107 protein-coding genes, 5 tRNA genes, 1 riboswitch and 1 other annotated feature (2 of these 114 cut by a window edge) are annotated in these 115,343 nt (G+C 30.5%); of the genes, 97 read left to right on the forward strand and 15 right to left on the reverse strand.

Annotated elements, in window-relative coordinates:
* The 4 genes from B3J31_RS09150 to B3J31_RS09165 form a co-directional block, all read left to right on the forward strand.
* Positions 1 to 121: the 3' portion of a YdbC family protein gene (locus tag B3J31_RS09150; RefSeq protein WP_346873928.1), read on the forward strand. Its footprint begins 101 nt before the window's first position; the window shows 121 of its 222 coding nt (coding positions 102-222); its start codon lies off the left edge, out of view; it ends in the stop codon at positions 119 to 121.
* 226 nt (positions 122 to 347) lie between these two features.
* Positions 348 to 2,633 carry an RNA polymerase recycling motor HelD gene (gene helD / locus B3J31_RS09155; protein ID WP_346873929.1) on the forward strand — a complete coding sequence of 762 codons (2,286 nt, stop codon included), beginning with the start codon at positions 348 to 350 and terminating at the stop codon, positions 2,631 to 2,633.
* A gap of 248 nt (positions 2,634 to 2,881) precedes the next feature.
* The gene (locus tag B3J31_RS09160) at positions 2,882 to 4,543 is read left to right on the forward strand and encodes a glutamine--tRNA ligase/YqeY domain fusion protein (protein ID WP_346873930.1); all 1,662 of its coding nucleotides are present in this window, start codon (positions 2,882 to 2,884) and stop codon (positions 4,541 to 4,543) included.
* A gap of 190 nt (positions 4,544 to 4,733) precedes the next feature.
* On the forward strand, positions 4,734 to 6,782 hold the full coding sequence (locus tag B3J31_RS09165) for a family 10 glycosylhydrolase (protein WP_346873931.1): 2,049 nt from the start codon (positions 4,734 to 4,736) through the stop codon (positions 6,780 to 6,782).
* An 81-nt stretch (positions 6,783 to 6,863) separates the two neighbouring features.
* On the opposite strand, the gene B3J31_RS09170 is transcribed toward B3J31_RS09165, so the two are convergent.
* Complete coding sequence (locus B3J31_RS09170) at positions 6,864 to 8,891, reverse strand: HAMP domain-containing sensor histidine kinase (RefSeq protein ID WP_346873932.1); 2,028 nt, start codon at positions 8,889 to 8,891, stop codon at positions 6,864 to 6,866.
* 243 nt (positions 8,892 to 9,134) lie between these two features.
* Between B3J31_RS09170 and B3J31_RS09175 the strand changes: the two genes are divergently transcribed.
* Entirely contained in the window at positions 9,135 to 10,235 is a 1,101-nt protein-coding gene (locus B3J31_RS09175; RefSeq protein WP_346873933.1) for an ion channel, read from the forward strand.
* A 96-nt stretch (positions 10,236 to 10,331) separates the two neighbouring features.
* Here B3J31_RS09175 and B3J31_RS09180 read toward each other — a convergent pair whose 3' ends face one another.
* Positions 10,332 to 11,900 (reverse strand): MutS-related protein, encoded by a 1,569-nt coding sequence (locus tag B3J31_RS09180; RefSeq protein ID WP_346873959.1) that lies wholly within the window; start codon positions 11,898 to 11,900, stop codon positions 10,332 to 10,334.
* A gap of 197 nt (positions 11,901 to 12,097) precedes the next feature.
* Between B3J31_RS09180 and B3J31_RS09185 the strand changes: the two genes are divergently transcribed.
* The gene (locus tag B3J31_RS09185; RefSeq protein WP_346873934.1) at positions 12,098 to 13,600 is read left to right on the forward strand and encodes a LexA family transcriptional regulator; all 1,503 of its coding nucleotides are present in this window, start codon (positions 12,098 to 12,100) and stop codon (positions 13,598 to 13,600) included.
* 106 nt (positions 13,601 to 13,706) lie between these two features.
* Here the strand turns inward: B3J31_RS09185 and B3J31_RS09190 are convergent, their stop codons facing one another.
* Positions 13,707 to 14,069, reverse strand: a complete 363-nt coding sequence (locus B3J31_RS09190) for a hypothetical protein (protein WP_150845436.1) — start codon at positions 14,067 to 14,069, stop codon at positions 13,707 to 13,709.
* Positions 14,070 to 14,250: 181 nt separating this feature from the next.
* On the opposite strand from B3J31_RS09190, the gene B3J31_RS09195 reads away from it, so the two are divergent.
* From B3J31_RS09195 to B3J31_RS09240, 10 genes are all read left to right on the forward strand, one after another.
* Complete coding sequence (locus tag B3J31_RS09195) at positions 14,251 to 14,784, forward strand: hypothetical protein (RefSeq protein ID WP_346873935.1); 534 nt, start codon at positions 14,251 to 14,253, stop codon at positions 14,782 to 14,784.
* A 192-nt stretch (positions 14,785 to 14,976) separates the two neighbouring features.
* Positions 14,977 to 15,765 carry a glutamate racemase gene (gene murI, locus B3J31_RS09200; protein ID WP_346873936.1) on the forward strand — a complete coding sequence of 263 codons (789 nt, stop codon included), beginning with the start codon at positions 14,977 to 14,979 and terminating at the stop codon, positions 15,763 to 15,765.
* A gap of 80 nt (positions 15,766 to 15,845) precedes the next feature.
* Positions 15,846 to 16,361 (forward strand): peptidylprolyl isomerase, encoded by a 516-nt coding sequence (locus B3J31_RS09205; RefSeq protein WP_346873937.1) that lies wholly within the window; start codon positions 15,846 to 15,848, stop codon positions 16,359 to 16,361.
* A 15-nt stretch (positions 16,362 to 16,376) separates the two neighbouring features.
* Entirely contained in the window at positions 16,377 to 16,748 is a 372-nt protein-coding gene (locus B3J31_RS09210) for a DUF3783 domain-containing protein (protein ID WP_346873938.1), read from the forward strand.
* 83 nt (positions 16,749 to 16,831) lie between these two features.
* Positions 16,832 to 17,524 carry a S24 family peptidase gene (locus B3J31_RS09215; RefSeq protein WP_346873939.1) on the forward strand — a complete coding sequence of 231 codons (693 nt, stop codon included), beginning with the start codon at positions 16,832 to 16,834 and terminating at the stop codon, positions 17,522 to 17,524.
* Between the two features lie 65 nt (positions 17,525 to 17,589).
* Positions 17,590 to 19,305: a S8 family peptidase gene (locus B3J31_RS09220; RefSeq protein WP_346873940.1), complete on the forward strand. Its 1,716-nt coding sequence runs from the start codon at positions 17,590 to 17,592 to the stop codon at positions 19,303 to 19,305.
* Positions 19,306 to 19,397: 92 nt separating this feature from the next.
* Positions 19,398 to 20,762: a peptidoglycan-binding protein gene (locus B3J31_RS09225; protein ID WP_346873941.1), complete on the forward strand. Its 1,365-nt coding sequence runs from the start codon at positions 19,398 to 19,400 to the stop codon at positions 20,760 to 20,762.
* A gap of 162 nt (positions 20,763 to 20,924) precedes the next feature.
* Entirely contained in the window at positions 20,925 to 21,602 is a 678-nt protein-coding gene (locus tag B3J31_RS09230) for a response regulator transcription factor (RefSeq protein ID WP_346873942.1), read from the forward strand.
* A gap of 1 nt (position 21,603) precedes the next feature.
* Positions 21,604 to 23,115 carry an ATP-binding protein gene (locus B3J31_RS09235; protein ID WP_150845445.1) on the forward strand — a complete coding sequence of 504 codons (1,512 nt, stop codon included), beginning with the start codon at positions 21,604 to 21,606 and terminating at the stop codon, positions 23,113 to 23,115.
* A gap of 34 nt (positions 23,116 to 23,149) precedes the next feature.
* On the forward strand, positions 23,150 to 24,928 hold the full coding sequence (locus tag B3J31_RS09240) for a heme NO-binding domain-containing protein (RefSeq protein ID WP_346873943.1): 1,779 nt from the start codon (positions 23,150 to 23,152) through the stop codon (positions 24,926 to 24,928).
* A gap of 106 nt (positions 24,929 to 25,034) precedes the next feature.
* On the opposite strand, the gene B3J31_RS09245 is transcribed toward B3J31_RS09240, so the two are convergent.
* Both B3J31_RS09245 and B3J31_RS09250 read right to left on the reverse strand, forming a co-directional pair.
* Positions 25,035 to 25,931: a radical SAM protein gene (locus B3J31_RS09245; RefSeq protein WP_346873960.1), complete on the reverse strand. Its 897-nt coding sequence runs from the start codon at positions 25,929 to 25,931 to the stop codon at positions 25,035 to 25,037.
* A gap of 159 nt (positions 25,932 to 26,090) precedes the next feature.
* Positions 26,091 to 27,167, reverse strand: a complete 1,077-nt coding sequence (locus B3J31_RS09250) for a transporter (RefSeq protein ID WP_414632869.1) — start codon at positions 27,165 to 27,167, stop codon at positions 26,091 to 26,093.
* A gap of 202 nt (positions 27,168 to 27,369) precedes the next feature.
* Between B3J31_RS09250 and B3J31_RS09255 the strand changes: the two genes are divergently transcribed.
* The 3 genes from B3J31_RS09255 (at position 27,370) to B3J31_RS09265 (ending at position 29,842) form a co-directional block, all read left to right on the forward strand.
* The gene (locus B3J31_RS09255) at positions 27,370 to 28,305 is read left to right on the forward strand and encodes a TIGR01212 family radical SAM protein (RefSeq protein ID WP_346873945.1); all 936 of its coding nucleotides are present in this window, start codon (positions 27,370 to 27,372) and stop codon (positions 28,303 to 28,305) included.
* 34 nt (positions 28,306 to 28,339) lie between these two features.
* Positions 28,340 to 29,056, forward strand: coding sequence for a 2-phosphosulfolactate phosphatase (locus B3J31_RS09260; RefSeq protein ID WP_346873946.1), 717 nt, complete (start codon positions 28,340 to 28,342; stop codon positions 29,054 to 29,056).
* A gap of 531 nt (positions 29,057 to 29,587) precedes the next feature.
* Positions 29,588 to 29,842: a phage holin family protein gene (locus B3J31_RS09265; RefSeq protein ID WP_035134826.1), complete on the forward strand. Its 255-nt coding sequence runs from the start codon at positions 29,588 to 29,590 to the stop codon at positions 29,840 to 29,842.
* A 75-nt stretch (positions 29,843 to 29,917) separates the two neighbouring features.
* Here the strand turns inward: B3J31_RS09265 and B3J31_RS09270 are convergent, their stop codons facing one another.
* Positions 29,918 to 31,093, reverse strand: a complete 1,176-nt coding sequence (locus B3J31_RS09270; protein WP_150845451.1) for a class I SAM-dependent methyltransferase — start codon at positions 31,091 to 31,093, stop codon at positions 29,918 to 29,920.
* Between the two features lie 259 nt (positions 31,094 to 31,352).
* Here B3J31_RS09270 and abc-f point away from each other — a divergent pair, with 259 nt between their 5' ends.
* From abc-f to B3J31_RS09420, 30 genes are all read left to right on the forward strand, one after another.
* Positions 31,353 to 32,909 carry a ribosomal protection-like ABC-F family protein gene (gene abc-f, locus B3J31_RS09275; RefSeq protein ID WP_346873947.1) on the forward strand — a complete coding sequence of 519 codons (1,557 nt, stop codon included), beginning with the start codon at positions 31,353 to 31,355 and terminating at the stop codon, positions 32,907 to 32,909.
* A 288-nt stretch (positions 32,910 to 33,197) separates the two neighbouring features.
* Positions 33,198 to 34,367 carry a flagellin lysine-N-methylase gene (gene fliB, locus B3J31_RS09280; protein ID WP_346873948.1) on the forward strand — a complete coding sequence of 390 codons (1,170 nt, stop codon included), beginning with the start codon at positions 33,198 to 33,200 and terminating at the stop codon, positions 34,365 to 34,367.
* Between the two features lie 179 nt (positions 34,368 to 34,546).
* A complete protein-coding gene (locus B3J31_RS09285; RefSeq protein ID WP_346873949.1) occupies positions 34,547 to 35,401 on the forward strand; it encodes an AraC family transcriptional regulator in 855 nt (284 codons plus the stop codon).
* A 199-nt stretch (positions 35,402 to 35,600) separates the two neighbouring features.
* Positions 35,601 to 36,743: an iron-containing alcohol dehydrogenase gene (locus B3J31_RS09290; RefSeq protein ID WP_150843632.1), complete on the forward strand. Its 1,143-nt coding sequence runs from the start codon at positions 35,601 to 35,603 to the stop codon at positions 36,741 to 36,743.
* A 597-nt stretch (positions 36,744 to 37,340) separates the two neighbouring features.
* Entirely contained in the window at positions 37,341 to 38,171 is an 831-nt protein-coding gene (locus tag B3J31_RS09295) for a MerR family transcriptional regulator (RefSeq protein WP_346873950.1), read from the forward strand.
* Positions 38,172 to 38,625: 454 nt separating this feature from the next.
* The gene (locus B3J31_RS09300) at positions 38,626 to 39,717 is read left to right on the forward strand and encodes a hypothetical protein (RefSeq protein ID WP_150843634.1); all 1,092 of its coding nucleotides are present in this window, start codon (positions 38,626 to 38,628) and stop codon (positions 39,715 to 39,717) included.
* A gap of 4 nt (positions 39,718 to 39,721) precedes the next feature.
* Entirely contained in the window at positions 39,722 to 39,988 is a 267-nt protein-coding gene (locus B3J31_RS09305; protein WP_150843635.1) for a hypothetical protein, read from the forward strand.
* A 120-nt stretch (positions 39,989 to 40,108) separates the two neighbouring features.
* Positions 40,109 to 41,221, forward strand: a complete 1,113-nt coding sequence (locus B3J31_RS09310) for a hypothetical protein (protein ID WP_346873951.1) — start codon at positions 40,109 to 40,111, stop codon at positions 41,219 to 41,221.
* Complete coding sequence (locus tag B3J31_RS09315; protein ID WP_346873952.1) at positions 41,208 to 41,474, forward strand: hypothetical protein; 267 nt, start codon at positions 41,208 to 41,210, stop codon at positions 41,472 to 41,474. Before B3J31_RS09310 ends, B3J31_RS09315 begins: the two co-directional genes overlap by 14 nt.
* 294 nt (positions 41,475 to 41,768) lie before the next feature.
* Positions 41,769 to 42,065 carry a BMC domain-containing protein gene (locus B3J31_RS09320; RefSeq protein WP_346870054.1) on the forward strand — a complete coding sequence of 99 codons (297 nt, stop codon included), beginning with the start codon at positions 41,769 to 41,771 and terminating at the stop codon, positions 42,063 to 42,065.
* Positions 42,066 to 42,090: 25 nt separating this feature from the next.
* Positions 42,091 to 42,399, forward strand: coding sequence for a BMC domain-containing protein (locus tag B3J31_RS09325; RefSeq protein WP_035134854.1), 309 nt, complete (start codon positions 42,091 to 42,093; stop codon positions 42,397 to 42,399).
* A 39-nt stretch (positions 42,400 to 42,438) separates the two neighbouring features.
* The gene (locus tag B3J31_RS09330) at positions 42,439 to 43,932 is read left to right on the forward strand and encodes an aldehyde dehydrogenase family protein (RefSeq protein ID WP_150843638.1); all 1,494 of its coding nucleotides are present in this window, start codon (positions 42,439 to 42,441) and stop codon (positions 43,930 to 43,932) included.
* A gap of 49 nt (positions 43,933 to 43,981) precedes the next feature.
* Positions 43,982 to 46,522, forward strand: coding sequence for a choline trimethylamine-lyase (cutC, locus tag B3J31_RS09335; protein ID WP_346873953.1), 2,541 nt, complete (start codon positions 43,982 to 43,984; stop codon positions 46,520 to 46,522).
* 108 nt (positions 46,523 to 46,630) lie between these two features.
* Positions 46,631 to 47,584 carry a choline TMA-lyase-activating enzyme gene (gene cutD / locus B3J31_RS09340; RefSeq protein ID WP_150843640.1) on the forward strand — a complete coding sequence of 318 codons (954 nt, stop codon included), beginning with the start codon at positions 46,631 to 46,633 and terminating at the stop codon, positions 47,582 to 47,584.
* A 39-nt stretch (positions 47,585 to 47,623) separates the two neighbouring features.
* Positions 47,624 to 47,977, forward strand: coding sequence for a BMC domain-containing protein (locus B3J31_RS09345; RefSeq protein WP_035134859.1), 354 nt, complete (start codon positions 47,624 to 47,626; stop codon positions 47,975 to 47,977).
* Complete coding sequence (locus B3J31_RS09350) at positions 47,974 to 48,420, forward strand: EutP/PduV family microcompartment system protein (protein WP_346870052.1); 447 nt, start codon at positions 47,974 to 47,976, stop codon at positions 48,418 to 48,420. The genes B3J31_RS09345 and B3J31_RS09350 overlap by 4 nt, the downstream gene beginning before the upstream one ends.
* Before the next feature lie 196 nt (positions 48,421 to 48,616).
* Positions 48,617 to 49,297 carry a cobalamin adenosyltransferase gene (locus B3J31_RS09355; protein WP_346873954.1) on the forward strand — a complete coding sequence of 227 codons (681 nt, stop codon included), beginning with the start codon at positions 48,617 to 48,619 and terminating at the stop codon, positions 49,295 to 49,297.
* The gene (eutJ, locus tag B3J31_RS09360) at positions 49,279 to 50,124 is read left to right on the forward strand and encodes an ethanolamine utilization protein EutJ (RefSeq protein WP_035134865.1); all 846 of its coding nucleotides are present in this window, start codon (positions 49,279 to 49,281) and stop codon (positions 50,122 to 50,124) included. Before B3J31_RS09355 ends, eutJ begins: the two co-directional genes overlap by 19 nt.
* An 18-nt stretch (positions 50,125 to 50,142) precedes the next feature.
* The gene (locus B3J31_RS09365; RefSeq protein WP_035134867.1) at positions 50,143 to 50,445 is read left to right on the forward strand and encodes a BMC domain-containing protein; all 303 of its coding nucleotides are present in this window, start codon (positions 50,143 to 50,145) and stop codon (positions 50,443 to 50,445) included.
* Positions 50,442 to 50,705 (forward strand): EutN/CcmL family microcompartment protein, encoded by a 264-nt coding sequence (locus tag B3J31_RS09370; RefSeq protein WP_035134869.1) that lies wholly within the window; start codon positions 50,442 to 50,444, stop codon positions 50,703 to 50,705. The genes B3J31_RS09365 and B3J31_RS09370 overlap by 4 nt, the downstream gene beginning before the upstream one ends.
* 78 nt (positions 50,706 to 50,783) lie before the next feature.
* Positions 50,784 to 51,446 (forward strand): cupin domain-containing protein, encoded by a 663-nt coding sequence (locus B3J31_RS09375; protein WP_150843642.1) that lies wholly within the window; start codon positions 50,784 to 50,786, stop codon positions 51,444 to 51,446.
* Between the two features lie 17 nt (positions 51,447 to 51,463).
* Entirely contained in the window at positions 51,464 to 52,141 is a 678-nt protein-coding gene (locus B3J31_RS09380; protein ID WP_346873955.1) for a BMC domain-containing protein, read from the forward strand.
* A gap of 34 nt (positions 52,142 to 52,175) precedes the next feature.
* Positions 52,176 to 53,774, forward strand: a complete 1,599-nt coding sequence (locus tag B3J31_RS09385; protein ID WP_150843644.1) for an acetaldehyde dehydrogenase (acetylating) — start codon at positions 52,176 to 52,178, stop codon at positions 53,772 to 53,774.
* Complete coding sequence (locus tag B3J31_RS09390) at positions 53,774 to 54,424, forward strand: phosphate propanoyltransferase (RefSeq protein ID WP_346867492.1); 651 nt, start codon at positions 53,774 to 53,776, stop codon at positions 54,422 to 54,424. Before B3J31_RS09385 ends, B3J31_RS09390 begins: the two co-directional genes overlap by 1 nt.
* Before the next feature lie 71 nt (positions 54,425 to 54,495).
* Positions 54,496 to 54,786, forward strand: coding sequence for an ethanolamine utilization microcompartment protein EutM (gene eutM, locus B3J31_RS09395; RefSeq protein WP_003358305.1), 291 nt, complete (start codon positions 54,496 to 54,498; stop codon positions 54,784 to 54,786).
* Positions 54,787 to 55,071: 285 nt separating this feature from the next.
* The gene (locus B3J31_RS09400; RefSeq protein ID WP_346867493.1) at positions 55,072 to 55,635 is read left to right on the forward strand and encodes an HD domain-containing protein; all 564 of its coding nucleotides are present in this window, start codon (positions 55,072 to 55,074) and stop codon (positions 55,633 to 55,635) included.
* Positions 55,636 to 55,863: 228 nt separating this feature from the next.
* On the forward strand, positions 55,864 to 56,640 hold the full coding sequence (locus B3J31_RS09405) for an HAD family hydrolase (RefSeq protein ID WP_346867494.1): 777 nt from the start codon (positions 55,864 to 55,866) through the stop codon (positions 56,638 to 56,640).
* A gap of 26 nt (positions 56,641 to 56,666) precedes the next feature.
* Positions 56,667 to 57,992, forward strand: a complete 1,326-nt coding sequence (locus tag B3J31_RS09410; RefSeq protein WP_346873956.1) for an erythromycin esterase family protein — start codon at positions 56,667 to 56,669, stop codon at positions 57,990 to 57,992.
* Positions 57,993 to 58,019: 27 nt separating this feature from the next.
* Entirely contained in the window at positions 58,020 to 59,330 is a 1,311-nt protein-coding gene (locus tag B3J31_RS09415; RefSeq protein ID WP_346867150.1) for an erythromycin esterase family protein, read from the forward strand.
* A gap of 146 nt (positions 59,331 to 59,476) precedes the next feature.
* A riboswitch (cobalamin riboswitch) is annotated at positions 59,477 to 59,667 on the forward strand.
* A gap of 138 nt (positions 59,668 to 59,805) precedes the next feature.
* The gene (locus B3J31_RS09420; RefSeq protein ID WP_346867151.1) at positions 59,806 to 60,231 is read left to right on the forward strand and encodes a hypothetical protein; all 426 of its coding nucleotides are present in this window, start codon (positions 59,806 to 59,808) and stop codon (positions 60,229 to 60,231) included.
* Between the two features lie 54 nt (positions 60,232 to 60,285).
* Here the strand turns inward: B3J31_RS09420 and B3J31_RS09425 are convergent, their stop codons facing one another.
* Positions 60,286 to 61,179, reverse strand: coding sequence for a DUF1002 domain-containing protein (locus B3J31_RS09425; RefSeq protein WP_346867152.1), 894 nt, complete (start codon positions 61,177 to 61,179; stop codon positions 60,286 to 60,288).
* A gap of 236 nt (positions 61,180 to 61,415) precedes the next feature.
* Between B3J31_RS09425 and pepV the strand changes: the two genes are divergently transcribed.
* Positions 61,416 to 62,819 carry a dipeptidase PepV gene (gene pepV, locus B3J31_RS09430; protein ID WP_346867153.1) on the forward strand — a complete coding sequence of 468 codons (1,404 nt, stop codon included), beginning with the start codon at positions 61,416 to 61,418 and terminating at the stop codon, positions 62,817 to 62,819.
* Between the two features lie 457 nt (positions 62,820 to 63,276).
* Complete coding sequence (locus B3J31_RS17010) at positions 63,277 to 63,579, forward strand: TIGR04104 family putative zinc finger protein (RefSeq protein WP_167403053.1); 303 nt, start codon at positions 63,277 to 63,279, stop codon at positions 63,577 to 63,579.
* 439 nt (positions 63,580 to 64,018) lie between these two features.
* Here B3J31_RS17010 and B3J31_RS09435 read toward each other — a convergent pair whose 3' ends face one another.
* Entirely contained in the window at positions 64,019 to 64,405 is a 387-nt protein-coding gene (locus B3J31_RS09435) for a YmaF family protein (RefSeq protein ID WP_346867169.1), read from the reverse strand.
* Between the two features lie 363 nt (positions 64,406 to 64,768).
* Between B3J31_RS09435 and B3J31_RS09440 the strand changes: the two genes are divergently transcribed.
* Positions 64,769 to 66,010, forward strand: coding sequence for a hemolysin family protein (locus B3J31_RS09440; RefSeq protein WP_346867154.1), 1,242 nt, complete (start codon positions 64,769 to 64,771; stop codon positions 66,008 to 66,010).
* Between the two features lie 91 nt (positions 66,011 to 66,101).
* Here B3J31_RS09440 and B3J31_RS09445 read toward each other — a convergent pair whose 3' ends face one another.
* Together B3J31_RS09445 and B3J31_RS09450 are read right to left on the reverse strand one after the other, a co-directional pair.
* Positions 66,102 to 66,782, reverse strand: a complete 681-nt coding sequence (locus B3J31_RS09445) for a lysoplasmalogenase family protein (protein ID WP_150844610.1) — start codon at positions 66,780 to 66,782, stop codon at positions 66,102 to 66,104.
* Between the two features lie 340 nt (positions 66,783 to 67,122).
* On the reverse strand, positions 67,123 to 67,566 hold the full coding sequence (locus B3J31_RS09450; protein ID WP_035132539.1) for a hypothetical protein: 444 nt from the start codon (positions 67,564 to 67,566) through the stop codon (positions 67,123 to 67,125).
* A 141-nt stretch (positions 67,567 to 67,707) separates the two neighbouring features.
* Between B3J31_RS09450 and ybaK the strand changes: the two genes are divergently transcribed.
* Positions 67,708 to 68,184, forward strand: a complete 477-nt coding sequence (ybaK, locus tag B3J31_RS09455) for a Cys-tRNA(Pro) deacylase (RefSeq protein ID WP_346867155.1) — start codon at positions 67,708 to 67,710, stop codon at positions 68,182 to 68,184.
* Between the two features lie 69 nt (positions 68,185 to 68,253).
* Here ybaK and B3J31_RS09460 read toward each other — a convergent pair whose 3' ends face one another.
* Entirely contained in the window at positions 68,254 to 68,907 is a 654-nt protein-coding gene (locus tag B3J31_RS09460; protein ID WP_346867156.1) for an HAD family phosphatase, read from the reverse strand.
* Between the two features lie 163 nt (positions 68,908 to 69,070).
* Between B3J31_RS09460 and B3J31_RS09465 the strand changes: the two genes are divergently transcribed.
* The gene (locus B3J31_RS09465; RefSeq protein ID WP_346867157.1) at positions 69,071 to 69,487 is read left to right on the forward strand and encodes a hypothetical protein; all 417 of its coding nucleotides are present in this window, start codon (positions 69,071 to 69,073) and stop codon (positions 69,485 to 69,487) included.
* Between the two features lie 151 nt (positions 69,488 to 69,638).
* On the opposite strand, the gene B3J31_RS09470 is transcribed toward B3J31_RS09465, so the two are convergent.
* Positions 69,639 to 69,714 (reverse strand) — tRNA-Pro (locus B3J31_RS09470).
* A 212-nt stretch (positions 69,715 to 69,926) separates the two neighbouring features.
* Between B3J31_RS09470 and B3J31_RS09475 the strand changes: the two genes are divergently transcribed.
* Entirely contained in the window at positions 69,927 to 70,352 is a 426-nt protein-coding gene (locus B3J31_RS09475) for a hypothetical protein (RefSeq protein ID WP_346867158.1), read from the forward strand.
* A gap of 80 nt (positions 70,353 to 70,432) precedes the next feature.
* On the forward strand, positions 70,433 to 71,668 hold the full coding sequence (locus B3J31_RS09480; protein WP_346867159.1) for a glycoside hydrolase family 10 protein: 1,236 nt from the start codon (positions 70,433 to 70,435) through the stop codon (positions 71,666 to 71,668).
* Between the two features lie 16 nt (positions 71,669 to 71,684).
* On the opposite strand, the gene B3J31_RS09485 is transcribed toward B3J31_RS09480, so the two are convergent.
* Positions 71,685 to 72,611 carry a PhzF family phenazine biosynthesis isomerase gene (locus B3J31_RS09485; protein ID WP_150844617.1) on the reverse strand — a complete coding sequence of 309 codons (927 nt, stop codon included), beginning with the start codon at positions 72,609 to 72,611 and terminating at the stop codon, positions 71,685 to 71,687.
* Between the two features lie 77 nt (positions 72,612 to 72,688).
* Entirely contained in the window at positions 72,689 to 74,065 is a 1,377-nt protein-coding gene (gene murC, locus B3J31_RS09490) for a UDP-N-acetylmuramate--L-alanine ligase (protein WP_346867160.1), read from the reverse strand.
* Positions 74,066 to 74,499: 434 nt separating this feature from the next.
* On the opposite strand from murC, the gene B3J31_RS09495 reads away from it, so the two are divergent.
* On the forward strand, positions 74,500 to 74,643 hold the full coding sequence (locus tag B3J31_RS09495; protein WP_156964321.1) for a hypothetical protein: 144 nt from the start codon (positions 74,500 to 74,502) through the stop codon (positions 74,641 to 74,643).
* An 80-nt stretch (positions 74,644 to 74,723) separates the two neighbouring features.
* Here B3J31_RS09495 and hutG read toward each other — a convergent pair whose 3' ends face one another.
* A complete protein-coding gene (gene hutG / locus B3J31_RS09500; protein ID WP_150844619.1) occupies positions 74,724 to 75,746 on the reverse strand; it encodes a formimidoylglutamase in 1,023 nt (340 codons plus the stop codon).
* Between the two features lie 257 nt (positions 75,747 to 76,003).
* Between hutG and B3J31_RS09505 the strand changes: the two genes are divergently transcribed.
* The 40 genes from B3J31_RS09505 to B3J31_RS09700 form a co-directional block, all read left to right on the forward strand.
* Positions 76,004 to 76,237: a hypothetical protein gene (locus tag B3J31_RS09505; protein ID WP_150844620.1), complete on the forward strand. Its 234-nt coding sequence runs from the start codon at positions 76,004 to 76,006 to the stop codon at positions 76,235 to 76,237.
* Positions 76,238 to 76,502: 265 nt separating this feature from the next.
* Positions 76,503 to 77,333, forward strand: coding sequence for a pur operon repressor (gene purR, locus B3J31_RS09510; RefSeq protein ID WP_035132520.1), 831 nt, complete (start codon positions 76,503 to 76,505; stop codon positions 77,331 to 77,333).
* 95 nt (positions 77,334 to 77,428) lie between these two features.
* A complete protein-coding gene (gene spoVG, locus B3J31_RS09515) occupies positions 77,429 to 77,713 on the forward strand; it encodes a septation regulator SpoVG (protein WP_035132518.1) in 285 nt (94 codons plus the stop codon).
* A 440-nt stretch (positions 77,714 to 78,153) separates the two neighbouring features.
* A complete protein-coding gene (glmU, locus tag B3J31_RS09520) occupies positions 78,154 to 79,524 on the forward strand; it encodes a bifunctional UDP-N-acetylglucosamine diphosphorylase/glucosamine-1-phosphate N-acetyltransferase GlmU (protein ID WP_150844621.1) in 1,371 nt (456 codons plus the stop codon).
* A gap of 21 nt (positions 79,525 to 79,545) precedes the next feature.
* Positions 79,546 to 80,505, forward strand: a complete 960-nt coding sequence (locus B3J31_RS09525; RefSeq protein ID WP_346867161.1) for a ribose-phosphate diphosphokinase — start codon at positions 79,546 to 79,548, stop codon at positions 80,503 to 80,505.
* A gap of 259 nt (positions 80,506 to 80,764) precedes the next feature.
* A complete protein-coding gene (locus B3J31_RS09530) occupies positions 80,765 to 81,451 on the forward strand; it encodes a response regulator transcription factor (protein ID WP_346867162.1) in 687 nt (228 codons plus the stop codon).
* 3 nt (positions 81,452 to 81,454) lie between these two features.
* The gene (locus B3J31_RS09535) at positions 81,455 to 82,876 is read left to right on the forward strand and encodes a HAMP domain-containing sensor histidine kinase (protein ID WP_346867170.1); all 1,422 of its coding nucleotides are present in this window, start codon (positions 81,455 to 81,457) and stop codon (positions 82,874 to 82,876) included.
* Positions 82,877 to 82,909: 33 nt separating this feature from the next.
* Positions 82,910 to 84,037, forward strand: coding sequence for a S1C family serine protease (locus B3J31_RS09540; RefSeq protein ID WP_346867163.1), 1,128 nt, complete (start codon positions 82,910 to 82,912; stop codon positions 84,035 to 84,037).
* Positions 84,038 to 84,160: 123 nt separating this feature from the next.
* Positions 84,161 to 84,730 carry an aminoacyl-tRNA hydrolase gene (gene pth / locus B3J31_RS09545; RefSeq protein WP_150844624.1) on the forward strand — a complete coding sequence of 190 codons (570 nt, stop codon included), beginning with the start codon at positions 84,161 to 84,163 and terminating at the stop codon, positions 84,728 to 84,730.
* Positions 84,731 to 84,753: 23 nt separating this feature from the next.
* Positions 84,754 to 88,269, forward strand: coding sequence for a transcription-repair coupling factor (gene mfd / locus B3J31_RS09550; RefSeq protein WP_346867164.1), 3,516 nt, complete (start codon positions 84,754 to 84,756; stop codon positions 88,267 to 88,269).
* A gap of 85 nt (positions 88,270 to 88,354) precedes the next feature.
* Entirely contained in the window at positions 88,355 to 89,356 is a 1,002-nt protein-coding gene (locus B3J31_RS09555) for a peptidylprolyl isomerase (protein WP_346873957.1), read from the forward strand.
* Positions 89,357 to 89,502: 146 nt separating this feature from the next.
* Positions 89,503 to 90,051 carry a stage V sporulation protein T gene (spoVT, locus tag B3J31_RS09560; protein WP_346867166.1) on the forward strand — a complete coding sequence of 183 codons (549 nt, stop codon included), beginning with the start codon at positions 89,503 to 89,505 and terminating at the stop codon, positions 90,049 to 90,051.
* 218 nt (positions 90,052 to 90,269) lie between these two features.
* Complete coding sequence (locus B3J31_RS09565; RefSeq protein WP_346867167.1) at positions 90,270 to 91,805, forward strand: polysaccharide biosynthesis protein; 1,536 nt, start codon at positions 90,270 to 90,272, stop codon at positions 91,803 to 91,805.
* A gap of 17 nt (positions 91,806 to 91,822) precedes the next feature.
* Positions 91,823 to 93,286, forward strand: a complete 1,464-nt coding sequence (mazG, locus tag B3J31_RS09570; protein ID WP_346867168.1) for a nucleoside triphosphate pyrophosphohydrolase — start codon at positions 91,823 to 91,825, stop codon at positions 93,284 to 93,286.
* Positions 93,287 to 93,396: 110 nt separating this feature from the next.
* On the forward strand, positions 93,397 to 93,672 hold the full coding sequence (locus B3J31_RS09575) for an HU family DNA-binding protein (RefSeq protein ID WP_035132498.1): 276 nt from the start codon (positions 93,397 to 93,399) through the stop codon (positions 93,670 to 93,672).
* 106 nt (positions 93,673 to 93,778) lie between these two features.
* Positions 93,779 to 94,039, forward strand: a complete 261-nt coding sequence (locus B3J31_RS09580; protein WP_035132496.1) for an RNA-binding S4 domain-containing protein — start codon at positions 93,779 to 93,781, stop codon at positions 94,037 to 94,039.
* A gap of 76 nt (positions 94,040 to 94,115) precedes the next feature.
* Positions 94,116 to 94,412 carry a sporulation protein YabP gene (gene yabP, locus B3J31_RS09585; RefSeq protein WP_150844629.1) on the forward strand — a complete coding sequence of 99 codons (297 nt, stop codon included), beginning with the start codon at positions 94,116 to 94,118 and terminating at the stop codon, positions 94,410 to 94,412.
* 7 nt (positions 94,413 to 94,419) lie between these two features.
* Positions 94,420 to 94,812 (forward strand): spore cortex biosynthesis protein YabQ, encoded by a 393-nt coding sequence (gene yabQ / locus B3J31_RS09590; protein WP_035132492.1) that lies wholly within the window; start codon positions 94,420 to 94,422, stop codon positions 94,810 to 94,812.
* A 125-nt stretch (positions 94,813 to 94,937) separates the two neighbouring features.
* On the forward strand, positions 94,938 to 95,204 hold the full coding sequence (locus B3J31_RS09595; protein ID WP_150844630.1) for a septum formation initiator family protein: 267 nt from the start codon (positions 94,938 to 94,940) through the stop codon (positions 95,202 to 95,204).
* Between the two features lie 81 nt (positions 95,205 to 95,285).
* Positions 95,286 to 95,702, forward strand: a complete 417-nt coding sequence (locus tag B3J31_RS09600; RefSeq protein WP_035132487.1) for a S1 domain-containing RNA-binding protein — start codon at positions 95,286 to 95,288, stop codon at positions 95,700 to 95,702.
* A gap of 208 nt (positions 95,703 to 95,910) precedes the next feature.
* Positions 95,911 to 95,999: transfer RNA gene (locus tag B3J31_RS09605), tRNA-Leu, on the forward strand.
* 5 nt (positions 96,000 to 96,004) lie between these two features.
* Positions 96,005 to 96,080 (forward strand) — tRNA-Met (locus tag B3J31_RS09610).
* 94 nt (positions 96,081 to 96,174) lie between these two features.
* Positions 96,175 to 96,250, forward strand: a tRNA-Met gene (locus B3J31_RS09615).
* 420 nt (positions 96,251 to 96,670) lie between these two features.
* Positions 96,671 to 99,073: a stage II sporulation protein E gene (gene spoIIE, locus B3J31_RS09620; protein ID WP_346867482.1), complete on the forward strand. Its 2,403-nt coding sequence runs from the start codon at positions 96,671 to 96,673 to the stop codon at positions 99,071 to 99,073.
* A 166-nt stretch (positions 99,074 to 99,239) separates the two neighbouring features.
* Entirely contained in the window at positions 99,240 to 100,670 is a 1,431-nt protein-coding gene (gene tilS / locus B3J31_RS09625; protein ID WP_346867483.1) for a tRNA lysidine(34) synthetase TilS, read from the forward strand.
* Positions 100,663 to 101,202: a hypoxanthine phosphoribosyltransferase gene (hpt, locus tag B3J31_RS09630; RefSeq protein WP_150841658.1), complete on the forward strand. Its 540-nt coding sequence runs from the start codon at positions 100,663 to 100,665 to the stop codon at positions 101,200 to 101,202. Before tilS ends, hpt begins: the two co-directional genes overlap by 8 nt.
* Before the next feature lie 154 nt (positions 101,203 to 101,356).
* Positions 101,357 to 103,372, forward strand: a complete 2,016-nt coding sequence (ftsH, locus tag B3J31_RS09635; protein WP_150841659.1) for an ATP-dependent zinc metalloprotease FtsH — start codon at positions 101,357 to 101,359, stop codon at positions 103,370 to 103,372.
* Between the two features lie 189 nt (positions 103,373 to 103,561).
* Positions 103,562 to 105,232 carry a formate--tetrahydrofolate ligase gene (locus B3J31_RS09640; RefSeq protein ID WP_150841660.1) on the forward strand — a complete coding sequence of 557 codons (1,671 nt, stop codon included), beginning with the start codon at positions 103,562 to 103,564 and terminating at the stop codon, positions 105,230 to 105,232.
* Positions 105,233 to 105,536: 304 nt separating this feature from the next.
* Complete coding sequence (locus B3J31_RS09645) at positions 105,537 to 107,021, forward strand: carboxyl transferase domain-containing protein (RefSeq protein WP_346867484.1); 1,485 nt, start codon at positions 105,537 to 105,539, stop codon at positions 107,019 to 107,021.
* Positions 107,022 to 107,033: 12 nt separating this feature from the next.
* Entirely contained in the window at positions 107,034 to 107,408 is a 375-nt protein-coding gene (locus tag B3J31_RS09650; protein WP_150841662.1) for an OadG family transporter subunit, read from the forward strand.
* Between the two features lie 25 nt (positions 107,409 to 107,433).
* Positions 107,434 to 107,850 (forward strand): biotin/lipoyl-containing protein, encoded by a 417-nt coding sequence (locus B3J31_RS09655; protein ID WP_150841663.1) that lies wholly within the window; start codon positions 107,434 to 107,436, stop codon positions 107,848 to 107,850.
* Positions 107,851 to 107,866: 16 nt separating this feature from the next.
* The gene (locus tag B3J31_RS09660; RefSeq protein WP_150841664.1) at positions 107,867 to 109,006 is read left to right on the forward strand and encodes a sodium ion-translocating decarboxylase subunit beta; all 1,140 of its coding nucleotides are present in this window, start codon (positions 107,867 to 107,869) and stop codon (positions 109,004 to 109,006) included.
* Positions 109,007 to 109,111: 105 nt separating this feature from the next.
* Positions 109,112 to 109,282, forward strand: a complete 171-nt coding sequence (locus B3J31_RS09665; RefSeq protein ID WP_167402721.1) for a hypothetical protein — start codon at positions 109,112 to 109,114, stop codon at positions 109,280 to 109,282.
* A 6-nt stretch (positions 109,283 to 109,288) separates the two neighbouring features.
* Positions 109,289 to 109,471, forward strand: coding sequence for a hypothetical protein (locus B3J31_RS09670; RefSeq protein ID WP_150841665.1), 183 nt, complete (start codon positions 109,289 to 109,291; stop codon positions 109,469 to 109,471).
* Between the two features lie 176 nt (positions 109,472 to 109,647).
* Complete coding sequence (locus B3J31_RS09675) at positions 109,648 to 110,427, forward strand: type III pantothenate kinase (RefSeq protein ID WP_150841666.1); 780 nt, start codon at positions 109,648 to 109,650, stop codon at positions 110,425 to 110,427.
* An 8-nt stretch (positions 110,428 to 110,435) separates the two neighbouring features.
* Positions 110,436 to 111,413 (forward strand): tRNA dihydrouridine synthase DusB, encoded by a 978-nt coding sequence (dusB, locus tag B3J31_RS09680; RefSeq protein ID WP_150841667.1) that lies wholly within the window; start codon positions 110,436 to 110,438, stop codon positions 111,411 to 111,413.
* A gap of 133 nt (positions 111,414 to 111,546) precedes the next feature.
* Positions 111,547 to 112,026 (forward strand): transcription elongation factor GreA, encoded by a 480-nt coding sequence (greA, locus tag B3J31_RS09685; protein WP_150841668.1) that lies wholly within the window; start codon positions 111,547 to 111,549, stop codon positions 112,024 to 112,026.
* Positions 112,027 to 112,056: 30 nt separating this feature from the next.
* Positions 112,057 to 113,598 (forward strand): lysine--tRNA ligase, encoded by a 1,542-nt coding sequence (gene lysS, locus B3J31_RS09690; protein WP_150841669.1) that lies wholly within the window; start codon positions 112,057 to 112,059, stop codon positions 113,596 to 113,598.
* Between the two features lie 266 nt (positions 113,599 to 113,864).
* Positions 113,865 to 113,939: transfer RNA gene (locus B3J31_RS09695), tRNA-Asn, on the forward strand.
* Between the two features lie 138 nt (positions 113,940 to 114,077).
* Positions 114,078 to 114,244: a binding site (T-box leader), on the forward strand.
* Positions 114,245 to 114,325: 81 nt separating this feature from the next.
* A protein-coding gene (locus B3J31_RS09700; protein ID WP_150841670.1) for a glycine--tRNA ligase crosses the window boundary here: on the forward strand, positions 114,326 to 115,343 show its 5' portion. It continues 374 nt past the right edge of the window; only the first 1,018 of its 1,392 coding nucleotides appear in the window; its start codon is at positions 114,326 to 114,328; the stop codon falls past the right edge of the window.

Genomic DNA, 115,343 nt, shown 5'->3' on the forward strand with positions numbered 1-115,343 from the left:
TGAACCTAAATATGATTTAAGAGATTGGGCACCTGAACATGAAAAGATGGGTAAGGGTGTTACATTAAGTAAAGAAGAGCTAAAAGAGCTTAAGAATATTTTAAATAAAATAGAATTTTAAAGGAACCATGAATATATTAAAAAACTTCTATGAATTTGTAAAAACTTAATGTATAATATATAGGCAACTCATAAACAAAGAAATATTTCATTATGATTGCCATAAGCTCTTAGAAAATTATACAATTAATACAAAAGTAATATTACATTATAAGCAAAGAGGAAAAATCCAAGGGGTTTTTCCTCTATATTTTTTCAAAAATATAAGAAGTGAGAGGTGAAAAACAATGACAATTAATAGAGAAGAGACTTTGAAGGAAGAAATGAAATTCAGTAGTACTAAGGAATGGATAGAAAAGCAACTTTTAAACACTGAGAAAAAGTGTGAAGAGTATGAAACGAAAGTAGCAACCCTTAAAAAATCTTCAAGGGGTACTTTTAGTACAGAACTAATTTTAGCCCAAAATATTCAAGACTTCGCAAATAAAGATTTGCATAAGTATAATGAAAGTAAAGATAATCCATACTTTGCAAGAATTGATTTCAAGGAAAAGATAAGAGATGTAGAAAGCTTTTATATTGGTAAGTTTGGACTTATAGATGAAGTTAAAAACGAAGAGGTTGTCATTGATTGGAGAGCACCTCTTGCCAATTTATATTATAGTGGAACTTTTGGAGCAGCATCTTATACTGCCCCCATGGGAGAAATTCAAGGAGACCTATTATTAAAAAGGAAATTCCAAGTTAAGGATGGGAAAATAGTAAATATCTTTGATGAGGGAGTAAATGAGTTAATAGTTCCAGTATCAGAAGATGGAGAAGAACTAGTAGATGAGTTTTTAAAGATAAATCTAGAAGAAAATATGAGTAAAAAGCTGAAGGATGTAGTAAATACAATTCAGAGGGAACAAAATGAAATTATTAGGGCATATAAAAATAAACCAATAATTATTCAAGGTTCTGCTGGGTCAGGAAAGACTACGGTAGCATTACATAGATTAGCCTACCTAGTGTATACCTATGGAGATGAAATGAATAATAGGAACATACTAGTAGTTGCACCAAACCAGTTATTTTTAGACTATATATCAGATATATTACCAAACTTAGGAGTTAGTAATGTAAAACAGTCAACCTTTGAAGAACTTTGCAGTACAAGTTTAAACATTAAATATAAAATAATAACTAAGGATAAAAAGCTTGCACATATAATGGAATGTAAGGATGAGGAAAAAATTAAATACATTACTGCATCTAGCAAAATAAAAGGGACAATGACTTATAAGACTATTATGGATAGGTTTATTAAATATTTAGAAAGAAAAAGTTCTGAAGTAGAAGATATATTAGTTGATGAATACATTTTATTTTCAGCAAAGGAAATAAAAAGACTATACATAAAGGATTTAGAAAATTTACCTATTAACAAGAGAAAGGATGAAATAAATAAATATTTTAAAGGTAAGTTAAAAAGCCGAATAGAAGAAATTAAAGAAAAGATAGAAAATGTATACTTTTTTAAGATAAAAGATATTAAGGATAGGAAAGCCATATCAGAGGAAGATAAGAGAAAAGAAATAATAAAAACCTATGATGAACGAGATAAGCTTATAGGCGAATTAAAAACTAAAGGTAGTAAGGCATTAAAAGAGTTCTTTGGTAATTGGAAGAAGATAAGTGTAGTGGATAGCTATATAAATCTATATAACGATGAAGAAGCATTTTCGTATGTAACAGATAATTGCTTACCTAAAAAATTAGCTGATTATATGAGAGATGAAATAAATAATAATATTGCCACTAAAAATATAGACTGCGATGATTTAACGGCGTTGACATACTTACAATTGAAGTTAGAAGGGGTCGTGGGAGAGAGCTATATTCATACTGTCATTGATGAAGCGCAAGATTATAGCCTTATGCAGTTTAGTGTATTGAAGGAGATATCAAAGAATAACTCCATGACTATAGTAGGGGATTTAGGACAAGGAATCTATAATTATAAAGGAATTAACTCATGGGAAAGCTTAATAGAAAAGGTATTTAGAGAAGATGCCACTTATATAACCTTATCCCAAAGTTATAGGTCTACAGTAGAAATAATAGAGTTTGCAAACAGGGTATTAGAAAAGCAAGAGTTAAATATAAATCCAGCTCTTCCTATATTAAGACATGGAGATGAACCTAGGGTTATTAATGCTAAAGAAGATGAAGAAATAAGAGTTATTGATGCTTTATTAGAAGAAATATATAGTAAGAATAAAAAAACTGTAGCCATAATTTGCAAAACCTATACGGAGTGTAAGGAACTACATAAACGGCTTAAGAAGGAGTCAAAATATAAATGGGAACTGATAGAAGAGAGTCAAAGTAAATTAGATATAGATAAGTTAATTATACCTAGCTATATGACCAAGGGGTTAGAGTTTGATGCAACTATTGTTTATAATTGTAATGAAGATATGTATAGCAATGAAGCCTTAGATAAAAAGTTACTATATGTGGCATTAACTAGAGCATTACATCTTCAATATGTAATGTATAAAGAATCACTTTCTTCTTTACTTGTATAGGTATAAGCCTAGTTGCAATAAGGAATAATAGGTTATAGTTTAAAATAGAAGTTATTGTACTATAATTTTAAAGATAATAGAAAAAAAGTGCAAATTATGATATATTTAAGGTTGTGTAAGTCAAAATAATTAGATAATTTATTGATAATACGAATTATGTTTCGATAATGAAGGTATATGAATGCCATTATATTATTAAATTATTTGATAATAACCTAAATAAAATATAATAAGAGGAAGTGATTATTATGGGAGAAAATATAGGAAATACATCTTCAAATTTTATTAAAAGAATAGTGGTGGATGACTTACAGAGCAAGAAACATGACAATATAATTACTCGTTTTCCACCAGAACCAAATGGATATTTACATATAGGACATGCAAAATCTATAGTTTTAAACTTTGAGTTAGCAGATGAGTTTAATGGAAAGACTAACTTAAGATTTGACGATACAAATCCTACTAAAGAAGATACTGAATATGTTGAATCTATAAAAGAAGATATAAAATGGCTTGGATTTAACTGGGATGATTTATACTTTGCATCAGATTATTTTGAGAAAATGTATAATAGGGCAGTACTCTTAATTAAAAAAGGATTAGCCTTTGTATGTGATTTAACTCCTGATGAAATAAGAGAATATAGAGGAAGCTTAAAGGAGCCAGGAAAAGAAAGTCCTTATAGAAATAGAACTGTTGAAGAAAACTTAGAATTGTTTGATCGTATGAGAAAAGGTGAATTTAAGGATGGTGAGAAGGTTTTAAGAGCTAAAATTGATATGAGCTCTCCTAATATAAATATGAGGGATCCTATAATCTATCGTATATCTCATACAGCACATCATAACACAGGAGATAAATGGTGTGTATATCCAATGTATGATTTTGCACATCCCCTAGAAGATGCTATAGAAGGCATAACTCACTCAATCTGTACTTTAGAATTTGAGGATCATAGACCACTTTATGATTGGGTAGTAGAAGCGTGTGAAATGGAAAGTACTCCAAGACAAATAGAATTTGCAAGACTAAATATTACTAATACAGTAATGAGTAAAAGAAAACTTAAAGCTTTAGTAGATGAAGGTATTGCTGATGGATGGGATGATCCAAGAATGCCAACTATAGCTGGATTAAGAAGACGTGGTTATACTCCTGAGTCTATAAGAAACTTCTGCAGAGAAATAGGGGTAGCAAAAAATGATAGTACTGTAGATGAACAGTTATTAGAACATTTTATTAGAGAAGATTTAAGCACTAAAGCACCAAGAACCATGGGAGTTATCAGGCCTTTAAAGGTGGTTATAACTAACTACCCTGAGGGCGAAGTTGAAATGTTAGAGATTGAAAATAATCAAGATGACCCATCCATGGGGAAAAGAATGGTACAATTCTCTAGAGAAATATATATTGAAGAAGAAGATTTTATGGAAGAACCACCTAAAAAGTACTTTAGATTATTCCCAGGAAATGAAGTTAGACTTAAGGGAGCATACTTTATAAAGTGTAATGATTTTATAAAAGATGAATCTGGAAAAGTTGTTGAGATTCATTGTACTTATGACAAGGAAACTAAGAGTGGAACAGGATTTACAGGTAGAAAAGTTAAGGGAACAATACATTGGGTAGACGCTAGCTCTGCTATACCAGCAGAATTTAGACTATATGAACCTTTAATAAAAGATGAAGAAATTGATGAAAACAAAACTTTCCTAGAATGTGTTAATCCAAATTCCTTAGAAGTATTACAGGGTTATGTTGAAGATAATATGAGGGGCGTAAAACCAGGTGAAAGCTTCCAATTCTTTAGACATGGATATTTTAATGTGGATTCTAAATATTCTACAGAGAATAAACCTGTATTTAACAGAATAGTATCTTTAAAAAGTTCTTTTAAAATAAAATAAAAACACTACCTCTTAATTTTAAAATTAAGAGGTAGTATTTTTTATAAAGTCTAATGTTAATTTCATAAGCTGTTTATATATGAATTATATGTTACTTTTTAGGAGTTAATATAAACTTTAAGAGTATAAGGGCGTTAATAATAATATATGGACAAGTATAAAAACTGTATATAAGAATAAAGGAGGAAGTATGAAAAAGATATTAACTGGTTTACTAGGCATGTTTTTAGTATTTGCTGTTATGAACACAACTGCTTTTGCAGATACTAAAGAAATGAGAGGCGCATGGATTAGCACTGTTTGGAACCTTGATTGGCCAACTGTTGGTGCTAGAAATAATCAGGCTCAACAAAAGCAAGAGTTTGTAACACTATTGGACAAGCTGCAAGCAACAGGGTTAAATAGTGTTATAGTACAAGTAAGACCTAAGGGAGATGCTTTGTATAGTTCTAGTCTTAATCCTTGGTCTGACATACTTACTGGAACTCAAGGCAAGAACCCAGGATATGACCCATTAGCATTTATGATTGAAGAAACTCATAAAAGAGGAATGGAGTTTCATGCTTGGTTTAATCCCTATAGAATAACAACTTCTGGTACAGACGTAAATGCATTAGCATCAAATAATATGGCTAGGAAGAACCCTAGTTGGGCCATAGCTTACAATAATGCATTATATTATGATCCAGGCAATCCAGAGGTAGTAAATTATTTAGTGGAAACTGTAGCTGAAGTGGTGAAAAATTACAAGGTAGATGGAATTCATTTTGATGATTATTTCTATCCAAGTAAATCTTTTAATGATGGTACTAGCTACAATAAGTATGGGAATGGAATTAATAAAGATGACTGGAGACGTGCTAATGTCAACACATTAATTCAGAAGGTCTATACTAAAATTAATAGTATAAACTCATCAGTATCCTTTGGAGTAAGTCCAAGAGGAATATGGAAAAATGCAACGACTGATCCAGCTGGTTCAGCTACAAAAGGTGGACAAAGCTATTATGATATATATTGTGATTCTGTAGCCTGGATAAAGAATGGATGGGTTGATTATATAAATCCACAGATATATTGGACATTTGAAAATAGCGTTGCTCCCTATGGAGTTCTTGTAGATTGGTGGGCAAAGCAAGTTAAAGGAACTAATGTTAAGCTTTATATTGGACATGATGTTTCTAAAACTGAGGTAGCGAGTCAGATAGAAACACAGGTGAATTATAGTAGAGGTAATTCAGAAGTAGATGGAAATATATTTTTTAGAGCAAAATTTATATGTGAAAATAGTACACTTCAATCAAAATTAAGACAGTTAAATAAATTTACACATAAACAACTTAAGGGAATAAATAGATATGAAACATCAGTAAAGGTAAGTAAAGAAGGTTGGAGTAGCTCAAATACTGTATTATTAGTAAATGGTTATGCAAATGCTGATGGTCTTGTAGCAACTCCATTGGCATCGGCTTATGGAGCTCCAATAATTTTATCAGAGAAGAATTCATTACCAAGTGAAACTAAGGCAGAAATAAAGAGATTAAATCCATCTAAAGTAATACTTATAGGTGGGAAAACAGTTCTTTCAGATAGTTTGAAAAAACAATTACAAGAAATCAAACCTAATTTGGAGATTGAGAGAATAGGCGGTGCCACTAGATTTGATACTTCACTTTTAGTAGCTAAAAAACTAGATACCATAGTAGACGTGAATAAATCTTATGTATGCTATGGGTTAGGAGAAGCAGATGCCTTATCTATAGCAGCAAAGGCTGGAGAGGATAAGTCTCCTATAATTTTAGCTGAAAAAAATGCTATACCTAAGAGTACTATAGATTGGCTAAGAGTTGAAAGTCTTCAAACTGCATACTTTATTGGAGGAACAACTAATATAACTAAAGCTGTAATATCACAAATGAATTCCATAACATCTTCAGATGTAAGTGGAAATAGAGTTGCAGGTAATAATAGATATGATACAAATGCAGCTGTGATTAAAAAGTTTTATACTAACTCAGTTCAATCTGGTATTAGTGTTACTAAGGGATTAGTATTAGCAGATGCATTAACATCTGGTCCATTAGCAGCAAAATTAAAGACACCTATAGTGCTTGTAGACACTGAACTAAGTAACAATCAAAAACAGGTTTTAAGTACAAAACAAACATCCTTAGTATACGAGATAGGAGGAGGCATAAATCCTTCTGCAGTGCAAGATGTTATAAATAGAGTAAGGTAATTTAAAATATTATTCAAATTAAATAAACTCAGTTAATGTAATGATAATTACGTTAACTGAGTTTTTTAATCTATGATATTATTATATGTTTATGTTAGAGTCTATGTCAGAAAATTCTACCATGAGTTTCTCGCTATTATTAGTAATATTTTGTGATATATGATTTTCCACATCTAAAGTGGCCCTATCAACTTCCTTTATAGGAAGTGTAAATATAAATTCACAACCTTTGTTTGGTTCACTTTTAAGGATAATGGAACCATCTAAAAGCTCTACTAGAGATTTTACTAAAGAGAGACCTATACCGCTACCCTCTTTACTTTTAGATTTTTCATTTTTAACTTGAGTAAATCTTTCAAAGATGCTTCTTTGCTTATCTTTAGGAATTCCAATTCCAGTATCCTTTACTGAAACAGATATGGATTGTTTTAAACATTTTAAAGTTACGTATATACATCCTCCTTTAGGGGTAAATTTAATAGCATTTGAAAGAAGGTTTAATATAATTCTATCTAGTTTTTCAGAATCTAGTGGCATATAAACCTCTTCTTCGTTAGTATCAAATACTATAGAAATTCCTCTAGCAGATGCATATTCAAGTACAGACATAGTGATATCTTCTACTACTTCTACTATATTTTTAACTTCAAATTCTACATGATAAAACCCAGAATCAATTTTCGTCATATCAATTAGATTATTTATAAGCTTAAGTAGTCGGAATCCATTTTGACGTATATATATTAGTTTAACTTCATCATCTTTATTAGCAAAAGTAAGTTTGCCATTATCTTTATATATATCTAAAAGTTGTAGCCCAGATAGTATAACATTAAGCAAAGTACGTATTTCATGAGAAAAGTTAGCTAAAAATTCAGTTTTAATTTTATCACTTATCAGAAGTTCATCATATCTTTTCTTTGCAACAATCATATTTTTTGCATTATTTGTTTTTTGGATTGTTTGAATAGCTAACATTATCATACATACTAGCAAAATTAGAAGTAAAAGAAATACTATACCTAGAGATACGCCTTTATTTATCCAACTATCATTTATAAATACAACATTCTCGGGAAGAGAAGAACGAGAAATATTATTTGTTGTTACTTCTGAAGCATCAAATAACAAGGTACTACCAGGATCATATATACTTGGGATATCCTTTGGTTTTGTACCATTTAGTACACGAATAGCAGTTTCATAAATGATTTTACTGTGATTTTTTGCATATAATATATGTCCACCGATAGCTCCATTTCCAACATAAGTTTCTTTAAAAGTATATAATTGACCATGGGAATAATTTTTTATAATATGTGTTGTATTCTTAGGTGAAATTATAATGTTAGAAGTATCTTTAAAATTACCAACAATTATTGAAGGTGTATTGCTAGGGTATTGAGATAATTTATAGCATAAATCATCAATATAATCACTTTTTATAAAGTTAAATCTTAACACATTAGTATAATAGGGAATAGTATCTCTTACTTGGTTTTCTATATACTTAGATTCTATAGTATTATCCAATAAAATATTTATTTCAGAAGTATTTGGATTTGTATGTAAAATCAAATCAACTAGGGTGCGTACATTAACTGGTTCCATTACTCCAGTAAAGTTATTAAATGGATAGGAAGACAGCTTGCTAACATCATTAATACCACCATATACCACAGGTACATTTTTAAACATGGAAGTATTGTAATAATTTCCTACAAAATTTAAAGATTCATCATCAAGAGTAAGAATTAAATCAAATTTAGTGTTTTCATATTTTAATGACCATAGGTCAGCTTGTTTATCTAAATAGGAGTTGTCATCATTTGTTATAGATAGGAATTCTGTTCGTGTATGAATATTTAAGTCGCTTGAAGTTAGTGAAGTTTTGAGATTATCTAGGAGATAAGATTCCCAGAGTTCATTTTCACTTTGAGAAGATAAAATTAATACTTCTTTATACTTTAAAAGGGATTGATCAGTATCACTTGATGGCTCAGCAAAAACTGTTATAGAGTTAAAGGACATAACTATGCCTAAAGCTAAATTCAATAACACATATATAAATTTATTTCTTTGACAGGAGAGTACATATTTATCATTCATACAAATCACCTAACATATCTATACTTGATTTTAAAATATATTTAATTGACTTGGAATAAAGTATTTGAGCATGTATCCCAAGAAAGTATATATATCGACATAATAATTATATCATGAAAATTAGATAGATAATAGAATATTTTTAACATTGTATTAATTATTAATATATTTATTATTATCTTAGAGAATATAATAAATACATTTCCATAAAATAATACTATTAAAATTGTGGTGGGAGTATATATGAGTAGTGACTGTGGTGTTAAATGTAGTAAATACGTAGATTACGATAAAATATTAAAATTTAATTATGAAAATCTAAAACTTAATGGGAATACGAAATTAGATTATATTAATATTAATTTAGAGGATGTATGTTATAGTAACTGTGAATTTAAAAACATGAATTTTGAAAATAACTGCTTTTCAAATGTTATATTTATTAATTGTAAGTTCATAAATTGTAGATTTATTAGAGGAAAGATAAATTTAAGAAATTTTTTGGAGTTTAATAATTGTATTTTAGACAAAATATATATTAATAGTTGTAATTTTTCATCTTTATATATAAAGGAATGTTCATTATATAAGGTTGATTTTAAGAATAGCTTTATGAAAGGTTGCAATTTTGTAAAAAATAGTTATGATGAGGTTAGATTTATAGATGATTGTAATTTGATGGACTGCATAATAAAAGATATGGAAGGAACCATGGATATAAAGTTTATTAATGAGAAATCATATACTAAGCTTAATTATGGTTCTTATATAGGAAAATTCAACTATAAGGATATGAAAAAAAATAATACCTGTAGAAATAATAAAGAATCATGCAATTGCATATGTAATTGTAATTATCTAAATATTAGTTTTAGTTACATGGATTTTGGAGAACAATATTTAAGAAATCATGTAGGTGGAAGATATGGTAGGTGTTTTTACCAAAGTAAATTAGCTTTTCATAGGACGCTTAAAGGTAGAAAGAAATTTTATTCTTCTGTGGCCAATATAGTATGTGGTTATGGTGAAAAGCCTTATAGAAGTTTTATGTTATCTTTAATTATAATATTGATATTTGCTTTATTATACATGATTACTGGTATAAACTGCTCCAGCGGAGTAATTGGAATTAGTGGATTAGCAGGTGATTTTTCTGTTAAAATGCTATTTAAAAATATAATTTATTGTATTCACTTTAGTTTAGTTACATTTTCTACAGTAGGATATGGTGATTTATTGCCATATAATATGATTGGGGTTATACTAAGCAGTATAGAAATACTTATAGGAATTATAATGATAGGAATTTTGACATCTACTTTAGTTAGAAAGATGACAAGATAAACAGATTTACAATTATTAAATAAGCATATACATAAAATATAAAGTAAGGTAAATTTTATGGGAGGTCACTTTTAAGCGTCCTCCCATGTTTTATTGTTATATAAAACCTTCTATATGTTCTGCTCTTTCAAAGGAATTTTCTATGATTTCATCTGGATATCCAATATATTTTAAAAGTTTTATTGCATTTTTTGTTTGAGATACTCCTTGTTTCAGTTTGTAGTCAAAGGAAAGTCCTTCGCTACTATTTACATCTTCACTGAAATAAAAGAAATCATAGTAATCTTTAAGAATATCAGCTAGTTCCCTATCATGGGTAGCAACTATAGAAATTGCTTTTTTAGAGTTAATATATTTTAGAATTTCAGCGGAAGAAGCAATTCTTTCTACAGGGTTTGTACCTCTAAAAATTTCATCTATGGCACAGAAAATAGGAAGAGGTTTTTCAGTAGCTTTTATAATTCTAAGGATGGATTCAGCCTCTGCCATGTAATAACTTTTTCCTGTATTTACATCATCGCTTGGACTAATTGAAGATACAACATTGAAAAAGCTAGCTTCGTAATTTTCAGCTAGTACAAAATTGAAACTTTGTGCAAATACTATGTTAATTCCTAGCATCCTTAAGAAAGTTGATTTTCCAGACATATTTGTACCCGTAAGAATGATACCATGTTTATTAATATTAATGGAATTTGCAACAGGATTCTTAACAAGGGGATGAATTCCATCAGAAATGTTTAACTTTAGTTCCTGATAAAAATTCGGCTTAGTATATGGTGTATCAAGTCCACTTTGGTAGCTTGCTACAGATGCTAAAGCTTCGATTTCTCCAATTATGTAATATAAGTCTAAGAGGTAATTCTTTTTCTCCTTAAGTTCACTACTAAGTTTATAGTAAGCGGCTTCTTCTAATAAAAGTGGTACAGAGATGAATTCAAAGAAACCTTCAAACATGGTGGTAAATCCAACAAGTCTAGTTCCCCTATCTATAGATTTTATATTGTTTAGGATATTGGTTATTTGCAATTTATAGTCCTTAAGTTCGGAAATATTAAGATTTTTCAACTTTTTTGCAGCAACAATTATTTTTCGTAGGTATAATAATCCTTTATCTTTAATATTTTTAGCTTCAGCCATATTTATAAATGCATTAACCCATAAAATTATAGCAAAACCAAACATATACTTAGGATTTTTAGTAATTATAGATATAAGTATTATTAATATAGGTAAAAATTTACCTAAGAAAGTATATAGGTAATATTTACTTTTATTAACTTTAAGATATGTTTCTAGCATTTCTATAAAACAGTCTTTATTATCGAATCCCATATTAAAAAAATGCATTTGAACCTGGCATTTTTTATCTTCATTATCCTTAAAAAAGCTAATTATATTATTTCTTCTGTTAAGTTCTTTTTCATCTATAATAATATTCCTTATCATAGAATATAAAGCAGATTCTCCTGCGCTACTATAGGTTCTATCGAATTTTTCATAAACTCTATTCATATCTAGATCATTGAAACTTTGTTCATCTAGAAAATATTCAGTTTTAGGCCTTATATCAAATAACCGTCTAATAGACTTGAAGTTACGTACCCTTTCATTATCTCGTTTAGAATCTTCTTTAATATAGTTAAGTTTGACTTTAGACAATATATCACTTCCAATACATGTTATTATTTAACATTATAACGTATTATTACATTTTAGTCTAACAAGTAGGGATTACCTACTATTTTTTTAGGAAGAATATGAGAGTTTATGATATAATATGAGGTATATTATAAATGTAGTAAAAGAAGATATATTAATTATATATTTTAGTGGAATAGACTGTGAATGGAGGTGATTTTATGGATAACAAACAGGCTTTAAGTAAATTTAAAGAGGATAAGAAGCATAGATTTTTTATAATCAATGGCAAAGAAGGTATAGGGAAAACTAGAGCAGCTTTATCAAGAGCTATATTTTTACAAGACAATTATTGCATTAGAGAAAATGAAAATATATTGTTTATATCTAATGAGATTTTAGAGGATACTTTAGAAGAGGTAAAGCAAGATGTAAATAGAAATAATACGTTCTTTGCATATTTAAATAATAATGTTGAAATCTGCAGTAAAAAGCAATTAATAAATAAGTGTTTCCAGTATATAACATCACGCAACCCTTTGAAAGGTAAAAGGGTTTGCAATAAGGATGTGACAAAGGCTTTTATTTTAGAAGGAATTGGAGAATTGCGACAGAAGGAAAGAAGAATAAATAAAATTATATTAACAAAAAATATAGATTTTTTATTCGATGAAATTTTCTATATAAAACATTTGAATATAAGCTCTCTTGAAGAATATCAAAATTTAAACAGGAAAAAAAGAGGGTTTTCATTACGGAAGAATTCTAATAGTAGAGAAGCTATTTATAAATTATATTTATGGTATTGTAACTACATGGATGAAAATGGACTAATTGATTATATAGATGAGTTTAAAATTGTTTATGATAATATAGATAAGCTTAAAGATTTAAAGTATGCACATATAATAATAGATAATGTAGAACAGTTAACTATTGAAGAAGTAAAATTTATTCGTGGACTTTTAAAAGATTTTACTTATAGTAACTTTATTTTGGTGAAAAATATTAATCCTATTAACACACCAAAACCTTGGCTTCAATACTTTAAACGGAACAAGGATGTTACTATTTTTGATAGTAATAAATATAAGGTTATTAATTGTAGTAAAGTATCAAAGAAAAATGTGGCTAAAAAAGTTATAGAACAAACTATCGAAGACCCAATTAATAAAGAATTGAAGGAAGATGAAATGGTTAAAAACAATGAATATATTGAAACCTATAAATATGTAGATTTAAAACATAATATATCCCATGATTTTGCCATAGATACTAGTAGTTATAATGAAGTTATTTTAAACCCTAACACTACTAGTGAGGTAATCGGAGATAAGGAAATAAATAAAGTTCCAGTGTACAATGAGATTGCTGCGGGGCAACCTATTTCTATTAATGATGAAATGGAAGGGCAATTTAATGTTCCTATATATTGGCTTAAAGGTGTACAACAACCTTTTATATTAAAGGTTAAAGGGGATAGTATGATTAATGCTAATATTGAAGATGGTGATTATATAGTTATAAATAAGCAAACTATGGCAAATCATAATGAGATAGTTGCTGTAAGTATAGATGGAGAAGCTACCCTTAAGAGGCTATGGTTAAAAGGAAATAAGGCAGTATTAATGCCAGAAAATGATAAATACTATCCTATAGAGATTAAAGAGGATAATGCATATATTATTGGGAAGGCTGTAGGGTTAATTAAGTCTACTAGCTAACACCTATGTAAGTCTTAAAATAGCAACAAATTTTTTATAAATACAGGTAGAGTAAATAATTTATTTAAGTTTACTCTACCTTTTTATTTTATAGTCTCAATAATGCTTATAAAATAAAGATCAATAGAATGTCTATAAAGCCACCTATAGCTATAGAAATCCAATTTAAGAAAAGATGGAAATTTATATTATTAAGGGTATTAAAAATGTTATCTTTTGTAAAAGATTTATTGTCCATATATTTAGAATATATTTCATTTAAAATGTAATAGGACATACCTAAAGATTTACTGTTTATAGCTGATGTAATAGACATTAATAACATGATTAAGCCTTCTACAAATATAATATCTTTAAAGAAAAAGTTAGTTAGTGGTGTAAATATCCCTGCTATAGCTAAAGTTAGAATACTCCACAACACACCACAGATAAATAGCTTTAAAGTGATTTTTACTGATGCATTTTTCATGAAATTCACCTCGCTTGAAAATGAATTCTTATTGAATTATAAGAGTTTAATATAATATATGATTAAAAAGCCATTTAGGTAATGGAAATAAGAAAAATGTAAACCATAGAAACTTACTAAGCCATAGTGTATAATTATCTGTGAAGTTTGGTTTAATCTGATTATGAGAGGGAGAGATTTTATGTTAAGTAGAGTGAGATTAAATTTAGAAGCAGTAGAAGCAATGCTTTATTATTGGCAAGCAGCATCTGAAAAGGATAACATTTCAGAATCATTTTTCTATGATGTAGCAAAGATGCCAGGATTAATCGTTGCCTATGATGATGAATTTAATGGAGAATCTGTAAGACGTGCTTTAAGCGCAATAAAAAATAGAGAACCTTTTGATGGAACTAAAAAAGAAAAGAAGTTCTGGAATAACAATATGTGGATGATGGAAGACTTAGAATTTACACATGCAATGGCAGCACCACTAAAAGTATTAAATTTAGATTCATTAGCAAGTGAATTTGAGAAGGTAGAAAATAAACATAATTATGATGAAGTAGAAGTTATTTTCTCACCATTACATTCTGATGAATATATAATTTCAGGAAATAAGTTAGTTATAAATTTCTTTAGAATAAAGATTGATTTAATGGATGGTAAAGCAACTATTGGAGATATAGAAATAATAGAATATATTAAAGAAAAGATTAAGGAAGTATTACAATAGTGAGAGTACTGTAAAATAATTAAAGAAAGGGTATTGTAAGATGACCTAAATAAGGCATAAACAATACTCTTTTTTAACTATATTTTTACATAATGCATGTCTCATACTTTTAATAATCTTTTACCTGTAGTATTATAGTTATAGGATATATGAAGAAATATCTAAAAACTAAGTAGTGTGGTGTAATGAAGTATGGACAAAACTAATTTTAGTATAGGATTTTTTGATTCAGGGGTTGGAGGTATTAGTGTCCTAAAGGAAGCAGTGAAGCTATTACCTAAAGAAAATTACATATATATAGGAGATTCTTTAAATGCACCCTATGGAGTGAAAACACCAGAGGAAGTTAGAAAGTTAACCTTTAATATGGTAGATAAGCTTATTGCTATGAATGTGAAAGCTATAGTAGTGGCATGCAATACTGCTACTAGTATCGCAATCGATGAATTAAGAAGGAGTTATAAAGAAATCCCCATAATTGGAATAGAGCCAGCTTTAAAGCCGGCAGTAGAGAATTATGGTAACGGAATAATAGTAATAATGGCTACACCAATGACTTTATCTGAGAATAAATTTAGTAAACTAAGAGAAAGATATAATAAGGCTTCTGATATTATTTCAATGCCATGTGATGGTTTGGTAGAAATTATTGAAGGTGGAAATATTAAGGGTGAAGTTGTAGAGGGGTATTTAAGAAATAGGTTTAAAGATGTACCTAAAGAGAGAGTGTCCTCTGTGGTTCTTGGATGTACTCATTATCCATTTATTAAAGAAGCATTAGTGAATGTTATAAATGATGATGTTGCTATTATAGATGGTAGTTTAGGAACAGTAAAACAATTGAAGCGTAAGTTAGATCAAAAAGGTTTATTAAATACTAATAATGAACAAGGCACTGTTAAAATATATAATTCTAAGGATGATAAAAGCTTAATAGAATTGTCATATAAGTTGCTTGATGTAGATAAAAACAGCAAATAACTCTGTTTATCATCAGTATAATAAATTACATAAAAATAATTAAAGAATAAATAATATAAAGAAAGAAAAGAGGAAGATATATGAATCCAATAGTAACTTTTGAAATGGAAAACGGAAAAATAATGAAGGCGGAATTATATCCTGAAATAGCTCCCAATACAGTAAAAAACTTTGTAGACTTAGCTTATAAGGGATTTTATGATGAATTAATTTTCCATAGAGTAATACCAGGTTTTATGATTCAGGGGGGTTGTCCAGAAAAATCAGGAATGGGCGGTCCGGGATATTCAATTAAAGGAGAATTTAGTGGAAATGGATTTAAAAATGATTTAAAACATACTAAGGGTGTTTTATCAATGGCTAGAGCTCAACATCCGGATTCAGCAGGTTCTCAGTTTTTTATAATGGTTGCAGATTCACCACATCTAGATGGAAGTTATGCTGCCTTTGGTAAATTAATAGAAGGTCAAGATGTAGCAGATGAAATAGTAAGCTCTCAAACAGATAGAAGAGATAGACCATATGAAGATCAAGTTATAAAATCTGTAACTGTAGAAACTTTTGATGTAAACTACGGAGAACCAGAAAAATTATAATGGAAGGTATTTAATATGAATATACTTAAAGATAGATTAATTATAGCTTATGGGCTTAATGATGAAGAGATAGAAAAATTAAATATAAGATTTAAAGATATATGTATAAAACCATGTGTATCAATAAATGAAAATATGGGAGAATATACTTTAGAGCATATATTAAAAGAAGAGAGTTTATCAGATAGTGATACTAAACTACCTGAAGAAAAAGTTATCATATTTAATGGATTTTTAGGGGTTTATCTTCAACAAGCTGTTAAAAAGGTTAGAGAAGTTTTAGGTGCAAAGCCAATATTAGCGTCTACTACACCCAATTCTATTAAAATGACTCTTCATGAATTGATAGATCATTTAGTAAAAGAAAGACAATATTATCAAAAATAATTTTTAAGTCTAATAATTTAGAAATCCTCTAGGACTAGAGGATTTCTATTTAGATTAAGGAGATACAGGGAGGATAATTAAGAATGAGTACTGTTGGAGAAAGAATTAAACAAGGAAGAAATACTAAGGGAATGACTCAAAAGCAACTTGCTAAGAAGCTTGGAGTATCAGAAAACTATATAAATGACGTTGAGAATGGAAGAAAAGTTGTAGAAGAAAAGTTTATAGAAAGAGTAGGTAAGGTTTTAGGTGGAGATCTTGCAGAAATGACTACGCTGTTTGATAATATAGCTTATGAAGAAAGAAAATCTTCAGAAAGTAATTTAAAGACACATAATGTAGCGAAGGGTAATAAAGTAAAAGAAACTATAAATGAAGTATGGAATGATGCATTTAGTTCAGTTCTTAAGTCTGTAGGAATTTATAACTATGATTTAAACAAGCCTATAGGAAAAAAAGAGTTACCTGTTATATCAAATAAAATAGAAGGATATGCTCAGGATAAGGTGCTATATATCAAAATTGAAAATGATGATTTATTAGGATTTAGAATTTGTCAAGGAGATTTAGCATTTGCTAACCTAACTTCTGAAATAGAAAATAATAAGATATATCTCATGGATGTAAATGGAGAAAGAGTGATAAGACAGTTAAAGAAGCTAGATAGTAATAAGGTTTTAATAATAAGTAATAAAAATATGGTTCGTACAGAAACAGCTCATCCTAAAGAGGTAAAGGTTATTGCAAAGTTAAATAGATTAGAAGTTCAACTATAATCAATTTAATAACATTTTTAATATACATTCATACTATAACTATATAAGAATTTGGAGGTATGGGTGTGCAAAAGGCTGATGGATTATTAAATTTACTTATAAATGTACCAGAGAGTATAAGAAATGAAATTATATATGGATATGGAATTGGAAATGTTGAAGAAACTAACATTGAATTAATTATACTTTATAGTGGGACACCAGAGGTAATGGAAGAGAAAATAAATGCTATTGGAGGTACCTTTGAAGATTTAGATTTTGGTTATGGAATTATAACTATACCAAGAGGAGATATTGAAAAGCTAATAGGAATAAGAGAAATCAACTATATAGAGTTACCTAAAAATTTATTTTTATCCTTTGAACCTAGTAATAGAGCTTCATGTATAACAGAAGTAAATACCAATTATGGATTAGAGGGAGAAGGGGTACTTATAGGATTCATAGATTCTGGAATAGATTATGTAAATCAATCATTTAGACTTGATAATGGAGATACAAGGATTGACTTTATTTATGATTTATATGAAAATAGAAGGATTTATACAAGAGAAGAGATAAATGCAGCTTTAAGAAGTCCAGATCCATATTCAGTAGTACCACATTTTGATAGGGCAGGTCATGGGACGCATGTAGCGGGGATAGCTTGTGCTGGAGGAAATATACCAAGGAGGTTTTATGGGGTAGCTCCTAAAAGTTCTATAGCCATGGTTAAAATGACAAGAGAGATAGGAGGTCAGGGAGCAAAAAGTACTCAGTTAATGAGAGGGATTAAATTCTTAATTGATAAAGCTTATGAATTAAATAAGCCCCTTGTTATAAACATAAGTTTTAGCACGAATGATGGAGCACATACTGGAAATAGTTTGTTAGAGCAATATATAGGTATAGTTTCTACAGTGCAAAGAGTTAACATAGTTGTAGCAGCAGGAAATGAAGGGGATAGAGCACACCATGTTGGTGGTGAATTAGTTAAATCACAAGAAATACGATTTAATGTTGGAATAGATGAGAGAGTATTAATAATACAGTTATTTAAGTCATTTTTAAAGGATATTAACTTAAATCTTATATCACCAAGTGGAACTAGTAGTGGTGAATTAAGATTAACCAATGCATTAAATCAAGGAAGAATAGGTAATACTGAGTATTTTGTTTTCAATACAGGGCCAACACCTTTTAGTATAGATGGCGAAATAATAATTCTACTTTCAGGAGTAGGAGAAGAAACCATAGCTAGTGGAATATGGACTATGGACATGACTACCAATGAAAATGTTCTAGGAAGTTATGACATGTGGTTACCTATTGCAGAGGGATTAAATATTGCTACAAGATTCTTAGGACCTAGTACTGCTAATACAGTAGGTATACCGGGAACTGTACCAGATGTAATAACCGTGGGTAGTTATAACTTTATAAACTCTACTATATCACCTTTCTCAGGAAGAGGAAATGCTGAACTAAATCCTATAAAACCTGATTTAGTAGCACCTGGAGAAAATATAGAATCATCTACTCCAGGAGGTGGGTTTGAGCCACGTTCAGGAACATCAATGGCTACACCTCAGGTGGCAGGGGCATGTGGACTTTTAATGGAATTTGGAATTGTAAAAGGAAATGATCCTTATTTGTATGGAGAAAGAGTAAAATACTTTTTATTAAAGGGAGCCAATAGAAGTAGGATAGATGTACAGTATCCTAATAATAGTTGGGGATATGGTACCTTGTGTCTTGCAGGAGCCCTTAGGGTATGGAATAACGAAGTAGCTTCAAGGTAGGATTAATTAGAATTTTCTTATAAATAATATGTAACTTTTCTATGAGGGTAATCATAATATATATATTGAAGTATTATTTTAAGGAGAAATTTATGGCAGATATAGGCAGATTGCAGGTTCAAGTGTATAGAGTAAATACATCTATACCAATAAGTAATGCCAATATTACAATATCAAGAACAGATGGAGAAACTAGAGAGCAAGTTACTACCCTTACTACTAATCCAGAGGGACAAACGGAGACTATAGAATTAGAAACTCCAGAAATAGAACGGTCATTAAATCCAGATAATACCCTTATACCTTATGCTCTTTATGATGTAAATGTAACTGCAGAAGGTTTTGATGAAATAAATATAAGAGGATGCCAAGTGTTGCCACAACAAACAGCGTTACAGATATGTAATCTGATTCCTGCAAATCTTAATAGAGAGATTACAGAGGATGAAGATGTACAGGTAGTCAGGGTTATAGAAATTCCACCTAATGTTCAATTTGGTGATTTCCCACCTAAGATACCTGAGGACCCTGATAAAGCTTTGCCACCTCCACCAAGTGGTTTTGTAGTTTTGCCAGAACCAGTTGTACCAGAGTTTATAATCGTACATGCAGGGGCACCAACTAATACAGCAGCACCAAATTATACTGTTCCATATACAGACTATATAAAAAATGTAGCTAGTTGTGAAATTTATGCAACTTGGCCAGAAGAAACTATAAGAGCTAATGTATACTGTATTATTTCATTTACACTAAATAGAATATTCACAGAATGGTATAGAAGTAAGGGATATAATTTTGACGTAACAAATTCTACAGCCTATGATCAAGCTTTTGTTTACGGAAGAAACATATTTGATAACATAAGTAGGATAGTAGATGAGTTATTTGCTACCTATGTAAAAAGGTCAGGAGCTAAACAACCTTTACTTACACAATACTGTGATGGAAGAAATGTTCAGTGCCCAGGATGGCTTACCCAGTGGGGAAGTAAGGCTTTAGGGGATCAAGGATGGATTCCATATGATATATTAAGAAATTTTTATGGAAGTGATATAGTTCTTGAAAGAGCTAAAAAGGTTTCTGGAAGTCCAAGGTCTTATCCAGGGTTTACTTTGAAACAGGGGAGTAGTGGAGAACCAGTTAGAACCACTCAAACCTTTTTAAATAGAATAGCACAAAATTATCCTCTAATACCTAAAGTGGCTGTAGATGGAAGGTATGGCTCTACAACTGCCAATCAAGTAAAAGTATTTCAACAGGTATTTGGGCTTCCACAGACAGGTGAAGTAGATTATGCTACATGGTATAAGATTTCAGCTATATATACAGGCGTAACTAAAATTGCAGAATTAAGAAGTGTTCATGAGGAAGAAGTTGAATATTCATACTTTGTTCCACATTGGCCATATAAAGATGCGCCGGATTTACCTAGAATTAAATATCCTAAAAATTGAGTATACAATCTATTAATGAACTTCGAAGTTATCTCGGAGTTCATTTTTGCGTATAAAAACAACATGTAAAAAATATTTTAATAAAATATTCAAGTAAATAATTATAGAGTATAAAATGAGGTATAATTATTGTTAAGAAGAGATATACAAGGAGTTAAGGATATGGATAATATAAAGGTATTATTAGTTGATGATGAAGAGAACATTAGAAACTTGTTGGAAGCTTATTTAAAAAAGGAAGGATTTAAAACATTACATAGCTCTAATGGTAAAGAAGCTATAGAGATTATGGAGAAAGAATCAGTAAATTTAGTAGTACTAGATATAATGATGCCTGTTTTAGATGGATTTGAGACATTGAAGGTTATAAGAAATAGATGGAATATACCAGTAGTAATGCTCAGTGCAAAGGAAGAGGAAGAAGATAAGCTTTTAGCATTGGGATTTGGTGCAGATAATTATGAAACAAAGCCCTTTAGTCCAAAGGTTTTAGTAGCTAAAATTAAAGCATTAATAAAGAGGAGCTATGGAAGTAGTATAGATAAAGGTACGGGAATTGTAATAGAGAATCTTTATATAGATGAAGAAGGTCATAGAGTTATGGTAAGTGATGAAGATATTAATCTTTCACCAACAGAATTTTCTTTGCTTATATATTTCCTGAAAAATAAAAATATAGTTCTTACTAGAGAGCAAATTCTTACAAAAATATGGGGTTATGATTTTGAAGGAGATATACGTGTGGTTGATACTACCATTAAGAGACTTAGAGAGAAGCTAAAGCACATGAATAAAGTGATAGTTACAGTAAGAGGCTTTGGTTATAAGATAGAGGTTTAGTATGAATAAAATAATTAACTGCTATAAAAAAATAAAAGAAAATATAGAAAAAAGTATTACATTGAAAATGTTTGTTGTAACTACTGTAGTGTTTATAACATTTTTGACTATTACTCTTTTAAGTCAAAGAATATTGTTTGAAAAGATATATAATGATAAAAAGGAAAATGATATTAAAAGTAATGTGATAAAGTTTAGAGATACTCTAAGTAATCCAAAGGATGAAAGGGAAATAATAGAGAGTATTAAGAAGTTTGAGAATAATTATAACACATCTATAGGAGTGGTAAACACAGAAAATAATATTATAGTGACCTTTAAAACTGACTCAGAAACTATAGATAGTAAAAATACAGAAATTTTTAATTATGTTATTAAAACTATAAAGACAGATCCGGAACTATTAAACGAGATGATTAATAAAAAACAGGTAACTATTTCATTTAAGAACAGCGAGAACACTAAATATTTAGCTTCTGCACTTCTACATGAGAATAATATAATAGTAGGATTTACATCTTTACAATATGTAAAAGAAGCCATGGGGGTTATAGGGATATTTTATAAGTATTTTTACTTAGGGGCTATAGTAGTAATAGTTATATTAGCATTAATTTATTCGAAATTTATTACGAAGCCATTAAGAGAAATAAATAAAGTGGCTGTAAGAATGAGTAATTTGGATTTTAGTCAGAGATGCACTATGGTATATGAAGATGAAATTGGAAACCTTGGGGAAACATTAAATTTTTTAGGACAAAACTTGGATAGTTCTTTAAATTCATTAAAAGAAGTTAATAGAAAACTACAAAATGATATCCACAGAGAAAGAGAAATTGAGGTTATGAGAAAAGAATTTATAGCAGATGTATCTCATGAATTAAAAACCCCTATTACTTTAATAAAAGGATATGCAGAAGGTATTAAGGATGGCGTATTTTTAGAAGACAATATGAATTCATCATTAAATGTAATTATAGAAGAATCTGATAAGATGAGTAATTTAGTTAGAGATATGCTTCAAATATCATCTTTGGAAAGTGGAAAGGTAATCCTTAATAAAGAATTATTTTTTATTGATAATTTAGTGAAAAATGTTGTAAAGAAATTACATCATAGTATCGATAATAAGAATGTAAAAATAGATTTGAATCTATATGAGAAACAAATTTATGGGGATGCATTTAAGATAGAACAAGTAATAACCAATTTTCTTACCAATGCAATAAGGCATACTCCCTGTGAGGGAAGTATATTTGTTAAAATGTACCCACGGGGGAATATGACTCAGTTATCTTTTGAAAATACAGGTGAGCTTATTAATAAGGAAGAAATTGATAAGATATGGGATAAATTTTATAAGATAGATAAGTCAAGAAATAGGAAAGATAGCGGTACAGGACTTGGACTATCAATTGTTAAAAATATAGTAGATTTGCACCAAGGCAAATGTGGAGTTGAAAATACCAAAAGAGGTGTAAGATTCTATTTTGAATTGCCAAATCAGTGCTAATATACTATAGCCATAGAAAAGAGGGGTATTAATTATGAAGGGCACAGTTGTATCAATATGGCTAAATACTTGTAGAAAGCTTTATAATGATTCACAAGTAAATGAAGCTATGAACCATGCTGGATGGGAGACAAATAAGATATTTTCTCCACTAGAAGAAGTAGACGACAAAGTAATAGCTAAGTTTATATCTAAACTATCAGAAACTAGAAGTTTAACTAAAGAGAAATTATGGAATGATATAGGAAAAGACAATATACAATCCTTTGTTAATGTATATCCAGTATACTTTAAAAAGAGAAGTGCATATGAATTTTTAAAATCACTAAACGATATACATATAGCAATAACTAAGAAAATTTCAGGAGCTAAGCCTCCAGCAGTAGATATTGTTCAGACATCTAAAAGAAAAGCGGTGATGACTTATTCATCTAAAAGAAAGATGTTTGATTATTTCTTAGGTATGCTTGAAGGAACTTTTGAATATTTTAATGAACAATTAGAGTATGAAATTTTAGAAAAGTCTGGAGATGTGATGAAAGTGGAAGTGACTTTTGAAAAAGAAATAAATAGCAAAAAAAGTTATGGATTTAATAAAATCTTATCCTTTGGATTTATAAAATCATTATCAGTCAAGGCATCCATATTTACTTTTATATTAACTCTTATTGGATCAACATTAATACTTGGAGTTAAAAGTATAATTCCAGCTTTAGAAATTACAGCTGTAGCTACAGTAGTAACCTTTATAGGTACATATTTATTATTAAGACCTGTTAAAGCTATCACTGGATTAAAAGAAGATAAGGAAAGGTCATATGATGTTATTAGCACCAAGGACGAGCTTGAAGGATTATATGAAGTTATAAAATCAGGAACTAATATATCTTCAATGGATATGACAGAGTTTGATGCTAATGTTAGTGAGATGGTAGAATATCTTAATAAGGTTAAAGCTATTTCAAATGTAATGGAAGGCTCATCTAAAGAAATATCTACAGTAGTAGAACAAATGTCAGAAACTAGTGTGGATCAAGCCAACAATACAGAAAGAGTAGCATCAGGATTGAATGATAATATTAAAGCTTTAAATAACTTAGTAAATAGTGAAAATGAAAATAAACTAGCTATGGAAGATACTATAACGAAAATTACTGCTGGGTTTGATGAAATAAAGACTGTAAGTAATAATATTCAAAAGACATTAGACAAGTTCCAAGAAGTAAAAGAAACTGGAATAAAGTTAAACAATAAAGCTAGTGATATTACTAATATAGTATCAATAGTAGCTCAAATTTCCGACATGACAAATCTTTTAGCATTAAATGCTTCTATAGAAGCAGCTAGAGCTGGAGAACATGGTAGAGGTTTTGCTGTTGTTGCAGAAGAGGTAAGAAAGCTTGCAGAACAAACTAAAGATGCTGTTGAAGAAATTAATTTAAATCTTAAAGAATTTGCAGAGGATATTAAATATACTGTAGATAGCATAGATGAACAGTATGTAGCCCTTGAAAAACAAACTGATGGATTAGAAAGAATTAGAGATATAAGTGCGGGTACTACTACTGCTGTTGATAAAGTATCAGAATCAATGATTACTACAATCAATGATTTAGGTAGAGAAGTTAAAGCTATAGAAGGAATGTATGACAATGTGGAATCATTAGCAGCTATTGCAGAAGAAAATTCTGCATCATCTCAAGAAGTTAGTGCTAGTGTAAATACCTATACTGATGAAATGATTAAACTTACAGAAGCTATAGGCGAGGTTCAAAGAATTACAGAATATTTTAGAAGTACACTAGATGTATAATTAATGATGAAAGCATTCTTAAGGTAAAGTTCATGAGATTTTACCTAAGAATGCTTTTTATTTGTTTAGTTCTATTACGGTTAAAGAGCTTTATAATATTAGAGTTTTAAATCCCTTGTAGATTGAAATCTGGTACATAAACTGTTGAGTTAGAGCCAGATTCTTGGATAAAGGCATTTTTAAAGCCTAAATCTATACAGTAATCTATTAAAGAATCATAATGATTAGGGTTAAGAGGTTTATTAATTTCATCATATTCTGCTGCTTTAAACATAGGTGTATACTGATTCATTAGGCTTAAGTATACTGAATCTCCAAAGGTTTTATATATGTAATCTACTATTTTTTTTGAATCGAATAAAAGTCCAGGGAGCATTAAATGTCTTATAATAACACCTCTAATCATAATTTCTTCATCATTAAATATTGGAATACCTACTTGATCCACCATTTCCTCAATAACCTTTGATGCTATGGTGAAATAGTTAGGAGCAGAAGAATATTTTATTGCATATTTATCGTTAAAATACTTTAAATCAGGAATATACACGTCTATGTATCCTTTAAGAGCTTTAATGCTTTCTACGTTTTCATAGCCATTGGAATTATAGACTACAGGGATATTAAGTCCATTTTCTTTAGCTTTATCCAAAGCAATTATTATTTGCGGTATATAGTGAGTAGGATTAACTAAGTTTATATTATGGTATCCTTTAGCTTGTTGCTCTAAGAATATTTCACTTAATCTTTCGATAGAAACTTCCTTACCTATGTCAGACTGACTAATATCATGATTTTGGCAAAATACACATCTAAGGTTGCAATTTGAAAAGAAAACTGTACCAGAACCATTAGTGCCAGACACACAGGGCTCTTCCCACATATGACCATAGGCCTTAGCAACTTTTACTTTAGCTCCACTTTTACAAAAGCCTATCTTTGAAGAGTTTCGATTTATACCGCAATTACGAGGGCATATATTACAATTATTGAGAGCAGTCAAATCTTTCATAATTAATTATCTCCTTACATAATAAAAATAGCAAATACTATATTTATATTTCAAAGTAAATAAACACTACTAACAAAGTAGTGTTCATCTTATATAACATCAGTATAATTAAAGAGGAGCAATAAGTGAAGTAGCCTATATAAGTTTTAATTATTTTTTAACCTTATTCATTTTAAAGTAGAACCCAATGCATTGAGCTATAAATACTAAGCTAACTATTCCGAAACCGGGATATAAGAAAGTTATAAGCTGTTTAAAGCCTATTTGAGATATAGGAATGGCTATTAAAAGAATGAGTACAACACCTCTCTTATAAGGGATGTTGTATTTATTTTCAAGGGTTTTACCAACACTATATATATCTGAAACTTCCGTAGAAAACATCTCACACCAAATAATACATAAAAGAAGAATTTGCATTAAAGAGATAAACTTACTAGCTACAAAGAGTAGTGGAATTTCATATTTAAAGATTTCAGGTATATTTGCCATTAACATTGAATTAATTAAGAAAGCAAGTAGAGTAAGGACAAGAGCGCCAATGGTTAATCCAGAAATAATAAGACGTTTATTTTTAATTTCCTTAGTAATTGGTACAAGAACTCCGCTACAGGATAACATGTTAAATCCTGCATAGAGAAGTGATGATATAATCCACTGTTTATCTATAATAAGGTTTTTATATACTGGTACTTGCTTCATATAGTCTATAGATATAGTATCCTTTGAAAAGAGAAGATAAAGGACAAATATAGTAATAATTATAGTGGTAAGGCTAGGTACTATTATGGAATTAATAGCTATTAGGCCCTTAGTGTCATTTAATAAGGTAATAAGTGCTATTCCAGCCATTAGGAACACTCCAACAAGTCTTGGAATACCAAAGTGTTGATAAAGTAAAGCACCACTACCAGCAAGAATTATAGCAGCTCCTGAGATTAAAAAGAAGCTAGTAAGATAATCTGTTATTTTTCCAAAGAAACCAGGGCTTACAAGGGTTATAAAATCCGTATAAGAATTTAAGTCATATTTTAAACTTATAGACACTATAATGGAGCTTATTATTATGTAAAATACTGCACAGAGAAGAAGTCCATAAAAACTTGAAAACCCATAGGTAGAAAAAAATTGAGTTATTTCTTGACCAGAAGCAAGGCCTGCTCCTACAATGGTGCCAATAAAAACAGTGGCAGCTTGAAAAATTAATTTAAGATTCTTCAAAGTTATCCCCCCAAATTATGATAGCTTGTATATTTATATTGAAGTCCACAGAAGAATATGTGGAAAACTATTAATATGTGGAAAACTTTTTAAAGTATTGTTAGTGGATTTTGAAAGATAAAAGAGTTAAACTATAATTGAATATAGAAGCTTACTATATGGATATATTTAAAATAGATAACAGAAGAATAGGATAGGAAGATTAGAAATGATAAAAGATTTTAATGGAAAGAGATATCATAATTTAAATTATTTTTTAAGAAAAAAGTTTAATGGACAAAAAACTTTTAAAATATCATTAGATGGTGGATTTACATGTCCTAATAGAGATGGAAAATTATCAAAAGGTGGGTGTATATTCTGCTCTGAGAGTGGCTCAGGAGATTTTGCTGGAGATAGGTTATCGTCTATAACTGAGCAGTTTATTGATATAAAGGAAATGATGAATAAAAAGTGGAAAGATGGTAAGTATATAGCTTATTTCCAAGCCTATACAAATACCTATGCGCCTGTAGAAGTATTAAAGAAAAAGTATGATGAAGCATTAACACAAGAGGATGTGGTTGGACTTGCCATTGCTACAAGACCAGATTGTTTAGAAGAAGATGTGTTAGAATTATTAGAAGATTATTCAAAAAGGGTATATACTTGGGTGGAACTTGGACTTCAAACCAGCAATGATACTACAGCTACCCTTATAAATAGAGGCTATAAGTTAGAAATATTTAAAAAAGCAGTGGAAAAGCTACATAAAAGGAATATAGATGTAGTGGCACATATAATCTTTGGACTGCCAGGAGAAAGTAAAGAGGATATGTTAAAAACCGTTAAGTATATTTCTAAGCTTCCCATAAAAGGAGTTAAGATTCACCTTCTTCATGTAATGAAAAATACAAGGCTAGAAAAGCTGCTAGATGAAGGCAAGATTACATTACTAGAAATGGATGAATATATTGACCTTGTAACTAAGGCTATAACAATGTTACCACAGGATATAGTAATTCATAGACTTACAGGAGATGCTCCAAGAAATTTATTAGTAGGTCCTATGTGGAGTTTGAAAAAGTGGGAGGTCTTAAATGCCATAGATAATAAGTTAGTCACTGAAGACCTATATCAAGGAAAATATTATAAAGAAGATTAATTTAATTAAATGTATAATCAGGGGGGAATAGTACATGAATATTGATGTAGTTATATCTGCACAACATATTAAGCCAGAAAAATTTAAAGATAGGATAGTGGTTGTTATTGATGTCTTAAGAGCAACTTCAGTAATGGTTACAGCATTAAATAATGGTTGTGATAAAATAATTCCTGTAAAAGAGATAGAAGAAGCTATAGATATTGCAAGTAAAGATAGAAATAAATATCTTTTAGGAGGAGAAAGAGGGGGAATAAAAATAGATAAATTTGATTTCTCCAATTCACCTTTAGACTACATTGAGGATATAGTAAAAGGTAAGAGTCTTATAATGACTACCACAAATGGGACTAGAGCTATTAAAAATAGTGAGGAAGCAGAGAAGATATTTATAGGTGCTTTAATAAATGGAAGAGTAGTAGCAGAAAAGTTAGCTAAGTTAAATAAGAATGTAACCTTTGTAAATGCAGGAACCGATGGAGAATTCTCTATGGATGACTTTATAACAAGTGGGTATATAATCAACTGTTTAAGAGATATAATGAAAAACCATTGCACCTTAACAGATATAGCAAAAACTTCAGAATATGTATATATAAATAATCCTAGTATAATAAGTTTTGTAAAAGATGCACTTCATTATAAAAGGATGAAGGATCTCAGGTATAACGAAGATTTAAGATATTGCCTTTCAAAGGATTTAATAAATATAGTTCCAGAATACAAGGATGGAGAAATAAAGATATATTAATGAACAGATTTCTAAGCTTCAGAGGGAGTTTTACTCCTACTGAAGCTTAGAAATCTATTTTAAGAACTGCTGTTTTTAGTAGTTCTTTTTCTTTTTGCTAAAGTTAAAAATATAACTTCATATACTACAGTATATAAGGTAAAGAGAGCTATGAAAATAATTTGCTCAATACCATTCATTTTAGAGGTAGCAAACAATATTATTATAGGGAAACAAAAAACAATCTGAACAAATCTTAGAATGGATAAGCCTTTCATAACATCACCTTTTACCAAATATTACTATATTATTATTGTTACACTTTTAGAACTAACATTCAATAAAAACTGTACAACAAATTTATATCTCATTATCCTTATAATTTAAGAAAATCAAAGAATAAAATTACAATGTGTAAAAATAAGTAAAATCATAAGTAATATGCATAAGTATACCTAGTAGTAGTAAACAACTAAAATTTTATTGAATTTATATAAAATAATGTACTCATCTAAGGATAAAATGAATAAAATATATAAAGGGGGAATATTTATGGAATTCTTTAGTTATATTACAGAGAATGCATTGATACTAATACCAGTGCTGTATATAATTGGTATGATTTTAAAAGGAATAGAGAAGATAAATGATAAATATATACCAGTAATCTTACTTCCTGTAGGTATACTATTATCTATGGGAGTGATGCACAGTTTTAGTGCTGATGCAATAATTCAGGGTGTTTTAGTTACTGGGGCTAGTGTATATGCTAACCAACTAGTAAAACAAAGTCAAAAGAAAGAGTAAAGAAGATTTAAATATAAGAGCTATATAATTTATAAATCAAATAAGATTATAAATTATATAGCTCTTTATAAATAATTAAACTACTTGGAAGATATAAAATTTTAAGTAGTATGATTCATCACTATTCCAAAGAATTGGATGATCAGGAGCTTGAGTTCTAAATTCTACTTGTCTTAGGGTAACCCTTGCATCTTTAGCTGCACTGGCAATGGTATCTCTAAACAGTTCAGGATTCATAAAGTGAGAACATGAACATGTTATAAAATAACCACCTTTATTCACTAATTTCATCCCTCGAAGGTTTATTTCTTTATAGCCTCTTGTAGCACTTTTAATAGTAGAACGAGATTTGGTAAAGGCTGGTGGGTCAAGGATAACCACATCATATTTTCTACCTTCATCAGACCACTCACGAAGTACATCAAAGGCGTTGTGACATTGAAATTTAACTACATCTTGTAGATTATTAAGCTCTGCATTACGTCTACAGAATTCTACTGCATGCTCTGATATATCTACTCCTAATACTGATTTAGCACCAGCAACACCAGCATTTAATGCGAAGGAACCAGTGTGAGTAAAGCAGTCTAGCACAGTGGCATCTTTGCAAAGCTTATGTATAGCAGCTCTATTTTCCTTTTGATCTAAGAAAAATCCTGTCTTTTGCCCATTTTCAACATCAACATAGTACTTAACACCATTTTCAACTATCTGAATCATAGTATCAAAGGGTTCAGTTAAAAAGCCTTTAATCTGTTCCATGCCTTCAAGGATTCTAACCTTAGCGTCACTTCTCTCATAAACACCTTTAGCACCATATTCTTCTACTAGAATTTTTACAATGATATCTTTATATTTATCAATGCCTAGAGCTAGAGATTGAATAACGTAGTAATCTTCTAATTTATCAATTATAAGTCCAGGTACAAAATCAGCTTCTCCAAATAAAAACCTACAGCTAGAAGTATCTATTATCTTTTTTCTATATTCCCATGCAGCTCTAAGTCTTTTTCTGAAAAATTCTTCATCAATTTCTTCATCAATATCTCTAGTCATAATTCTTATAGTAATTTTAGAAACATCATTAATATAACCTTTTCCGATGAATTCCTCTCTGCAATTATATACTTCTACAATGTCTCCATTTTCATATTCACCATCATATTCTTCTATATCAGTAGAGTAAACCCAAAGGTGACCATTCTCCACACTTTTTCCTTTTCCCTTTAGTAGATAGAATTTACAAGCCATTTACATCCTCCTATTATCAAAACAATTAATTATTAATAATTTATATTGTTAAATTTAAAATTGTTATATCTAAAAAATAAATTTACTAAACTTTATTTAGACTTCTTATAGTATAAATTTATAGAGAGGATTTTGCAAATAAATTATTTAATTTTTACCATAGAAAAATCTTTGGTAGTAAAGTATAATATTCTTGGTTTGAATTTTTGAACACATACCATTTGATGGTGATAATCAGAAGGATATAGGAGGAAAATATATGAGTATACTTACAGTTAAAAATATAAGTCATGGTTTTGGGGATAGAGCAATATTTGAAGATGTATCCTTTAGGTTATTAAAAGGGGAACACGTAGGTTTAATTGGAGCTAATGGTGAGGGTAAATCTACTTTTATGAATATAATAACTAGTAAACTTATGCCTGATGAAGGTCAAGTAATTTGGTCTAATAATGTGAGAGTAGGATATATGGATCAACATGTTGCGCTAGAACAAGGACTAGCTATAAGAGATGTACTAAGAGATGCATTTAAATATCTATTTGATTTAGAGACTGAAATGAATGAACTTTATGGAAAAATGGGTGAAATGGACGAAGACCAAATGAATAAGGCATTAGAAAGAACTGCTGTTATTCAAGATATGCTAGATAATAACGGGTTTTATGTTATAGATGCAAAGGTTGAAGAAGTTGCTAAGGGATTAGGACTTTTAGATGTAGGGCTAGATAAAGATGTAACGGCTTTAAGTGGAGGCCAAAGAACTAAGGTTTTACTTGCAAAGCTTCTACTTGAAACTCCAGATATATTACTTCTAGACGAGCCTACAAACTATTTAGATGAAGCACATATAGAGTGGCTGAAGAGATATCTACAAAGCTATGAAAATGCATTTATTCTAATATCTCATGATATTCCTTTCTTAAATTCTGTAATTAATCTTATATACCATGTGGAAGATAGAAAGTTAAGTAGATATGTAGGAGACTATGAAGAGTTTAAGAGAATATATGAAGCAAAGAAAGAACAGCTTGAAAGAGCATATGAAAGACAACAAGCCGAAATTGCAAAACTTGAAGATTTCGTTGCGAGAAATAAAGCTAATGTTGCTACATCTAACATGGCTAAATCAAGGCAGAAGAAGTTGGATAAAATGGATAGAATAGAACTTTCTAAGGAAAAACCAAAGCCAACATTTAACTTCAAAACAGGAAGAGCATCAGGGAAGGTTATTTTTGAAACTAAGGACTTAGTTATAGGATATGATAGTCCGTTAACAAAGCCTCTTAATATTTCTATGGAAAGAGGACAAAAGATTGCCCTTGTAGGAGCCAATGGACTTGGAAAAACTACACTACTTAAGAGTCTTATGGGAGACATAAAACCAATAAGTGGAGAAGTTACCTTAGGTGATTATCAACAAATAGGATACTTTGAGCAAGAAGGCGCATCGGGAAATAAAAATACTTGTATAGAAGAATACTGGAAGGAATTCCCTAGTTGTACTCAATATGAAGTGCGTGCGGCCTTAGCTAAGTGTGGCTTAACTACTAAGCATATAGAAAGTATGGTTATGGTACTATCAGGAGGAGAAGCTGCAAAGGTAAGACTTGCAAAACTTATAAATAGGGAAACAAACATACTAATCCTTGACGAGCCTACTAATCACTTAGATGTAGAAGCAAAGGATGAGTTAAAGAGAGCTTTACAAGAGTATAAAGGAACTATATTACTAGTTTGCCATGAACCGGAGTTTTATAAAGATGTAGTAACTGACATATGGAATTGTGAGGAATGGACAACTAAAATAGTATAGAAACATTAAAGAGAGTTAGATTAAATCTAGCTCTTTTTTGAATTAATTTCCTTTACAATATAAGATTATGAGAATATGATAAAGTAGAATTTAACATAAGGCATCTTCAAAAAATAAATAAGTCAGAATGCTCGTCTATTTTGTGTTATACTGCGTCAACAGAACCCTTAGATAGTGCTACTATCTGCGGAACCTGTTTCCTTGTATAACTCAAAATATACTTCCCATCTTTGACTTATTATTTATTTTCAGATACCTTAAATATATAATAAAACTTTGAGGTGAAAAATGAAAATAAGAGTACCAAAATATCTTAATAAATTTAAATGTATAGCAGATAAGTGTGAGGACACATGTTGCGCTGGTTGGGAAATTGTTATTGATGAAGAAACTTATGATTACTATGAAAATCTTAGTGGTAGCTTTGGAGAAAGACTAAGAAGTGAGATAATTAATGATGGAGAAGACAATATATTTGTATTGAAAAATGGAAACTGTGCCTTTCTAAATGAAAACAAATTATGTGATATATATAATGAACTTGGAGAAGATGGTCTTTGCTATACTTGCAAGAAGTATCCTAGGTATATGGAAGAGTTCGGGAACTTACGAGAAATAGGTATATCACTTTCCTGTCCAGAGGCAGCAAGGATAATGCTAGGTGATTCTAATAAGATGGAGTTTGAGTTAAATGAAAATGATGAGTTTATAACTTCTTATAACGATATTGATGCCATGCTATTTATGGAGCTTATGCAGTGTAGAAATATAATTTTTAATATACTTCAGAATCGTAATATTGATTTAAATATAAGGGCTGCTATAATTCTTGACTTTGCAAAGGAAGTTCAAGATAAGATAGATGAGGATGATCTAACTAGTTTAAAGACCATTAAAGAAAGATATATGGATAAAAATTTTATAAACAAGACTAGTGATGATCTTAATAAAACTATTAGAGATAAAGAGCAATGGTATACTGATATAGAAGAGTATTTTTATGTATTTAAAGGCTTAAAGCATATAAATAACAATGATCCCTTAGGCTTAGATAAGGTGTTATATTATATTAAGAGTAGTGCTGAGAATAAAGATATTTATCTAGATAAATATAAGGAATTTAACAATTTTTATAAAGATAATATGTATAAGTTTGAAAATATATTAGTTTACTTTGTGTTTAGATACTTTATGAAGTCTGTCTTTGATTATGATGTGGCTGCTAAAGTGAAGACTGCTGTGGTGAGTTACTTAATAATTAAGCAGTTATGTGTAGTAAGGTGGATAGAAAGTGGAGATCTTAGTGATGCGGATATAGTAGATATAAGTCATACATATTCTAAAGACATTGAACATTTAGAGGAAAATATAGATACCCTAGCAGACATTTTTAAAATGAATCCTGTATTTAGAGAAGATAGAATTATAAATATATTAATAAATTTTAAAGGTGTTTGATGAAACCTATGAAAAAATAAAAATCATTGACGAGCCTACAAATCACTTATATGTAGAAGAAAAGGATGAATTAGAGATTACTTCCTAAAACACAAATTCTAACATGATATTATGGTGCATGAATTGCAAGGTTTTTCCTAATTTATAATGATATATTTATCTTGAAGGGAGAGATGTTTATGGATTGGCTAGACAGTATGAACAGTGCTATGGACTATATCGAATTACACCTTACAGATAAAATTGAATATGAACAATTAGCGAAAATAGTTTGTTGTTCTGTATATCACTTTCAGAGAATGTTTTCATTTATGAGTGGTGTATCACTTTCAGAATATATTCGTCGTAGAAGATTAACTTTGGCTGCCATTGAGTTACAAAATAGTAACACGAAAATCATAGATATTGCGATGAAATACGGATACGAATCGCCAGAGGCATTTTCAAGGGCATTTAAAGGTATGCATGGTGTTGCACCTAAAGCGACTCGCAATATGGGAATAATGCTCAAAGCCTATCCACGAATGACTTTCTATCTATCTATTAAAGGAGGTATAGAGATGAATTATCGTATTGAACAAAAAGAAAGCTTTGAGGTATTTGGTGTTGTGGGGAATATTCAGGCAGATAGCCAGGAAAAAGCCTTTATGGAGGTACCAAAATTTTGTATGGAATGCGATGAGAACGGTTCGGTTGATCGTATGAATGCTCTTTTAGGAAGGAGCTATGATTCAATGTTACATGCGGCTTTATTTGATTACACAGAGAATTCTTTCAAGTACATGATCTGCCAACATGTAACAGATAATGTGGTTATTCCTAAGGAATATGAAAGATTGTTTGTCCCAGCATTAACGTGGGCTATTTTCCCAGCTGACGACTGCGATATTCCTAGTATATGGAGGCGAATTTATACTGAATGGTTTCCAACATCAGGTTTTATGCAAGTGGAAGGGCCCCAATTTGAGATGTATTATGGTAAAGCTCATAACGCAACAGGTGAAGTTTGGATTCCAGTGAAGAAAGCTAACTAGAGACTATATTAAAAGACTTTGCTTAATGCAAACTGGCAGAACCTTCTGTTGCAATAGTATTTTATTATTGATATAATGAATCAAGTAAAGTTTATTATAAACTTTTTTGATTGTTATAATTGTGGGTTAATTTTATTTTAAAGTAAAGAAAACTAATTCATTCATATCTTGAATATTTTTAAAATAGGAGAGATTGTATATGAAAGAATTTAGTATCAACACAAAGGTCTATTTTGGACAAGGCTCTTTAGAAAAACTAAATGAAATCAAGAATAAAAGAGTGCTAATTGTATGTGATAAGTTTATGGAAACATCAGGTATGGCTGAAAAAGTAACGCAAAAGCTTGTTGATTGTCAAGTAGCTGTATTTAGTGATATTGTACCTGATCCATCTGTAGAAGTTATTGCTGAAGGCATTCAGAAATTACAAAATTGTGATGCTCAGGTTATGATAGCTCTTGGTGGAGGTTCATCAATTGATGGAGCTAAAGCTATGAGAGAATATGCAAAAAAAATTACTGGAGGAGTTTCTTCTATAGAAGAATTCTATGCTATACCTACTACAAGTGGTACAGGGTCTGAGGTAACTGAATATGCAGTAATCACAAATAAACAAGAAGGATTAAAGTATGCTCTTGCAGATAAATCCCTTCTTCCAACAGTTGCAATTCTTGATCCGGAACTAGTAAAATCTGTACCTAAGGCTATAACTGCTGATACAGGAATGGATGTTATTACACATGCTTTAGAGGCTTATGTTTCAAAGAATGCTACTGATTTTTCAGATGCTCTTGCAGAGAAAGCACTTACTTTAGCTTTTAGATTTTTACCACTAGCTTATGCTGATGGAAATGATGTAGTAGCAAGAGAAAAGTTGCACAATGCATCATGTCTTGCTGGAATGGCATTTAATGCTGCTGGTTTAGGAATTACTCATAGTTTAGCTCATGCTGTAGGTGGGAAATTACACATTTCTCATGGAAGAAGTAATGCAATGATACTTCCTTATGTAATAGAATATAATGCAAATTTAAATAAAGGTGCTTTCAATGTAGAATATGACATAGCATCTAAAAAGTATCAAAGAGTTGCCAAGTTATTAAAGCTACATGCGCCAAATGTAAATATTGGGGTTAATAATTTAATTAAAAGTATTGTAGAACTTCAAAAGACTTTGATGATTCCAACAACATTAAAAGAACAAGGTGCTGATATGGAGCTAGCTGAAGCATCGAAAGAAGAAATCATTAAAGCAGCTCTTAATGATATATGTACAACAGCAAATCCTAAAGAAGTAACAGGAGAAGATTTATCAAAAATTTTAGAAAAAGTTTTTGGATAAAATTTTGTATTTTATACCACTCATTAATGAGTGGTTTTTTTATTGGTTCTGCTAAACTCCTTAAGTTTAGGCTAGAATATTATATATTTAACCCGATGTAATAAATTACCTCTTTACAGTTTGACTATAATATGTAATATTATTTATACGAATAATATATTTTTTCTTTAATTTTATATGGTAAAATATTCATTTTAAGGTTAAATATTATTCTTCAATTATTTTTGAATATTATCAAATTTTGTTTATTCAAATTCATATAATTAAGTATTCATAATTCTCATCATAATCATATCCATTTATATAAAAAGTTTGATACAACAATTATCCAAGGTTTCATTAGGATTTTTATTATATATATAAGTTTATGATAAACATTTTGAAAATTGCAAAGAGTTCATAGCTCTTAGAATAAATTTAAAATGTTTATAAATATTACAAAAGTGAAGTTATTTTTTTAATGCTTATAAGGACTCCTCCTTATAAACTTTACATTTAGTGGGGGAAATTCTTTTTAATAAAGTTTTAAAATCTTAAAATATAAATGATTGAGATTTTAAAAACGGCTAAAAATATTATAAAAGAGGTGAACTTAGTATGGGAGAAGAATTATATTCCATAGGAAAAGTGGAAGAGATATGTAAAATAACAAAAAAAGCACTGAGATATTATGATAAAATGGGCATATTATCACCTGATAAAGTAGCTGATGAAAGTGGCTATAGATACTATAGCAAGAAAAACTTGCTATCTGTACCAGTAATAAAATATTATAAGCAAAGTGGATTTAAGCTAGAAGAAATGAGAGCTTTTTTACAAGGAACAACCTATGATTTTTTTGATAAAAGTTTTAGAACAAAAATTGATGAATTAAGAGAACTTGAGAAGGAAATAAATTTAAAGATAAGATCTGTAAGAGATTGGCATGCACTTATAGTTGAGGCACAGATGGTAATTGAAAATAATGTTTGTGATGTCTCTATAAAATATATTGATGAGCGCAATTTAATCTTCTTAAATCAAAATTTTAATTATGATTATATGGAATGTATAATTAACATAGAGTTTAACAATTATATTGATAGTATAAATAATGCAATAACAGGGCCTGTAATTATATGTTTTCCATCTTTTGAGGATAAGATTAATGGGAAATGCAGTAAGATGAAAATAATGCAAGAGACTATTTTAAAGTGTAAGGACGATGAAAGTATTGAATTTGGTGGATGGTTAGCAGCTTCTTGCTATCATATTGGTACTCATGAAACAATTAATGAAACATACATAAAAATAAAAGAATGGGCTAAGGAACATGACTATATATGTTCTGAAGAATCTTATGAAAGATATGTAACAGATTATTGGACAACTAAAAACACTGACAAGTTTGTAACGGAAATTTTGATTAAAATTAGAAGGAAGAGATAGATTCATTAAACTGAAAATACTGAAAACGTTGACCGTAGGGTAAGGGATAAAATGTCGATAAAACTCGGTTTGTAAAAAAATACAAATATATCTTTTGAAAAAACTACATATATTTCTTTTATAAAATAAAATTTCTACTCCATGATATTGACGGAAACTAGTATTTAGCACTTAAAATAACTGGCACAACTAACTTATAATTATTTATTGAGTTAGTTGTGTTAATTTTTTTTGAATTTTTATGATAATTACATGTTGACTTTACCCCATAGGGAAAGGCATATAATTTAATTGTTAATAAAATAACCACAAGATATCAAATGAAAAGTTATTCAATAGTTTTAAAATGAAATATCCCAAATTATAACAATCGCAAAACGTTCTCATTGTAAATTTTTATTTAATAATATAAATTTAAAAGTTATTATCAAATAAGTGGAAGGGGATTTATTTTATGAAGGAAGTTTCGAAAACGGTAAGTTTAGAAGCCATTACTGCAAAAAACAAATTATCATCTGATTTCCTTAAAAAAGGAATTTCAATTGCTCTTTTTTCAGGTCTTATGTATGGATTTTATTCAGCATTTTTAACATTGGGAATGACTAAAGGAGTATGGGGTGACTGGTATGGTGCTAATACAGCAGGTTTATCAGCAGTAGTTATTACATATGTACTTGGTGCCCTTGGTAGTGCCGTAAACGATACATGTAGTGCTGTTTGGGCAGTAATTTATGCAACTGTTAAAGGTAAACTTGGAGATTTCTTCAGATGTCTTAAAACCAAACCAGGTGCTGTAATGATATTGGCAGCTCTTATCGGAGGACCAATTTCAAGTACAGCTTTTGTTGTGGCTTTACAAATGGCGGGTTCAATTGTTATTCCAATTACAGCTCTTTGTCCAGCTATCGGTGCTATTTTAGGAAGAATATTATTCAAACAAAAACTAGACAAACGTATGATGCTTGGTATTGCCATCTGTGTTGTATCTAGCTTTATGATTGGTAGCACTAGTATTGGTGGAGATGCTCCAGCTGGAATGTTCCTTGGAATTTGTATTGCATTTATTGCAGCTCTTGGATGGGGATTTGAAGGTTGCGTAGCTGGATATGGTACATCTATGATTGACTCAGAGATTGGTATTACAATTCGTCAAGCTACATCTGGGCTTTCAAACTTAATAATATTAGTACCTTTATTTGGAATGATATTTGGAGATGGTATTAAATTTTCAACTAATTTAGTTAGCCAAGCCTTTACAAGTGGTCCTGCAATGATATGGTTTGCACTAAGTGGACTTTGTGCTTTTGTTTCATACATGAGTTGGTATAACGGCAATAGTATGTGTGGTGCTGCTCTTGGTATGGCTTGTAATGGTACATATTCCTTCTGGGGTCCATTTTGCTGTTGGATAATTCTTGGAGTGATAGGCGGTATGGACGGATGGGCATTACCTCCAATCGTATGGATTTCTGCGGTATTAATGATGTTCGGTATCCTTGTAATAGCTATGAATCCAATGGATTTGTTTAAAAAGAAGGAGGTATAAGATAATGAAGCCGCTTAATTATGCAATATTAAAATATTTTACAAAAACTAATGAAGCTTGCGCTGATGATGTTATAAATGCTCTAAAAGGTGAGTATGGCAACTTTAAAGCTTTGAAAAAGAAAGCTGTAATTACGGCGTTAATGACAGCGGAGGCAAATGGTCTCATTGAAGAAACGAGATTTGAATTAGATAAAAATGGTGAGTTAAGAGTTTATTATAGAGCCCACGAAGATGGTGCTGCTACAATCAACAAATATATAAAAGACTAAGAAAAATTTTTGAATTAATTAATTAAAAGGCTCATTGCTATAATTTATGTTTCATAGGGATGAGCCATAATTATTTATTAATATACAAAAGATATGGTTAATTGAAAGGAGTTTTATTTTATGAAGGAAGTTTCAAAAGCAGTAAGCCCACAAGCTATGGCTGCAAAGAAGAAATTATCAAGTGATTTCTTCAAAAAGGGTATATCTTTAGCTTTATTTTCAGGACTTACCTATGGGTTATATACAGCATTTCTGACTATGGGTATGACAAAAGGAGTATGGGGTGACTGGTATGGCATTAATTCAGCAGGTTTATCAGCATTTGTTATAGCATACTTACTTGCTGCACTTGGTAATGCAATAAATGATACATGTAGTGCAGTTTGGGCGATTTCATTTGCATTAGTAAAAGGTAAATTTAAAGACTTTGTAAGATGCATTAACACTACTCCAGGACGAATTATGATATTAGCAGCTCTTATTGGAGGACCTATAGCGGGTACTGCTTATGTTATAGCTCTTCAAATGGCTGGCCCAATAGTTGTTCCAATATCAGCTCTTTGTCCTGCTATTGCTGCTATATTAGGTAAAATTTTATATAAGCAGGAATTAAATAAACGTATGGCTTTAGGTATTGCAGTATGTGTATTTGCTAGTTTTTTAATTGGTAGTACAGGCTTTAGTGGTGGTGCTTCAGCAAATACTTTAATCGGTATTTTAATAGCTATTATTGCAGCTCTTGCATGGGGATTTGAAGGTTGTGTAGCTGGATATGGTACATCAATGATAGATCCTGAGATAGGTATCTGTATTCGTCAAGTTACATCAGGTATAGCAAATTTATTCATCCTAGTTCCTGTTTTTGGAATTATGGCTGGCGGAATGAACATTTCTGTTGACCTTGCTATACAAGCATTCACAAGTGGTCCTGCAATGATTTGGTTTGCATTAAGTGGTCTTTTATCATTTATCACATTTATGACATGGTATGCTGGAAACAGTATGTGTGGAGCAGGGCTTGGAACTGCATGTAACGGTACATATTCATTCTTTGGACCATTATTCTGCTTATTATTATTAGGAGTATATGGTGGAATGGATGGATGGTCATTACCTTCAGTTGCTTGGATTGGAGCTGTAATAATGATGTTTGGTATCCTTACAATATCTATGAATCCACTTGATTTATTAAGAGGAAAAAAAGAGGGGGATAAAATAGATGAAGCCGCTTAATTATGCAATATTAAAATATTTCACTAAAGTAGAAGAAGCTTGCGCAGATGATGTTATAGAAGCGTTAAAGGGAGAATATGGAAGTTTTAAAGCTTTAAAAAAGGATGCTGTAATTACTGCTCTAATGACAGCAGAAGCAAATGGTCTTATTGAGGAAACAAGATTTGAATTAGATAAAAACAACCAATTAAAGGTTTATTATCATGCCCATGAAGATGGTGCAGCAACAATTAACAAATACATAAGAGATTAATTTTTAACATTACCCATAGGGTAATGCTTATGAAGAAAAATCTCTTATGAATTTAGTAAAATAGTTATTCTTATTAAACATTAAGAAAAGACTTTACTCTTAACAGCATAATTTCTTGTAAAAATATTTAAGAAATTTAATGCAAGAAATATATTGACTTTCCCCCAAAGGGTAAGGGATATAATCAATATATAAGAACAAACAAAAGATGCATGCAAACATAAATATAATATATAGAAGTTATGTAGTTAAGCTAAAGTATATTAAGCTAAAAATAGGAAGGAGGAATTAGTAATGAGATATTATGGAGATGAGGCTTTAGGCCTTGTAGAAACAATAGGATTGGTTCCTGCACTTGAGGCTGCAGACAAAATGCTTAAGGCAGCTAATGTTGAATTAATTTCATATGAAAATATTGGTTCAACACTTGTAACTATTATGGTAAAAGGTGATGTTGGTGCAGTAAGATCTGCTGTAGAAGCAGGTGCTGAAGCAGCGGCAGCAATTGGTAAATTAACAGCACACAATGTTATGCCACGTCCAATTAGAGAAGTTGGAGATATCGTTTCAGTACACGATATCGACGCATAAAGCATAGAAAGGAAATGATTTACATATGTCAAGATATGAAGCTTTAGGATTAATCGAAACTTTTGGTCTGGTTTTTGCTTTAGAAGCAGCAGACGCTATGTGCAAAGCAGCAGATGTAGAACTAATAGGATATGAAAACGTTGCGTCAGGTTATATATCTGTTTTAGTTCGTGGTGATGTTGGTGCTTGCAAAACAGCAGTAGATGCTGGTGTTGCAGCAGTTGAAGGAATGGAAGGTGGAAGCCTTTATAGTTCAATAGTTATTCCAAGACCACACCAAGATCTAGAAAAAATAATAAAACGTTATGCAATTACAAATCTTGTAACAGAATAATAAATTGAAAAATTTTTCTAAGGAAAAGGAGAGAGAAAAATGAATATTATTGATAATGATTTACTCTCCATGCAGGAAGCGAGAATTCTTGTTGAAAATGCTCGTGAGGCACAAAGAAAATTAGCAGCTTTCCCACAAGAAAAACTTGATGAGATAGTTGAACGTATGACCGAAGAGATTGAAAAACATTTAAAAGAACTTGCAAAAATGTCTAATGAGGAAACTGAATATGGAAAGTGGGAAGATAAACATATTAAAAATCACTTTGTATGTAAGTATCTGAAAAACAGACTTAAAGGTATGAATTGTGTAGGTATCATTAGTGAAGATAAAATGAACAAGACAAAGGATATAGGAGTACCAATGGGGGTTATTATAGCCTTTTCTCCATCAATGAGTCCTGTTTCTACAACCATATATAAGGCGTTAATTGCAATTAAGTCAGGAAATGCAATCATATTTTCACCTCATCCAAGAGCTAAAAATACAATTTCTAAAACAATTGACATTTTAATTAGAGCTGGAGAAGGGGTAGGGCTTCCGGAAGGTGCACTTGCATATTTGCATACAGTGACTTCAAGTGGTTCATTAGAACTTATGAATCATAAAGATACTTCACTAATAATGAATACAGGGGTTCCAGAAATGCTTGATGCAGCTTATAAGTCCGGCAAACCAGTAATTTATGGTGGTAATGGAAATGGTCCAGCATTTATAGAACGTACTGCTGATATTGAGCAAGCTGCTAAAGATATTATTGATAGTAAGAGCTTCGATTATGGAGTTGTATCTGCTGCTGAGCAATCAATTGTTGTGGATAGCTGTATAGTAGCTGAAGTAAAACAAGAACTTAATAAAAATGGTGGATACTTTATGACAGAAGAAGAAGCTGAAAAATTGGCATCAATCTTATATTACAAAGATGGAAGTTCTGACATGGATATGATCGGGAGATCACCACAATTTTTAGCTAAAAAGGCTGGATTCAGTGTTCCTGAAAATATAAGAGTTCTTATTTCTCAGCAAAAATTTGTATCTCAAAGAAATCCTTATTCAAGAGAAAAGCTTTGTCCTGTTTTAGCTTTTTATATAGAAGATGACTGGATGCATGCTTGTGAAAAGTGTATAGAATTATTACTTAGTGAGAGACATGGACATACACTCATTATACATTCAAAGGATGAAGAGGTTATTCGTCAATTTGCATTAAAAAAACCTGTTGGAAGAGTACTTGTTAACACTCCAGGAACTTTTGGAAGTATGGGAGCAACCACAAACTTGTTTCCATCAATGACTCTAGGTAGTGGATCTGCAGGGCATGGAATGACTTCAGATAATGTTTCACCTATGAACTTAATATATGTACGTAAAGTTGGATATGGAGTTCGTAAGGCAGATGAAATTGTTGGAATGATGGACAATAAAGAGGATTCCAACTATGAAGTTTTAAAAGATAAATTAAATGCAAATGAAATTGATAGCGTTAAGCTATTAGAGAGTATTTTGAAAAAAGTTTTAAATGACTTAAAATAATAGGTCATACTAAATGTATGAAATATATTAAAGAATGTGAGGGAATAAATTGGATATTCGTGAATTTTCAAATAAATTTATGGAAGCTACTCAAAACATGTCTGATGAAGAACGTGCTAGTTTAATGAAGATGTTTTCTAGTGTTTCCAAAGAAATAACAAAGGAAGAATCAACTACTAGTTGTGTTGTGTGTGACAATAATGGTGAAATTCCAGATGGAATAACAGAGCGTTTAGTTAAGTTAAAGGAAAAATACTTAACTCATGTACCAACAATCACTACTCACAAAGCAAGAGTTATTACTCAAATTGCAAAAGAAAACCCTGGTATACCTAAGGCAATTTTACGTGGTAAGTCTTTCAAGCGTTGCTGTGAAACTGCACCATTAGTAATTCAAGATAATGAGCTTATCGTTGGTGCACCAAATGGACAACCTCGTGCTGGATCTTTCTCTCCTGATATATCTTGGAGATGGATGAGAGACGAGATTGATACAATAGGAACTCGTGCGCAAGACCCATTCTACGTATCAGAAGAAGATAAGAAAATCATGCGTGAAGAATTATTCCCATTCTGGGAAGGTAAATCAATCGATGAATATTGTGAGAGTCAATACAGAGAAGCTGGAGTATGGGAACTTTCTGGAGAATCTTTCGTATCAGATTGTTCATACCATGCATTAAACGGAGGAGGAGACTCTAACCCAGGATATGACGTTATCTTAATGAAAAAAGGTATGCTTGACATAGTAAAGGAATGTAATGAGAAATTAGCTGACCTTAGCTATGAAAGACCAGAAGATATGGAGAAAATATACTTCTATAAATCTCTAATCGATACTGCAGAGGGTGTTATGATATACGCTAAACGTATGTCAGATTATGCTGCAGAATTAGCAGCAAAAGAAACTAATCCTACTCGTAAGGCTGAGTTATTAAAAATATCAGAAGTAAATGCTAGAGTTCCGGCTCATAAGCCAAGCACTTACTGGGAAGCAATTCAATCAGTTTGGACTATAGAATCATTACTTGTAGTTGAAGAAAACCAAACAGGTATGTCTATAGGACGTGTTGACCAATATATGTACCCATTCTATAAAGCTGATATTGAAGCTGGACGTATGACTGATTTTGAAGCATTTGAGTTATCTGGTTGTATGCTTATAAAAATGTCTGAGATGATGTGGCTTACAAGTGAAGGAGCTTCTAAATTCTTCGCAGGTTACCAACCATTCGTTAACATGTGTTTAGGTGGAGTTACTAGAGAAGGAAGAGATGCTACAAATGAATTAACATACCTTCTAATGGATGCAGTTCGTCATGTTAAGATATATCAACCAACTTTAGCTTGTCGTATACACAAAGCATCACCTCAAAAATATCTTAAAAAGATAGTTGATGTTATCCGTGCAGGTATGGGATTCCCAGCATGTCACTTTGATGACGTTCATATAAAAATGATGTTAGCTAAGGGTGTTTCTATAGAAGATGCAAGAGATTACTGCTTAATGGGATGTGTTGAGCCACAGAAGTCAGGAAGATTATATCAATGGACTTCTACAGGATATACTCAATGGCCTATATGTATAGAACTTACTCTTAACCATGGTGTACCACTATGGTATGGTAAGCAAGTATGCCCAGATATGGGAGATCTAAGCAACTTCAAAACTTACGAGCAATTTGAAGCAGCTGTTAAAGAGCAAATTAAATTCATTACTAAATGGACAAGTGTTGCTACAGTAATTTCTCAACGTGTTCACAGAGATCTTGCACCAAAACCACTTATGTCTATGATGTATGAAGGATGTATGGAAAATGGTAGAGGAGTAGAAGCAGGCGGAGCTATGTATAACTTCGGACCAGGAGTAGTATGGAGTGGTCTTGCTACTTATGCAGACTCTATGGCAGCTATAAAGAAATTAGTATTTGAAGATAAAAAATATACACTACAAGAAATGAATGAAGCTTTAAAAGCTGATTTCGTTGGATATGAACAACTTAAAAAAGATTGTTTAGAAGCACCTAAGTATGGTAACGATGATGATTATGCAGACTTAATTGCTGCAGATTTAATTAACTTTACTGAGCAAGAACATCGTAAGTATAAGACATTATATTCAGTTCTTAGCCATGGTACTTTATCAATCTCAAACAACACTCCATTTGGACAACTTACAGGAGCTACATCAAATGGACGTAGAGCATGGATGCCTTTATCAGATGGTATAAGTCCAACTCAAGGAGCTGACTTTAAAGGGCCTACTGCTATAATTAAATCTGTTTCTAAAATGTCTTGCGAGGATATGAATATAGGTATGGTTCATAACTTCAAGTTAGTAGCTGGTCTTCTTGATACACCTGAAGGTGAAAATGGAATCATTACATTACTTCGTAGTGCATGTGCCCTTCAGCTTGGAGAAATGCAGTTCAACTATTTAGATAACAAAACATTACTTGAAGCACAAAAACACCCAGAGCAATACCGTGATTTAATTGTTCGTGTTGCTGGATATAGTGCATTCTTTGTTGAGTTATGCAAAGATGTTCAAGATGAAATTATCAGCAGAACTGTGCTTACACACTTTTAATTAAAAAATTGTATAAAATCTGTAATCTGCAGCAGTGTTCTGTAGATTACAGATTATAAATAAGATATATATTAAAAATCAAGGTAATGAAACTGGAGAATGAAAAATATGAGTAATGAAAACTTAGGTATAATCGAACGAAAAGCGACGATTTTTAATATACAGAAATATAACATGTATGATGGAGATGGAGTAAGAACTTTAATATTCTTTCAAGGTTGTCCTCTTCGTTGTAAATGGTGTGCAAATCCTGAAGGACTAGTTAAAAAGCATAGAGTTATGTTTAAAAGTAATTCATGTGTTAATTGTGGGGCTTGCGTTTCTGTTTGTCCTGTTGGAATACATACCATATCTAATGAAACTTTAAAGCATGAAGTTAATCGTGATATTGATTGTATCGGATGTGGTAAGTGCAAAGAAGCCTGTCTTAAATCTGCTTTAACAATAGTTGGAGAAGTAAAAACTATTTCGGAACTTTTGGAGATTGTAGAGGAAGATAGAACTTTTTATGAAGTTTCTGGTGGTGGTGTTACATTAGGCGGTGGTGAAGTTTTAATGCAGCCTGAAGCAGCTTGCAGTTTGTTAATGGCATGTAAGCAATCAGGAATAAATACTGCAATTGAAACTTGTGGTTATGCAAAACTTGAATCAGTACTTAAGGTTGCGGAGTTTACAGATTTATTCCTATTTGATGTTAAACATATTAATTCTGATAGACACTTTCAGTTAACAGGTGTGAGGAATGAACAGATTTTAGAAAATCTGCAAGAACTACTTCGCCGCAAATATAATGTAAAGATTCGTATGCCTTTACTTAAAGGTATAAATGATTCTCAAGATGAAATTGAAAAGACTATGGAGTTTTTAACACCATACAAAGATTATAAAAATTTTAAAGGGATTGACTTACTTCCATATCATAAGATGGGGGTAAATAAATACAATCAATTAGGAATGGAATATCCTATAAAGGATGATCCAAGTTTAAAGAATGAAGATTTAGATAGAATAGAAGGATGGATTAAAAAGTACGATTTACCTGTAAAAGTAATCCGTCATTAAATAATTTTCAAATAGATTATAAGATGGAAGGTAAGGTTTATGGGAGATTTTCTTGATAGAAACATACAGCGTGTTATACAAGAGTCAGTGCCAGGAAAGCAGATTACAATAGCACATATCATTGCGTCACCTATGTCTGATATATATGAACGTCTTGGAATCGATGAAAAAGGAGCTATAGGGATTTTAACTCTTTCTCCATATGAAACTGCAATTATAGCTGCAGATATTGCTACAAAGTCTTCTAATGTTGAAATTGGGTTTCTTGATCGTTTTACAGGTTCTGTTGTAATAAATGGCGATGTTCAAAGTGTGGAAACAGCACTTGGAGCAGTAAACGATACGTTAAGAGATATGCTTGGATTTACTCCGGCACCCATTACAAGGACATGAGAAAAAAGCGCATAATGGTAATTGGACCTTCAAGATGTGGTAAAACCACATTAGTTAATGCCCTAAATAATTATGATGGTCCGCTAAAACGAACACCAGATTTAATTTATGGTAAAAACACTATTGATGTTCCAAGTGCTTATTTAGAAAATTCATGGATGTACAAGCATATAATAGCAGCAGCTCAAGATGCATCTCATGTGCTTATATTGGTTGATCAGTCTAATTGCAATGAAATATACTCCCATGGATTTGCAAAGTCTTTTAGATGCCCGGTGATTGGAGTTATTACAAAATGTGACTTGATACCTGAAAATGAAGAAAAATGTTTACGACAGTTGAAGAACATAGGAGTATCAAAGCCATATTTTAATATTAGTTTTCCAATGGGAACAGGAATTGATGCTTTGAAAAAGTATTTATCCGATGACTACCCGCTCTAATACTCCCAGTTTCTATCAAAGTGGGAGATAAGGGCGGCTACGTCCCTGGATAACGATTTCCCCTAAAGGACAACGAATTCTAAGTATCGAAAATACTGATACTAAGAATTCTGTTAGTAAGCTTCAGGTGGAGCGAAAAAACTCCACCTGAAACTAAGAACTCTGTTTATTTGAAAAAGGTGAGGAGTAAAGGTCAATGATGAAATTTATTACCGAAGAGTATTTGAGAGATTTATATCGAAAAGAACCTTTTAATACCTACAAGTTACAACAAGGACAGCGCCTTACACCTGGAGCAGCTCAATATTTGTCTGATAAAAGAATAACAATGAATAATGATGATTCTAAAAAAGATAAAAATGTTTCTCAAGAAAATAAGACTGAAGCAGTAAAACCAGAGAGAAACACTAATTTATATTTGAAGAAACTTTGTTGTAAGTTGAAATCTATGGAGGCAGTATTTCTTGTTACTAGTAGTGAAATATTAAGAGAAGATATCATTTTAGCACAAAATGTTATGAATTTAGGTAGAAAAATATCAAACATCAGAAATGTTGTGGAAGGAAAAGGTGTTCTTGAGTCTATTTGCTGCAAAGAATGCACTGGAATTAATCCATTAAATTTCATGACTGACCTTGATGATTGTTTTGAAATAACAGAATTTCATATGCAGCTTGAAAAAAGCAATGCAATTTTAAAAATGAACGCACTACGTTGTGCTATGCGAGAATTACAATTTGATATAATTGATACCTACAAAAATGATGATGACGGTTTAAAAAATAGAATTATGGAGAACACTAATTCAATAATTAATTCGCTGTCTCAATTGATTTGTTCAGCAGTAGGAGGAAAAGAATGTCAAAGAAAAAATTAACTTTTGAATATTGTGATAAGATGGTTCAAGATTTTGAAGAGGTTATAGAAAAGCCAATCCTTAACGGTTCTTCTGTTTATTATACAGGTGTGGACTTAGGTACTGCTTGTGTAGTTTTGGCTGTTTTAGATGAAAACTATAAGCCGGTGGCTGGTGCATATAGGTATGCAGATGTGGTTCGTGATGGTATGGTTGTAGACTATATTGGTGCCATAAGAATTGTTAGAGAACTTAAGCAGGAAATTGAGGAAAAATTGAATACAGAGCTTCTTTATGCAGCTGCTGCAATTCCACCTGGAACAGATGCTTTAGATTCTGGAGCAATTAAAAACGTAGTTCAGTCAGCAGGATTTGAATTAACAAATCTGTTAGATGAACCTACTGCTGCCAATGCTGTACTTAAAATTCAAAATGGTGCAGTTGTTGATATCGGTGGTGGTACAACTGGAATATCAATTTTAAAAGATGGAAAGGTTGTTTATGTTGTTGATGAACCAACAGGAGGTACTCATTTCTCATTAGTTATTTCTGGTGCTTATGGAATGCCTTTTAAAGAGGCAGATAAGTTTAAAAGAAATAATGAAAATCACAAGGAAATTTTACCTGTGTTAAAGCCAGTAGTTGAAAAGGTGTCATCAATTATTAACCAGCATATTAAGAATCATGATGTGAATGAAATTTCTTTAGTTGGTGGTACTTGTTGCTTAACTGGAATTGAAGAAATTATTCAGAAACAGACTGGAGTTTATACTCACAAACCTAAGAATCCTATGTTTGTTACACCACTTGGAATAGCATTAAGTTGTACACAAGATATTATGGAATAATAAGGAGAGTGTTTTAAAGTGGATTTTAGAATTATAAAATCACCTTCCCAGAGCACTAAAGATATTCTTATAAGACGGATTGGTGGAAATTGTAAAACCAAATTAGACGGTGTTGATGCAATAGGACTTGTTCAAGGCAAACTTATCGATATGATATATGCTACAGATATTGCTGAGAAAAGTGCTGGTGTCACTGTTGAAGATATAAAGGGCACATGTCCCCAACACATGGTTTTAATTGGAATTTTTGGCGACACATCATCAGTTGAATCTGCAATAAATGAGATTAAACTGAAAATGAAAGAAGGAAAAACAATATGATAGTAGCAAGACTTATTGATAATGTATGGGCAACTAGAAAAGCTGAATCACTTAACGGACTTAAGTTTATGCTTGCTGAGGAAATTGGTGGAGTTGATGAAGGACGTAGATTTATTGTTGTTGACAATATCAGTGCAGGTATTGGCGATAGAGTTATCGTTAGTACTGGATCATCTGCTCGTAGAATGTTAGGCGATGATAATATACCTGTAGATGCAGTTGTTGTTGGAATAGTTGATAATGATTGTAACTTTGGTTAAACACAATCTTTCTTAAAAATAATCATAGGATTTTAGGTTTTTTATAGATACCAATATTATTTGAAAGGAAGTGAAAATATGAAAAAATTAATCTGTGCAAAAGATATTGAACAATTAATATTAAAGGGTGAAAAAGTATTTTATATAGATGGTAGTGAAATAATTACACCATCAGCTAAGGATCTTGCAAAGAACAATGAAATACTATTTACTACAGAAGCTCCTGCACCTAAGGTAGAGACTTTAGAAGCTAAAAAGGTTCCAAGCATAGAAGGTATGGATAGTGAAATGATGCTTAATTTCTTCAGAGCAATGATGGACAAGGGTCTTTTACAAGAAATGCTTGAATGCTTAAAGCCAAAGAATCTTCTATTTGAAGCTGAAAGTGATCCTAATGGACTTAAAGTTGTTAGAGGAAAAACAGTAAAAATGGACGTATTCGACACTGGAAATCCAAATGCAAAGGCTTATTTCCAAGAGTTAGTAAGTAAAGAAGAATCAAAAATGAGTGCTGGATTTTTAGTTATTGAAAATTCAAAGTTTGATTGGGAATTAACTTATGAAGAAATTGACTATGTTATTGAGGGAACTTTAACAGTTGAAATCAATGGAAAAACATATACAGCTCATGCTGGAGATGTGCTATTTGTTCCATCTGGTTCTAAAGTAGTTTGGGGTTCTCCAGACAAAGCAAGGGTATTCTATACAACATATCCAGCAAACTGGGCAGATCTTTTATAAATTAGGGGGATTGACCTATGCAAGCACTTGGTTTAATAGAAACAAAAGGATTACTTGCATCTATTGAGGCAGCTGATACAATGGTGAAATCTGCAGATGTAAGTATTATTGAAAAAACCTATGTAGGTGGCGGTCTTGTTACAATTGCAGTTACAGGTGATGTAGGTGCAGTAAAAGCAGCTATAGAAGCTGGAGTAGCAGCTGTTAAAAATCTTAATGAAGAAGCTTTAGTATCAGAACATGTAATTCCACGTCCTCATGAGGAGTTGGAAAGCATAATTGGATCTAAATCTTTAGTGGAAACTCAAGAGGCTTTAGTATCTGATGAAAAAGTTGAAGAACCTGAAGAGATTCAAGAGACTCAGCAGATCCAAGATGCAGAAGACTTAGAAGTTGTTGAAGAAATTCAAGAAACTGAAGAAGTTGAAGAAATTCAAAATAGTGATGCTTTAGACAATGATTTAGATAAACTTCATAAAGGAAGTTTAGAGAATCTACATAAAGATGATGTAGATAATTTAGTTATTAAAAATGGTATTGATAAAACCGTTTTAATATTATCTAAGCTAAAGGTAGTTAAGCTTAGAAATCTAGCTCGTGAATATAAAGATTTTGGAATTACAGGTAGAGTCATTTCAAAAGCAGGTAAAAATCAATTACTTGCTAAATTCAAATTGTATTACGAGAAAAATTAGATATTGTAAGGTTTACGAAAGGAAGTAATGACCAATGGAGAACTTTGATAAAGATTTACGTTCAATACAAGAAGCGAGAGATCTTGCTAGACTTGGAAAGGTAGCAGCTAATAAAATTGCTGATTATACTGAAGAGCAAATCGATAAAATTTTACGTAACATGGTTAGAGTTGCAGAAGAAAATGCAGTTTGTTTAGCACAAATGGCAGTTGAAGAAACTGGTTTTGGTAAAGTTGAAGATAAAACTTTTAAAAACCATTTAGCAGCTACTATACTATATGAATCAATTAAAGATATGAAAACTATCGATATAATTAGAGAAGATGAGGTAAACAAGCTAATAGAGATTGCTGAGCCAGTTGGTTTAGTTATGGGTATAGTACCTTCAACAAACCCAACTTCTACTGCTATTTTTAAAGCTATGATTTCAATTAAATCTCGTAATGCTATAGTATTCTCACCACACCCATCTGCTGCAAAATGTACAATTAAAGCAGCTCAATTAATGCACGATGCAGCTGTTGAAGCTGGTGCACCAGAGAATGTTATAACATGTGTAACTTCACCTTCAATTGGAGCTACAAATGAGTTAATGAAAAGCAAAGAAGTTGCTATAATAATAGCTACAGGTGGTCCAGGAATGGTTAAAGCTGCTTACAGTGCAGGAAAACCAGCTCTAGGTGTTGGTGCAGGAAACTCTCCAGCATACATAGAAAAAACTGCCAACATAGAACAGGCTGTTAGAAATATTATGGCAAGTAAAACTTTTGATAATGGTACAATCTGTGCATCAGAACAATCAATAATCTGTGAAGAATGTAATGAAGCTGCAGTTATTCAAGAGTTCAAAAAGCATGGTGGATACTTCATGACTAAAGAAGAAACTGATAAGGTTTGTAAATTATTATTCAAAAATGGACATGCAATGAATGCTAAATTTGTAGGAAGAAGTCCACAAGTTATTGCAAGTGCTGCAGGAATTGAAATTCCTCAAGGAACTAAAGTACTTATAGGAAGACAAAACGGAGTAGGTGAAGGTAATCCATTATCATTTGAAAAACTTACAACAGTTCTTGGATTCTATACAGTAAAAGATTGTTACCAAGCATGTGATTTAAGTATTGAATTACTTCAAAATGGAATTGGTCACACAATGAGTATCCATACTGAAAATAAAGATATAGTTATGAAGTTTGCTAAAAAGCCAGCTTCTCGTATCCTTGTTAATACTGGTGGAACACAAGGTGGAACAGGTGCAAGCACAGGTCTTAATCCTTCATTCACTTTAGGTTGCGGTACATGGGGAGGAAGCTCAGTATCTGAAAATGTTACTCCTGAGCACCTTATAAACATTAAGAGAGTTGCTTATGGTTTAAAAGATTGCGCAACATTAGCATCTAATGACCCAACTTTCAACTGTATAAAAACTGCTGAGAATTGTCACAGCGTACAAAATCAACTTATGAATATGAGTCCAGCTCAAATTGCAGCAGCTGCAGCGGCTTTAAATAAAGATAACGCTTGCGTTAACAATACTAATACTTGCACTGAATGCAATACTGATAGCACAAAAAATGAAGAGATTTTAGATTTAGTTAATCAAATAGTTGCCGCTATGAAAGGGGCAAACTAATGGATAATTGTGAAGCAGTATTAAAACTTTTACTAGAAGCTGTGAAAAACGATGGACAAAAAACTGCATCTCAGGGAAATTCATCTGAGATTCCAGTAGGAGTTTCTAATAGACATGTACATCTTTCACAAAAGGATTTAGAGAGTCTTTTTGGTGCAGATTACAGTCTTACAAAACTTAAAGACTTATCTCAACCAGGTCAATATGCATGCAAGGAACTTGTAACAATTTGCGGACCAAAAGGTGCAATTGAGAAAGTTAGAATCCTTGGACCTGTAAGAAGTAAGACTCAGGTTGAAGTATTAAATGGAGATTGCATTAAACTTGGAGCAGCATCAAATGTAAGACTATCTGGAGATTTAAGCAGAACACCTGGAATTACATTAGTAGGACCAAAAGGTTCTGTTCAAATTGAAGAAGGCTTAGTAGTTGCACAAAGACATATTCACATGACACCTGAAGATGCTAAAAACTTAGGAGTTTGTGATGTAGATATAGTATGTATAAAATTTGACGATTTAAGAGGCGGAATATATAGTAATGTAGCTATTAGAGCTAATGATGCTTCAAAACTTGAATGTCATCTTGATATAGAAGAAGCTAATGCAATGGGCATTAACTCAAAATCAAAAATAACAATTGTAAAGTAAAAAAGTAACAAAATAAGTGGTTATAATTAAAAATTATAATATAAATAAAAGATATTTAGGAGGATTATAAAATGAAATACGATGCATTAGGAATGATAGAAACAAAAGGTTTAGTAGGATCAATTGAGGCAGCTGACGCTATGGTTAAAGCAGCTAACGTATATTTAATAGGTAAAGAATATGTTGGAGGCGGACTTGTAACTGTTATGGTTAGAGGAGATGTTGGAGCTGTTAAAGCTGCTACAGATGCTGGAGCTGCTGCTGCACAACGTGTTGGAGAATTAGTATCAGTTCACGTAATCCCACGTCCACATTCTGAGGTTGAAGTAATTCTTCCATCTTCTAAAGAAGTTGCAAAATAGGATTTTAATTACATTGTAAAAAATAAAAACGTCGCTAAAGATAATTTAGCGGCGTTTTCTTTTTTTGTTATTATATAATATTGAGATAATTTTAGAATAACTAGATAATTATGTATAAAATGTATTATAATTATTTTAATGAGCAGTAGAATTATATATAATTCATATTATCAAGAAGATAATTTAGATATTTTACAATTGTAGATAAGGTTAAGTAAATAGACTTTTGATAATTGAATAGTATTATATTTTAATAAATGAAATAGCTTGGTGAATGGAGGAAAAATGGAAAGGAATATAATTGAGAAGATAAAGGAAGATGTAAAAAGAAGATGTGAAAGTCCAAATAATTTTTTTGGTGTTGGAATTTATGAACATATTGAAAGCGTAGCGAATAATGCAGTTGAATTAGCTACACTATATAAAGCAGATGTTGAGGTATGTAAAATTGCAGGATGGTTGCATGATATAGCTTCAATCACAGATTATAAGTTATACGAAAATCATCATATTCATGGTGCAAATATGGCAGAGAAAATTTTAAAATCATATAATTATCCAACAGATAAAATTGAGTTAGTTAAATTATGTATATTAAATCACCGAGGAAGCGTATTAAAAGAAAAAACAACTAAGGAAGAAATATGTGTTGCTGATGCTGACGCTATTTCTCATTACGATACATTGCCATCACTATTTTATTTGGCATTTGTTCAAAGAAAACTGAATATTGATGATGGGTTGGAATTTGTTAAAAGCAAACTTGAAAGAAGCTATAATAAAATGTCTAGAGAGAGCAAAGAATATTATCAAGATAAAAGAAATATGATTCAAGCTATATTAAGATAATTAGTGTTGAGATGTATTATACATATTTAAATAAGGTAGTAAAAAACATGGAGGTCTTAATATGGAAATAGTAGAAATGAGAATTTCAAAATATCAGGATGTTTTTAAACTATGGACTTCTACCCCTGGAATGGGTTTTGGAGATCTATAGGATGGGAGAAAAGAGAGGATTTAAATTACTATAACTTAAGCATTAATAATGAAAATTAATTTAGTTGGGGGATTAATATGGAGAAGAAGATAAAATTGATTATAACTGATTTAGATCGAACCCTTTTAAGGACGGATAAAAGCATTTCTAACTATAGTTTAGATATTATAAAAAGATGTAAGGATCAGGGAATATATATTGCTATAGCTACTGCCCGTTCAGAGCAAGCTGCTGCAAATTATATTAAATTAATTAATCCTGATATTGTAATTTCTAATGGGGGAGCATTAGCAAAGTGCAAAGATGAAGTTATTTATAAATGTATGCTATCAGCACAGGCATCTGATTCCCTAATTAAAGATTGTGTGATGAGTTCAAATATTGGTGAAATAACTGTTGAAACTGAAAGTGGATATTATTCCAATAGTGAAGAGATAAATAAATTCGGTGAAGATTATACTCATGCTAAATATAATGATTATTCCAAGTCGCTAAAATGTATGACCTATAAAATAACTGTGGAGGTTTTCGAAAGTAAAGCTGCAGAGGAGCTAGCTTCTAAGTATCCACAATGTAGTTTTCTAACTTACGTTGGAGAAGATTGGTGTAGATTTGCTCATAGAGATGCCACAAAAATTAATGCAATTAATGAAATCGTTAAATATTTAAATATCAACCTAGAAGAGGTAGCTGCATTTGGTGATGATATTAATGACCTAGGAATGATAAAACATTGTGGACAAGGCATAGCAGTATCAAATGCAATTAAAGAAATTTTAGAATGTGCATCACATATTACAGGAAGTAATGATGAGGATGGTGTAGCAGCTTATATTAGAGAAAATTTCTTATAATAAAATCATTAAGGGGGTGCTTTAACATGAAAAAGAAACTAAAACGTATATCAATATGTTTAATCTCTATTCTTTGTTTAACAGCTTGTTCAAAGGTAAATGAAAATCCAGAAGTTAAAGCTTTGAAAAAAAGTGTGATACCAATAAGTACAGTGGAAGCTGGTAATGGCTTTAAAGATTTAATGCCACTTAAGGATATATTAAAAGATAAAAAGATAGTTGCCATGGGGGAAGCAACTCATGGCACTAGTGAATTCTTTAAGATGAAACATAGATTCTTTGAATTTTTAGTAGAAGAGATGGGCTATAGAGTCTTTGCTATGGAATGTGACGGGGGTGGTGGACAAGCCATAAATGATTATATTTTAAATGATAAAGGTAGCTTAGAAGAGGCTTTAGAAGCTACTAAATTTTCTGTATGGAGAACAGAAGAAGTAGAAGACATGATAAAGTGGATGAAGGAATATAATGATGATCCATCTCATAAAGAAAAAATTAAATTTTATGGATTTGATATGCAGGGGATAGTAGATACACTTCCTAAACTTAGTTATTATTTAGGGAGACTAGACAAAGAGCTACAGACTAAGGTAGAAGAAGATACTCTTAACACAATATATAGAAATGATATTAAAGCACTTACCAATGAACAACTTGATAGTATTCTATTAAATATAAATGAAGTTAAGAAAGATATGGAAAATTCAAAAGAAAAGTACTTAAATAACAACTTACAGAATGAGTATGAGTTAGCTATATGGAATCTGAACCTCATATCCCAATGTGCAGAATATAATATAGAAGTTAATAAAAATGATAATAAAATGGTACAATCGCCTATAGCAAACAATTTGAGAGATAAATATATGGCGGCCAATGTTAAATGGATACAGGAGTATGAAAGTAAATTAGGAAATGATAAGGTTATGCTATGGGCACATAATTTACATGTATCATCTATGGACGGCAATTTTAAATATATGGGTAAAAATTTAAAGGAAATGTATGGAGATAAGTATTATTCTATAGGATTTGAATTCTCTAGGGGAAGTTTTAATGCATCTAATGATATGTCTACTGGGACTATGACAAGATTTGATATAGATAATAATGGTCCTGAATATTTAGCATCAAAATTTGATAAAACTCAGATACCTATATCATTTTTAGATTTCAATTCAGCATCTGAGAATAAAGAGGTATCAAAAATATTATCAAACAATCAAACTTTTAGTCTTATCACTGCATTTTATGATGAGAGTATTCCAAAAAGCTTTCAATATATACCTAAAAATTTGTTTGATGGATTAATATATATAAAAGAAACTACAGAGTCTAAGCTCGTAGACTAAAATAATAGCTTAATGGGGGATATGAATATGAAAATGAAACTAAGACTTATATCAATTGTTTTATTATCCATTCTTTGTTTAACAGCTTGTTCAAAGGTAAATGAAAATCCAGAAGTAAAGGCTTTGAAAAAAAGTGTGATACCAATAAGTACAGTAGAAGCAGGGAATGGCTTTAAAGATTTAATGCCAATTAAGGAGATATTAAAAGATAAAAAGATAGTTGGCATGGGGGAAGCAACTCATGGCACTAGTGAATTCTTTAAGATGAAACATAGATTCTTTGAATTTTTAGTAGAGGAAATGGGCTATAGAGTCTTTGCTATGGAATGTGATGGTGGAGCTGGACAAGTTATAAATGACTATATTTTAAAAGGAGAAGGTAATATAGAGGATTCTTTACCTGCATTATATAGAACAGAGGAAATAAAAAACATGATAAAGTGGATGAAGGAATATAATGATGAACCATCGAATGAAAAAAAGATTAAATTCTATGGGATGGATATTTTTAATATAGTAGATACACTTCCTAAACTTAGTTATTATTTAGAAAAACTTGATAAAGAGCTACAGACTAAGGTGGAAGATACTCTTAACACAATATATAGAAACGATATTAAAGCACTTACCAATGAACAACTTGATAGTGTACTATTAAATATAAATGAAATTAAGAAAGATATGGAGAATACAAAAGAAAAGTACTTAAATAACAACTTACAGAATGAGTATGAGTTAGCTATATGGAATCTAAATCTTGTATCACAAAGTATAGAATATCGAATAGAAGTTAATAAAAGTGTAAATCACAAGGTTCAATCAGTTGCAGCAATTAATTTAAGAGATAAATATATGGCGGCCAATGTTAAATGGATACAAGATCATGAAAGTAAATTGGGAAATGATAAGGTTATGCTATGGGCGCACAATATACATGTATCATCTATGGATAATATGTATAGATATATGGGTAAAAATTTAAAGGAAATGTATGGAGATGAATATTATTCTATAGGCTTTGAATTCTCTAAAGGAAGCTTTAATGTATATAATGCTGTGTCTACTTGGTCTTTGACAAGATTAGATATAGATGCTAATGCTTCTGAATATTTAGCATACAAGTTTGATAAAACCCAGATACCTATATCATTTTTAGATTTCAATTCAGCATCCCAAAGTGAAAAAATAGCAGAAATGCTATCGAGGAATCAAACTTTTAATTTTGGTACTTCATATTATGATGAAGGTACTCAAAAGAGCTTTCAATATATACCTAAAAATTTATATGATGGATTAATATATATAAAAGAAACTACACCTTCAAAAATAAGAATATAATTACAAGTAACTAATTTAAATATAATATTCAGCAATAAACATTAAAATAACTACTAAAACTTCTAATTTGAAGGTAAAACAATGGTTAGGGCTATAATTGATGGTTTGACATGAAAATTAGAAGGGTATAATATAATATTAACAATTGAATATTATGGAAGATGGGTTCAGTTATATTTTCCTATAACTGATTAAAAGAGAAGCTGGGTGAAAATCCCACACGGTCCCGCCGCTGTAAGAGAGGAGTTTTCTTCTAAGATGCCACTGTTTTTTATGGGAAGGCAGAAGAAAATAATGATACTTGAGTCAGAACACCTGCCTATTTTTTACGCTATAATTCTACGAGAGATGGAAGGGTGTGATTTAATCTATGATAAATAAGATTTAAGACCTTTTAGTTTTAGTAGCTAAGAGGTTTTTTAATTTACCATTAATAAAGCAATAAATTTATGTTATTAATAAGGAGTGATTGTATATGAAAAGAGCACAATTTGATAAAGAAAGCTTATTACTAGTTACATCAGAAGTACCAAAGGTTTTAAAAAACTTAGATAATATTATAGATACAAACAATGAAAAAGTAGATTTTGCAGAAGGGAATTTTAAGGCAGAATTCACTAACTTTATAGAGCTTTTAGGTAAATATATGAGTAAATGCTTAGTAACTATAAGCGAGCCTTATAATGAAAATTTATATAGTGTAAGTATAGACAAATCAGTAGATGCTGGATTTTTACCACAAATATCATCTGAGTTTTATAACTATTTAAAAGGCTTTAAAAACTGTGAAGAAACTATAAAAAATGTATCCTATAAGGAACTATATAAATTCTACGTGGATAACCATGATAACATAAATAAATTATATGACCATATGATAGAGTTTACTAACAAATTATAAAAAATAAACCGTACCCTAAAAGGTGCGGTTTATTTTTATAATTAAATCTTTATTTTAGTTAAAAAGTGAACTGAAGAATTCGCTAATCCAGCTAAATAGTTTATCAAAGAATCCTGAATCCTTAAGTTCTTTTCCTATAGCTTCCATTTCATCTTTAAATTTAGATGCACTTTTGTCCAATGTATCCTTAAGTTTAGAATAATCTAAGTCTAGGTCATTTATATTAGACATTAATGTAACCATATTGTTTTGAATGGTAGCACTTATATCTACATCATATTTTTTTTCAACTTTTTCAATAATTTCTTTAATTTCCTCTTCGCTAGAAGGCTTGTCTTTTATAACAGCTGTTTTAACTTCGTTGATAATTGCAGAAGCTTCTGTATCCCCTATCTCTTCAGCTAAATCTAGGGATACATCTATTTCCTCTTGAGCTGCTTTTTTATTAGAGGTAGATAACTCACCACCCATTATATTCTCAGCACCAGCAAGGATTCCAGCAAGGGCTGATTCTCCAGTTACTTCAAAAGGTGCTGAGGCTGTAACCTCTGCATTCAATATTCCAGAAGTAATTAATGCATTTGCAAGCATATCATTAGTTACTAGTGTTAAGTTAGAAGAGTTTACTGTTACGCCATTTTCCTTTTGTAATAGCTTAACATAGGCACTAGAATACCATCCACCTGTAAAATTGGCTAATTCTTTTTCATCAAGACCAAATTGTTTTAGTGCCATTTTACTGTCTACATATATAGCTTCAATATTGTCTGGAGCTTTAAAGTACTTTCTTAATTGAGCTTCTTGACTATCACTTAAATCAGAACCAAAGCTTAGAATTTCACCACTTGGGTATTCACCATGAATATCTGCAAAAGCAGTTGTAGGTATAGATATACATGTTAAAATACCTATAGTCATAGCTAATTTTTTAAAAAATTTCTTTGACATGTTAAATTCTCCTTATACTTAAAATGTAAGTAATACTATCTAATAATAAAATCTAGATAGTTACTTTATATATCTTATTATATATATTATATTTTATATTTATAGGATATAGAATAAATATTAATAAATTTGTAAGAAATGAAAAAAGTGAATTAACTGTGACATCTATGGAAATAAAACAATTTTAGTATTAGAATGGAATTATAGTTAAATTTTAAAATAAAGGTGGGATTTGGATGTATAAAAATCAAATAGAGGAGTATTTTCACAATCATAAGGATGAAATGTTAAATGACATATGTGATTTAATAAGAATAAGAAGTGATAGATCAGAGGCTAAAGAAGATATGCCTTTTGGAGAGGGTCCAGCAAAGGCTCTTAAGGCTGCTTTAGAGCTAGCAGAAGGTATGGGATTTGAAACTACAAATTATGATAACTATGTAGGAGCTATTGATTTTAATGATAAAGAAAAGCAATTAGATATTTTAGCCCATCTAGATGTAGTACCGGTTAGTGATGATTGGACAGTTACAAAACCTTTTGAGCCAATAATAAAAGATGGTAAATTATATGGAAGAGGTTCAGCTGATGATAAGGGACCAGCATTAGCAGCTTTATATGCTTTAAAGGCTGTTAAAGATTTAAATATACCATTAAGTAAAAATGTTCGTCTTATATTAGGAACAGATGAGGAATGTGGAAGTTCTGATATAGCATATTACTATAAAAAAGAGAAAGAAGCACCTATGACTTTTTCACCTGATGCAGACTTTCCTGTTATAAATATTGAAAAGGGAGGACTACATAGTCCTTTTGAAAGTAAGTTTGAAGAAGATAACAATTTACCAAGAGTAGTTTCTATGACAAGTGGAGTTAAGGTTAATGTAGTTCCAGACACTGCAATTGCAGTTGTGGAAGGCTTCTCAGAGGAAGAAATAAATAAATATTGTATAGATGCAGCAAAAAGTACAAATTTAAAATTCACCTTTGATAAAGACGGTGAAAGCTGGGTTATTAAGGCTAAGGGAGCAGGAGCACATGCGTCTACTCCTGAAAATGGAAATAATGCTCTTACAGGAATGTTACAATTACTCACATCTATGCCATTTGTAAGTAGTGAAGGATTTAAGAAACTATGTGCTGTTAGCAAGTTATTCCCACATGGAGATTTTAAGGGGGAAGCTTGTGGTGTTAAGATGAGGGATGATCTATCTGGTGAATTGACTATAACTTTGAATATATTTAAATATACTACTTCAGAGTTAAGTGGAATATTTGATTGTAGAGCGCCACTTTGTGCAACTAATGAAAATGTGCGTGATGTTTTAAGAGACAATATGGCAAAGGATAATATAATCTTATCTAGCGATGATATGTTCCCAGCTCATCATGTCGATGAAAACTCTGAGTTTATACAAACTCTTTTGAAATGTTATGAAGAATATAGTGGACAAAAGGGTGAATGTATAGCCATAGGAGGAGGTACCTATGTTCACCATATTAATAATGGAGTAGCTTTTGGATGTACAATGCCAGGTACTGATAATAATTTACATGGTGATGATGAGTTTGCAGTAGTAGATGAACTTCTACTAAGTGCTAAAATATTTACTCAAGTAATTATTGATCTATGTAAATAATATTTTAATTTAATAAGCCTAGTTAGGATAAGTAGAATAATAATTTCATTTATCTTAGCTAGGCTATTTTATAGTAGTTAAATAGACAAGAAGAGTATTAAATATTATCCCTATTATAACAGGGATTTAACCATGTTATAAAACAGCAAAATCCCTGAAACCCGCATGAATAAAACAACTAGTTAACTAGTTATATAGTTTTATAGTTAAATAGGTTTATATGTAAATAGTTTCCTATATAAATATTTACATAGGAAACTATATCATTTAATTTGAGATATAACACTCTTCTAAAAATTAATTCTTCCAATATTGGTACACAAATTATAGACCACAGTATAATTTCAGCCCATTGGTTCAGTGTTCTCCATACAATTTCAGAAGGTTGCCAAGCTAAAGTAATTCCCATTCCTAAGAAGTATGGTATTAATATATTTTATGATTGGAGGTAATTCCATTGATATCTTGTAAAAATTGTACTAGTAAATTTAAGTATAAAAAAATTTTAAAATTATTATTTACGGACCAAAACAATTTGCTAAAATGTGAAAGTTGTGAAACTTTATATAGGATTTCAAGTCTGTATAGGTTTTTAATTGCTGTTTTTATAAGTTCGCCAATATTATTATTACTTTTAAATATATCATCTTTTGGGGAATGGATATATTTAAAAATATTTTTAATTTACACTATATATATTGTGTTAATAGTGTTATTAAGTCCTTTGTTTGTAATATTAAGAGAGGTAAATGAACGATGAGACATCATCGTTATAAAAACGCCGAACTAAAATTTAATTAAGAATATGAAATTTATCATCACTGAATATGCAGCTACGCATCTACATGATATGAAAAAAGTGGCATAAAAAGGCCTTAAATCTGTAGGCTTATTTAAGTGCACCTAAAAATAAACAACCGAAGGTTTTGGATGCTAAAACTCAACAAAACCTTCGGTTGTTTTTATTTGAAATAGCAAAAGGAGCATCGCTCCATAACTTAATTAGTTATTTTGCAACGCCCTTTTTTAATAAGTTTTGGGTTGTAATAAACTCTAGTTTCATTCCTTTAAAAGTACCTGGGGGGGACAAATTTAAAAAGGGAATCTTATGAAGCTAGAGTATGTATAGGTGATATTATTTTAACTACAACCCAGAATTTACTAGGCTGTAGTTATTCTATTTTAAATTACTTTATATATTATTTTTTATTTTGAAAAAAAGTTGGTGCTTCAATTAAGGTTGCAAAAATATATTCATGAGTATGATCATTGTCTCTACTTGTTCTTCCTTTTACAAAGTGAACATGCTTACCGTTACCAACATAAATAGCTGGTCCAGTAGTATCACAAATTTCATGGTAATGATTATAGAAATCAGTATTTGTTTCAAGTTTGTGAACGTGTGAGTTACGGTAAGGAATCGCTTCACCAGTTACACCAGCAAATCGATGGTTGTGAATATTGCTACAGTCTACACAACCAGATTTTGTAGAACCATTATATTCATGAACATGGGTTTGAACTTCATGTCTACAAGAATCATTAGAAGTATTGCTATTAGAATTATTACATTTATTGTGTTTTATATAGTCGTTACTGGCATCATATTCATAATTAGAATAGCTAGGATAATATTCATAATTCTCATAGTCTTCAAAAGCATCATTAAAATTATCATAGTTATTATACATATTACTCATTTATATTCCCCCTATGCCATAGCGGCATATTACATATTATGATTATTCTAATATATTGGTGACACCTTTATTATGATTTTTAAAAATATATTTTATTAAAAGATATATTTTTCTTATAAAACCTTTTAGATAATATTTTAGAGTGAAATGTAGCATAATTAAGATATATATTTTATTTCATTAATACTTTTAAAGTTTGATTTAATATCAATAGAAGTAGATATTAGTTAAGGGAGAGGAGGAGTAGATTTGAGTTCAATAATATATATACAGATTATAGGATTAATAATATTAATAATGCTATCTAGCTTTTTCTCTGCATCGGAAACTGCCTTAATGTCTATTAGCAAGATAAGAGTTAGACATATGGTAGAGGAAAACATAAAGGGAGCTAATAAAGTTAAGGTGTTAACGGATAATCCTAGTAGCTTATTAGCATCAATTTTAGTTGGGAATAATATTGTAAATATAGCATCATCTTCTTTAGCAACGGTTTTAGCTATTAATCTTATTGGAAGTAGAGGTGTGGCTATAAGCACTATAATAATGACTATAATAGTACTTATTTTTGGTGAGATTACCCCAAAAACTTTAGCTTCACAAAATTCAGAGCAGGTATCACTAAGAGTTGCAAGTCCAATATTTATTGTAAGTAAGATATTTAAACCAATAGTTATCATAACAACTACAATATCAAGTTTCTTTATAAAATTATTTGGAGGGAAAAGTGATAGTAATAAACCATTTATAACAGAAGATGAATTAAAAACCATGGTAGACGTTAGTGAAGAGGAAGGTATACTAATGTCAGAAGAAAAGGATATGATTCACAATGTATTTCAATTTGGAGATCTTTATGCAAAGGATGTTATGGTTCAAAGGGTAGACATAATAGCTTTAGATATAGAGGAGAGTTTAGATAAGATTATTTCAGTTATAAAGGAAGAGGGGTTTTCAAGGATACCTATATATTCAGATACCATAGATAATGTTGTAGGTATATTAAATGTTAAAGATATTATATTTATGGAAGATACTAAGGAATTTAGTTTGAATAACTATATGAGAGAAATAACTTATACCTACGAATTCAGAAAAGTTACAGAGCTTTTTAAAGATATGAATAAAAATAGGCAGCATATGGTAGTAGTACTTGATGAATATGGTGGAACCGTTGGGATTGTAACTATTGAAGATTTAATAGAGGAGATAGTTGGAGATATAAGTGATGAATATGATGATGAAGAACCAGAAATATATGTGGTAAAGGAAGATGAGTATATAGTTGGAGGAAGTGTTAGAATAGAGGATATAAATGAACTTATAGGAACAAAAATTGAGTCCGAGGAATTTGACTCCATAGGTGGATTTATAATAGGTGTGCTAGGAAGGTTTCCTAATATAAGCGAAGAAATAATTTATAGTAATTATAGATTTATAATTGAAGATATAGATCGTAATAGGATAAAGAAAATTAGAATATATACATAGGTAGGAGTAAATAAAGAATAGATATTAATAAAACATTACTAATATCTATCTTTTTATTTATAAAATTTATAGTACTTGTGTTGTAAAACTGTTATAGAGCTAAACTAAGAGCTATAAGACCTTGTCCTACATAGTAACATAACAAGTTCAATGCTGTCATGTAAGATGGTGATTTTTTATGAAAATATATAAAGCATAAAATTAAATCAGATAAAAAGAAGAGACATGCACCTATAATTATAAGTATAGTACTTAAAAAGTTTTCATGGATTAAGGGAGTTAATGACAATGCCCTTGTAACCATAAAACTAATTATAATTGAATAAGTAACAACTAGTTTATAGGCTCCCTTAAAATCAAAACCTTTTATTAGATTTAAAAATAGAATAGAGATTATTGAAATTAGTATAAATAATAGAACATGCCAAATTAGCACTGGTGTAAGAGTAGCAAAGGCTAAAGAAAAGAATATATGAGCAATAGAAAAACTAATTAATCCATATACAAACATTTTGCTTACTTCATCATCTTCATTAGTATTAAAGGCAAGGAATACATCTCCAATTAAAGATGTTATTAATGCGAAAAGTATAAAGATGAAATATTGGGTATTGAAGTAAAGAATTTTATAGCTAGATACGCATATAGCAATAAATAATAGACTAGTAATAGTCTTAACTATAGGCATTTTATAGCCATGAGGATGATAATTAAAGTATATTAGAAATCCTAGTGATATTAGCATAAATATAAAAAATGTAAGTGATAACATACTTAACCCTCCTTCAATAAAATATAAGTAATAAAATTATTATAGCATATGTTACATATAAGTAAAACAATGGAAAAGAAAATGTTTTATTAATAGATAAATATTATTTAATTAAAATGTATTGATTTTTATAGCTTATAAGGAAAGAAAGTTAGAACATGATATAGAAAGAGGTTCTAAAAAAGCACTTAAAAAAATTAAAAAGGAATCCCAAAAGGGAATTATAGATAATAGCTAGTATTAATATAGGTATATAATAAATGGCGGAGGATATCCTTCGCCATTTATTATAAGATTTTAATGTAGGTATTAACGTATTTAATTATTTTTAGATAAAGCCTTAATTTTTTATAATATGGGTTTCTATAATTTGAAGTTCTTTAATCAATTCTTGTCTAACAAAACCTTTTGTGTTTACTGAGTCAGAAGTTATAACTCGCACCTCGTACCATAAGGTTTCTAAAGCTTCAACTGCATCAAGAATTGCTACCCTTGAGTTAGATGGGATGGAGCGGAGTATAGGACTATTACTGAGAGGTGAAATATAAAGAGAGCACCTCTTTATTGTTTCGCCAGTATTAAATCTAATAGGCCTAGAGTAAACTTTTAGAGTTTCATTTGGCTTATTAATAGTGTTTAATTGAGATGTTAAACTATTATTTTGTTTTGTAAGAACTCTTACTTGAATATTTTGTTTGTTATATTTATCATTTAAAAGATAATATAAAATTCCTAATCCACCAGAGGTAAGAAGTAGGACATAAATGAAAAAAGTTTTTATCACGAATATACCTCCATAAAAGAGCTTGCTAGTATAAATATATTCCTTTTATTTATGAAATAGACTTAGTAAAATTAATAAGTAATATTAATAAAACTAGTAAAAGTTTAGTGATATAATTCTATGTGAGGAGTTGATGAATAAATGGCTAATACTAAAACTAATGTGATGAGGATACTAGATAATAGTAATATAAATTATAATATATATACATATGAGGTTAAGGATAGTGCTGTAGATGGAATATCAGTAGCTAATAAACTAGGAGTAGCAGTAGAAAAGGTATTTAAAACTCTTGTTACAAAAGGCCATAGTGGAGATTTTTATGTATTTGTAGTTCCTGTGGCAAAGGAACTGAATCTTAAGGCGGCAGCAAAGCGTGTTGGAGAAAAGTCGGTGGAAATGATAAAAGTTAGTGATATGCTTAAGATAACGGGATATATTAGAGGAGGATGCTCCCCTATAGGTATGAAGAAAAATTATAATACTGTAATTGATGATTCATCCCTGAATTTAGATAAAATCATTGTAAGCGGTGGTAAAATTGGATTTCAAGTAGAAATATCACCAAAGGATTTAATTCAGCTGATAAATGCTGAAACTAGCCCCATTGTGAATTAAAATATACATAAAAGAAATAAAGGTTGTCCTAGAAGATAATTTAATTCTTACTAAGACTACCTTTAATTATTATATAGCTAAAGAAAAACTAATATAATCTAATATAAAATCATCAGCTAAAGCTTTCATATCATTGTGTTGATCTAAAGAATGTTCATCATATACGCCTATAACCTTCATACCAGCTTTTTTAGCACCTTGTATGGCTGGAAGTAAGTCTTCAAAAACCATGCACTTATCTGGAGAAACGCCTAATTTATTGGCTGTTAGAAGATATACATCTGGAAAATCTTTTCCCCTTTTTACCTCATTAGTTAAGGTTATTGTATCAAAATATTCATATATTCCATTAGCTTTTAAGCAAGCTTCTAAAAGCAAAGTGTTATTGCTAGTAGCCAATGCAATTTTTATATTATTTTCTTTAAGTAGGTTAAAAAATTCTTTAACACCAGGTTTTAGTTTCACTTTATTACAATAAGCTTCATAAGCCATGTCATTCCAATGATCTTTAATTTCTTCTAAGGTATAGGGTAAATTAAAGGAATTCTTAAAGTAAATAGCTACTTCATTAAAGCTAAGATGAGCAATATCATTATTTAATGATGGAGGCACATCTAAATTATGTTTAGCTAGGTATTCTGTATCAATTTTATTCCATACCCACATAGAATCAACTATAGTACCATCCATATCAAAAATTGCAGCGTCTATATTTTTAAACATATATTATCACCCCCGCATATTAACATAACAAATAAAACTTTTAATGTAAAGTGTAATGAATACAATCTGAAAACTCTCTCTTACTACTAATAAAAAATAATAAAAAAGAATGTAATAAAATTAAAAACATATAATGTATTAGTAAAATATAAGGGGGAAAACTATGGATCTCTTAGGTAAGTTTTGGGGTATTATTTCGGTAATATTTACTTTAGGAGCATTGTCAAGAGTAGTATCTTTAGGGTTTTATAATAAGTTTATTAGAGGATTATCAAAGAAAAAACATAGAGAAATAATAAATAAAACTATTAACATAAATAGTATTTTAGAAGAAAACCATGGGGTGTTTGGAGTGGGTGCATTTATTTCTTGTATAATTCATATGTTGATAATGAATTATAAGGAAAGTTTTTCTTTTTGGGGGTTTGCAACCTTTGTATGTGTTTTAATAATGGCAGCTACTGGAATTATAAATAAATTTATTTATAGAGATAAGAGGGGCCAAATAAGAAAATTTCATACAACTATAATATTAATATATATTGTTTCTTTAGTAATGCATATAATTTTCACCAAATGATATATTGTTAAGGAAAGGATGTTAATATGTATAATAAAAAAGATAGTGTTCTTGTAACAGATTTAGGGTTTAGTTACAAAATACTATCTTCCTATAGTAAATAAAAACATATACGATAAAATAAAAAGGAACATGACATTCATGTTCCTTTTGGTCGGGGTGACAGGGATTGAACCTGCGACCTCATGGTCCCAAACCACGCGCGCTCCCATCTGCGCCACACCCCGCCGACAAAAATTATTATATGACATATTTAATAGGTTGTCAACATATTTTATGCAAAAAGTTTTGCGATATTATATATTATTTTTTAAAGTGTAATAAAAGGTATTATAAAACCAGTATATTGTAAATAATAAAAGATGTTACTGAATGTAAAAAGTTTAATAGATATATTTACATAATATTATTGTCATTAAAAAATGGAGGAGTACAAAAGATGAAGGAATATAAGTTTAGTGAGGCTTCTAAAAGATATATGAGAAAACAATTGTCTAATAGTATACTTTTATCAAGTCTTTTACTGATAATTACAATAGGATTATTTATAAGGAACAATCTTTTTTATGGGAGATTTTTATTAGTGTTTTTTATAGTAGGACTAATAGTTACAGGTCTTGTTACTAAAAAAGTAAGAATCATTGATGAGCTTAAATATATAAAAGTATATAAAGATAAATTTTGTATTAATAATAATATGAATGAAAAACCAAAAACTCTTTATTTTAGAGATGTAAATAAAGCAATGAGGGATAATAAAGGGATTATATTTTATGTGGGGAAAAGAGATTATAGAATATTATCTAGTTTTTTAGAGCAAAGTGAAGTCGATGAACTTTGGAAGAAGTTTTCTAGGTATAAATAGATATATTTACTATAATTAAATTCTATAGATTAGATTATGAGCATAGGTATATATTATTCTTAAATTAAGGGGGAGCATAAATGAATAAAATGAATGTTGCTACTTTAGGAGTAATTATATTAGTTATTTTGGGATTAGTGTGGATTATATGTTTTGATAATATAGATAATAGTAGCCATAAAATAATTAATAAAAAAAGAGAAATAATAAATTATGATGAGATAAAGGGAATTTGGCTATCTTATTTAGATTTATCAGCTATGCTTAAAGGGAAAAATGAAAATGAATTTAGAAAAAATATATCACAAGCAATAGATAATGTAGAATCTATGGGGTTGAATACTTTAATTGTACAGGTAAGACCTTTTTCTGATGCCTTATATCAATCTAAATATTATCCATGGTCTATATATTGTTCTGGCATAGAAGGTAATGCTCCGGGCTATGATCCTCTTCAAGTTATTATAGAGGAAGCGCATTTAAGAAATTTAAGAGTAGAGGCTTGGATTAATCCCTATAGAGTTAGAAGTGATAGTGTTAAGTTGCCGCTGTCTTCAGAGAATCCTGCTAGTAAATGGGTAAAGGATGGTAGTGATAATATAATAAAATGTAATGGTGGAATATATTATAATCCTGGCAAAGAAGAAGTTAGGCAACTTATAGTAAATGGAGTAAAAGAAATAGTGGAGAACTATGAAGTTGATGGAATACATTTTGATGATTATTTTTATCCATCTAGTGATGTGTCTATAGATAGTAAAGCTTATGGTCAGTATACAAGTTCAGGAGGAGAGTTAGATTTAGAGAGTTGGAGACGTGAAAATATTAATATTCTTGTAAGACAGGTTTATTCAATTGTTAAAGAGATAAGCCCAGAGGTAGTCTTTGGAATAAGTCCACAAGGCTCTATGGATAATAACTATAATAGCCAATTTATTGATGTGAAGAAGTGGGTTCAAAACCCTGGATACATTGATTATATTTGCCCACAAATATATTATGGCTTTTTAAATGATAATAGCAATTTTCAACAAGTTATTGAAGAGTTTGATAGTCTTGTTACTGAATCTACAGTAAATTTATATATAGGGTTATCTGTATATAAAGTTGGTAGTGAAGATACTTGGGCAGGTAGTGGAAAGGATGAGTGGATAAATAGTACAGATATATTAAAAAGACAGGTGGAAGCTTCAAGAAAGTTAAAAAAGTACAAAGGAATATTACTATTTAGGTATGATTCTTTGTTTAATCCATCATCAAATGTAAAAAGTCAGATACAACAGGAGAGAGGAAATTTAAAATCTTTATTTAAGTAAAAAAAGAAAGGGGTGACTATTTATAAGTCACCTCTATAGTTTTTTCTATACTTCCTATGCCACCAACTTTTATTAAATAGTCATTATGAATAGCTTCACCCGTGCAGATAATTTCACTTGGATTATTCATGTAATAACCTTGTTCGCAACATATGGTTAGTTTATCTTTAAAATCAAGTATGTTATGTTTCATTATGTACGCACATAATGCCCCATTAGATGTGCCCGTAGCACTTTCTTCATCGATACCTACACTAGGACCGAAGTTTCTAGTTGCAACAGTGCTTTTAGAATTTTCAGTTTCTAAAGAGAAGGCATGAAGACCTACTAAATTTAAGTTATCTGTGTATTCTTTTAGGCCTTGAAAATCTGGGTTTATTCTTTTTAGAACATTTAGAGATTTAACTGGGAACATTATATCTTTAAGCCCTGTAGAAATTATCATAGGTTTTAGTGTATGACCTTGGATTCCAGCATCTTCTAAGGTTATTCCTAATATATCACAAAGTTCTTTTACATCATCAATATATGAATAGAACTTAGGATTAGTTTGAGTCATAAGCACATAGGCAATTTTTTCATTATCAAAATAAATTTCTATATCTAAAGTACCGGCAAGAGTTTTTTGTTTTAATTTTACTGGACTTGTACTTGGTTTGATAAAGCCTAATTTAGCTAAGGTATAGAAAGTAGCGATGGTAGCATGACCACATAAATCAACTTCTGTTGAAGGGGTAAAAAATCTAACCTCATAGTCATAATCGTCACATTTTGATTTTATCACAAAGGCAGTTTCAGAAAGGTTTACTTCTTTTGCTATAGCTGCCATGTCATTAGAGGATAAGTCATCACAATCAATAACTACACCAGCCTTGTTTCCACCCATATCATTGTGAGTAAAGGCATTAACTATGTACACAGTTTTATTAAAGTTTGAATTCATTTCGTCACCTCGTTTATATATTAAAAATATAGCTATCTCAATTAAAGGATAGCTATATTAATTGGTATAAGATAAAATTAATTAGATAGATACATTTCACCAACAACATTTATATCTCCAGCACCTAGGGTAATAATAAGATCACCATCTTTGGCCTTTGATTGTAAGTGATTAACTATTTCTTCAAAGCTATGATAGTTTATTGCATCAACTCCTGTAAGTCTTATTGCATCGCCTAGTTTTACTGAATTAACAATTCCAGTATCTTTTTCACGAGCAGCGTATATATCTGCTAATAATAAATGCTTTACTCCATTGAAGGTTTTTACAAAGTCATCAAAAAGAGTTATAGTTCGAGTGTAGGTATGAGGTTGAAATACCACGTATAAATCTTTATGAGGATAATTTTTACAAGCATTAAGAGTAGCTTGAATTTCTGTTGGATGATGAGCATAGTCATCTATTACAGTAACACCATTTTTAGAACCTTTAAATTCAAATCTTCTATGAGTTCCTCCAAAGTTAGATAATCCTTTAATTATAGATTCATTAGAAATGTTAAGAGCTAAGGATGTACATATAGCAGCTAAAGAGTTAAGTACATTATGTTCTCCAGGCACATTTAACACTATAGAAAATAACATATGGTCATTTTTATATAAATCATAAGAACCGCAACCAAGAGAGTTATAAGTTATATTTTTAGCTTTATACTCACCATTATTTATTCCGTAAGTCATTACAGTACATTTATGATTATTTAATATATCAGAAACGTTACTATCATCACTATTGCATACAAGGAAACCATCCTCTGGTATGATATCTATAAATTTATTAAAAGTATCTTTTATGTGATTTATATCCTTATAAAAATCTAAATGGTCTGCATCTACATTTAATATAATTCCTATATAAGGATGAAATTTTAAGAAAGATCCTTTATACTCACAAGCTTCGGTAACAAAGTAATCACTATTTCCAGCAAGAACATTACCCTCTATAACATCTAATTCTCCACCTACTAATATGGTAGGATCCACTTGTGCTTCAATTACAATATGGGCAAGCATTGAAGTTGTGGTTGTTTTGCCATGAGTACCAGCAACAGCTACATTATATTTATGGCCAAGCATAATTCGGCCTAAGAATTCAGCTCTATCCATCATAGGAATCTTTAGTTCAATGGCCTTTTGAAACTCAGGATTATCCTCACTGATAGCAGCAGTGTATACTACTAAATCTGAATCTTGTATGTTATCTGCATTGTGTCCCATATATATATTTGCACCTTTATTTCTAAGTTTTTCAACCATATTTGAATTTTTCATATCTGAACCAGATACAGTATATCCGTTTTTAAGTAGAATCTCAGCAAGACCACTCATACTAATGCCACCAATTCCAATAAAGTGAACTTTTTTATTTTTATCTTGTAAAAAATCAAAACTCATATAATAACAACTCCTATATAAAATATAATACTACATTCATGAATTTATATATTAAAACATAGTTATAGATCAACCTAATAACCATTATATGTGTATAAAAATAAATGAATACCTAATATAAATTATATACAAAAATCTATATAAAAAACACATATATTTTAGAAAGCTTCGTAATTTATATATATATAGGAAAAATGAATTAAAATATCCGAAAAATTTAAAAGAAAATTCAGAAAAAGGCTTTTCGGATAGAAATAAATATGTTAAAATAAAAACAAAGTTAGAGATGGTTTTTAAGTATAATAACTAATTATATTTATTAAGTATCTAGGTGAGAATAATAGATATTTTCTAAGTGTATGTATATTTAATATCAATTACAATAACTACTAGATCATAAGGCTAGTAGAAATTTTCTGGAGGAGTGTGTTAAAATGTTAACAATTGGTCTGAGAGAATATGTAAATTGGCAACTAAATATTAATGGTGAAGAAGAGGATAAAATGCTCAATACTTGTGAAGAGAATGATATCATGGGTATGGAGTTTGAATATTTATTGTGGCAATTTAGCTTGTAAATTGCCAAATCTATTTTAAAGTCCCTATAATAATCGTAAAAAAGTCCTTAGCTTAAACTAAGGACTTTTTTATTATGTAATTATGTTAAAAAGTTGTGTTGTAAGTTTTGTAATTTGCAAAGAGTATTAACCATGGAGAAGATGATTACTCCAGCCAAGTTAGAAGTGATATTATCTTTATCAAATCTAGGTGCCACTTCACATATATCAAAGGTTATAACCCTATTTGATTTTAAAATGTGCTTAAGTAGTTTGATAACTATTTCAGGGTTTAGACCTAAGGTTTGTGTAGAACTAACCCCTGGTGCAAAAGAGGCAGAAAATACATCTGAGCAAATAGTTACATATATATAATCTTGATTTCTCATAAAGGTATTTAATTCTCTTAAAAGTTGCCAACCATCACTATATAGGATGTCTTTGGCGAGGGTGTATTGAACACCTAATTTTTTAGCGGTTTTAAATAGATCCACTGTATTGCTGTGTTGTTGTATCCCAATACAGAAATAGGAAAAATCCATATTTTTATCCTGACAAATATCAGAGATTTGTTTAAACATAGTTCCAGAACTTCCCTCGTTATTATACGGTCTAAGATCGAAGTGAGCATCAAAATTTATAATTCCGATTCTAGGTTTAGAAGATATTTTATCTAGATGAGATAGAACCCCATTATAGTTTCCAAAGGCTGTCTCATGTCCTCCTCCTAGAACTATAGGAAAAATATTTAAATCCAGTAACTTAGACACGCAGTCGCTTAAAAGCTTTTGCCCTTCACCAAGAGAAATGTCCTCAACTATGATATCTCCGGCATCAAAAATTTTTACCGATTGATTAAAAGTACAAGGTAGATTTGAAAGCTCTTTTCTGATGGATATAGGACCATTCATGGCACCTATACGACCTTTGTTTTTTTTAACACCTTCATGGCAGCAAAAGCCTAAAAGTGCAAAATTTAGTCCATCAAGAGGCTCAAGATCATCTCTTCGAAGATCAAGAGGTGTTATCCATTGATGCCATCTAAAGGCATCAAAATTATCGTCACTGTCTATTCTTCCTTGCCATAAGTTTTCGTTCATAGGTTCATAGTTTTTAATAAACATAAAATCACCCCACAAGTAACTTCTTAGTAGTATTATACGTTTTCAGTATAAGTCAAAGGAGAGATATTATCAATGTTATATGTAAAATAGTAGTTATATTTTATTTATTTTTGAATATACATATTTAAAGATAAAGAGATATGTATTGAATTAAAAGATATTGATAATAATTTTTAGTAATGAAATAAAAATAATATTGACAATTGAACGTATGTTCGATATCATATAAATATGAGAACAGATATGGGGGTTAAAGAATGGGAAACAAAGATTTATTCATTGAGTTAAAGTATAAGGCAGATGGGCAAGGACTTGAAGGTATAAATTTTTTAGAAGATGATAAAGAAATAGGTGGTCAGAAATACATGCTTTGTGGTGGAGTTTTAAATAAGAATGGAGGAAAACTTTTATTTAAAGCTAGAAATATACAAGAAGCTAATGAATTTACAAAAAGAAATCCTTTGACTTCGAAAATAGTGGTATGTAGCTGATAGACATTATAAATAATATTAAAATTAAAGGCTATTTCAAAATGAAGATTTATTTAATCTTTATTTTGAAGTAGCTTTTTTATTTACAATGAGGATATTTTTCGCTGATTAATCTGTGATTAACATAAAAGATGAATTTATATTGTTTTAAATAGTATATTAAAGAAAATAAAAAAAGTAATTGTAATATAGTAATAAAACATATAGAATAAAGGTGAATAATAAAGGCAAAAATAAAGATAAAATTCGGAAAGGTATAGTTTGTATGGAGAAAATTAAGCATAAATTTAATAGAAACCAAAGGGTTATTGGTATAACAAAAGTTTTAACAGAAAATCCTAATAAGGTTATAACTTTAAATTTATTTACAGAGAAGTTTAATGCAGCAAAATCTACTATTAGTGAAGATATAGTTATAGTTAGAGAAGTAATAGAAGGTTTATCCATGGGAAAGATAGAAACAGTAGCAGGTGCTGCAGGTGGAATAAGATTTATAAATGAAAAATCAAATGAAGATAGAAAACAGTTTTTAGAAGATTTGTGTGAAGCGCTAAGACAGCAATCTAGAGTTGTTCCGGGTAATTTTCTATATATAACAGATATAGCATATAATCCAAGTATTATTCAAAATTCAGCAATAATATTAGCTAGTAAATTTAAAGATATGAATGTGGATTATGTAGTTACAATAGAAACTAAAGGTATTCCATTAGGTTATGAGGTTGCAAAACAATTAGGAGTTCAGCTTGTTACAGTACGTCATGATACTAAGTATACAGAAGGCACTACAGTAAGCATAAATTATGCTTCTGGTTCAAGCAATAGACTTCAAACTATGACATTATCAACAAAGTCTATGAAGAGAAGTAGCAGATGTGTATTTGTAGATGACTTTATGAGAGGTGGAGGAACTGCAAAGGGAATTAAGGAGCTTTTAAGTGAATTTGACAGTGAATTATTAGGTAGTGGTTTTTTAATAGATAATGTAGAAGTTAAGGATAAGCTGGTAGATGATTATATTTCTTTAGTAAATTTTTATGGTATTGGAGAAGATGGAATTGCAATTGTTAGTCCATCTAGTGAAAAAAACGAATAAGTTACAAAAAATATGGAAAATGTTTCGACAAATAGAAGGATTTACAATGCATTAGTAGAATAATACATGAAAGCACATCTTGGAGGTGGAATTTCATGATAATTACAGACGTTAGAATTAGAAAAATTACCACAGAAGGAAAAATGAAAGCTATAGTATCTATAACTTTAGATAATGAATTCGTGGTTCATGACATCAAGATAATTGAGGGTCAAAGTGGTAATTTTATAGCTATGCCTAGTAGAAGAACTCCTGATGGAGAATTTAAGGATATAGCTCACCCAATTAATACAGAAACAAGAGAGAAAATTCAAAAATCTATACTTGACGAGTATGAAAAAGTTAAAAATGAAGAGCAAGTAGAAGATGAAATAGTCTAATTATAAAAAGGAGCGTAGCACTCCTTTTTATTTTGTGTATGGTTAATAGTATATCGTTAAAGTATATTTTCATCCGATGACTATTAGCTCTAATATTTCCATTTTCTTCAAAGTGGGAGTAAAGAGCTGATATGTCCCTGGATAACGATTTCTCCTAAAGGACAACGAGTTCTAAGTATGGAAAATACTGATACTAAGAATTCTGTTAGTAACCTTCAGAGGGAGTAAAATTCCCTCTGAAGTAAAGAACTCTGTTAATGTAAAAAATATACTTTGGTTGAAAAAGTGTAACAGTTTCAATATAATAGTATAGAAGTAGTATATAATAATAATAAATATGATAGATTAATATTGAGATTTTAATAGATATTAATTTTTAATTATTATAGAATAATTTATTAGGAAAGACCAATTACATTTTAAATGAAGAGGTGTATGAATTGTATAAATGTGCTATAATCCTTGCTGCTGGCGAAGGTAAAAGAATGAAATCTAATACTCCTAAGGTTTTACACAAAGTTTGTGGAAAAGAAATGATAAACCATGTTATAGATAATATAAGAAAGTCTGGGGTAGAAGAAGTAAGTGTGGTTATTGGAAAAGGTGCTGATAAAGTTAGAAAAGGCACTGAGAGTAGAAATATTTTCTACTCAGTTCAAGAAGAACAATTAGGTACTGGGCATGCAGTAATGTGTGCAGAAGAATTTTTAAAAGGTAAAAAAGGCTCAGTAGCTATATTTGTTGGAGATGGGCCTCTAATAACAGAAGAAACAGTTACAAAACTTACTAAGTATCATGAAGAACAAAAATGTAGTGCTACAGTATTGACATCTATAATGAGTGACCCTCTAAAGTATGGAAGAATAATTAGAGATCCTCAAGGAGAAGTAGAGAAAATTGTAGAGTTTAAGGATTGTAATGAAGAAGAAGTAAAAGTTAATGAAATTAACTCAGGTATGTATTGTTTTGATATAGATACATTATTAAGTACTTTAGGTAAACTTAATAATAATAATAATCAAGGTGAGTACTACTTAACAGATGTAATAGAGATACTAAAAAGTGAAAGTAAGAAAGTTGGAGCTATTTCTGTTGATGTAGAAGAAATTACAGCAGTAAATTCAAAGGTAGAGCTTTCTGTTGCTAATGATATAATGAGAAGTAGAATAAATAGAAACCATATGGATAATGGTGTTATAATTATGGACCCTAAAAGCACCTATATAGAATGTGATGTAATTATAGGTCAAGATACAGTTGTATATCCAGGGAATGTTATAGAAGGAACTACGGTAGTTGGTGAAAATTGTGTATTATACTCAAATAACAGAATAACTAATAGTATAATTGGTGATGATGTAACTGTAGAAAATTCTGTAGTATTAAACAGTAAAATTGGAAATAATACTACAGTTGGACCTTTCGCGTATATAAGACCGGAAACAACTATAGGTGATAATGCAAGGATAGGTGATTTTGTTGAAATTAAAAAATCATCAATAGGTGACGGCACTAAGGTATCTCACTTAACTTACATAGGAGATGCAGAAGTAGGAGAAAAATGTAATTTTGGGTGTGGAACTGTTGTAGTAAATTATGATGGAAAAGCAAAATACAAAACTACAATTGGAAACAATGTGTTTATAGGATGTAATACTAACTTAGTATCACCAGTTGAGGTAGAAGATAATACTTATATTGCAGCTGGATCAACAATAACCGAGAAAATACCAGAGGGCTCTTTAGCTATAGCAAGAGCTAGGCAAATAAACAAAGAGAACTGGGTATATGATAAAAATAAAAATAAATAAAATTTTAGGAGGACTACATAAATGATAAGCCATGGAAGAAATATTAAAATCTTTGCAGGAAACTCATATCCAGAATTAGCTGCTGATATTGCAAACCGCTTAGGGCTTTCTGTTGGAGAAAGTCAAGTTACTACTTTTAGTGATGGTGAGATTGCAGTAAATATTGGAGAAACTGTTAGAGGACTGGACGTATTTGTTATACAGCCAACTAGTGCCCCAGTAAACAATAACTTAATGGAACTTTTAATTATGATTGATGCACTTAAGAGAGCATCAGCAGGAAGAATAACGGCGGTTATTCCTTACTATGGATATGCACGTCAAGACAGAAAGGCAAAGGCAAGAGATCCAATTACAGCAAAATTAGTTGCTGATTTAATTACAGCAGCAGGAGCAGATAGAGTTTTAACTATGGATTTACATGCAGCTCAAATACAAGGATATTTCAATATTCCAGTTGATAATTTAGTGGGTTCACCGATACTAAGTGATTACTTTATAGAAAAAGGATTTAAAGATTGTGATGATGTAGTTGTAGTTTCACCAGATCTTGGTAGTGTTACAAGAGCAAGAAAGTTTGCTGATAAACTAAACGCTCCAATAGCTATTATAGATAAGAGAAGACCAAAGGCTAATGTAGCTGAAGTTATGAATATAATCGGTGAAGTAAAAGGTAAAAAGGTTATACTAATAGATGATATGATAGACACAGCTGGAACTATTTGTAATGGTGCTAATGCCTTAGTTAAAATGGGTGCTACTGAAGTATATGCTTGTTGTTCACATGCTGTACTTTCTGGTCCAGCCATAGAAAGACTAGAAGCATCAGTGATAAAAGAGTTAGTCATGCTTGATAGTATTCATCTATCACAAGAAAAAATGCTTGATAAGATAAAGATATTATCTATAGCACCGTTATTTGCAGAAGCTATTAGAAGAATATATGAAGAAGTTTCTGTAAGTAAGCTTTTTGATGAATAACATTAAACATTATGTGTATTTATAGTAAGTTTGGACAGTAATTTGGTTTTATTTAGGGGAGGAAGTTTTTCTTCCCCTATTTTTAGTATAAAAATGAATGTTTTCACCATAACTTTATAAATATTTTGTTAAAAATATTAATTTTAATGAGAAAATACTTGGACTTAAAGTTATTGTTATATAATATTATAAAAGATATCATGTAGAAATTATATTCGTAAATTAAATAAAATATCTTAAGTATTTAGGAGGGATATCAATGGAAGGTAATTTAGGAAAGATATTAGTTGTTGATGATGATAAAAATATATGTGAAGTAATAAAGATGTATTTGGAGAATTCAGGATACCATGTTAAGGTGGCCAATGATGGAAGAGAGGCTCAAGAAGCATTTACTAGTTATAAACCTGATTTAGTGCTTTTAGATGTTATGTTACCATACATGGATGGCATAGATGTGCTAAAGTGGATAAGAAGGGATAATGAAAAACCAGTTATAATGATAACTGCAAAAGGAGAAACTTTTGATAAAGTTTTAGGACTTGAGCTTGGAGCAGATGATTATATAGTAAAACCCTTTGAACCTAAGGAACTTATGGCTAGAGTTAAGGCTGTTCTAAGAAGATATACTGCAGAGGGTGATAGTAAAGAAACATTAACCTTTGATAATTTAGTTATAGATATAAATTCATATAATGTAACATACATGGGACAGGAAATTAAAATGCCACCTAAGGAGTTTGAATTATTACACTTCTTAGCAAGTAATAAAAACAGAGTATTTACAAGAGAACAGCTACTTTGTGAAGTGTGGGGATATGATTATCCAGGAGATTCAAGAACTGTAGATGTTCATGTGAAGAGATTAAGAGAAAAGGTAGCAGGAGGAAATAACTGGCAGTTAGAAACTGTTTGGGGAGTTGGATATAAATTTGAGGTGAAATAGATGGTGAAAAATAGCTTATTTTCTAAAATGGTTGTTACTTACACCATTATAATTACAGTAAGTTTTACTATTTTAGCTGCATTTCTTTCCTTTTGGTTTCAAGATTATTTTATAAAGACGAGACAAAGTGATCTTACTAGACAGGCAGATATAATTGAAGGTATTGCAACAAAATATTTAACTGGGGCATCATCATATGAAGAATTAACTACAAATATAAAGTTTATATCAACATATATAAATGATGATATAGTTCTTGTAGATAGTAATGGATATGTTTATTCAGTTACTAACATTAAATATACTCCACTTATAGGGAAACAGATTTTTCATGATGATTTGGAAAATATAAATAATAGTGATTATATAGATGCTTTTAATGAGTATGGAGTTTATATGGATGAGAAAGTATACGTTATGATGAAAGTTGTAAAAGATGCTAAAGGGCAATCTATGGGAGCCACTTTATTTAGTGTATCAACAGATATTTTAGATAAATCACTTTCTAATGTTTATCAAATAATTTGGTTATCTGCAGTTTTCGCTGTAATTGCTTCTTGTATCGTAATTTATTATTTTTCTCAAAAGATGATAGTTAATCCGCTATCAGAAATGAGTGGGGTTGCAAGAAAAATAGCTCAAGGGGATGTAGATAAAAGAGTTGAAATTCATTCTGATGATGAAATGGAGGAGTTTGCAAATGCATTTAATGTGATGGCAGACTCGCTACAAAAGGTAGAACAAAATAGAAAAGAGTTTATTTCAAATGTTTCTCATGAGTTAAGGTCTCCAATGACATCTATAAAAGGATTTATAGGTGGAATTTTAGATGGAGTAGTTCCTGATGAAAAACATAAGTATTATCTAAATATAGCCTATGAAGAAATACAAAGATTAACAAGACTTATAAATGATTTACTTGATTTATCAGCAGTGGAATCGGGTACTTATAAGTTGGAGAAGGTACCTGTAGACATTAATGAAATAGTGAGAATATGTATATTGAGAAATGAAAATAGAATAAGAAATAAAAATTTGGATGTACAGGTGTTTTTTGAAGGTAGTGAACTGTGGGTACTTACAGATGGAGATAAAATAACACAAGTTGTAACTAATCTTTTAGATAATGCTATTAAATATGGAAAAGAAGATGGATCGATACAAATATCCTGTAGAAAAAAAGGTAAGAAGGCTAATATATCAATTTTTAATGAGGGGTCTAATATAGATGAAGAAGATATAAAACATATCTGGGAAAGATTCTATAAAGTTGATAAATCAAGAACACAAAAAGTGAGTACAGGATTAGGGCTTTCTATAGTTAAAAAGATTGTTAGCTTACATGATGAAGAAATATGGGCGTGTAATAAAGAAAATGGAGTTGAATTTATATTTACTTTACAATTAGCAAAGAAGAGTATGTAATAATCTTAAGGAGCTAAGAGAGAGGAGGCTATTATGAGCAATTTTAATGATGATTATAAGGATGTTAGAGCAAAAATAACCTTTAACAAAATTAAGAAAAGACGTAAAGGTAAAATTGTTGCAATTACTATATTTTGCTTATTTGTAGCCTCTTTAGGTGGGGCTGTTACAGCTTTAGTGGTAAACACTGAAAACGAAAATTATTATGTTCAAGGTAATAATAAAGACGAAGAAGTTAATACCACTAATTCAAAGCTTCAATCAGCTGCTCACAAAGCAGCTCAATCTGTTGTTTCAGTTATTAAGGTTATTGCAGATGATAAGTGTATAAAAGAAACTAATGTAGGTGTAGGCGTTGTCATAGAGAATGGACAATATGTTATAACTAGCTATTTAGGTATTGAGGATGCAACCAGTGTTAAAGTGAAGTTACACAATGACATTGTATATAATGCATCAATAATAGGATTTGATAGTATTTATGATATTGCTATGATTAAAATTAATGGCGAAGCATTACAACCTATGACCATAGCTAAAAATTCTACTAAGGTTGAAAAGGGTGATAGAGTTATTAGTGTAGGAAACCCTTTGGGTAAATCTTTTAATGAAAATATAGAGGTAAGTACGGTGTTAAATACTAGAGAAAATATAGTATTTAAAAATAGAGAAACTAAAGTAGCTGAGTCTTTAAGAATGATAAAGACTTCAGTTATTCCTAAGTTTATCAATACTGGAGCAGCTTTATGTAATTTGGATGGAGAACTTATAGGAGTAAATAATACTACTATGACATATCATAATGAATTTTTAAAAAATAGTTTTTATATTTCAGCAGAAGATCTAGAGCCTATTACCTATGGAATTTTAGATAAGCAAGATTCTCTTATTAACCATATGGGAGTTTATGGGGAAGAGGCTATTTCCCAAAGTGAAAATGGTATCGATGGAGTATATGCAAAGGAAGTTACAAGAAATGGTTTAGCTTATGAAGTTGGAATTAGACCAACAGATATAATTGTTGAAGTGAATGGTGTGAAAGTTAATACTGTCAGTGACATAAATTCTATAATGAGTAGATTTAAAAGTGGAGAGACAATAAAATATAAAGTGTTCAAAAATGGTGATTATGTTGACTTTAAAATAAAGATTTCAGAGTGATATATAAAAAGTAGCATTTAAGGATGCTACTTTTGTTTTTAGGTAAAACTTCTAGTATAATAGTCAAAGAAGATTATTTTTATGTTAAAAGATACTATGTTATAGAATATATTGGAGGTAATTATGTATTTAGTTGTGGGATTAGGAAATCCAGGAGATAGGTATGATAAAACAAGACATAATGTAGGGTTTGATGTAGTTGATATGTGTGAAAAAAAGTATAACTTTAGTATAAATAGGACAAAATTTAAAGGAGTATACGGTGAGAGTAGTATAGCCAATGAAAAGGTTATATTTTTAAAACCTCAAACTTATATGAATTTAAGTGGAGAAAGCGTTAGAAGTATAATAGACTTTTATAAAATACCAGTAGAAAATATTATAGTTATATACGATGATATTAGTCTAGAAGTTGGAAGACTTAGAATAAAGGGAAAAGGAAGTGCAGGCGGTCACAATGGTATTAAGAATATAATTTCTCATTTAGGTACTGATAGTTTTTCGAGGATTAAAGTTGGAATTGGAGAGCCAACCTATGACTTAGTTGAGTTTGTTACAGGAAGATTCTCTAATGAAGATAGAGAGATTATTGAAAAATCTTTTGAGGCAGCAGTGGATGCAGTATCAGTGATCATAAATGAAGGAATTAATCAAGCTATGAATAAATTTAATTCTTTTAATGCAGGAAAGTAGTAAATAGTTTAAGAGGTGATATTTTGAGACTAAAAGGAGTAATGACACCTTTAAAGTTAAGTAGTGAATATAGAGATATAAAGAGATATATAAATGAGGAAAAGTTTCCATTAGGCATACATGGTCTTTCGGAATCTGGTAAGAGCTACTTGCTATATGGTGTTTATGAAGATATAGAAAAAAGTATGCTAGTGCTAACTCATAATGACATGGAAGCTAAAAACATATATGAAGATCTTAGCTTTTATTGTAATGATGTATATTATTTTCCTACGAGGGAGGTAACTTTTTACAATGTAGAAGCTGTATCAGGGGACTTGAGATGGGAGAGGCTGAAAGTATTAAATAAGATTCTTCATGAGGGAAAATGTATTGTTGTAACCTCTATAGAAGCTTTAGCAGCATCCTATGCTCCTGTAGAGTTATTCAAGAAGTTTTCATTTGAAATTTCTTTAGAAAGTACAATAGACATAAGAGAGTTGAGCGAAAAACTTGTACAGTGTGGTTATGAAAGGTGTAGTGTTGTAGAAAACATAGGTCAATTTTCAATTAGAGGGGGGATAATAGATGTTTATCCTCCTATTAGTAGCATGCCATTTAGGATTGAGCTTTTTGATGATGAAGTTGATTCCATAAGAACTTTTAATAAAGACAATCAAAGAAGTATAGATAAAGTAGATAAAGTGGAAATATTTCCAGCTAAAGAGATAATTCTTACAGAAGAGGTTATAAATCTTGCAAAAGAAGAAATTAGAAAAGAATTGGATGGAGCCATATCAAGATTTAATAAATCTAAAGATAAGGATGCTTTAGAAAGAATAAATTCTACAGTTAGGACAAATTTGGAGAGTCTAGAGGAAACTTGGACTTTTGAAACCATTGATAGCTATATTCCTTATTTTTACAAAAACAAAACTACATTTTTAGACTACTTTAAGGATAGTTTAGTCGTAGTGGATGATGTAAATAGGGCTATGGGTAAGTTGGACAGTGTATACTTTGAATTTGAAGAGAATTATGAAAATTTTCTAAGTAGAGGTAATATTTTACCGAAACAAGGAGAACTACTAATACCTAAAGAAATGATTGGAGAAATTTTAGAAGTGAGTAAAACTATGACTCTACAGAGTTTAGCAACTGCTTCTAATGCATTAAAACCAAGAAATTTAATAGCATTTTCTCAGATTACAATTCATGATTATCATGGACAGTTAGACATGCTTATTGAAGATATAATAGAGAAAAAGAAAAAAGGATATAGAACTTTAATTTTATCTGGTACAAGAACAAGGGGAGAAAGATTAATTGACACTTTAAGAGATAGAGGGATAGAAGCTATTTATAAAGACCTAGTTTCTAGCATTCAGCAAGGGGAAGTAGTGGTGACCTTTGGAAGTTCTATTAAAGGATTTGAGTATCCTGATTTAAAGGTATGTGTGATATCAGACTCTGAGGTTTTCGGTCAATCTAAGAGGAAAGCCACAAGAAGAACTACTAAAAAAGGTGCAGGAAAAATAAAAAGCTTTACTGATTTAAAGCTTGGTGATTATGTAGTACATGTGAACCATGGAGTTGGTGTATATAAGGGTATTAATCAATTGGATGTACAGGGAAATAAAAAAGATTATTTGGTTTTAGAATATAATTCAGGAGATACTTTATATGTCCCTGTAGAGCAATTAGATTTGGTACAAAAATATATTGGTAGTGAAGGTAAATCACCGAAAATAAATAAATTAGGTGGAAGTGAGTGGGCAAAGGCTAGAAATAAAGTAAAAAAATCTGTTGAAGATATTGCTGAGGATTTGGTTAAGCTTTATGCTATCAGAAATACTTTAAAAGGTCATAAATATTCCAAGGACACCCCTTGGCAAAGTCAGTTTGAAGGAGAATTTCCATATGAGGAAACCCCAGATCAGTTAACTGCAATTGAAGATATTAAAAAAGATATGGAAAGCGATAAACCTATGGATAGGCTTCTTTGTGGGGATGTTGGATATGGGAAAACAGAGGTTGCTCTCAGAGCTGCCTTTAAGTGTGTTATGGATGGAAAACAGGTAGCTATATTAGTACCCACTACAATACTAGCAGAGCAACACTATAAAAATATGTTAAAAAGGTTTTCAGATTTCCCTATTAAAATAGGAATGATTAGCAGATTTAGAACTGCGTCTCAAGTTAAAGAAACTTTAAATGCTCTAAGAGAAGGAAATTTAGATATTATAGTAGGTACTCATAAGTTGCTTCAAAAGAGTGTGGCATTTAAGGATCTAGGTTTATTAATTGTAGACGAAGAGCAAAGATTTGGGGTTAGCCACAAGGAGAAGATTAAGGAAATAAAGAAAAACATAGATGTATTAACTTTAAGTGCTACTCCTATTCCTAGAACCCTACACATGTCTTTAACAGGAGTAAGGGATATAAGTATAATAGAAACTCCTCCTGAAGAAAGATATCCTATTCAAACTTATGTTGTAGAATTTAATGATCAACTTATAAGAGATGCAATAATTAGGGAAATGAATAGGGGAGGACAAGTATTTTTTGTATATAATAGGGTTGAAACTATAAGTGATATGGCAACATATTTACAAAAGTTGGTCCCAGAAGCTAGAGTTGCTATAGGTCATGGTCAGATGACCGAAAGAGAATTGGAAAAGGTAATTATAGATTTTGTAGATAAAAAATACGATATACTTTTAAGTACAACTATAGTAGAGACTGGTATAGACATTCAGAATGCAAATACTATGATAATAGCAAATGCGGATAAGATGGGATTATCTCAACTATATCAATTAAGGGGAAGAGTAGGGAGAACCAATAGGATAGCGTATGCTTACTTTACTTATACTAAGGATAAGGTTTTAACAGAAGTTGCAGAAAAAAGATTAAAGGCAATAAAAGACTTTACAGAATTAGGCTCAGGATTAAAGATAGCTATGAGAGATTTAGAAATAAGAGGTGCAGGGAATATAATGGGAGCAGCTCAATGTGGTCATATGTCTGCTGTTGGATATGACTTATATTGCAGAATGCTTGAAGATGCTGTAAGTATTGTAAAAGGTGAAGTAGATAAGGAACCTATTGAAACTACAGTAGATATGAAAATTGATGCATATATTCCTAGTAACTATATACAGGATGAAACTCAAAAAATTCAAGTATATAAAAAGATTGCATCTATTGAGTCCTATGAGCATATGTTAGATGTTATTGAGGAGATTGAAGATAGATACTCTAATATTCCAGAAAGTGTTTATAATTTAATGAATATAGCGTTTTTAAAGGCAATTGCTAGAGAAATTGGGGTTTTAGAGATAAAGGATACTGGAATTCAAGTACAGATAACCTTTAAAGACAAGTCATACTTAACTTCTGAAATGGTAAAATATATACTAGACAATTATAAGAGACAAATCACATTTAAAATGGGAGATGTTCCAGTTCTAGTGTATAAGAGTAAAGATATTAATAAAAAGGAGCTATTAGATATACTTATAAATATTATTAAGGATTTATCAACAATGAGTAAATAGATTTAGCTACTATTTATTTAATAGTATTTTTATGGTAAAATTGAATAGCAATAATAACTAAAAAAACCGAATGGAGGATAATAAATTGATAAAATTAAAGAAGATTTTAGCTGGTCTAATGGCGTCTACACTAATGCTTTCAGCAGTGGGGTGTGGAATGATAGAAAAAACAGAGGCAGGTATTAATAAGACAGTAGTTGCTAAGGTTTATAAAGAAAAGATAACCTTAGGAGAAGTGGACAGTAGGTTAAGTACGGTTTATGAGCAAGTAAAGGCTCAGTACGGAGAAAATTATAAAGAAAATTCAGAGGCTATGGAATATATAAAGAAGCAAAGATTAAGTATACTAGATACTATGGTTAATGATATTGTCATAAAAAATAATGGTGAAAAGCTTGGAGTAGTACCTTCTGATGAAGAAGTTCAGACTAAGGCTAAAGAGAAACTTGATGAGATAAAGAAATCCTTTAAAACTGATGAAGAGTATAAAAGTGCTCTTAAAACAGCTGGAGTTACAGAAGAGAGCTTCTTAGAAGAATTAAAACCAGCAGTAATATCTAATGCTGTATATGAAGAGGTAGTTAAAGATGTTACTGTTACAGATGAAGAAATAAAGACTTACTATGATAGTAATCCAAATTCATATACTGAAAGTCCTAATAAAGTTAGGCCAGCACACATACTAGTTAAGACAGAAGAAGAAGCTAAAGACATAATTGCAAGATTAGATAAAGGTGAAGATTTTGCTAAGCTTGCTACTGAAAAAGGTACAGATGCTACAAAGGACAAAGGTGGAGACTTAGATTGGATTGAATATACTAGCAATCAGTATGATAAAACTTTCTTAATGGCAGCTATAAGTCTTAAAAAAGGTGAATATACTAAGGCTCCTATATCAACTCAATTTGGATTTCATGTTATAAAGTGCTTAGATAAAGAAGAGTATCCTGTTAAGCCTTTAGAAGATGTTAAAGGAGCGATTAAGGATGCTCTATTAGAACAAAATAAATATAACGTGTGGGTAGAAAAAGTAACTGCTTGGCAAGAAGAAGCTAAAATAAAATTATATGAAGATAAACTAAGTTAATAATTGGTAAAAAGAGATTGATGTCATATTTGGCATTAATCTTTTTTATTTTTTATTAATGAAAAAATTTCTAGGATGTATAAAATTTGCGTTAAGAAGGATAATAATAGCATTAATACTATTTACATAAATAAGGAGGATATTTAATGAAAGCTACAGGAATAGTAAGAAGAATAGATGACTTAGGTCGTGTTGTAATACCAAAAGAAATTAGAAGGACATTAAGAATTAGAGAAGGAGATCCACTGGAAATATTTACAGATAGAGAAGGGGGAGTTATATTAAAAAAATATTCACCAATAGAAGAATTGAGTGAGTTTTCTAAGGAATATAGTGAGGCATTACATCAAACTATTGGTAATATAGTGATAATCTGTGATAAAGACTCAATCATATCTGTAAGTGGTGGGACAAAGAAAGATTATTTAGATAAAAAGATTAGTAATGAAGTAGATAAAATTATGGAAATGCGTAAGGCTACTCTTCTAGATAAAAACTCTCAGGGGCTAATACCTATATGTGATGGAGAGTCAGCAGATGAATATACAACACAAGTTGTAGCACCTATAATTGCAGAGGGAGATACCGTAGGTACAGTAATCATAGTTTCAAAAGAAAATGTGAAGTTTGGAGAACTAGAGTTAAAGCTTGCGGAAACAGCAGCTTCATTCTTAGGAAAACAAATGGAACAGTAAATGCTAAAAAGCATAAATATCTATAAGATAAAATTAAATAAAGGATATAATATATAATTATTGCCATAGGATTGATATTAATCACATCTTATGGCAGTTTTTTTATTATTAGATAAGTTAAAGTTAATTGATATTAGGTATATATTATATGCATTAAGTAATAAAATGTTTCTCATCAAAATACTTATTAACTATACAAAGTATTTTTAGGAGGAAGTATGAAAAAACAATCGCTTTTAAAAGGAACTATGATTTTAGGAATAGCTACTATTTTTGCACGATTTTTAGGTTTGTTTTTTAGAATACCAATACAGGGATTAATTGGTGACCAAGGGATGGGATATTATCAGATGTCATACCCTATATATATGACTTTTGTAGCAATAGCATCAGGAGTACCTATTGCTATGTCAAAATTAATATCAGAGTATAATGCGCGCAACGATACCAATGCTGTTAAACAGGTACTTAAGGATACTCTTAAAATAATGATTCCACTTGGGATAATAATATCATTTTTAATGTTGTACTTTGGAGATAATATTATAAATATCTTAAGGTGGGATAATAAGTCATATAAGTCCTTTTTGATTATATCCTTAGCACCTATATTTGTATGTATTATGTGTACATTCAAAGGATATTTCCAGGGACTTCAGAATATGAATAATACTGCAATATCTCAAATTGTAGAACAGATAGGTAGGGTAGTTTTTGGCGTTATATGTGCATATTTATTACTTCCTAAAGGAATTGAATATGCAGCAGCGGGAGCCGCATTTGGAACGGTAGCTGGAGGATTGCTGGGAAGCATTTACTTGGTAATAAAATATTTATTTGTTAGATCAAAGTCTTATAAATTAAAAGTGAAAAGGAGTAATAAAATACTATCAAACTTAGTACAAGCAGCATTTCCTATATCCGTAGGAGCTGCAGTTGGAACGATTATGGCTTTAATTGATTCTATAATAGTACCTCAAAGACTCTTGTTAGCAGGTTATACTATTCAAGAAAGTGCCATATTATATGGTCAATTTACAGGTAAGGCTATGACTCTTCAAAATATTCCACTGGCACTTTCTATTGCTCTATGTTCAGCTTTAGTACCTATAATATCAGAGGTATATTCTATGCATAATCAAAATGAATTATACAGAAGGGTAAACATGGTATTTAAATTATCTTTTGTTATAGGTATTCCAAGTGCATTAGGGTTATTTTATCTTTCAAAACCTATTATGGGATTAGTGTTTATGGGAGATGTAGCAGGGCATGAAATACTTAAATTATTATCTTTATCAATACCATTAATTATAATAACACAGACTACTACATCGCTTTTACAAAGTTGTGGTAGATATATGAAACCGGTATATTATCTTGCTATAGGGTGTCTATTTAAGGTAATCATTACCTATGTTTTAGTAAGTAACTCTAGATTTAATATATATGGTGCAATAATTGGAAGTATAGTTGGATATGCAGTAACTAGCATTTTAAACTTGAAAGAGGTTAAAAAACTGCTCAAAGTAAAGATAAACCTATATGAAGTAGTTATAAAACCTTTATTTGTGTCATTAATTATGATAATATCTGTTGTTTTTATATATAATAATGTCTATAATTATACACAGAGTAATGGAATATCTTGCTTAATAGCTATTTTCCTTGGCATGGTAATATTTGGAATACTATCGATTATATTTAAAATATTTACCATTGAAGATATAAAGGGAAAGCTCATTAAAAACTAAAAGAGGAGTAGATTCAAATGATTACAGTGGTTGGTTTAGGACCTGGTTCTAAAGATGCTTTAACCATAGGTGTACTAGAAATTTTGAAAAGTAATAAAAATATATACTTTAGAACAGAAAAACACCCTAATGTTAAATACTTAGAATCTATGGGTGTAAAATTTAATACCTATGATAACTTTTATGAAGAATATAATAATTTTGACCATATATACAAGGCGATTGCAGAGGATCTTATAAAAATTTATCAGCAAGAAGGAGACTTAGTATATGCAGTTCCAGGTCACCCCCTTGTTGCAGAAAAATCTGTAACTATATTATTAGATCTCTGCAAGGAGAATGGAATAGAGGCTAGATTAATGCCATCAGTAAGCTTTGTAGATGCAGTTATAGAGAGCTTAAGGATTGATCCAATAGAAGGGGTAAAAATAATAGATGCCTTTGATATAAGAGAACAGGTCATGGATAAGAGATTAGGAGTAATAATAACCCAGGTATATAATAAATTTATTGCTTCTGAAGTTAAGTTAGCTCTATGTGAATATTATAGTGATGATAGTGACATATACTTTGTAAGAGCAGCAGGCATACAGGGAGAAGAAAGTATAAGAAAAATTAAACTATACGATTTAGATAGACAAGAGGATATTGATTATTTAACTTCCATATATATTCCTAAAGATCTTAAAGGTCCTAAAGATTTTAAGGATTTAATAAATGTGATGTCTACTCTTAGGAGTGAAAATGGGTGTATGTGGGACTTAGAACAAACTCATGAATCTTTAAAAAGAGGTTTAATTGAGGAATGTTATGAAGTTATTGAAGCTATAGACGAAATGGACGATAATAAACTTATTGAGGAGTTAGGAGATGTACTTTTTCAAGTAATATTCCACGCTCAAATTGGTAAGGAGGAGGGTTATTTCAACATAAATGATGTAGTAGCAGCTATAACTGAAAAAATGATAAGTAGGCATCCACATATATTTTCAGATGTAAGAGTTAAAGATACAAATGAAATATTGGAGAATTGGGATGAAATTAAAGTTAAAGAAAAGAAATTTACTAGCTATACCGATGAATTAAAACATGTTCCACGTTGTATGCCTGGACTTATTAGAGCAGAAAAGGTTCAAAAAAAGGCTGGTAAGGTAGGGTTTGACTGGGATGACGTAGAACCAGCTATGGAGAAAGTTATAGAAGAATTACAAGAGATAAAAGATGTATATAAAAATTCAGATGTGTCAAAAATACAGGAAGAGGTAGGAGATTTAATCTTTGCCACAGTAAATATTGCAAGACTTCTTGACATTGACCCAGAATTTGCAGTAAATTATACTATAGATAAATTTATAAAACGCTTCCAATTTATTGAGGAATCTGGCATTAAAAAGGGTATTGATATGAAGGAAATGACATTAGAAGAAATGGAAACCCTTTGGAGTGAATCTAAAAAGTATGATTTATCAACAAAAAGATAAATTTTTTCAAAAAAAAGAAGGATTCTAGGTAACTTGTAAGAATATTGTAAGTATTATTTTATGTAATTAAAATATAAATTACGTAAAATTAACATTAAGGAGGTACTATTGTGAACAAATCAGAATTAATAGCAAAAATGGCTGAAAAGTCAGGACTAACAAAAAAAGATAACGAGGCGGTATTAAAGGCATTTATAGAGAGTGTTGAAGAGGCTCTTGAAGGTGGAGAGAAAGTTCAACTAGTTGGATTTGGTACTTTTGAAACTAGAGAAAGAGCTGCTAGAGTAGGAAGAAACCCAAGAACAAAAGAAGAAATACAAATACCAGCATCTAAAGTTCCTGTTTTCAAAGTTGGAAAAGAATTTAAAGACATAGTAAATAAATAATTACTTGAAAAAGCCTAGAAATGTTCTGGGTTTTTTCTTCTATTCAAAGGGATACAGGATAAAGTATAATTTCATTAAAATTTTTATATAGTTTAAGGAGGCAACTATGAGATTAGATAAATATTTAAAGGTTTCTAGAATAATTAAAAGAAGAACTGTTGCTAAAGATGTATGTGAAAATGGTAGAGTATCCATAAATGGAAAAGTAGCAAAACCAAGTACTACTATAAAAGAAGATGATATAATAGAAATTCAATTTGCAAATCAATTATTAAAAGCAAGAATTATAAATATTGCTAATCATGTTAATAAAGAAGATGCTAAGAATATGTATGAAATAATCAGTGGGGAAGAGGATAAGGAATAAATAGTAGCATAAAATATTTTTTAATGAATATATCTTTATAGAAAGCTAATATGTTTTTAGGTTTAAGGGGGATATTATGGAACCAAATAAAGATATGTCATTAGAAAATAAAAAGAGTTTTATTGCGTTAGAAAATAGAAAAAAGATGACTTTAGATGGAGTTTTAGAAATATTAAGCTTCAATGATGAACAGATACTTATAATAACTGTGTTGGGAGATATGGATATCAGAGGTGAAGAGTTAAAGATGACCAAGCTAGATGTTCAAAATGGAGATGTGGTAATAACGGGGAAAATATCTTATGTAGTATATACAAGTGAAGAAAAGAGACCAAAGAAGCGAAACAGTATTATTTCTAAAATATTTAGGTGATTGAGCTATGATATTTGATATGGGTAGGCAAATAGCATTGTTTATATTCTCCTTACTTAGTGGAATGCTAGTTGGTATTTTCTTTGATGTATATAGAGTAATAAGAGGTTTTGAAGAGCCAGGAACCATCATAACAGCAATACAGGATATGCTATTCTGGATATTAACTGGCATTATAGTATTTATTTTTATGATGTATACAAACTATGCTTACATGAGCTTTAATGTGTTTGTATATAATTTAATTGGATTATTTATATACTTTAAACTATTTAGCAATATATTTATATTAGCATACGGAAGCATATTAAATGCCATATTAACGTTTTTTAGAGTAATATTTTATTATATATTCTATCCTATAAGAATTATTTTCAGCAAAATAACAAAAAAAATATAAAATTTATAATATTAAGGGTTGAAGAAAATAAAAATTCAAATTACAATATAGCTATAGGTTAATTTGACTACTTGAAAATAAAACCTATGACATGTTACTATTTGTAATAAGGAAGGAAAATCGATATGAAGAAATTCAGCATAAAAAAGATAGGTCTTTTACTTATAGCTCTTTACGTAGGCTTTACATTTATAAATCAACAAATAATAATGTTTAGACAACATAAAGATATTGATAGTTATACTTCGGAGTTACAAGCAGCACAAGAAAAGAATCAAAAGTTACAGGATGAGATTAAACTATCACAAGATAGTCGGTATATAGAAAAACTTGCAAGGGAAAAGCTTGGGTTAATTAGAGAAGGAGAATCTCCTGTAATAGACAGTAAATAAAGTGAAAATTACTATGACTAATTATTATTAGTTATAGTATATATAAATTTAAATTATAAATTTAAGGAGGGTCTTTTCAATATGACCTTAAAGGCTGGAAGCATTATAGAAGGTAAAGTAGTTAATATCACAAACTTTGGTGCATTTGTTGAAGTGGAAGGGAAAACAGGCTTAGTTCATATATCGGAAGTATCTGATGTATTTGTTAAGAATGTACATGATCATTTAAAAGAAAATGATGTGGTTAAAGTTAAAGTCATTTCTGTAGATGATAATGGTAAGATGAGCTTATCCATAAAGCAAGCTGGTACACCAAAAAAATCTTTTAAACCCGTAGATATAGATTGGGAAAAGGAAAAATCTAAAACTACAAGTTCAGGAAGTTTTGAAGACAGGATGTCAAAATTCTTAAAAGATAGTGAAGAAAGATTTCAAGATCTTAAAAAGCACCAAGATGGTGGAAAAGGTAGAGGATATAGCAGAAAAGGATATAATTAAGCTTTATACCGAAAGGATTAAAGAGTGCTTTTTAAGCACTCTTATTTATTTTAATGTCAGTTAAATTAAAACCTAGCTTTTTTTATATTTAGTTATAACAAGCCAATAAGAAATAAATAAAAAATATAAAAAACTATATAAATACTGTTGACATAGTTAATAATATACCATATAATAAATATTGTCGCTGAAAGGTGATGACACAAATGCTGGAGTGGCGGAACTGGCAGACGCACAGGACTTAAAATCCTGCGGTGGTTAAACACCGTACCGGTTCGATTCCGGTCTTCAGCACCAAATAACGCGGGGTGGAGCAGTTGGCAGCTCGTCGGGCTCATAACCCGAAGGTCGTAGGTTCAAGTCCTGCCCCCGCAACCATNNGGAGTGGCGGAACTGGCAGACGCACAGGACTTAAAATCCTGCGGTGGTTAAACACCGTACCGGTTCGATTCCGGTCTTCAGCACCAAATGACGCGGGGTGGAGCAGTTGGCAGCTCGTCGGGCTCATAACCCGAAGGTCGTAGGTTCAAGTCCTGCCCCCGCAACCATAAAGATGGATTGAATATATATTCAATCCATTTTTTTCTTTTAAATAAGATTATTTAAAAGAAAAAAGTTTAATGAATTGAATTTAAAAACAGAGTTCAAAAATGAATATAAATATAAGTATATTAATTAATTATATTTATATGAAAAATATTTTCCCCATGAAACCTTTTATAATTATTATTCATGACATAAAAATATAATATATGAAGATAAGAAAATTAAGAGGTATAGATTTACTAAAGTCATACTATAAGCCGAATAACTTAATAATTTAGAACCATAAATTAAAAATGAAAAGAGAGATAAAATGGAGTTTATTGTAATAAATTTCTTTATGTAGGCCCCATTAAATTACATTTATTTCCAACAAGCATTGATATAATTAACCTGTAAAAAAAATACAGGTGGGTGAAATTATTATGCAATATGGAGAAAATATTAGGACGTATAAAAGAGTAAAAAGCAGTATGGTTATTAGTAATGATAGGGATGGTGACGGAGCAAAAATAGTAGCGAAGAGTATTGTGTTTTTCTGTGTTGCTATATTAGTTAGTAGAGTAATAATGATAAATAAATCTGCACCTTTTGGAATTGCATTTTTACTTACAATACTATTCTTAGGAGATAATAAATTATCTTTATTTGTTGGGCTGGGATCTATATTGGGCTACATAACTACAATAGGTGCACTAGAAAATTCCTTAATGTATATAACTATAGTTCCAACTTTGGTTATAATATGTTTAATTTTAAATAGTTTTATAAAAAAGAATATTCAAAAGTTTGTTATTATAGGAGCAACTTTAATAATGATTTTTGCATATACTATGTTAGTAAATCAGTGTACACTACTGTTGGCACTTGGAAATACTGCATTAGAAGGAGTAAGCATAATACCTGTTTACTTAATACTGGAGTATAGTATTAATAGTTTTAAAAAGATAAGAACAAAGCATTTATTTTCAAATGAAGAAATAGTTTCTATGAGTATATTAATAGCTTTAATAATTGCAGGTACTTGGGGTATTGAAGTTTTCAATATATCAATTTTAAGTGTATTAAGCATTGCAGTTGTATCTATTATAGGTTATGTTTGTGGTACAAGCATAGGTGCTACAGCAGGAATTGCTATGGGTGTAATTGTGGGAATGTCTAGCCAGAATATTTTTGGTTATGCAACAGTATTGGGAGTATGCGCCTTAACTTCAGGGATATTTAGAGAAGGTGGAAAGTTGATTTCATCTTTAGCATCATTTATAGTATTTTGCATAATGAAGATTTATATAGCTACTTATATACCAGAAGGAATTTCACAATTTATATTAGCAGAAGGGATTTTATCTACAGCGTTATTTATAGTCATACCTAATGGTATATATGAAACTATATCTGGGGAGTTAGATGTAGAGAAAAAAAGCAAAAGATATGAAGAAGGATATGTTAATAAAGTAAAAGGAATTTTCACAGATAGGTTAGATAAATTTTCTGAAGTGCTTCTAAATATGGCTGGTACGTTGAATAATTTAGTTGATAATGATAAGCTAGATATGAGTACTAAAAGTAGTGGGCTAATAGAGAATTTAGCTAATAGAGTATGTAATAGTTGTGATACATGTGGAATATGTTGGGGAAGAGAAATGATAAATACCTATAAGGCTTTTGGAGAACTTTTAGAAAGTGCTCAGAATAAAACTAACATTTTTCCGCAGTTATTAGAAAAGAAATGTATAAGGAAGGCTTCGCTAATAAGAAATACAGAAGATATTATAAATAAATTTATTATAAGTGAAATGTGGAGAAGTAGATTAGCGGAAGGCAGAGAGCTAATTGCAAATCAATTCAATAATATGGCTAAGTCTGTAGATGAGATTATGGAAGAGTTTTCAGCAGACTTTAATGAAGATAAAGATTCGGAAAAAAAGATTATGAGAATTCTTGAAAAGTACGATATAGAAGCTGATGATGTATTTGCAATAAAAGACAAGAATGAAAGATTAAATATACAGATAACCTGTAATTCTTGTAATGGAAGAAATTTATGTGTAAAAAAAATACTACCTTTAATTAATGACTGTGTAGATTATAAAATGAAATTAAAAGCCGACGGTTGTAAGATTAATCCTATAACTAATAAGTGTACAGCTATGTTTGAAGAAATACCTAAGTTTGGAGTAACTACTAGTGTATCTAGGGCATGCAAAGATGGACAAACTATCTTTGGAGATAATTTTAATTTTGGAGAAGGATATGATGGTAGTTACATGATGGTTATTAGTGATGGAATGGGATCGGGTCCACAGGCAGGAAGAGAAAGCAAGGCTGTAGTTGAATTAATTGAGAAATTTACAAGCGCGGGCTTTAGCAGAACTACAGCTATAAATACAGTTAATTCTATAATGAGCCTTAAATTTTCAGAGGATGAAAAATTCTCTACAGTAGACTTAAGTGCAATTGACTTGTATAGTGGAGAAGTAGATTTTATGAAGGTGGGAGCAGTAGCTAGTATTGTAAAGAGTGGTGATACCATAGATATTATTAAATCTAGAAGTTTACCTATTGGAATACTAGATGAAGCGGATATAGAGATTCATAGTAAGAAAGTAAAAAATGGTGATTTGATTGTTATGTTAACAGATGGAGTTACAGACTGTGATGAAGAATCTAGTGGAAAGATAGATTGGATATTAGATTATTTATGTAGAAATGATAATGTGAGTCCAGAGGAACTATCTAAGGGTATAATTAATGAAGCAAAGAGAATAGGAAAAAATAAGGTTAAGGATGATATGACAGTTATGGTTTCTAGAGTTCACACAGCTTAATTTGGGTTAAGTAAATTGGAAAGTTAATTATAGCTAATTTATAATGGTTATAATAAAAAAAGTGAAGAGGTGTGTAAACATTTCTTCTTTTTTTTATTATATTTGTTTTAAAATTCTTACATTTATGATATTATGACTTAAAACTATATTTTTAGGAAGTGTTTTTATGGTAGATAAAGAGTGGCCGAAAGTACATAATAATAGTATGAGAAATCAAGTTATTAAAACTATTGAACAAAATAGAATGTTGAATAAAGGAGACAAAGTTATAGTTGCATTATCTGGAGGTCCTGACTCTATAAGTTTATTGCATGTTTTATCTACATTAATGGATGATTATAATATAAAACTATATGCAGCTCATGTGAATCATATGTTAAGAGGTAGTGAATCAGATGAAGATGAAGCTACTTGTAGAAGGTTTTGCAAAGAAAATCAAATTGAATTCTTTAGCAAGTCTGTAGATATAAACTTCATAGCTTGTGAAAACAATATTTCCACAGAGATGGCTGGTAGGGATGCCAGATATGAATTTTTTGAAGAGCTTCTAAAAAAGCTTAATGCAAATAAAGTTGCATTAGCTCATAATCTTAATGATCAAGCAGAAACGGTACTAATGAGGTTAATGAGAGGAACTGGAATAGAAGGGCTTATAGGAATTAAACCTGTAAGAGATGAAGTATATATAAGGCCAATAATAAATGTGAGCAGACAAGAAATCGAGGGTTACTGTAAAGAAAACAATCTTCCAGCTAGAATAGATCAAACAAATTATGAGCCTATATATTCAAGAAACAAGGTCCGATTAGAGCTGATACCTTATATACAACAAAACTTTAACTCAGATATAATTATAACATTAAATAGAATGTGTGAACTTATCAAACGTGATGAGGATTATATTCAAGAAAATGCAATCAAAGTTTTTCAAAAATATTGTGATATAGGAGAAGATAAGGTTATAATATATAAAGATGCATTTTATCTTCATCCATCTTTAGTAAGTAGAGTTATAAGAAAAGCTCTATTAGAAGTCAAGGGTGATATAAATAATATTCAAAGCATACATATCGATAATATTATAAACTTACAAAAATCTGGTACAGGAAAGTTTACAATTGTTCCAAAAGAAATATTAATCAAGAATGTATACGGTAATATTGAAATAACAAGGCAAAAAAAACAATGTAAAGTTGATATAGATACTATTATAAATCTTAATATGGGTAATAATTATATTGAAGAGCTAGGACTTAAAGTATACATAAGATATATAGATAGTGACAAAAAAATGAATTTTAAATCTAATGATAACATAAAATATTTTAATGGTACTAATATAAAACATATAACATTAAGATTTAGAAGGAATGGGGATAGATTTTCTCCTTTTGGGATGAAAGGTAGCAAGAAGTTAAAGGACATATTTATAGACTTAAAGATTCCAAGAGAAGAAAGAGATTTTGTGCCTCTGCTTTGTTTTGATGAAGATATTTCATGGATAATAGGATATAAAATAAGTGATAAATTTAAAATCCATGAAGGAGTAAAAAAAATTATAGAAGTAAGTGTGGAAAGGCAGGAAAAACATGAATAAGGACATTAAAGAAGTTTTATTAACTGAAGAGGTTTTGACAGAAAAAATTAAAGAAATAGGGGCTAAAATATCAAAGGAATATGCAGGGAGCGATTTAATTGTACTTGGTATTCTAAAGGGTTCAGTAATGTTTATGTCTGATTTAATGAAAAACATAACTATACCTTGCAAGATGGATTTTATGGCTGTATCTAGCTATGGAGATGCTACACAATCTTCAGGAATAGTAAAAATAATAAAGGATTTAGATTTTGAAATAAAAGGCAAGGATGTGTTGATAGTAGAAGATATTATAGATAGTGGAGTAACTCTTAAATATCTTATGAAATACTTAGGTGCTAGAAATCCAAGGAGCCTTGAAATAGCTTGTTTACTTAATAAACCTGAAAGAAGAAAGGAAGAACTAGATGTTAAATATCTTGGTTTTGATGTTCCGGATTATTTCTTAGTAGGATATGGTCTTGACTATGCTGAAATTTATAGGAATCTTCCTTATATAGGAATATTAGATGAACACGTATATATGAAGTAGTAAAGTTTTATACTATATAGATATAATCTTATTTATTTTTAAAATAGAATAGAATAGTAGTTCATTAATAATTAATATTATTGATGTTGTAAAGGAAAAACTCATATGATAGAATTTTTAGTGATATTGAACCGTAGAGAGAGGGGGGCTTTAAATGAAAAAAATTTCTAGTGCAACAATTTGGTTTTTAGTATTAATACTAGTTATATTTTCTGCATTATCATTATTCGATAGTACAGGAACTTTAAAAGAAATAAGTGTAACAGAATTTGAAAAATATATGCAACAAAAACAAGTATCAGCCATACAAACATCGTCTGATGGTACATCAGTAAGGGGTAAATTAAGTGATGGTACTGAATTCAATGTAAATATTTTACAATCTAGGTATTCTCAAATACTTAAAGAAAATCCAAACCCTAATATGAATGAAAAATATGATCCACCTGCTACAGTTCCAGTTTGGATGAGAATTTTACCTACGCTTCTTGTGATAGGAATGGTAGTGTTATTTTGGGTAATGTTTATGAATCAATCTAGTGGAAGCGGAGGCGGAGGCGGCCGTGGTGTTATGAGCTTTGGTAAGAGTAAAGCTAAGATGGCTGTACCTTTAGAAGGTGATAAAAAAGTTACCTTTAAAAATGTAGCTGGAGCTGATGAAGAAAAGCAAGAGCTTGAAGAAATAGTAGATTTTCTTAAAAATCCTAAGAGATATATGGAAGTAGGAGCTAGAATTCCAAAAGGAGTACTATTAGTTGGTCCTCCAGGAACAGGAAAAACTCTTTTAGCAAAAGCAGTAGCTGGAGAAGCTGGAGTTCCGTTTTTCAGTATATCAGGATCAGATTTCGTTGAAATGTTTGTGGGAGTTGGAGCTTCAAGAGTTAGAGACTTATTTGAACAAGCGAAAAAGAACTCTCCTTGTATAATCTTTATAGATGAAATTGATGCTGTAGGTAGACAAAGAGGTGCTGGTATGGGTGGAGGCCATGATGAAAGAGAGCAAACCTTAAACCAACTTCTTGTTGAAATGGATGGGTTTGGTGTAAATGAAGGCATAATAATGGTAGCTGCTACAAATAGACCAGATATTTTAGACCCAGCTCTTTTAAGACCAGGTAGATTTGATAGACAGATAGTTGTTGGTGTACCTGATGTTAAAGGAAGAGAAGAAATATTAAAGGTTCACTCTAAGAATAAACCTTTAAATGAAGATGTAGAATTAAAAATACTTGCAAAGAGAACACCAGGATTTACTGGGGCAGACCTTGAAAATCTAATGAATGAAGCTGCTTTATTAACTGTTAGAGCTAGAAGAAAAGTTATAACTATGGAAGAGTTAGAAGAGTCTATAACTAGAGTAATGGCTGGACCAGAAAAGAAATCTAGAGTTATTAGTGAGAAAGATAAGAATTTAACTGCATATCATGAAGCTGGTCACGCAGTAGTATCTAAATACTTACCTAATTCTTACGCTGTGCATGAAATTAGTATTATTCCAAGAGGTATGGCAGGAGGATATACTTTACATCTACCTAATGAAGATACAGCATATACATCTAAGTCTAAACTTAGAGATGATATGGTTGGTCTTTTAGGTGGAAGAGTTGCTGAAGCATTAATTCTTGGAGACATAAGTACAGGAGCAAAAAATGATATAGATAGAACTACATCAATAGCTAAGAAGATGGTTATGGAATATGGTATGACAGATGCTCTAGGGCCTATATCTTTTGGTAAAGATGATGGTGAAGTATTCATGGGAAGAGACTTTGGAAGAACAAGAGATTTCTCTGAAGAGGTTGCATCTAAGATAGATAGAGAAATTAAAGCTTTAATTGATGAGGCTTATGAGAGAACAGAAACTATTCTTAAAGAAAATATAGATAAACTTCATGATGTTGCAAAAGCTCTACTTGAAAGAGAAAAACTTACCGCGGAAGAATTTAATGCAATAATGGAAGGAAAAACTCTTGCAGAATTTGATGCGGAAAAAGTAGTGGTAGATTCTCCAAAAGAGGAAAATGATATTCCTGTAGAAGAAAATAGTATTAGTTCTAATGATAAGTTTAAGGATTGGAATGTAGAAGCTCTTAATGATGAAGTGTCAACAGATGAAAATCAGATAGAAGAAGTTTCAAATAATGAGAGTAACACATATAAAGAAAGTTAATACATTGTTTTAAAAGCACAGCTATTGCTGTGCTTTTTTTATAAAAGTAATTATGTTATAATGAACTTGAAAATGGAAGTGTATTGAAGAAACTATTGAGACAACTATATTTATAGTTATCATAGCTTAATTTATTTCTGAATTTTGAAAAAATAATACAAATAAATATAATACTTGGGAGGTTAATTTATGAAAACTGATATTGAAATTGCTCAAAGTTCAAAGATGATACCAATTTTAGAGGTAGGAAAAACCTTAGGTTTAACTGAAAATGATTTAGATCTTTATGGAAAGTATAAAGCAAAGATATCCCTAGATGTTCTTGCAAATAGAAAAGATAAGGATGATGGGAAACTTATATTAGTTACAGCAATTAATCCAACTCCAGCAGGAGAAGGAAAATCTACAGTAACTATAGGACTTGGTCAAGCACTTTGCAGTTTAGGCCAAAATGCTGTTATAGCATTAAGAGAGCCTTCATTAGGGCCAGTTTTTGGAGTTAAGGGAGGTGCTGCAGGTGGCGGATACGCTCAAGTAGTACCAATGGAAGATATAAATCTTCATTTCACAGGAGATATGCATGCTATTACAACAACAAACAATTTGTTATCAGCAGCTATAGATAATCATATTCATCAAGGAAATGAACTTAGAATAGATTCAAGAAGAATTATATTTAAAAGAGTTTTAGATATGAATGATAGAGCTCTTAGAGATATAGTAGTTGGTATGGGTGGCAAGCCGAATGGATTTTTAAGGGAAGATGGATTCACAATTACTGTTGCATCTGAAATTATGGCAATACTATGTTTATCTAGCAATCTTATGGATCTTAAGGAGAGATTTGGAAAAATACTTGTGGCATATGACCTTGATGGAAATCCAATATATTGTAAGGATTTAAAAGTTCAAGGTGCAATGGCTATGCTAATGAAAGATGCTATAAAACCTAATCTAGTACAAACATTAGATAATACGCCAGCAATAATTCATGGAGGGCCCTTTGCCAATATTGCTCATGGTTGTAACAGTATACTTGCAACTAAAATGGCATTAAAGTTAGGAGATTATGCTATTACTGAAGCAGGATTTGGCGCAGATTTAGGAGCAGAGAAATTCTTTGATATTAAATGTAGGTATGGAGGATTAAAACCAAACTGCGTAGTTATAGTTGCAACAATTCGTGCATTAAAACATCATGGTGGAGTTAAAAAAGATGAATTAAATATTCCAAATGTAGAAGCATTATCTAGAGGTGTTGTGAATTTAGAGAAACAAATAGAAAACATACAAAAATTTAATGTTCCAGTAGTTGTGGCTATAAACAAATTCATATCAGATAGTGATGAAGAAGTTAAGTTCATAGAAGAGTTCTGTAAAGCTAAGGGTGTAGAAGTATCTTTGACCGAAGTTTGGGAAAAAGGAGCAGAAGGTGGAAAAGACTTAGCTAATAAAGTTATTTCAACTATTGAAAATAAAGAAAGTAAGTTCCAAGTTTTATATAATGAAGAATTAGATATTAAAGAAAAAATAAAAGTTATTGCAAGGGAAATTTATGGAGCAGATGATGTTGAGTTTACAGCATCGGCTAAAAAACAGATTAGTGAAATCGAAAAATTAGGACTTCACAAAGTACCTATCTGTGTAGCTAAAACTCAAAATTCTCTTTCTGACAATCCTGCTTTATTAGGAAGACCAACAGGATTCAATATATCTGTAAAAGAAGTTAAATTATCAAATGGAGCAGGTTTTATAGTTGCTTTAACAGGAACTATAATGACTATGCCAGGACTTCCAAAGGTTCCTGCTGCAAATAAAATAGATATTCATGAAGATGGAACTATAGAAGGTCTATTCTAAATTCTTTAAATTTAAATTAGATTATATATTAATTAGCTTACCAATTAATCAGATATAATTAAAAATTAAAATTTATTTACTAATCCTATGATTTTCATAGGATTAGTTTTTTTTATAAATTTTAATAGAGAGGAATTAAAATTTATTTAAACAGAATACTATAACTAAGATTATCTAAATTGTAGAAATTTTTAAATAAGAAATTCACAGAAAAATGAATTAAAACTTGCAATGAATATATACAAATGGTGTTAAATGTGTTATTATTATATACGGTAAAGTTAATATGTCAGGAGGCAGTAAAATGAATAAACTTGAAGTGTTTAATTCGCTTAAAGAGACATCACATTTAGGTGGTGGAGATAGTCAATTGCAAATGCAACACAACCTAAATAAACTTACAGCGAGAGAAAGAGTTCTTGCATTATTAGATGAAGGAACATTTGTAGAAATTGGTGCTCTTGTTTCAGACAATGGAGCCGGTGTAATTACTGGTCACGGAACTGTAAATGGTAGACTAGTATTTATATATAGTTGTGACTATACAGTTGAAGGTGGAACTTTTACAAAAGCTATGGGAAGAAAAATAATAAATATTCTTGATAATGCTGCTAAAATAGGTGCTCCTGTAGTTCAAGTTATTGATTCCATAGGTGGAAAATTAAATGAAGGAATAGAATTACTTGGTTCCTATGGATTAGTTTTAAATAAGTATGCTAAGTTAAGTGGTGTAGTTCCAAGAATATCAATTATTTGTGGTCCTTGTAATGGGATAACATCATTGATTGGTACAATGAGTGATGTAGTGGTTGCTGTAGATGAAATAAGCGATTTAAGTGTATCTTCTTTAGGGAAGCTTACTGAAAAAGAAGGTAAATATGTGGATAAATCAATGGTGAGCAATGGAGTAAGTGCTAATAAAAATAGTAATGCGCATATAAATACTGCTACTGAAAATGAAGCATTCCAAGTTGTGAGAAATATAATTTCTTATATGCCATCAAATAATTTAGAATTACCTACTGTTAGTGATGAAGATTTAAATTTAAATATAAGTAAGCTAGATCTTGATGAAATGGTTGCAAAGGACAATTATTCCTTAGATGAAATTTTAAATAATATAACTGATGTAGATAGTATTATAGAGATATATAGAGGATTTGCTACAAACTTTAGAACTGTACTGGGGAAAATTAACGGTTTGACAGTTGGAGTTATATTAAACTCTAATAATAAAGAAATTGATAATTTAGGAGCAAATAAAGTTGCAAGTTTTGTGAAATTATGTGACAGTTTCAACGTATCAATTTTAAGCTTAGTAGATACTAAAGGAGCATCAGTTTCTTTAGAAGAAGAAAATAATGGACTTGCTAAAAATATAGGAAAGCTTATGTATTCGTTAATTGATGCTTCAGTTCCAAAGGTTTCTTTAGTTATTGGAGAAGCATATGGCCTTGGATATGAAGTGTTAGCTTCAAGAGAATCAGCTTTTGATGTTACAATAGCTTGGCCAACAGCAAAGGTATGTTTAACAAATCCAGAAGAATATATAAAAGGATTACACAGAGATGAGATATTTAACTCAGAGGATCATAAACAAGGGGAAAAAGATGTAATTGCTAAATATTATGATGAAGTAACAAGTCCATATAATTTAGCTAAAATGGGAATTATAGATGATGTAATAAAACCAAGCGAAAGCAAGCAAAGGATATTTGCTATGCTAGATATGTTACAAAGTAAAAGAGAATTAAAATATCCTAAAACACATGGTAGTACACTAGTTTAGGAGGAGTAAAATATGAAAGAAACATTATTCAGAAACTTCACTCTAGATAATTTATCCTTTGCATTAGGTGTAGCTGCCATTGCTATGATAATAGTGTTTGGAGTATTAATAGCACTTATGCTAATAATTAAGTTACAGAGCTTTTTATTAGGAAGAGATTATAAAAAGAAATCCAATACTAATGATGAGCCTAAGGAAGAATCAATTACGGTAAGTGAAGTTGATAACACTGTGCAAGCAGTAGATATTAATAAAGAATATGAGTTAGTGGCAGCTATAATGGCATCACTATCTGCTCATACTGGTAAACCACTAGATGAGCTAAATATAAAGAGTATAAAAAGGATTAATAATAATTCAAGTTGGAGAAGTGCTTCTATTAAATAGAAGCATTGTTAGGAGGATATTTCATATGAAAAAGTACAATGTTACAGTTAATGGAAATTTATATCAAGTAGAAGTAGAAGAGGTAAAGGGTGAATTTGCTACACCAGTAGCACCAATTTCACCAATAGCACCAGCGCAACCAGCGCAACCAGCACAACCGGTAGCTCCAGCGGTAGCATCAACTCCAGCACAAGCACCAGCTGCATCACCAGTAGCATCAACAGCAGATGGTGCAAAGGTAGAATCACCAATGCCAGGAACAATAGTTAAGGTGCTTGCAACTAAAGGTGCAACAGTTAAACAAGGAGAAGTTCTCTTTGTGCTTGAAGCTATGAAGATGGAGAATGAAATAATGGCTCCAGTAGATGGAACTGTAGTAGAGATAAATGTAACACAAGGAGCCGCAGTTAATACTGGAGATATATTAGCTGTTATTGGATAATAGGAGGTCAACTTAAATGAATGTTTTTGAAGTAATTAAGGATTTGATTGCCTCTTCTGGGTTTGCTGCCTTAACATGGCAACAAGCTGTAATGATAGGAGTATCTTTGGTTTTCATATGGTTAGCAATTGGTAAAAAATTTGAACCTCTTTTGTTATTACCTATAGCCTTTGGTATGTTACTTACTAACATACCATTAGGTAATATCATGGCCGAGCCTGTAGGTAAGGAAGTAGGAGGATTGTTATATTACTTATCAAAAGGAGTTAAGTTGGAAATATTCCCTCCACTTATATTCTTAGGGGTAGGAGCAATGACGGATTTTGGTCCATTACTTGCTAATCCATCTAGTGTACTTATGGGAGCGGGGGCACAATTTGGTATTTTCTTTGCTTTTGGAGTAGCTATTCTTTTTGGATTCACACCACAAGAAGCTGCATCTATAGGAATTATAGGAGGAGCAGATGGTCCTACAGCTATATTCTTAACTAATAAACTAGCGGGACATTTGTTAGGACCTATTGCAGTGGCAGCATATTCATATATGGCACTAGTGCCACTTATACAACCACCAATAATGAAGGCCCTTACAACTAAAGAAGAGCGTAGAATTAGAATGGGACAACTTAGACAAGTTAAGCAAATAGAAAAGATTGTATTTCCTATAGTTGTAACTATAATGGTAACTTTATTATTACCATCCTTATTGCCATTAATAGGAATGTTAATGCTTGGTAACTTATTTAAGGAGTCTGGTGTAGTTGGAAGACTTTCAGATACTGCACAAAATGCCTTAGTAAATATAGTTACTATATTCCTTGGACTTTCTGTTGGAGCAACTGCAACAGCTGAGGCTTTTATAAATCCTAAAACCATAGGAATAGTTATAATTGGAGTAGCTTCCTTTGCTATAGCTACAGCAGGAGGAGTAATTATAGGGAAAATTATGTGTAAATTAACTAAAGGTAAGATAAACCCATTAATTGGATCTGCTGGAGTATCAGCAGTACCTATGGCAGCTAGAGTTTCTCAAGTTGTAGGTCAAAAGGAAGATCCTACTAACTTCTTACTTATGAATGCTATGGGAGCAAATGTATCTGGAGTTATAGGAAGTGCAGTTGCAGCGGGTGTATTATTAACTTTATTCGGAGTTTAATATTAAGTGAAATTGTAAATAGTTTATAAAAAAGGTATGTACTTTTAAAATAAAGGTATATACCCTTTTTTATTTGATAATAATAAAAAAAAGGAGGCGATTATTATGAAGGGTATAATGATTCAATCTCTAATTGAAAAAGAAAATGAGATTATTAAAAGTTATAAAAGTTATCTGACAAACATACCTGTTCAAGACATTGACAGCAAGGTACAGGACTCTATTGTAAGACATAATAATCATGTAAATACTTTAAAAAATATTATTGGGAGGTAGGGGCCAATGTTCAATGGTAAGGAAAATGAAAAAAACATTAGAAGAAATTATATAAACAAGAAAGAGGAAAATTTAAAAAAATTATATCTGAATATTATGAATAATTCCAATGATGGAACATTAAAAGGAGAATTGTATGAGATTTTTAAAGATGAGTTGGATATAATAAATAGTAATAATTTTATATAAAACATAATAGAGTAGTCTACAGTGGTATTACATAAAATTCATTAACACATTAAGTAGTATTAACTTAAAAAAGTTAATTAAGTTATATAGTTAAAGTGTTAAATGTGTTATAATAATTAGGAACATTTAAAAAGCAGCTTAAAAGCTGCTTTTAATTATATAGAGGTGACATGATTATGATATTCGTATTAGACGTAGGAAATACTAATATAGTATTAGGTATTTATAAGAATGAGGAATTAATAGTTGAGTGGAGATTATCTACAGATAATAGAAAAACTTCTGATGAATATATGATAGAAGTAGCACAGCTTTTTGCTTACAACAAGATAGAGGTTACCGATATATCAGGAGTTATTATTTCATCAGTAGTTCCCAATATAATGTATTCCCTAGAACATATGGTTAGAAAGTTTTTTAACAAAAAACCTCTAGTAGTAGGTCCGGGAATAAAAACTGGAATAAATATAAAATATGATAATCCTAAAGAAGTAGGAGCAGATAGAATAGTTAATGCAGTAGCAGCTCATGAAATGTATAAAAAACCATTAGTTATTATAGATTTTGGTACTGCCACTACTTTTTGTGCAGTAGCTGCTAATGGAGATTATATAGGTGGAACTATATCGCCAGGTATAAAAATATCTTCAGATGCTTTATTCCAAAGAGCTGCTAAACTTCCAAGAGTAGAGCTTATAAAACCAGAAACAGTTATTTGTAAAAATACAGTAGCTAGTATGCAAGCAGGTATTGTATATGGTTATATAGGTCAAGTTGATTTTATCGTAAGTAAAATTAAAGAGGAAATGATAGCATTAGGTGAGGAAAATCCTATGGTAATAGCTACAGGAGGTCTTGCTAATCTTATAGCTGAGGGATCAAAATCTATAGATAAAGTTGAACCATTCTTAACTTTAGAAGGACTTAGGATTATATACGAGAAGAACAGAGAATAGGTGATAGAATGAAAATTTCAAATATAAGCTTCGAAAATCCTGTATTTCTAGCTCCTATGGCAGGAGTTACGGATATAGCTTATAGAGGTATATGTAAAGAAATGGGATGTGGACTAGTTTATACAGAAATGGTTAGTGCAAAAGGGTTATATTATAATAGTAAAAATACCGGAACACTTATGAGAATAAGTGATGAAGAAAAGCCAGTTGCATTACAGATATTTGGAAGTGAGCCAAAGATAATGGCATTTGCTTGTGAGTCTATTCAAAGTATGGATGGAGTTGCTATTATAGATGTAAACATGGGATGCCCAGTACCCAAGATAGTCAAAAACGGAGAAGGTTCTGCTTTGATGAAAAATCCTAAGCTTGCCGGCGAAATTGTTAAAGAAATGAAGAAGTCTACAAATAAGCCTATTACAGTAAAGTTTAGAAAGGGTTTTGATTCAAATAACATAAATGCTGTGGAGTTTGCTAAATATTTAGAAGATGCAGGAGCAGATGCAATAACGGTGCATGGAAGAACTAGAGAACAAATGTATGAAGGTAAGGCGGATTGGGATATAATAAAGCAAGTAAAGGAAGCTGTTTCTATACCGGTCATTGGAAATGGTGATATTTTTGAGGCAGAAGATGCTATAAATATGAGGAAACAAACTAATTGTGATGGTATAATGGTAGCGAGAGGTGCTATGGGGAATCCTTGGATATTTAAAGAGATAAAACAAGGAATTGACGGTAATGCTATAGTAAAGCCTACTGATGTAGAAAGAATAGATATGTGCATGACTCATTTGAATAGAGCTGTAAAGTTTTTTGATGAAAATAAGGCTGTAAGAGAAATGAGAAAACATATAGCATGGTATATTAAGGGATTAAGAAATTGTACCGAAATTAAAGAAAAAATCAACTCTGCTATAACCTATGATGAAATGTATGATTTATTAGAAAAATATAAATTAAATTATGAAAAGTGGTATTTTTAATATAAATATGCCTTTATTGACAAGGAATTGCAGCTGTTTTATAATTAATCAAAGATTATAGAGACTATATATGATACAATTGAGTATTTATAATGATATAGAATTATTTAGTAAGATTGAAGGGGAGAGAAAAATGAGCGAAGCTAAAAAATACGTGATGACTTACGAAGGAATAAAGAAGCTTGAAGATGAGCTAGAGTACTTAAAAACCGTTAAGAGAAAGGAAATAACAGAAAAGATAAAGGTTGCTTTAGGATATGGGGATTTAAGTGAAAATTCAGAGTATGACGAAGCAAAGAATGAGCAAGCATTTGTTGAGGGAAGAATTATACAACTTGAGAATATGCTAAGAAATGCATCGGTGGTAGATGAAAGTGAAATACCTAAAGATATAGTTAGTATAGGAACAAGTGTGAAAGTGTTTGATTATGAATTTGATGAAGAAATAGAATTTTATCTTGTTGGATCTGCTGAAGTAGACCCTTATGAAAATAAAATTTCAGATGAGTCCCCTGTTGGAAATGCTCTTATGGGGAAAAGAACAGGAGATATTATAGAAGTATCAACTCCGGATGGAATTAGCAAGTATAAGGTGTTGGAAATTAATAGATAATCATAAATGAAAAACTAGGAGGAATGCTCTATGGCTACAGAAGTTAACAATGATAATTCACAAGAGATTGTAGTAGATAATGAACAATTACAAGCTCAAGAAGCTGAATATAATGAACAAGTAATGATAAGAAGACAAAAGCTAGCTGATCTTCAAGCCCAAGGAAAAGACCCTTTTGACGTATATAAGGTTGAAAGAACTCATGAGGCTCAAGAAATAAAGGATAACTATGAAGAACTTCAAGAAACAGAAGTTACAATTGCAGGAAGACTTATGTCTAAAAGAATTCAAGGAAAAGCTGGATTCTGCGATATTCATGATAGATCTGGTAAAATGCAAGTATATATAAGACTTGATAGGGTTGGAGAAGAACAGTTTAAAGATGCGAAAACTTTTGATATAGGTGATTTTTTAGAAGTTACAGGTATACCATTTGTAACAAAGACAGGAGAAACTTCTGTTAAAGCTAGCAAAGTAACTTTAATTTCTAAATCATTAAAACCACTTCCAGAAAAATGGCATGGTCTTAAAAATCCAGATTTAAAATATAGACAAAGAGAAGTAGACCTAGTAATGAATAAAGATGTAAAGGATACTTTTATTAATAGAATAAAAATTATAAAAGCTGTAAGAGAATTCTTAGATAATAGAGGATACTTAGAAGTGGAGACTCCTATTTTATCTCCTATAGCTGGAGGAGCAGCTGCAAGACCATTCGTAACTCATCATAATACCTTAGATATAGATATGTATTTAAGAATTGCTACAGAATTATACTTAAAAAGATGTATAGTTGGTGGACTTGAAAAAGTATATGATATGGGTAAAAACTTCAGAAATGAAGGAATGAGCATAAGACACAATCCGGAATTTACAATGATAGAATTATATGAAGCTTATGCTGATTATAATGATATGATGAAAATAACAGAAGAATTAGTTGCATATGCTTGTGAGAAGGTTCATGGTAGCACTAAAGTAAATTATCAAGGAACTGAAATAGACTTTACACCACCATGGAGAAGAATTACTATGATTGATGCTGTAAAGGAATATGCAGATGTAGACTTCAATGAAATTAAGACAGATGAAGAAGCTAGACAAATTGCAAAAGAAAAACACTTAGAATTTATAAAGGAATTAAAAGATTGTACAAAGGCAGATATATTAAATGGTTTATTTGAAGAATATGCCGAAGAACATTTAATTCAACCAACATTCCTTTGTGATTATCCAGTAGAAATATCACCATTAACTAAGAAAAAACGTGGAAATGAAGCATTTACTGAGAGATTTGAAGGGTTTGTATATGGTAGAGAAGTTTGTAATGCTTATTCAGAACTAAATGATCCTATAGTTCAAAGACAAAGATTTGAACAACAAGCAAAAGAAAGAGAGCTTGGAGATGATGAAGCTTATCTAATTGATGAGGAATTCATGAGTGCTCTTGAGGTAGGAATGCCTCCAACAGGTGGACTTGGAATTGGTATAGATAGAATAGTAATGTTCTTAACTGATTCAGTATCTATCAGGGATGTTATACTATTCCCAACAATGAAACCTCTACAATAATATAATTAATAACATATAATTTTAAAATTAATTTTACCCAAAAATTATTGCATATTAAAATAATTTTTGGGTAAAATGTTAAGGTACTAATTTAATATATAATATTAGTAAATATATATTAAATAATTATTGCATATTAAAAAGATTTCTGGATAAAATATTAAAGTATTCATATAATGTAAGTTAAAGAAATTATTTTTTAAATTTTATAAAATAGTGTTGAAATTTACATTAAATGTGCTATAATCTAAATATGAATTAAATATTCCGCGATAGCTCAACGGTGGAGCACTCGGCTGTTAACCGATAGGTTGGAGGTTCGAATCCTCTTCGCGGAGCCATTTTTTTATAAGATAACTTACGGCGGGCTTTTAAGTCGGCTTATTTTGTTATAGTAAACAATATAACAAAATAATGTTTATATTTTAATTTTATTTTGAATTATAATATGATGTGAGGATAATAATATTAAAAACTGAATAATAACGATGATAAAGAAAAGTAGTAATAAAGATTTTAAAGAGAGATGATGGTGGGTGTAAATCATTAAATCAATATTATGAAGGGAGCTTTTGAGTTAGTGATAAATTTTAAAGATGAGCTTTAGCTAATAAGGGTGGAACCGCGGATTAATTTCGTCCCTTAATTGGTTAAAGCTTTTTTATTTACAAATATTAATTTGTTAATTGCAATTAATAATAAAAAAACATTGATGGAGGTAATGAACATGGCAAAAGAATTAACTATGGATAAAATGGTAGCTTTATGTAAAAATAGAGGATTTATATTTTCTGGGTCTGAAATTTATGGAGGGCTTGCAAATTCATGGGATTATGGTCCTTTAGGTGTGGAATTTAAAAATAACGTTAAAAAAGCATGGTGGAAAAAGTTTGTTCAAGAAAATCCTTATAATATAGGTTTGGATTGTGCTATATTGATGAATCCAGAAGTTTGGGTAGCCACAGGTCATGTAGGTGGATTCTCTGATCCGTTAATGGATTGTAAAGAATGTAAGGCTAGATTTAGAGCTGATAAGTTAGTTGAAGATCATATGGTTTCAGAAGGAGTAGAAGTAGCTGTAGCTGATGGATGGACTAATGAAGAGTATAAAGAATATATTGAAAAACACAATGTGGTTTGTCCAAAGTGTGGGAAAATGAATTATACAGATATAAGAAAGTTTAACCTTATGTTTAAAACTTTCCAAGGCATAACTGAAGACAGTAAAAATGAAATATATTTAAGACCAGAAACAGCTCAAGGTATTTTTGTAAACTTTAAAAATGCTCAAAGAACATCAAGAAAGAAAGTACCTTTTGGAATAGCTCAAATAGGTAAATCTTTCAGGAATGAAATTACTCCAGGTAACTTTACCTTTAGAACAAGGGAGTTTGAGCAAATGGAACTTGAATTTTTCTGTAAGCCAGGAACTGACTTAGAGTGGTTTGAATATTGGAAGGAATATTGTAAGAATTTCTTATTTAACTTAGGAATGGGTAAGGAAAATCTAAGGTTTAGAGATCATGAAAAAGAAGAACTATCATTCTATAGTAATGCTACTTGTGACATAGAGTTTTTATTCCCATTTGGATGGGGTGAGCTTTGGGGAATAGCTGATAGAACAGACTATGACTTAAAAAGACACATGGAACATTCAGGAGAAGAGCTATCTTATCTAGATCCAACTACTAATGAGAAATATGTACCATACTGTATAGAACCATCATTAGGAGCTGATAGAGTTG

Origin of the sequence: Clostridium sp. UBA5988, assembly GCF_002435615.1 — a bacterium.
In the GTDB taxonomy this organism is placed as follows: domain Bacteria; phylum Bacillota; class Clostridia; order Clostridiales; family Clostridiaceae; genus Clostridium_J; species Clostridium_J sulfidigenes.

Coding starts and splice junctions, on each gene's coding strand:
- spoVG (WP_035132518.1), top strand. CDS start 77,429: ATGATAATTACAGACGTTAGAATTAGAAAAATTACCACAGAAGGAAAA.
- cutD (WP_150843640.1), top strand. CDS start 46,631: ATGAGTAATGAAAACTTAGGTATAATCGAACGAAAAGCGACGATTTTT.
- B3J31_RS09355 (WP_346873954.1), top strand. CDS start 48,617: ATGATGAAATTTATTACCGAAGAGTATTTGAGAGATTTATATCGAAAA.
- B3J31_RS09210 (WP_346873938.1), top strand. CDS start 16,377: ATGAATATACTTAAAGATAGATTAATTATAGCTTATGGGCTTAATGAT.
- murI (WP_346873936.1), top strand. CDS start 14,977: ATGGACAAAACTAATTTTAGTATAGGATTTTTTGATTCAGGGGTTGGA.
- hpt (WP_150841658.1), top strand. CDS start 100,663: ATGAATAAGGACATTAAAGAAGTTTTATTAACTGAAGAGGTTTTGACA.
- murC (WP_346867160.1), bottom strand. CDS start 74,065: ATGAGTTTTGATTTTTTACAAGATAAAAATAAAAAAGTTCACTTTATT.
- B3J31_RS09215 (WP_346873939.1), top strand. CDS start 16,832: ATGAGTACTGTTGGAGAAAGAATTAAACAAGGAAGAAATACTAAGGGA.
- B3J31_RS09400 (WP_346867493.1), top strand. CDS start 55,072: ATGGAAAGGAATATAATTGAGAAGATAAAGGAAGATGTAAAAAGAAGA.
- B3J31_RS09325 (WP_035134854.1), top strand. CDS start 42,091: ATGTCAAGATATGAAGCTTTAGGATTAATCGAAACTTTTGGTCTGGTT.
- B3J31_RS09255 (WP_346873945.1), top strand. CDS start 27,370: ATGATAAAAGATTTTAATGGAAAGAGATATCATAATTTAAATTATTTT.
- B3J31_RS09165 (WP_346873931.1), top strand. CDS start 4,734: ATGAAAAAGATATTAACTGGTTTACTAGGCATGTTTTTAGTATTTGCT.
- B3J31_RS09190 (WP_150845436.1), bottom strand. CDS start 14,069: ATGAAAAATGCATCAGTAAAAATCACTTTAAAGCTATTTATCTGTGGT.
- B3J31_RS09205 (WP_346873937.1), top strand. CDS start 15,846: ATGAATCCAATAGTAACTTTTGAAATGGAAAACGGAAAAATAATGAAG.
- hutG (WP_150844619.1), bottom strand. CDS start 75,746: ATGTTTATTAAAAACTATGAACCTATGAACGAAAACTTATGGCAAGGA.
- B3J31_RS09240 (WP_346873943.1), top strand. CDS start 23,150: ATGAAGGGCACAGTTGTATCAATATGGCTAAATACTTGTAGAAAGCTT.
- B3J31_RS09595 (WP_150844630.1), top strand. CDS start 94,938: ATGAAGAAATTCAGCATAAAAAAGATAGGTCTTTTACTTATAGCTCTT.
- B3J31_RS09525 (WP_346867161.1), top strand. CDS start 79,546: ATGATAAGCCATGGAAGAAATATTAAAATCTTTGCAGGAAACTCATAT.
- fliB (WP_346873948.1), top strand. CDS start 33,198: ATGAAAATAAGAGTACCAAAATATCTTAATAAATTTAAATGTATAGCA.
- B3J31_RS09230 (WP_346873942.1), top strand. CDS start 20,925: ATGGATAATATAAAGGTATTATTAGTTGATGATGAAGAGAACATTAGA.
- B3J31_RS09185 (WP_346873934.1), top strand. CDS start 12,098: ATGGATAACAAACAGGCTTTAAGTAAATTTAAAGAGGATAAGAAGCAT.
- B3J31_RS09195 (WP_346873935.1), top strand. CDS start 14,251: ATGTTAAGTAGAGTGAGATTAAATTTAGAAGCAGTAGAAGCAATGCTT.
- B3J31_RS09345 (WP_035134859.1), top strand. CDS start 47,624: ATGGGAGATTTTCTTGATAGAAACATACAGCGTGTTATACAAGAGTCA.
- ftsH (WP_150841659.1), top strand. CDS start 101,357: ATGAAAAAAATTTCTAGTGCAACAATTTGGTTTTTAGTATTAATACTA.
- B3J31_RS09465 (WP_346867157.1), top strand. CDS start 69,071: ATGGATCTCTTAGGTAAGTTTTGGGGTATTATTTCGGTAATATTTACT.
- B3J31_RS09270 (WP_150845451.1), bottom strand. CDS start 31,093: ATGGCTTGTAAATTCTATCTACTAAAGGGAAAAGGAAAAAGTGTGGAG.
- pepV (WP_346867153.1), top strand. CDS start 61,416: ATGTATAAAAATCAAATAGAGGAGTATTTTCACAATCATAAGGATGAA.
- spoIIE (WP_346867482.1), top strand. CDS start 96,671: ATGCAATATGGAGAAAATATTAGGACGTATAAAAGAGTAAAAAGCAGT.
- B3J31_RS09380 (WP_346873955.1), top strand. CDS start 51,464: ATGCAAGCACTTGGTTTAATAGAAACAAAAGGATTACTTGCATCTATT.
- B3J31_RS09640 (WP_150841660.1), top strand. CDS start 103,562: ATGAAAACTGATATTGAAATTGCTCAAAGTTCAAAGATGATACCAATT.
- B3J31_RS09480 (WP_346867159.1), top strand. CDS start 70,433: ATGAATAAAATGAATGTTGCTACTTTAGGAGTAATTATATTAGTTATT.
- B3J31_RS09295 (WP_346873950.1), top strand. CDS start 37,341: ATGGGAGAAGAATTATATTCCATAGGAAAAGTGGAAGAGATATGTAAA.
- B3J31_RS09300 (WP_150843634.1), top strand. CDS start 38,626: ATGAAGGAAGTTTCGAAAACGGTAAGTTTAGAAGCCATTACTGCAAAA.
- B3J31_RS09425 (WP_346867152.1), bottom strand. CDS start 61,179: ATGTCAAAGAAATTTTTTAAAAAATTAGCTATGACTATAGGTATTTTA.
- purR (WP_035132520.1), top strand. CDS start 76,503: ATGGAGAAAATTAAGCATAAATTTAATAGAAACCAAAGGGTTATTGGT.
- spoVT (WP_346867166.1), top strand. CDS start 89,503: ATGAAAGCTACAGGAATAGTAAGAAGAATAGATGACTTAGGTCGTGTT.
- B3J31_RS09415 (WP_346867150.1), top strand. CDS start 58,020: ATGAAAATGAAACTAAGACTTATATCAATTGTTTTATTATCCATTCTT.
- B3J31_RS09420 (WP_346867151.1), top strand. CDS start 59,806: ATGAAAAGAGCACAATTTGATAAAGAAAGCTTATTACTAGTTACATCA.
- ybaK (WP_346867155.1), top strand. CDS start 67,708: ATGGCTAATACTAAAACTAATGTGATGAGGATACTAGATAATAGTAAT.
- B3J31_RS09175 (WP_346873933.1), top strand. CDS start 9,135: ATGAGTAGTGACTGTGGTGTTAAATGTAGTAAATACGTAGATTACGAT.
- helD (WP_346873929.1), top strand. CDS start 348: ATGACAATTAATAGAGAAGAGACTTTGAAGGAAGAAATGAAATTCAGT.
- B3J31_RS09160 (WP_346873930.1), top strand. CDS start 2,882: ATGGGAGAAAATATAGGAAATACATCTTCAAATTTTATTAAAAGAATA.
- B3J31_RS09385 (WP_150843644.1), top strand. CDS start 52,176: ATGGAGAACTTTGATAAAGATTTACGTTCAATACAAGAAGCGAGAGAT.
- B3J31_RS09445 (WP_150844610.1), bottom strand. CDS start 66,782: ATGTTATCACTTACATTTTTTATATTTATGCTAATATCACTAGGATTT.
- B3J31_RS09310 (WP_346873951.1), top strand. CDS start 40,109: ATGAAGGAAGTTTCAAAAGCAGTAAGCCCACAAGCTATGGCTGCAAAG.
- B3J31_RS09225 (WP_346873941.1), top strand. CDS start 19,398: ATGGCAGATATAGGCAGATTGCAGGTTCAAGTGTATAGAGTAAATACA.
- B3J31_RS09565 (WP_346867167.1), top strand. CDS start 90,270: ATGAAAAAACAATCGCTTTTAAAAGGAACTATGATTTTAGGAATAGCT.
- B3J31_RS09290 (WP_150843632.1), top strand. CDS start 35,601: ATGAAAGAATTTAGTATCAACACAAAGGTCTATTTTGGACAAGGCTCT.
- B3J31_RS09375 (WP_150843642.1), top strand. CDS start 50,784: ATGAAAAAATTAATCTGTGCAAAAGATATTGAACAATTAATATTAAAG.
- yabQ (WP_035132492.1), top strand. CDS start 94,420: ATGATATTTGATATGGGTAGGCAAATAGCATTGTTTATATTCTCCTTA.
- B3J31_RS09370 (WP_035134869.1), top strand. CDS start 50,442: ATGATAGTAGCAAGACTTATTGATAATGTATGGGCAACTAGAAAAGCT.
- B3J31_RS09460 (WP_346867156.1), bottom strand. CDS start 68,907: ATGTTTAAAAATATAGACGCTGCAATTTTTGATATGGATGGTACTATA.
- eutM (WP_003358305.1), top strand. CDS start 54,496: ATGAAATACGATGCATTAGGAATGATAGAAACAAAAGGTTTAGTAGGA.
- B3J31_RS09305 (WP_150843635.1), top strand. CDS start 39,722: ATGAAGCCGCTTAATTATGCAATATTAAAATATTTTACAAAAACTAAT.
- B3J31_RS09285 (WP_346873949.1), top strand. CDS start 34,547: ATGGATTGGCTAGACAGTATGAACAGTGCTATGGACTATATCGAATTA.
- B3J31_RS09260 (WP_346873946.1), top strand. CDS start 28,340: ATGAATATTGATGTAGTTATATCTGCACAACATATTAAGCCAGAAAAA.
- B3J31_RS09675 (WP_150841666.1), top strand. CDS start 109,648: ATGATATTCGTATTAGACGTAGGAAATACTAATATAGTATTAGGTATT.
- B3J31_RS09645 (WP_346867484.1), top strand. CDS start 105,537: ATGAATAAACTTGAAGTGTTTAATTCGCTTAAAGAGACATCACATTTA.
- B3J31_RS09390 (WP_346867492.1), top strand. CDS start 53,774: ATGGATAATTGTGAAGCAGTATTAAAACTTTTACTAGAAGCTGTGAAA.
- B3J31_RS09475 (WP_346867158.1), top strand. CDS start 69,927: ATGAAGGAATATAAGTTTAGTGAGGCTTCTAAAAGATATATGAGAAAA.
- B3J31_RS09235 (WP_150845445.1), top strand. CDS start 21,604: ATGAATAAAATAATTAACTGCTATAAAAAAATAAAAGAAAATATAGAA.
- yabP (WP_150844629.1), top strand. CDS start 94,116: ATGGAACCAAATAAAGATATGTCATTAGAAAATAAAAAGAGTTTTATT.
- B3J31_RS09540 (WP_346867163.1), top strand. CDS start 82,910: ATGAGCAATTTTAATGATGATTATAAGGATGTTAGAGCAAAAATAACC.
- B3J31_RS09320 (WP_346870054.1), top strand. CDS start 41,769: ATGAGATATTATGGAGATGAGGCTTTAGGCCTTGTAGAAACAATAGGA.
- B3J31_RS09505 (WP_150844620.1), top strand. CDS start 76,004: ATGGGAAACAAAGATTTATTCATTGAGTTAAAGTATAAGGCAGATGGG.
- B3J31_RS09660 (WP_150841664.1), top strand. CDS start 107,867: ATGAATGTTTTTGAAGTAATTAAGGATTTGATTGCCTCTTCTGGGTTT.
- B3J31_RS09315 (WP_346873952.1), top strand. CDS start 41,208: ATGAAGCCGCTTAATTATGCAATATTAAAATATTTCACTAAAGTAGAA.
- B3J31_RS09410 (WP_346873956.1), top strand. CDS start 56,667: ATGAAAAAGAAACTAAAACGTATATCAATATGTTTAATCTCTATTCTT.
- B3J31_RS09530 (WP_346867162.1), top strand. CDS start 80,765: ATGGAAGGTAATTTAGGAAAGATATTAGTTGTTGATGATGATAAAAAT.
- B3J31_RS09650 (WP_150841662.1), top strand. CDS start 107,034: ATGAAAGAAACATTATTCAGAAACTTCACTCTAGATAATTTATCCTTT.
- mazG (WP_346867168.1), top strand. CDS start 91,823: ATGATTACAGTGGTTGGTTTAGGACCTGGTTCTAAAGATGCTTTAACC.
- abc-f (WP_346873947.1), top strand. CDS start 31,353: ATGAGTATACTTACAGTTAAAAATATAAGTCATGGTTTTGGGGATAGA.
- dusB (WP_150841667.1), top strand. CDS start 110,436: ATGAAAATTTCAAATATAAGCTTCGAAAATCCTGTATTTCTAGCTCCT.
- B3J31_RS09350 (WP_346870052.1), top strand. CDS start 47,974: ATGAGAAAAAAGCGCATAATGGTAATTGGACCTTCAAGATGTGGTAAA.
- B3J31_RS09265 (WP_035134826.1), top strand. CDS start 29,588: ATGGAATTCTTTAGTTATATTACAGAGAATGCATTGATACTAATACCA.
- B3J31_RS09495 (WP_156964321.1), top strand. CDS start 74,500: ATGTTAACAATTGGTCTGAGAGAATATGTAAATTGGCAACTAAATATT.
- eutJ (WP_035134865.1), top strand. CDS start 49,279: ATGTCAAAGAAAAAATTAACTTTTGAATATTGTGATAAGATGGTTCAA.
- B3J31_RS09655 (WP_150841663.1), top strand. CDS start 107,434: ATGAAAAAGTACAATGTTACAGTTAATGGAAATTTATATCAAGTAGAA.
- B3J31_RS09665 (WP_167402721.1), top strand. CDS start 109,112: ATGAAGGGTATAATGATTCAATCTCTAATTGAAAAAGAAAATGAGATT.
- tilS (WP_346867483.1), top strand. CDS start 99,240: ATGGTAGATAAAGAGTGGCCGAAAGTACATAATAATAGTATGAGAAAT.
- B3J31_RS09170 (WP_346873932.1), bottom strand. CDS start 8,891: ATGAATGATAAATATGTACTCTCCTGTCAAAGAAATAAATTTATATAT.
- B3J31_RS09600 (WP_035132487.1), top strand. CDS start 95,286: ATGACCTTAAAGGCTGGAAGCATTATAGAAGGTAAAGTAGTTAATATC.
- B3J31_RS09485 (WP_150844617.1), bottom strand. CDS start 72,611: ATGAATTCAAACTTTAATAAAACTGTGTACATAGTTAATGCCTTTACT.
- greA (WP_150841668.1), top strand. CDS start 111,547: ATGAGCGAAGCTAAAAAATACGTGATGACTTACGAAGGAATAAAGAAG.
- lysS (WP_150841669.1), top strand. CDS start 112,057: ATGGCTACAGAAGTTAACAATGATAATTCACAAGAGATTGTAGTAGAT.
- B3J31_RS09670 (WP_150841665.1), top strand. CDS start 109,289: ATGTTCAATGGTAAGGAAAATGAAAAAAACATTAGAAGAAATTATATA.
- pth (WP_150844624.1), top strand. CDS start 84,161: ATGTATTTAGTTGTGGGATTAGGAAATCCAGGAGATAGGTATGATAAA.
- B3J31_RS09330 (WP_150843638.1), top strand. CDS start 42,439: ATGAATATTATTGATAATGATTTACTCTCCATGCAGGAAGCGAGAATT.
- B3J31_RS09405 (WP_346867494.1), top strand. CDS start 55,864: ATGGAGAAGAAGATAAAATTGATTATAACTGATTTAGATCGAACCCTT.
- B3J31_RS09580 (WP_035132496.1), top strand. CDS start 93,779: ATGAGATTAGATAAATATTTAAAGGTTTCTAGAATAATTAAAAGAAGA.